A 115,343-nucleotide genomic window follows, 5' to 3' on the forward strand; every position below is an offset into this window, starting at 1 on the left:
ATTCCGGAGATGGATACGAAGTATTACTCTCCGCGTCTGCACAAAGCGGCATTTGTACTTCCAAAATTCGTGGAAGATTTAACGAAATAAAGGGGAAATGAAGATGAAACTGGATCAAGCTTATTCAGGAAACGTATTTATTTGCAGCTCTGAGGATTATGAAAATTCGAAAGCGGTCATCTACGGTATGCCGATGGACTACACCGTCAGCTTCCGTCCGGGTTCCCGTTTCGGCCCGGCTCATATCCGTCAGGCATCGGTTGGACTTGAAGAGTACAGCCCGTATCTGGATAAAAGTATCGTGGATATGACTTATTTTGATGCGGGAGACCTGCTTTTGCCGTTCGGCAACGCGGGACGCAGCCTTGAGGTTATCCATGAGTACATCGGCAACCTGCTGGCAGATGACAAGTTCCCGATTGGCCTGGGCGGCGAGCATCTGGTGACATGGCCCGTGATTCAACAGATGTACAAGAAATACCCGGATCTGATCCTGATCCACATTGATGCACACGCAGACCTTCGTGAACACTATGAAGGCGAGCCTCTGTCTCACTCCACACCTGTGCGTAAAGCTGCTGAACTGATGGGCGGTCAAAATATTTATCAATTCGGTATCCGTTCCGGCTCCCGCGAGGAATTCCAGTATGGTCGTGAGAACATTAACTTCTACCCGTTTGAAGTAGCGGCTCCAATGAAGGAAGCTCTTCCGAAAATGGGCAACCGTCCAGTTTATGTAACGATCGACATCGACGTGCTTGATCCGTCTGCTGCACCAGGAACTGGAACAGCAGAAGCTGGCGGAATCACATCCAAAGAACTGCTTGAAGCGGTTCATATGATTGCTGGATCGGATGTGAACGTTGTTGGCTGTGACTTGGTGGAAGTAGCACCAATCTATGATCCGACACAACAGACACAGATCGTAGCTGCCAAGTTGATTCGTGAAATGCTGCTTGGATTCGTGAAGTAAGTGAACTTAACTTCTGTTTCAAGCTATGTTATACTGGAAACAGAAGTGTTAGTAATATATTTAATTAATATATTGTGGTCGTGAAGTATAGGATCTGCGGGTTCAACCATATACTAAATAAAGAGCCATTACCGCGCCAACGGTAATGACTCTTAGGACCCGAAAGGCTGTGGATTGCCACGGCGTGCAAGAATTAAATAATGCTATTCAAGCAAAACCCACCGTCAGGCGATCAACCTTATGAGGTGGGTTTTTGCTTGTTACGAAACTTTTTACGCAACCAAAGGTAAAGCCTTCGTCCACTCAGCACAATGCTGAGGATCGCAGCAATCCACCGGATTACATCAAGCAACGCCACAAGTTTGACCATCGACGTCACCCCCTTTCGGACAGCAACGCCGTGATCATAAAACATCCACACTCAATCATAAGTCCATACCTCTAATTATAGCACATACGTTCCTATTACTCTATAGAAGTGAGGTGGAGATTATATGTATGCCATTCGAGCACATTTGAGTATGTTCCCCAAATGGTTTGTTACCATTACAACCATATTTATTATTCAACTGGTTGTAGCCATGACAGGTTATTCTAATTTCAGCTTTATGCTTGTAAATCTGGCAATGTTATTTGGTGCTTATTCCATCAGGGAATATAAATCCAGTAAAATCTCTTTCGCTTTATGTCTGATCCTAAGTATCAGTTTTGTTATGATGGCTATTCAGTCTTATTCATTGTCATAAGAATTAATGGAGACAGAGACACATAACGTATTGCAAACCACCTTTAACCAGATGAACTCCATCATGGGTAAAGGTGGTTTTTGTTTTTTATCTTGCAAAATTGTCATCTGCTTTCACCCGAATTGTTACGTTATGATGCGCGATTTGGGGTAAAACGATAGAAGGAGGTGTTACCAATGAGAATCAAGACAACCAAGAACACCAAGACATGGAAACGAGCAAGCGCGATAACTCTAGTGCTTACACTATTATGGGGAATGGGACAGGCTCATACATTACCTGATGCTAGCGCAGCACCTTCAACCGTAACATGCGGCACAGGAGATCATGGGCTATCGTCGGAACTAAAAAAAGGCAGTGGCGTGGAAGAACAGCAATTGCAATTCACGGATATCGACTTTTTGACTCCAAACACTGGACGAGCTGCAGGTCAAGGGTTTCTGATCGGTACCTCCAATGCAGGGTGTACCTGGCAATCCATATATACCGGGCAGTGGCAGTTCAAACAGTTGAACTTTCCGAACAATGTTAACGGCTATGCACTTGCAGGAACGAAAGATTCTTCTACAACATATCTCATACGTACGGACGATGGGGGTTCACACTGGAAAAGACTGAGTACACCAGGTGTTCCGCCGTTCAAGCGGATTGATTTCGGGGATAAAAATACGGGCTATGGATACACCTATAACGGAGCATATCGAACTGCGAATGGCGGTATGACATGGAGTAAAATAACTACACCAGCCAACACTAGAGCCGCTACATTTATTACAGATAAGCTGGGGTATGCTGTTGTAGTTGTACCCGGGACAGGCTATAAGATCGAGAAGACAAGTAATGGAGGCAAGAGCTGGAATACAGCTCTTCAGGTGAAATCCGGTACGTGGAACGGAGCAGACCTGTATGCAAATGGATCTCAGGTATGGGCTATCCTATATGGAGATGCAGGCATGTCCCAGCAATCCTACTCCCTGTATGCGAGTGGTGATCAAGGAGAGAGCTGGAGGCAGGTTTTCACTCAATCGACAGCAGGCGCAGGGCCGGCCCCCGGTGCCAATCAAGATGGCAAAGGAACCGGACCGGCTAATCCCGGTGGACATCCAGGCAACATGGCACTGATTGGTAAAAAGACCGCTTATCTCTCTGCTGGATCGCCAGCGGCAGACAAGGTTGGAATTGGGCGTTCCTTTGATGGAGGTTCCACGTGGAAAAACATTGATCTGAAAGCTCAAGGCTATAGCTCCCGTATCTCGTTCCCTACAACCAAGATCGGCTGGCTTGTTGTGACAAGTACGAACGCACCTGCCGTTTATGCAACAACAGATGGTGGAATAACCTGGTCAGCAAAAATTTTATTTCGCTCAGAACAGAATTAATAAATTATATAATGAATTAATATATTAGCTAATTCATAGTGAAAACGATCTATGTGTATTTTTAATTGAATTTAAATGATGTAACCTCATAATGAGCCCTTTTCCTGAGATTTGATATGGAAAAGGGCTTTTTTTTCAGGAAACAAAAGGGTTGAAACCTGTCTCGAAACAGGTTATTGTAAGCGTTGACAACATATTTCAAGGAGGTTGAAATAATGGTTAATGTTATTTTAAAGACTGATTCAGATAAAGGATTAATAAATCGCAATATATATGGTCACTTTTCCGAGCATTTGGGACGTTGTATTTATGAAGGCCTCTGGGTGGGTGAAGATTCACCTATTCCAAATACGGAAGGTATTCGGAACGATGTAGTTGCGGCACTTCAGAAGCTGAACATTCCTGTGCTTCGCTGGCCAGGTGGTTGTTTTGCTGATGAATATCACTGGAAGGATGGTGTAGGGCCAAAAAGTGAACGTGCACGCATGATTAATACCCACTGGGGTGGCGTGGAAGAGAATAACCATTTTGGTACACATGAATTCATGAGGCTGTGTGAACTGCTGGGGGCAGAACCTTATATCAGCGGCAACCTAGGCAGTGGAACCGTGCAGGAAATGCAGGAGTGGGTAGAGTACATTACGTTTGATGGTGAGTCTCCTATGGCGAACTGGCGGAAGCAGAACGGCCGGGAAGAACCGTGGAAGCTGAAGTATTTTGGCGTCGGCAATGAGAACTGGGGCTGCGGTGGCAACATGCGTCCAGAGTATTATGCGGATGAATATCGTCGTTACGCTACATATGTACGTAATTATTCAGAAAATCAGATTTACAAGATTGCTTGTGGACCGAATGACAGCAACTATGAGTGGATGGAAGTGTTGATGAGAGAAGCAGCCCGTTTCATGGATGGCATTAGCCTTCATTATTACACGATTCCGACAGGTGTATGGGAAGATAAAGGGAATGCTACCGGTTTTGGAGAGGCTGAATGGTTCACTACATTGAAAAAAACGCTGTTTATGGATGAATTACTTGTAAAGCACTCCGAGATCATGGACAAATATGATCCGGAAGGCCGAGTAGGCATTATCGTAGATGAGTGGGGGACATGGTACAACGTTGAACCAGGAACCAATCCGGGTTTTCTATACCAGCAGAATACCATGCGGGATGCAGTACTTGCGGCGGTGAACCTGAACATCTTCAATCAGCATAACAAACGGGTGCATATGGCGAATCTGGCTCAGATCGTTAATGTACTTCAATCGCTTGTGTTTACTGAAGGGGATAAAATGATCCTGACGCCGACGTACCATGTGTTCGATATGTATCAGGTCCATATGGATGCACAGCGTCTAGATCTCAGTTATGAGAGCCCGGGGTATACATTTGGTGAGGAGACGATTCCGCAACTTAGTCTGTCTGCATCACGGAACAAAGATGGCGTTATTCATGTGACAGGATGTAATCTCAGTCATACGGATGAGCTTGAAGTAGTCGTGCAACTGGAGGCAGGTCAAGCGGCAAGCGTATCGGGACAGTTGCTCCATAACACTGACTTTGGGGCATTTAATACGTTTGAACAGCCAGATCAGGTGAAACTTGTAGCTTGGGAAGGGCTTGTTTTGGAGAATAATACATTGCGTTTTGTGTTACCTCCGGCTTCCGTTGGTGTGGTCGCTGTTCAGGGTTAAGGTATGAAGCCTAGCAATCACCAATACCAACAGCAGCCCCGTGAGGGAAGAAACGAACCCTGTAAGGGTTGTGACAGCCAGTATGATATTCATATCAGTGATGCCAAAATGGCCCGTCTGGTGGAGATCGCTTCACGCTCACGCACTACGGTAGAGGATGAGGAGTATGAGCGTCGCCTTGCGATCTGCTCAGGCTGCCCTGATCTGCAATATGGAACAACATGCCGGCACTGCGGCTGCCTTGTACAAGTGCGCGCGAAACTGGCCGATTCCACCTGTCCCTATCCGTATGCATCGCAGTGGGCATGAACAGAGTTCATCATTTTATGTTCGGAACTGGGTAAACAAGTATGTTGTTATATTGCCTAGATACGTTTCATTATAATGTAGTAAGAGAGCAAGCCCAATGAAGCAAAGTGGCAAAGTGAATGAAGTCAGACAGCCAGATGATGAAGCAAGATAACGAGATAGATGTGAATTAAGGGAGGGCTGCACGATACGGGTGCAGCTCTCCTTTTTGATGTCATAACAAAAAAACTCTGAATTTGGATTTGAATTGAGCGGGTGAACTGGATATAGTTATACAGTAGAGTGTAGGAGAGCAAGTTTATTCGGAATATGAGCGTGTATAGCGACACAACCATTCAGGAAGGGCTGTTCTCACCAGCTGTCCTGATTTTGCGTCGCCTCGAATATAATGGAGGTTAACATTCATGTCGAAGATGCGACCGGTTCAGATCCGGCTGCACAGCCGTTATGAAGGGGAAGATGTACTTCAGGAAATGCAAGGAGAAGCTGTGGTCAAGGGAGCATACTTGTATGTTCGTTACGAAGAGCCACAGGCTGGACCCGAGGGAGGCATCACTCGTACAACATTGAAGCTGGGCGGACAATCCATCAAGATTATACGTCATGGTGAGGTGGAGTCGGAGCAGACGTTTGAATTAAACCGAAAGCTTCCAGGTTTCTACCGTTCACCATATATGTCGTTTACCCTGTCCACGCATACACAGAAGCTGGAACTTTCCATTCAGGGATTGAGCGCACGCGCAGCGTGGAGCTACGACTTTTACCGCTTTGATGAAGAAGCCGGACATTTTGCGATTAGTTTGCATATACAGGAGGAACCAAATTCATGACACGTAATCCACTAGATACGATTAACGAACGGGTAAGTACAGCCATTGGCAATGCGATTGTTGCTGCTGGCATCGTAACACAGGAAGAGCTTCCAGCTATTACGCTTGAAGTGCCGCGCGAGAAGTCCCATGGTGATCTGGCTACCAATGCAGCGATGCAGTTGACCAAGATTGCCAAACGGAACCCTCGTCAGATTGCCGAGGAAATCATCGCTAACCTGAATCTTGCAGAAGCCGGAATTGAAAAGGCGGAGATTGCGGGACCAGGATTCATTAACTTCAAATTGAACAAGAGTTATCTCTATCCCGTGCTTAACTTGGTGCATGAGCAAGGAGAGAACTACGGAAGAATTGATGTTGGAGCGGGGAAAAAGGTGGAGATGGAATTTGTCAGCGCCAACCCGACAGGCAGTCTGCATCTGGGCCATGCCCGTGGAGCAGCTGTAGGGGATGCCCTGTGCAACATCCTCGATTACGCAGGTTACGATGTAACTCGTGAATATTACATTAATGATGCGGGTAACCAGGTATTTAATCTGGCCCGTTCTATTGAAGCGCGTTATCTGCAAGAGCTTGGTCAAGAAGCTGAAATGCCGGAAGATGGATACCATGGTGAAGACATTAAAGGTTTCGCGAAGGAACTGGTTGCTGAAAAAGGAGACAGCTTGCTGTCTATGCACCCGGGAGATCGCGCAGCATACTTCCGTGATTATGGTCTGGAGAAAGAACTGGACAAGATCAAACGCGACCTGAACCGCTTCCGTGTGAACTTCGATATCTGGTTCAGCGAAACATCGCTGTATGATAACGGTGAAGTGCTTCGCGTGCTGGACGAGTTACGTGACCGCAACGAGATTTATGAAAAAGACGGCGCAACTTGGTTGAAAACGATGCAATATGGTGATGACAAGGAGCGCGTTCTGATCAAAAACGACGGTACGTATACCTATCTGACACCGGATATTGCATATCACCGCGATAAATACTCCCGTGGTTATGACACGATGATCAACATTTGGGGAGCGGATCACCATGGCTATATTCCGCGTATGAAAGCAGCAATGCAAGCGCTGGGCAACGATCCGGACAAGCTGGTAGTTTTGATTGCACAGATGGTTAGCTTGTTCCAAAATGGCGAGAAAGTAAAAATGTCCAAACGTACAGGTAAAGCTGTAACGATGGAAGACCTGATGGACGAAGTTGGCATTGATGCCATTCGTTATTTCTTCACGATGCGTAGCATGGATTCCCATCTGGACTTTGACATGGATTTGGCGATTTCGACATCCAATGAAAATCCGGTATTCTACGTACAATATGCACATGCGCGTGTGTGCAGTGTGTATCGTCAAGCCGAAGAGCAAGGTATCGAGTTGTTGCCACTGGCACAGATCGATCTGTCCAAGCTGACTACCGAGCACGAGTATGACCTTCTTCGTAAAATGGGAGAATTACCTGAAGAGATCGCTGCGGCGGCTACAGGTTATGCGCCGCATCGCATTATTCGTTATGTCTACGAACTGGCATCCCTGTTCCATAGTTACTACCGGGCTGATCGCGTCATTACCGAAGACGCGCAGCAGACCCAGGCGCGCCTGGCGCTGATCGGTGCCGTTCGCACCGTCATCGCAACAGCGCTCCGTCTGGTGGGCGTATCCGCACCAGACAAAATGTAATCCCTTCGGCCAAGTGGCGGGCAGCTTCCTGCCGCTCGGCCGAAGGCAAAGTCTCCATGCCCCGCGCGAGCAGTTGCTAACGCGCGCGGGCATGGAGACTTTTTTGTGCCCGTGGCTGGCGGTGGCCAGCACCTGGCCTTTACGGGTACTGGCGATGCTCGCCAAGTACCCGTAAAGGGCTCAGGCTTGCCGCCTGCCGCGGCACCCAGCAGTGCCCTGCCATCGGCACAGCCGCAGGGCACTGCTTCAAGAGCAGGCTCGGTTGTGCCTGCTCTCGCTCTTGCCTGCTGCGCAAGGCGTGCCCGGCAGTGGCCGGCACCCGTTGCTGCGCAGCACAGGTGCTGGCGGCGTGTAGCATGCGCCGCCAAGTCACCCCCCGCCCTCTTGCATCAGCTTGAGGGCGTCTAGCTCGCCACCGCGGACTTTACTCTTCGCGGTGGTGCTTTTACGGGCGCGCAGCGGAACCGTCGCGCGCTTCACAAGCGTCTTGATCTCGGCTGGAGACAAGCCGGGATGTTTGGCGAGCAGCAATGCGATTGCGCCGCTCACATGGGAGGTGGCCATGGATGTTCCACTCATCTCATGGTGCTTGCCTTGCACCCAGGAGGACACAATTTTGTCCCCGGGTGCATAGACGTCCACATAAGCACCGCGATTGCTGAATGAAGCAATACGTCTGTTTTTGTCGGTAGCCCCAACCGAGATGGTCTGCGGATATCGAGCAGGATAATCGATGCTGCGGCGCTTGCCGTCATTTCCTGACGAAGCCACAATGACGATTCCTGCATGATATGCACGGTTGACCACATCAAGCAAAGATTTACTTCGTGTTTTCATACCGAAACTCATATTGATAATATCCACCTTGTTGCGTACACACCAGTCGATGCCGAGTACGATGTCCGAGACATAAGCAGAGCCGTTGTGATCAAAGGCTTTGACGGGGTAGATTAATGAACGCGGGGCAACGCCGATCATGCCTTCGGTACTGTTGGCTGCGGCAATGGTTCCTGCAATATGGGTACCGTGACCGTTGTCATCATGGGGAAGCAAGCTTCGGTTCAACAGATTAATGCCACGGGCAAGGGAGTATCGTAGATCAGGGTGATGGTAATCTGCTCCTGTATCAATAACACCAATTTTGATCCGGTGTCCTGTCGAAACAGACCATACTTTAGGGGCTCGGATCTGTTTCACACCCCAGGGTATGCCTTGAGGGGTGCTGGGTTTGTTGTGGAGTGCAGTAGAATGCAGCGAGACAGGAGTGTCTTCCTCTAACGTAATGTCGTCCCCGTATCGATATAACACGTCCGGGCTCTGGACAGGAGCGATGAGAGTTCTGGCAAGCCTTGAGGTTCGAACGCCTCCCAGATCGGTGAATTCATTGCGCATTCGGGATAATTCAACGAGACAGGCCTCGTACTGCTGCGGTTTGGCGAATCGAATCAGATAACGTCCCCCGTGTTCAGGTTCGGGGCATCTCATTCCGTCAATCAACTGATGCAATAAACCGGTATAGTCCATTATGGGCTGCCCCCTTCGGGATGAACATGCTGAGGTATTCTATGAATGCGCTCATCCCGGCGCATGGGGAACTTGCCCTTTTTTTATAAAAACACATTCTCTCCGTGTCAAAACGGGCGCAGGTACATATGATGGATGGAGGGCTAGAGGGCTCTTGCGGGGAACCTGGTGAGGAGCAATCCTACGAGGGTATACAGTCAGAAGGCGGAGGGGACTCCGTCTTTTACATATGGTTTGGGCTTTTGTTCATAGAGATAGCGTACATATTATTCATTGCTTCCTTATCATTCTGTCTCTCGAAGTGAGGAGATCGGGATATGGATCAAAGGACGGATGTGTAAATATGGGACATGCTTACATAAAAACTTGCTTTTTAACGCTAAATAGGTTTTACTTAGGTTTGTTAATGGATATGTTATACGTAACGATCCAGTTTGCAGGGGATATAAAGCGAATTATGTGTGAGAGGAAGTGTCTTCAGTGAGTACCTCGCTCAATTTGAAAATTGATAAAGAAAAGGTAAGAGAGATCCCTTTGGTGGATCTGGCCTTTATGGTGCTGAAAGCGGCAAACACGCCGTATTACTACCGGGATTTGATGAATGAGGTAGCGAAACAGCGCGGAATGACAGATGAAGAGATCAACGAGTATATCGCCCAGCTGTATACCGAAATTAATATCGATGGCCGTTTTGCTTGCGTCGGTACGAGTCTTTGGGGATTGAAACGCTGGTATCCGGTTGCTGGAACAGAAGATTCCATGACGGGTGCGAAGCGTCCGCGTATCATCAACGATGAAGATGATGATCTGGAAGACGAAGACTTCGGTGAAGAGGACGACAGCTACAACAGTGACGAAGACTTCGACAGCACAGATGATGATCAAGACGAAGATGATGACGATGATGACGATGATGACGACATCTTCGATGAAGAAGACAGTGAAGAAGAAGTGCTGGTTGAAGATGACGATTTGGAAGACGAAGACCTCGAAGAAGACGAAGAAGAGTCCGAAGACGAGGATGAATTTGACGACGATTCCGATAATCGGTAATCCTTTTTGCTGACGAAAAATTGCCCGTTTTTTCCCCGATAGTCAGCCTTGACAGCAGGCGGGGTAACGGGTAAACTATTGCATGGGCTTATGAATGAGCGACAATATATTTATGTTTTTTTAGAGAAAGTGCCCCGTCCTGCGGGAGTACTTTCTTTTTGTATTTTTAGAGGCAGAATGATGCCAAACGATTACTTTTCCGACTGCTTCCGGCCAAACCTTTTCGGCCTGTTTTTTTGTATGTTCAAACAAAGAAAATGGAACTACCGACGAGGTTTGTAGTGGGACAAGCGTGGATGAAGGCTCCCGGAAAGTTTGCATTATTTTTTGCCAGGAATGATGTGTTAGTTAAAGCCGTCTTCGCTGGAAAGGGCAGTTCGCAGATGCAGTTAATTTCTGCCATTGCTCTTTTTAACGATGATTACCTGGGAAACGGGTTACGATAACACCATATATCGCCTGAATTTCTGTACTTATATTAGGAGGGTAATAACAGTGACAAAGTATATTTTCGTGACGGGCGGAGTTGTGTCCTCCCTGGGCAAAGGGATTACAGCAGCCTCGCTGGGCAGATTGCTGAAGAACAGAGGACTCAAAGTAACAATCCAAAAATTTGATCCATACATCAACATTGACCCGGGAACCATGAGTCCTTATCAACATGGTGAGGTATTCGTAACGGATGATGGCGCAGAGACGGACCTGGACCTTGGCCACTACGAACGTTTTATCGACATCAACCTTTCCAAAAACAGCAATGTCACGACAGGTAAAGTGTACTCTTCTGTAATCAGCAAAGAGCGTCGCGGAGAGTATCTGGGCGGTACAGTTCAAGTCATTCCACATATCACAAACGAGATCAAAGAGCGTGTATTCCGCGCTGGACGTGAAGCGGGTTCGGATGTTGTTATTACCGAGATTGGCGGAACGGTGGGTGACATCGAGAGTTTGCCATTCCTGGAAGCGATTCGTCAGATCAAGAGTGATGTAGGTCGTGACAACGTGATGTACATTCACGTTACACTGATTCCATATATCAAAGCAGCGGGTGAAGTCAAAACAAAACCGACACAACACAGTGTGAAGGAATTGCGTAGCATTGGTATCCAACCAAACGTTATCGTTTGTCGTACGGAATATGAGCTGTCCAAGGACATGAAGGCCAAAATCGCACTTTTCTGTGATATTGACGAGAATGCAGTCGTTGAATGCCGTGATGCAAGCACGTTGTATGAAGTACCACTTAACCTTCGTGAAGAGGGTCTGGATGAAATCGTGGTTAACCATCTGAAACTGACTACTCCTGCACCGGATATGAGCGAGTGGGAAGGTCTGGTGAACCGGATCAGCAAGCTGGAGCGTACGGTCGAGATTGCAATCGTTGGTAAATATGTGGCATTGCATGATGCGTACCTGAGTGTTGTAGAGTCCCTGTCACATGCAGGGTTTGCATCCAATGCGGACGTGAAGATCCGCTGGGTTCCTTCTGAAGATATCACCGATGAGAATGTAGGCGACATGTTGCATGGTATTGGTGGTATTCTTGTTCCTGGTGGCTTCGGTGATCGCGGTATTGAAGGCAAAGTATCGGCAATTCGTTATGCCCGTGAAAAAAATATTCCGTTCTTCGGAATTTGCCTGGGTATGCAGGTTTCTGTCATTGAATATGCACGCTCCATCGTTGGGTTGAACGGAGCAAACAGTTCGGAGATTAACCCGGCTACCGAGTTCCCGGTAATCGACCTGCTGCCTGAGCAAAAAGATATTGAAAATCTGGGCGGTACGATGCGTCTTGGTCTGTACCCTTGTAAGCTGCAGGAAGGTTCTTTGGCGATGTCATGTTACGACGATGAGTTGGTATACGAAAGACACCGTCACCGGTACGAGTTTAACAACGAATACCGTGAAGCGATTGAAAAAGCAGGTCTTGTTATTTCCGGTACATCACCGGATGGACGCCTGGTTGAGATTGTGGAACTTCCTGGACACCCTTGGTTCTTGGCAGTGCAGTTCCATCCGGAATTCACTTCCCGTCCGAACCGTCCGCAACCATTGTTCCGTGAGTTCGTGAAAGCTTCTCTGGAGAACGCGGAGAAATAATAAATTGAATCATTGAAAACCCTAGTATTATGAGGATGTTTCTGGCTGCTATTATAGCGCGGAAACGTCCTTTTCTTTTTAATAAAGATGTAGATTGATTTACCCTTTGTCAATTTGAGATAATAGAAGGATTTTACTGGAAGAGGTAGAATACTTATCATGACGACTATGGGATAGTTATCCAGATGTAATGTGTATATGCTTTCCTAATTCTAGGAGGTTACAGCGTGGAAGAGAAAAAAGTTCTGATTGTCGATGACCAAAACGGTATTCGTATTCTACTGATGGAAGTGTTCAGCAGCGAAGGGTATAACACATTTCAGGCAGCAAACGGCAAGATTGCGCTCGAAATCGTCAATAAGGACAAGCCGGACCTCGTTTTGCTGGATATGAAAATTCCGGGGATGGATGGGCTTGAAATACTGAAGCATATCAAGGAGATTGACCCTGATATCAAAGTTATTATGATGACGGCGTATGGGGAACTTGACATGATTAAGGAAGCTACCGATCTCGGTGCACTCATGCATTTTACGAAACCGTTTGATATCGATGAGATGCGTGTGGCCGTTAATATGCAACTTCGCAATGGCGCTGCGAACAAATGCAGCTAAATCCTGTCGATACAGGATTTTTTTGCGTCAACCACCAGCTGCATGTAATCATGAGAAAATGGGGTATTTCGTCTGTTAGTGTAGGGAATATTGGAAATGGTAACGCCATCATGCCGTGTCTGTGAAAACTGTGCTGCAAAGCACAGCATTTTTGCAAAAGCTTGTTTAGTATTTGACATGGGATGTGGTATAATAAGCCCGTATGTGATTTCGGCTAAAAACCATAGACACAACCCAAACCCCTAGGAGGATTGAAACCATGCCATTAGTATCTATGACAGACATGTTGAACAAAGCACTTGAAGGAAAATATGCAGTTGGTCAATACAACATCAACAACCTTGAGTGGACTCAAGCGATTCTTACTGCTGCTGAAGAAGAGAAATCCCCAGTAATTCTGGGCGTATCCGAAGGTGCAGCACGTCACATGGGCGGCTTTACTACTGTAGTTAAAATGGTAGAAGGACTCTTGATTGACATGAAAATTTCCGTACCAGTTGCAATCCATCTGGATCACGGTTCAAGCTTCGACAAATGTAAAGAAGCAATCGATGCTGGCTTTACATCCGTTATGATCGACGGTTCCCATCACTCCATCGATGAGAACATCGAAATGACTAAGAAAGTCGTTGAATATGCACACGCTAAAGGCGTTTCTGTAGAAGCTGAAGTTGGTACTGTAGGCGGACAAGAAGACGACGTTATCGGTGGTATTCAATACGCTGACCTGAACGAATGTATCCGCATCGTTAAAGAAACAGGTATCGATACTTTGGCACCAGCTCTGGGTTCCGTTCACGGTCCTTACCAAGGCGAGCCAAACCTCGGCTTCAAAGAAATGGAAGAAGTTCGTGACGCGGTACAAGTTCCACTCGTATTGCACGGTGGTACAGGTATTCCTAAGCACGATATCGATAAAGCAATCTCTTTGGGTACTTCCAAAATCAACGTGAACACAGAGAACCAAATCTCGTTCACAAAAGCAGTTCGTGAAGTGCTTGCAGCAAAACCAAACGCTTACGATCCACGTACGTTCATCGTACCAGGCCGTGATGCAATCAAAGAAACTGTTAAAGGTAAAATCCGTGAGTTTGGTTCCAACAACAAAGCGTAATTTATCTTTAAAAGTTCCATACTGTGAAATGGAAGAACACCGCCTAGCCGGTGTCTTTCCATTTTCACACCTTATTTCTACATCGTTAGCCATCAGCACGTATTGCCGTTCATCGGCTGCAAAACACGTAGGGGGACATTAAGCTTTATGGAAAAATTAATGATTAGTGGCGGACGTCCGTTACAGGGAACTGTAACTATAAGCGGTGCCAAAAACAGCGCCATTGCGCTTATTCCTGCAGCATTGCTTGCCGAGTCAGAGGTCGTGTTGGATAACTTGCCATTACTCAGTGACGTGGCCGTATATGCAGAAATTTTGGAGGAACTTGGGGCGCGTGTGACTTGGGAAGGTAGTCAGATGAAAATTGATCCTTCTGATATTAAATCCATTCCGATGCCAAACGGTCCTGTGAAGAAACTTCGTGCTTCTTATTATATGATGGGAGCACTGCTTGGACGTTTTAAAGAAGCAACAATAGGTTTGCCCGGAGGTTGTAATTTTGAACCTCGTCCAATTGATCAACACATCAAAGGGTTTGAAGCGCTTGGCGCAACCGTGACGAATGAACATGGCTCTATCCATTTGTATGCCAAAGAGCTACGCGGAGCTAAAATATATCTTGATGTAAGCAGTGTTGGTGCAACCATCAACATTATGCTGGCGGCCACTCGTGCCAAAGGCTCTACAATTATTGAAAATGCGGCTAAAGAGCCTGAGATTATAGATGTAGCAACACTTTTGAATTCTATGGGTGCCAGCATCAAAGGTGCAGGTACAGAAACGATTCGAATCGAAGGGGTCTCGGAGCTTAAGGGTTGCCGTCACTCCATTATTCCGGATCGGATTCAAGCGGGCACGTATATGATCGCTGCGGCGGCCACGCGCGGAGATGTACTCATTGATAATGTCATCCCCAAACATCTGGAGGCTTTAACGGCCAAGTTGCTGGAGATGGGAGTGGGTATCGAGGAGCTGGACGAAAGCATTCGGGTTATTGGACAGCCGCAGTACAGTCATGTTGATGTAAAGGCACTGGTATATCCAGGATTTCCTACCGACCTGCAGTCCCCGATGACCAGTGTATTAACACAAGCGAACGGTGTAAGTGTACTGAGTGACTTTGTATACAGCAATCGGTTCAAACATGTGCCTGAACTGGTTCGTATGGGCGCCAAAATCCGTGTGGAAGGCCGATCAGCCATTATTGAAGGCAGTGCACTGAATGCGGCTAAAGTAAAAGCGTCCGATCTTCGTGCTGGTGCAGCGCTAGTCATAGCGGGACTTACCGTCAGTGAAGGAGTTACTGAGGTGACGGGAGTTGAGTTTATTGATCGTGGTTACGATCATTTGGTGACCAACCTACGTTTGCTTGGTGCAGACGTGTGGCGGGAAACCGAGTAGGTAATGAATAAGGCGCAGCATCGCAAATATTTCCGCTTAAAGCGTGTTTTGTAGCGGTGCTGCATAACCTATAGTAGAATAGGGTATACTATTCTAATAGATTTTGTATTCTCTTCCGGATATGACGAACTGTAACAGGTTCTTGTTTCGGAGGGTCTTTTTTTGAAATAAACATCATAAGGCTTTATGAACACATCATTTCTTATATTGTTTTTGAAAATCATTCCCTTTCTCCAATCCCCGGATTTGTTTGAACCTGCGCTTCATAGCCGGTCTTCCCGGATCGATCGCCCCATGTTTGGAGTTCACTCATTAAGGATTATGCCATGTAATGGCCATTCCACCCGGAAACTTACACACCAAGACATGTATTTGCATTATAACGGTTACATTCCGTACAATGGATAGAAGAGATTGTGGTAGAACTGCTTTCTATGGCTTGAACTAGCTAACGAAACTATCCATTTCACGGACTCATTAATTGAATAGGTGGTTATTATATGGATCTGCAAATTTCCGATTTGGAAGAAATGAAATTAACGGACCTCTATAAGCTGGCGAAAAAATACCAGATTCCTTATTACGGGACCCTTAAAAAGAAAGAATTAATCTTTGCAATACTCCGTGCGCAAGCGGAACAAAGTGGTTTGATGTTTATGCAGGGCGTGCTCGAGATTTTACCTGAAGGTTACGGCTTCTTGAGGCCAATCAACTATTTGCCAAGTACAGAAGATATTTATATCTCGGCCTCACAGATTCGCAAGTTTGATTTACGAACGGGTGACCTTGTATCAGGTAAGTGTCGAACGCCAAAAGAAAATGAGAGATATTTCGGTTTATTGCAAGTTAACGCTGTGAATGGTGAGAATCCATCGGCGGCTGCGGAGAGACTTCACTTCCCGGCATTAACCCCATTGTATCCGCAGAAGAAACTGGTTCTTGAAACATCCCCGAGCCATTTATCCACACGTATTATGGATGTGCTTGCCCCTGTAGGGTTGGGACAACGTGGATTGATCGTAGCACCTCCCAAAGCCGGTAAAACGCTTCTCCTCAAAGAAATTGCCAACAGCATCTCAACTAACAATCCAGAAATTGAACTTTTTGTCCTGTTGATTGATGAACGTCCAGAAGAAGTAACGGATATGTCTCGTTCGGTAAAAGGTGAAGTTGTCGCTTCCACGTTTGATGAGTTGCCCGAGAATCATATCAAAGTAGCGGAACTGGTGCTGGAGCGCGCTCTGCGTTTGGTTGAAGCCAAAAAGGATGTCGTTATTTTGCTCGATAGTATCACGCGTCTGGCTCGTGCATATAACCTGGTGATTCCACCATCTGGACGTACACTAAGTGGTGGTATTGATCCAGCAGCATTCCATCGTCCAAAACGTTTCTTTGGTTCTGCTCGTAACGTGGAGGAAGGCGGTAGCTTGACTATTTTGGCAACAGCGTTGATTGATACGGGGTCGCGTATGGATGACATCATTTATGAAGAATTTAAAGGTACGGGTAATATGGAGCTTCATCTGGATCGCAAATTGGCTGAACGCCGTATTTTCCCTGCCATCGATATTCGCCGTTCCGGTACACGCCGTGAAGAGGTATTGCTTAGCAAGGAAGAGCTGGATACGATCTGGGCTATTCGTAAAAATATGAATGATTCCCATGACTTCGTTGAAGGTTTCCTGAAAAAACTACGCAACAGTAAAACGAATGCCGAGTTCCTGGCTGCGTTTGACGCGGCTGGCAATGCGCCCTCCAGCAATGCTGGAACGACGACAACTCGCCGTTCCCCAAGACAAACGGCTACATCAGGAACATCGAATTAACATTTGAACTGCAGTTTGAATTCGTATAACGTAGCCATGATCGTTGTAAGATAAAGATGTGGCTTACTGTACAATCAACTGACTGCAATATAATATACTCGTCGTCAGGTTTAACCCAATAGATGTGAGGAGAACATCATGTATTTAGTATACGCAGATGAAAAAGGTAATGTTTTTGATCATCCCTCCCTGTACGGACTCGCCCGTAGTGGAGATATGATTGTCGAGATAATGGAGGATGAGTTGATTCCTCTGCCGGACGGTGCAACATTGGTTGGTCTTCCAAGCACCCGTCCTATCGGTATGGACCCGGATACAGGCGAGATGTTGCCGTTGCCGAGTGATACACAAGCTGTAGGGGCTCTGTTGCCGCAAGGTTTTACGCGTCTGTGCTTGCCCGGTTACGTGAAAACGGATAAGGATTACAAGCTGCCGTTGTTTGGATACTCGGCTGTCGTTTGGAAAGATGGCGGTTTCTACGTTACGGCTTCCCAGTCCGATATTCCTGAGAAGTGGAATCCGATGAACTGTGATCGGGACGATGTGCGCTCTGGGGTTAAACGATTTACGGAGAAGTATCCAGAGAACCGTTTATACACCCACCTGTCCAATTGTGCACTGGGTTATGAGTGTCTCACGTCTTCCAACACATTCTTGAATCGTTGGGAAGGCGGCGTTCCTGTATCGTACTCATGTAATGCTGGTTGTTTCGGTTGTATCTCTGAACAGCCGGATGACAGTGGATTTGTATCACCTCAGACACGGATGAATTTCCGTCCTCGTGTGGATGAGATCGTTGAAGTGATGCTGGAACATCTGAAAACACCCGAATCTATTATTAGCTTCGGACAGGGGTGTGAAGGTGAACCTTCCACACAGGCCAAGTTGATCATCGAAGCTATTCGCGAAGTGCGCTCCATTACGGATATGGGGTACATCAACATTAATACCAATGCTGGCTTGAATGATCATATTCGCGGCATTGTGGATGCAGGTCTGGATCTGATGCGTGTGAGTACGATCAGTGCATTGGATGATCATTACAACGCGTATTACAAACCTCGTGGATATACATTGGCTAATGTAGAGAAATCAATGAAGTACGCTGCGGAGCAAGGGGTATATACCTCCATTAACTATCTGATCTTCCCGGGTGTAACCGATCGTGAGGAAGAGATCGAGGCAATGATTGAATTTGCACGCCGCACCAACCTGCGATTGATTCAGATGCGTAACCTGAATATTGACCCGGAGAGCTATCTGGAGTTAATTCCGCCAGCACAGGGAGATATATTGGGAATGAAGCAGATGCTGGAGATATTTGCGGAAGAGTTGCCGGATGTTGTCATCGGGTCGTATACGCATGTTCCACCGGCTGGGATGGCTCGTCCCAAAAAGCTAATTACCTCTTGAATGAATTAGATTGCAACCGGGTTTAGGCCGTGTTATAATCTGCTGTGTTGTGCCATTTACTCTGGGTCCGCTTGAGGCTCAGGGCGGAAAGAGGTGAAAGGTAATGAAAGAAGCAATTCATCCTAAATACACGATTGGTCAAGTATCCTGCGCATGCGGGAATACGTTTGAGACTGGTTCGGTTAAAGAAGGACTTCGTGTAGAGATTTGCTCCGCGTGCCACCCGTTCTTCACAGGTAAACAGAAGTTTATCGATGCTGGCGGCCGTGTGGACCGTTTCAAAAAGAAATACGGTATCTAATCGTACAATTCCTTGTGGATTGTCTAATTATTGTATCCCAATCACCCCTGCTATTTTAGCAGGGGTTTTTAGTTACTTATACAGAGAAGTGTGTGGTTTCCATTTTCCAGCCGGTTGCATTTTGGACTACCTTGCGTTATACTATTTCTTACCGTGCTAGATGGGGAGGTAGCGGTGCCCTGTAACTCGCAATCCGCTATAGCGAGGTTGAATTCCTGTTAGAGGTTTTGTCGATGTGAGGTTTGGTCCCTGAACGTGGTGTTGACGGTTGGGTCCTCCGCAATGAGCACTCATGAACCTGGTCAGGTCCGGAAGGAAGCAGCCATAAGTGAGATCACTCTTGTGCCGGAGGGTTGCCTAGCCTGAGCTATTGTTCAGGGGTGCCGCTTGGATCGCAAATATCGATAGCAGGTGCACGGCTTAACCTTTTAAATTGTAGAGACCTTTGCAGCAGTATAAATGCAGGGGTCTTTTTTGATATGTTAAAAAAACGCGTATGAAATGAGTCAGATAAAGTTTGGATTCACTCTGGAATATAGTATAATGGGGTGACGACAACGGACTCGAATGCGAAGTGGAAGGAAGGTAACGCATCATGGAGCATATCGCGTTATACCGGGCGTGGCGTCCTCAGTCGTTCCAGGATATGGTGGGACAACAACACATTATTCAGACCTTGCAGAACGCGATTCGTGAACAGCGGACTTCCCATGCTTATTTGTTTAGCGGTCCCCGAGGGACGGGGAAGACAAGTGCGGCCAAAATATTGGCCAAGGCTGTAAACTGTGAACGCGGACCTGCAACTGAGCCTTGTAACGAGTGTGAGGCTTGCCGCCGAATTACGAACGGCGCTGTTATGGATGTGCAGGAGATTGATGCTGCCTCCAATCGGGGCGTCGAGGAAATCCGTGATCTTCGAGAAAAGGTGAAGTATGCCCCTACCGAAGTCCGGCAGAAAGTTTATATTATTGATGAAGTGCACATGTTGACGACAGAGGCGTTCAATGCTTTGCTCAAAACATTGGAGGAGCCGCCGCCACATGTAATGTTTATTTTAGCAACGACAGAACCGCATCGTCTGCCTGCTACCATTATATCGCGTTGTCAGCGATTTGATTTTCGCCGCGTATCTCTGGAAGAACAGACAGCCAGATTGACTTTGATCTGTGAACAGGAAGGGATGGAAGCGGATCAAGATGCGTTGCAGTACATTGCCCGTCTATCTGATGGTGGGATGAGGGATGCGCTCAGCGTGCTGGATCAAATCTCTTCATTTACCGATGGGAAAGTAACGTATCAGCAGGTTATGGACATGACAGGCGGTATTCCTTCAGAACAATTTGCCAAGCTCGCATCCTCCTTGCTCAAAGGGGATGTCGGTCATATTTTGCAGATGATCGAGGGCTTTATGCATGAAGGCAAGAGTGCGGACAAATGTATGGAGAATCTGCTCTACTACTTCCGGGATTTACTGATGATCAAGATGGTGCCAGATGCGGACAAACTGACGGATCGGGTGTTGAACCCGGAATCGTTTCGAGATATGGCGGGATCGTTTACGAAGGAACAGTTGTTTCAGATGATCGATACGCTGAATCGGTACCAGAGTGAGATGAAATATGCAGTTCAGCCGCAGACATTGTTTGAGGTGGCTCTGCTTAAACTGTGTAGTATCCCGGCTATGGGCGGAGCTGCTTCATCGGTTGGAGTGACTTCTCCTTCTGCACCTGCTGATACTGGAGAGATCAATCGATTGAAACAGCAGCTTGCTGAGCTGGAGAAAAAGCTAGATCGGGCGCTCAAGAGTGGTCTGTCAGGTGGGGATGCGGCTTCAAATGCTCCTGCACGACCGGCAACACGTGCGCCAATGTCCAGAGCGAACGCTCCGGTGAAGCTTCCGGCGAATTTGGATCAATATATTGCGCGCAAAGGATCTCCAGAATTCACGGAGATTAGCAAAAAATGGAGCCAGATTTTGCAACGTGTCAAAGAAGAGAAAGTTACGGTTCATGCCTGGTTTATGGATGGAGAGCCGGTTTCACTGCTCGAAGACAATGTGCTGGTTGCTTTTAAGAACAACATCCACCGTGAAACAACCGAAAAACAGGCGAATCGTGATGTCATTGAGCGGGTCCTTTCGGAACAGCTTGGGCGTCCGGCTCGACTTGTGACGATGATGCTTAGGGACTGGACTGGTGCGATGGAAGGAGCTTCTGAAACGCCAAAGGAGGATTTTAAGCTTGAACCAGAGCATGAAGACGGTGGTTCAGGCGATAAACAGCCTTGGATTGATGAAGCTATTCAGTTATTTGGCGAAGATCTCGTAGTGATTAAAGAGTAGTACATTACGATGTAATGTGTATAATTTGAGATAACTATATTAAAGGAGATGACGGATATGAATAACATGAACCAAATGATGAAACAAGTGAAGAAAATGCAGGAGCAAATGCTGAAGGCGCAGGAAGAACTCGCGGACAAAACGGTTCAAGGTACTTCTGGCGGCGGAGTGGTAACTGCTGAAGTTAATGGACATAAAAAACTGCTTGCCATCACGATCAAGCCTGAAGCCGTAGATCCGGATGATGTTGAAATGCTTCAAGACCTTGTCATGACTGCTGTGAATGATGCTTTGACAAAAGCGGATGAAATTGCGAATCAGGATATGGGTAAATTCACGGGTGGCATGAAAATTCCGGGGTTATTTTAGTATAAACTGATCCTGTCAAAAGGAGACACAACCGATTGTATTATCCTGAACCGATAGCCAAGCTGATTGATGCCTTCACCCGTCTTCCTGGGGTGGGTCCGAAGACAGCGGCTCGTTTAGCTTTTCATGTGCTTAACATGAAGGAAGATGACGTTATTGATTTTGCCAAAGCGCTCGTGAGTGTGAAGCGTAATCTCCATTACTGTTCTGTGTGCTGTAATATTACAGATACGGACCCTTGCCGGATATGTCAGGATAAGTCGAGAGATGTGTCCGTCATCTGTGTAGTCCAAGATTCGAAAGATCTGGTAGCTATGGAGCGGACTAAGGAATTCGATGGGTACTACCATGTGTTGCAGGGGGCAATTTCTCCAATGGAGGGAATTGGTCCGGATGATATACGCTTGAAAGAGCTGTTAACTCGTTTGAGTGATGAGCGGGTAAAAGAATTGATTTTGGCGACTAATCCCAATATTGAGGGAGAAGCTACGGCGATGTACATTTCCCGCCTAGTGCGTCCGTTTGAAATTAGTGTGACCCGTATTGCTCACGGATTGCCCGTGGGCGGCGATCTGGAGTATGCAGATGAAGTTACACTTTCGAAGGCGCTGGAAGGACGCAGAGAGATGCGCTAATGTATCTAGTTGCGTGTGAGTTTGATAAGGGTGTCGTTCGTATAGAAGACAATCCAATAAATTGATTTATATTGCAAGAGAGAGCCGTGAGCTCTCTCTTTTTTTTATTATAAAAGTAGATGTCCGAGTTCTAAGTTTGTCCCTTCCTTGATATGTATGAGAGTGTGTTATACGGATGGATAAGGGAGGGTGTTTATGTTGATATGGCGAAAATTAAGGGACGGGAAGAAGAGAGAGCTTGCGAAACTGGAGGCGGAGTTGGTTTATGTGGATGTGCAGAAGGCCAAACAAGAGTGGGAACGTGCGATGCGACAGTTTGAGGATGCTCTGGGAGAGGATGAGATCGATTATGCCATCTATGTGCTTGAAGCGGCCGAGAGGAAATACCAAATTCATTTGAAACGGGCCAAACGGTTGAATGGGATGGATGTGGCTACTACCGATCGAGAACTCAGTGTGTAATTAGAGTCAGCTGGCTGAGTATACAGATGATTTTATATATAGCTGGAGGTGGAATGTATGAAGAGTGTTATTCTGGGAAGCATATTGGTTGCCTCTCTGTTGGCACTGGTTGCTGTTTTGTTTAGAAAACGCTTAGGCTTATCAATCTTTACATCAATCGGAATTCATGTGGTGCTTGCGGCCGCTGGGATATATGTCGTAAATTACTCGGGTTGGATAACAGGAATTTATATCCCTTTAAATCCTGCAACAATAGGTACAGTTACTGTTCTGGGACTCCCGGGGGTTGGTCTGTTATTGGGGTTGAAAATTTCTTTATTCGGGTAGTTGACTACCGAGCAATGTATATGGTACATTATATCTCGTTGCTTTGCTTGCTTGGTTACACGCTTTGCTTGAAACAAATGAAGTTCATTACGAACTTCAAAAATAATTTCAAAAAAAGGCTTGACCAAAACAAACGAAGTATGATATATTATAAAAGTCGCCGCTGAGACAAAATGGTGATGAAAAAAGAAGTTTGATCTTTGAAAACTGAACAACGAGTGAGTATCGATCTTGCTTGCAAGATCAAAAATGAGATTTTTAATCTCGTCAGATTCAAAATGAGCTTATCGCTCTTTTCAATAACTTTATTGGAGAGTTTGATCCTGGCTCAGGACGAACGCTGGCGGCATGCCTAATACATGCAAGTCGAGCGGACTTGAAGAGAAGCTTGCTTCTCTGATGGTTAGCGGCGGACGGGTGAGTAACACGTAGGCAACCTGCCCTCAAGCTTGGGACAACTACCGGAAACGGTAGCTAATACCGAATACTTGTTTTCTTCGCCTGAAGAGAACTGGAAAGACGGAGCAATCTGTCACTTGGGGATGGGCCTGCGGCGCATTAGCTAGTTGGTGAGGTAACGGCTCACCAAGGCGACGATGCGTAGCCGACCTGAGAGGGTGATCGGCCACACTGGGACTGAGACACGGCCCAGACTCCTACGGGAGGCAGCAGTAGGGAATCTTCCGCAATGGGCGAAAGCCTGACGGAGCAATGCCGCGTGAGTGATGAAGGTTTTCGGATCGTAAAGCTCTGTTGCCAGGGAAGAACGCTTGGGAGAGTAACTGCTCTCAAGGTGACGGTACCTGAGAAGAAAGCCCCGGCTAACTACGTGCCAGCAGCCGCGGTAATACGTAGGGGGCAAGCGTTGTCCGGAATTATTGGGCGTAAAGCGCGCGCAGGCGGTCATGTAAGTCTGGTGTTTAATCCCGGGGCTCAACCCCGGATCGCACTGGAAACTGTGTGACTTGAGTGCAGAAGAGGAGAGTGGAATTCCACGTGTAGCGGTGAAATGCGTAGAGATGTGGAGGAACACCAGTGGCGAAGGCGACTCTCTGGGCTGTAACTGACGCTGAGGCGCGAAAGCGTGGGGAGCAAACAGGATTAGATACCCTGGTAGTCCACGCCGTAAACGATGAGTGCTAGGTGTTAGGGGTTTCGATACCCTTGGTGCCGAAGTTAACACATTAAGCACTCCGCCTGGGGAGTACGGTCGCAAGACTGAAACTCAAAGGAATTGACGGGGACCCGCACAAGCAGTGGAGTATGTGGTTTAATTCGAAGCAACGCGAAGAACCTTACCAGGTCTTGACATCCAACTAACGAGGCAGAGATGCGTTAGGTGCCCTTCGGGGAAAGTTGAGACAGGTGGTGCATGGTTGTCGTCAGCTCGTGTCGTGAGATGTTGGGTTAAGTCCCGCAACGAGCGCAACCCTTATATTTAGTTGCCAGCACTTCGGGTGGGCACTCTAGATAGACTGCCGGTGACAAACCGGAGGAAGGTGGGGATGACGTCAAATCATCATGCCCCTTATGACCTGGGCTACACACGTACTACAATGGCCGGTACAACGGGCTGCGAAATCGCGAGATGGAGCCAATCCCAACAAAGCCGGTCTCAGTTCGGATTGCAGGCTGCAACTCGCCTGCATGAAGTCGGAATTGCTAGTAATCGCGGATCAGCATGCCGCGGTGAATACGTTCCCGGGTCTTGTACACACCGCCCGTCACACCACGAGAGTTTATAACACCCGAAGTCGGTGGGGTAACCGCAAGGAGCCAGCCGCCGAAGGTGGGATAGATGATTGGGGTGAAGTCGTAACAAGGTAGCCGTATCGGAAGGTGCGGCTGGATCACCTCCTTTCTATGGAGAATCGTCTTCTGCAACGAAGACATTCAAATCTAATCTAGCCAGGTCGGCTAGTTACTCACTCGTTGCTCAGTTTTGAGAGCTCAAACTCTCAAACGTTTGGTGGCGATAGCGAAGGGGTTCCACACGTTCCCATCCCGAACACGACCGTTAAGCCCTTCAGCGTCGATGGTACTTGGACCGCAGGGTCCTGGGAGAGTAGAACGCCGCCAAGCGTAACCCATTATGGGTTCAATACTTATATAAATGTGGGCCCTTAGCTCAGTTGGTTAGAGCGCACCTCTGATAAGGGTGAGGCCGGTGGTTCGAGTCCACCAGGGCCCACCATTTTAACATCTAAATAATGTATGGGGCCATAGCTCAGCTGGGAGAGCGCCTGCCTTGCAAGCAGGAGGTCAGCGGTTCGATCCCGCTTGGCTCCACCAACAAGATTTACAAGCTTGTTCTTTGAAAACTAGATATCGAAACGAAACAAACGCGAATTAGAACATTCCTTTTTAGCTGAACTTGTGTATAACAAGTTTCAATAAAAACGGTAGATTGCTGGAGCGAGTGATCGAAATGGAACGACTTTTGGCTTTGCGCAAGCAAAACAAGGGAAGTGACAGCTCGAACACGAGCGCAATGGTTAAGCTACTAAGAGCACACGGAGGATGCCTAGGCGCTAGGAGCCGATGAAGGACGTGGCGAACAACGAAACTGCCTCGGGGAGCTGTAAGCAAGCTTTGATCCGGGGATGTCCGAATGGGGAAACCCAGCTGGGGTAATATCCAGTTACTCATAACTGAATACATAGGTTATGTAGAGGCATACCAGGGGAACTGAAACATCTAAGTACCCTGAGGAAGAGAAAACAATAGTGATTCCGTCAGTAGCGGCGAGCGAACGCGGAGAAGCCCAAACCAAGGAGCTTGCTCTTTGGGGTTGTGGGACGTCTCACATGGAGTTACAAAGGAACCGGTTAAGCGAAGAGGTCTGGAAAGGCCCGCCAAAGAAGGTAAAAGCCCTGTAATTGAAAGTCTGTTCCCTCCGAGACGGATCCCGAGTAGTGCGGGGCACGTGAAACCCCGTATGAATCCGGCAGGACCATCTGCCAAGGCTAAATACTTCCTAGCGACCGATAGTGAAGCAGTACCGTGAGGGAAAGGTGAAAAGCACCCCGGAAGGGGAGTGAAATAGAACCTGAAACCGTGTGCTTACAAAAAGTCAGAGCCCGTTTTAGGGGTGATGGCGTGCCTTTTGTAGAATGAACCGGCGAGTTACGTTCCCGTGCAAGGTTAAGGTGAAGAGCCGGAGCCGCAGCGAAAGCGAGTCTGAATAGGGCGAATGAGTACGTGGACGTAGACCCGAAACCGGGTGATCTACCCCTGTCCAGGGTGAAGGTGCGGTAACACGCACTGGAGGCCCGAACCCACGCATGTTGAAAAATGCGGGGATGAGGTGGGGGTAGCGGAGAAATTCCAATCGAACTCGGAGATAGCTGGTTCTCCCCGAAATAGCTTTAGGGCTAGCCTCGGAAAACAGAGTCGTGGAGGTAGAGCACTGATTGGGTGCGGGGCCCGCAAGGGTTACCAAGCTCAGTCAAACTCCGAATGCCATAGACTTACTTCCGGGAGTCAGACAGTGAGTGCTAAGATCCATTGTCAAAAGGGAAACAGCCCAGACCATCAGCTAAGGTCCCCAAGTGTGTGTTAAGTGGGAAAGGATGTGGAGTTGCACAGACAACCAGGATGTTGGCTTAGAAGCAGCCACCATTGAAAGAGTGCGTAATAGCTCACTGGTCGAGTGACTCTGCGCCGAAAATGTAACGGGGCTAAACACACCACCGAAGCTATGGCTTGATGCTTTGCATCAGGGGTAGGGGAGCGTTGTATAAGGGTTGAAGGTGTACCGTAAGGAGCGCTGGACATTATACAAGTGAGAATGCCGGTATGAGTAACGAAAAGATCAGTGAGAATCTGATCCGCCGAAAGCCTAAGGGTTCCTGAGGAAGGCTCGTCCGCTCAGGGTAAGTCGGGACCTAAGGCGAGGCCGAAAGGCGTAGTCGAAGGACAACAGGTCGAAATTCCTGTACCACCGTAAATCGTTACGAGCGATGGGGGGACGCAGTAGGGTAGTGACGCAGGCTGATGGATGCCTGTCCAAGCAGTAAGGCTGGTTAGTAGGCAAATCCGCTAACCGTAAGGCTGAGCTGTGATGGGGAGTGAAAATTACAGTAGCGAAGGTCATGATCTCACACTGCCAAGAAAAGCCTCTAGCCAGATGAAGGTGCCCGTACCGCAAACCGACACAGGTAGGCGAGAAGAGAATTCTAAGGCGCGCGGAAGAACTCTCGTTAAGGAACTCGGCAAAATGACCCCGTAACTTCGGGAGAAGGGGTGCCCCGGTAGTGTGAATAGCACGAGGGGGCCGCAGTGAAAAGGCCCAAGCGACTGTTTAGCAAAAACACAGGTCTGTGCGAAGCCGTAAGGCGAAGTATACGGGCTGACGCCTGCCCGGTGCTGGAAGGTTAAGGGGAGTGGTTAGGGAGTAATCCCGAAGCTGTGAACCGAAGCCCCAGTAAACGGCGGCCGTAACTATAACGGTCCTAAGGTAGCGAAATTCCTTGTCAGGTAAATTCTGACCCGCACGAATGGCGTAACGACTTGGGCGCTGTCTCAACGAGAGATCCGGTGAAATTTTAATACCTGTGAAGATGCAGGTTACCCGCGACAAGACGGAAAGACCCCATGGAGCTTTACTGCAGCTTGATATTGAATTTGGGTACGATCTGTACAGGATAGGTGGGAGCCTTTGAAGCGTGAGCGCCAGCTTGCGTGGAGGCACCGTTGGGATACCACCCTGATCGTATCTAGGTTCTAACCTGGTACCGTAAACCGGTGCGGGGACAGTGTCAGGTGGGCAGTTTGACTGGGGCGGTCGCCTCCTAAAGAGTAACGGAGGCGCCCAAAGGTTCCCTCAGAATGGTTGGAAATCATTCGAAGAGTGCAAAGGCATAAGGGAGCTTGACTGCGAGACCTACAAGTCGAGCAGGGACGAAAGTCGGGCTTAGTGATCCGGTGGTACCGCATGGAAGGGCCATCGCTCAACGGATAAAAGCTACCCTGGGGATAACAGGCTTATCTCCCCCAAGAGTCCACATCGACGGGGAGGTTTGGCACCTCGATGTCGGCTCATCGCATCCTGGGGCTGAAGTAGGTCCCAAGGGTTGGGCTGTTCGCCCATTAAAGCGGTACGCGAGCTGGGTTCAGAACGTCGTGAGACAGTTCGGTCCCTATCTGTCGTGGGCGTAGGAAATTTGAGAGGAGCTGTCCTTAGTACGAGAGGACCGGGATGGACGTACCGCTGGTGTACCAGTTGTTCCGCCAGGAGCACCGCTGGGTAGCTATGTACGGACGGGATAAGCGCTGAAAGCATCTAAGCGTGAAGCCCCCCTCAAGATGAGATTTCCCAGTATGTAAGACCCCTTGAAGACGACGAGGTAGATAGGCTGGGGGTGGAAGTGCAGTAATGCATGGAGCTGACCAGTACTAATCGGTCGAGGGCTTATCCAATAGCAAGTTGTAAATCGCGTGCGTTTCGTTTCGAATCTAGTTTTCAAGGAGCAATCCTTGTACAACGTTGAGATTGTCTTTGGAGAGATACCCAAGTGGCTATAAGGGGACCCTCTGCTAAGGGGTTAGGCTGAGTAATCGGTGCGAGGGTTCGAATCCCTCTCTCTCCGCCATCTTTACCTAAGGATGGACAAGCAATCGAAACATTTATAATATGGCGGTGTAGCTCAGCTGGCTAGAGCGTACGGTTCATACCCGTAAGGTCGGGGGTTCGATCCCCTCCGCCGCTACCATATTACCCAGGAGGCTTAGCTCAGCTGGGAGAGCATCTGCCTTACAAGCAGAGGGTCGGGGGTTCGATCCCCTCAGCCTCCACCATATACGCCGGTGTAGCTCAACTGGTAGAGCAACTGACTTGTAATCAGTAGGTTGGGGGTTCAAGTCCTCTCGCCGGCACCATTAATGCCTGGAACCGTGGTGTAGTTGGCCTAACATGCCTGCCTGTCACGCAGGAGATCGCGGGTTCGAATCCCGTCGGTTCCGCCATTAATCTAAAATTAAATACGGCTCGGTAGCTCAGTCGGTAGAGCAGAGGACTGAAAATCCTCGTGTCGGCGGTTCGATTCCGTCCCGAGCCACCTTTTATCCTTGGAGGATTAGCGAAGTGGCCAAACGCATCAGACTGTAAATCTGCTCCCGTACGGGTTCGGTGGTTCGAATCCATCATCCTCCACCAGTTTTATGAGTCATTAGCTCAGTTGGTAGAGCACCTGACTTTTAATCAGGGTGTCGAAGGTTCGAATCCTTCATGACTCATCTTTAAATAAAGAGTGATCGATCATAATAATGATCGATCACTCTTTTTGTTTACACTGATATATTCAAGAATTGTGGATACAGAGCAGTAAACATCAAGATATGATAAAATGATGATAAAAATAAAGCAGAGTGGTGAAGTTCATTAGATGAAGCTCATACCTGATTTAAAACAGCAAATTGAAGTTATTATAGGCACCACATTGGATGAATATGAAATTACGATGCATGAGTGGATACAATCCATTGATCATTTAATTGGCTTGGATGAAAATAAACCGCAGCATATTCTAAATAGAGCGAGTAAAGGTGAGCGTGGTTCATTAGAAAGTTCTTCAATATCTTCTGATGTTCTGAGTTTACACCATGGTGAGCGCGTCTTTTTCAAAGTTGGCATAAATGAGCAGGTAAAAACCGTTCTGTGCTGGGGATGTGATGCGGCATCTATTACAATGGAGACTCGCCGTCTAATTGAATTACTGATTCTTAATAAGTTTATTACGAGTCAAGGCGATAATTCATCGCTATTCAAGAATGATACCGATAAACAATTATTTTCGCTGGGAATATGGCTTAAGGATCAGATTAAAGAGTACGATGCGGGCAGTTTCGATCCACTGCCTGATTCGTTTGCTTCTATTGCAGGATTTCAGGAGGAGAAAGTTCTTTTTCTGTTGCAGGGTGAGACTCCGGATTCTCAGCGTGTTGACTCTATAGTTTTGAATAAGTTGCTCGAAAGTTATTTTGGTGAAGACATCACACTAATCCCGTTGGGTGAGCAAGAATGGCTCTTCATGGGAGACGAAGAGATTGTTACCGGTGAGGCCGATGAAGATACAGCAGAGGCGAGAAAAGAGTCACTCAACGCTTTTTGTATGGGACTGTATGAGCTTGTGGCCAGTGAGTTCGCCGGCGTTTTCCACTTGTCAGCTTCGCTACCGTGTATTCCCAAAGAGGCGTTGCTTCAGGTGACATTCCTTCTTCAGGAAAGCATGGAGCTTGGTCGCTCTTTCCACGTTACACAGCATATCCACCTTCCTTGGAATCTGCAACTAGAGCAATTGGTGGCTAGTATTTCTGAGCAACAGCGAATGCGTTTTATCCGGGAAACGGGAAAGGATACGACGCTCTTTAACGACAGCGAGACGTTGGCTACATTGGAGACCTTCTTCAGTTTAGACTGTAACGTGAGCGAGACAGCAAAGCGTTTGTTTATCCATCGTAATACGCTGGTGTACCGTCTGGATAAGATTAAACAAGAGATTGGTTATGATGTAAGACACTTTAAAAGTGCGATCGTTGTGCAACTTTTACTTCTAATGTACAAAGTGACGAAAAAGGCTTAATATTTTTGTGCAGTTTGCGAATAGTCAGATAACCAACCGATAGGGTATTATAAAACTACAAATTGTATTCGATTACAAAATGATCTCTGAGGAGGCAACAATCATGGCAGGAGTACGTTTAGAGCATATTTTCAAAAAATACCCGGGTTCTGATAAAGCAACTGTAGTTGACATTAACCTGGACATTAAAGATAAAGAGTTTCTGGTACTGGTAGGTCCGTCCGGTTGTGGTAAATCAACAACACTGCGTATGATCGCAGGCCTTGAGGAAATTTCTGAAGGTAAACTCTATATCGGTGACCGTGTCGTTAATGATGTTGCACCTAAAGACCGCGATATCGCGATGGTATTCCAATCTTACGCCTTGTATCCGCATATGAGCGTATATCAAAACATGGCATTTGGTTTGAAATTGCGTAAGGTTAAAAAAGATGAGATCGACAAACGTGTACGTGAAGCAGCTAAAATCCTCGACATCGAGCACTTGCTTGAGCGTAAGCCTAAAGCATTGTCCGGTGGTCAACGTCAACGTGTCGCTTTGGGACGTGCGATTGTCCGTGATCCACAAGTCTTCTTGATGGATGAGCCTCTCTCCAACTTGGATGCGAAACTTCGTGGACAAATGCGTGCGGAAATCACTAAGCTTGCTAAACGTTTGGAAACAACCGTTATCTACGTAACGCATGACCAGATCGAAGCAATGACGATGGGTGACCGGATCGTAGTTATGAAGGATGGTATCATCCAACAAGCAGCTTCTCCTGAAGAGCTGTACAACCACCCGGCGAACCTGTTCGTAGCTGGTTTCATCGGTTCCCCGACAATGAACTTCATCTCGGGTAAACTGGCTGAGCAAGGTGCGAGTCTTCACTTCGTAGCTCCTGGTGTGGATGTTGAAATCCCGCAAGGTAAAGCACAAGTGCTGAAATCCAGAGGATATGTTGGTAAAGAAGTTATTCTGGGTGTTCGTCCAGAAGACATTCACGAAGAGCCAGTATTCCTGGAAGCTTCCCCGAACTCTGTATTCTCTACTCACGTAGATGTAACAGAGAACCTGGGTCACGAAATGCTCCTTTACTTGAGCGGTGTAGGTAACGACACTACAATTGCACGTGTAGACGGACGTTCTAACACTCGTGATGGTTCCACAGTTAAAATGGCCATTGACATGAACAAAGTTCATATCTTTGACAAGGAATCCGAAGTTAACGTACTTCTTCAAGACTAATTCTACTGAAGGTTCCTCGGTAACGATGGAATCTGGATGTAACGTAATTATATAATGTAAATCGAGCCCCTTCCGTTTTCGCTGGAAGGGGCTTTTTTCAAAAATGCAAGAGATGATGAATACGTTCGGGTGGAAATATAGTGCAGATAGAGCAAGGAGTCTGCGATTGCAATCGATCCCAAATTCATTTAAGATTATTTGAAGGTCTGTCTTCAAAATGTTGCATGTTGGAGTATTATTAGAGCGATATTTTACAGGCGAAGTGACCTGGTTATGAATGTTGTTGTGAATACGCTAATAATGGAAAGAAACGATACACGAATGGGTACATAGAGGCACAGCGAATGCTGAAAGGAAGAGACAAATGGCGAAAAAAGTGAAAGTATCCGAATTGGTACAGCAGTTTCAGATGGAAGTGGTGTCGGGGTCACAGGGTTTGAAAAGGTTTATCACGGTAGATGATCTTAACCGTCCTGGCCTGGAGATGGCCGGTTACTTTGAATATCATCCAAAAGAGCGGGTGCAACTCCTGGGAAGAACAGAGCTGGCCTTTTTTGCAATGTTGCCTGAACATGAGCGCCGTGAACGTATGCAGCGTCTATGCACAGAGGAAACACCTTGTATTGTGGTTACACGTGGACTCGAAGTTCCTCAGGAACTGATCGATATCAGTGAAGAACAGAATCTGGCTGTGCTTCGTAGCAATATGGCGACAACGATTCTATCCAGCCGCATTACTGGTTTTCTGGAAGGTAAGTTGGCGCCGACAGCCACCATTCACGGTGTATTGTGTGATGTGTATGGTGTAGGTATGTTGATCACAGGCAGTAGCGGTATTGGTAAAAGTGAAACTGCGCTTGAACTTGTTAAACGCGGTCACCGTCTAATTGCCGATGATGCCGTTGAAATTCGCCAAACCTCCGACTTTCAACTTCACGGTACCGCACCGGAGCTGATCCGTCACCTGCTTGAAATCCGGGGTGTCGGTATTATCAACGTCATGACTTTGTTTGGCGCCGGGGCTGTACGTAATAATAAACGGATTACATTGGTTGTACGTCTTGAAGCATGGCAGCAGGATAAACAGTATGACCGTCTGGGATTAGATGAAGAAACAACGCGTATTATTGATACCGATGTACCCTTGGTTACTATTCCGGTTCGTCCTGGACGAAACTTGGCTGTAATTATTGAGGTGGCGGGCATGAACTATCGCTTAAAACAGATGGGGCTTAATGCTGCACTCCAGTTCACGAACAAGCTGACTGCAACGATTTCAGAAGATATGGAAGATATGGACTAAGGTGGGCTAAGGAAAGTTACCCCGATCAACTGAATAGCAGGGTAGGGGCAATATTAAGCATCAAGCTATAAAATAAAGATTAAAGTTTTCATGAGGCATGACAACTGGGGTCTGCACACCTTCAAACCGGAAGGTGGATAGCAGGCTCCAGACAGTCATGCTTACCGATGTGAATTGATTGATAGGAGTGTGAATGAATGGATACATTATTACTGTTGAACCCGATTGCGTTCTCTATTGGCGCTTTAAAGGTTCACTGGTATGGGCTTATCTTGGGTACTGCGGCGCTGTTAGGGTTGCTGCTTGTTATTCGGGAGGGCAAACGATTTAATATTCCGCAAGAAGTGTTCATGGATATGGTTTTGCTAGGTGTGCCTTCTGCAATTATTGGAGCCCGAATCTACTATGTGGCTTTTAAGTGGGAAGATTATAAGGACAACCTATGGGACGTTTTTAAAATCTGGAATGGCGGTATTGCGATCTATGGCGCACTGATTGGTGCCATTATATGTGCAGTCATTTTCTTCCGTCGTAAAGGATATAACTTCTGGCGTATGGCCGACATCTGTGCACCTGGACTGATCGTTGGACAGATGATTGGACGCTGGGGTAACTTTGTAAATCAGGAGGCGTATGGCGGTCCTGTAGAAGAATCATTTTTAAGAGACAAGCTGCACTTGCCAGACTTTATTGTGAATCAAATGAACGTGGAAGGTGTATTTCATCATCCGGCCTTTTTGTATGAATCCGTATGGAGTTTTGCAGGGCTGATCCTGTTGCTGGTGCTTCGTCGTCAGAAGTTCATGCGTGCAGGCGAGATGTTTATGTCCTATTTCATCTGGTATTCCATCGGACGATTCTTTATTGAAGCTGTGCGTACGGACAGTCTGGGTTTTCAGGCTCCAGAGTGGATCGCTTCTTTGGTGAACGGATTATGGTCTCCAATGACTGCACTCGGCTTCGAACAAGGTTATTTAGATCCAGCGTACGGTAATGTACGAATTTCACAACTGCTTGCGATTGGCATTATTGTTGCCGCTGTTGTGTTTATTGTCGTGAGAAGAGTGACAGGTAAAGCAAGTGCACATTATAGTGATCCGATTGTCTCGTCGAAAGTGGCTGCAGATGATATTGGACATTCAGAAACAGTAGCTGTTGAAGAGGGCAAGGTAACAACAGCACCAAATCAGGCTCAAGATGATCCGAAGCAAGTTGAAGATAAAAAGGAGTAATGCAACGTGATTAATACGGTACTGTTCGATCTGGATGGAACGATTATTGATACCAATGAGCTGATTATCAACTCATTCCTGCATGTTATGGGAGGTTGGGATCATGCTGCCCCGTGGACAAGAGAGCAGATTATTCCGCATATGGGAGGCACATTGGAGCAACAAATGCGAACCTTTTCAGGTCAGGAAGAGGTATCGGAGTACGTCAAAGGTTATCGTGCTTATAATGATATTCACCATGAGGCGATGGTCAGACCCTTCCCCCATGTGATCGAGGTTGTTGAGGCTTTGAATCAGGCAGGGATTACGATGGGTGTGGTGACGACTAAAATTCGTCCTTCTACATTAAAGGTGCTGGAGCGCTTTGATTTGCTTAAATATATGAAGTCCATTGTGACTGTGCAGGATGTAACTCATCCCAAACCTCATGCAGAACCGGTGCAAAAAGCGATGGAGGAACTGGGATCGAACCCAGCTCACACACTGATGATCGGGGACAGTCCTGTCGATATTCAATCGGCGCAAAATGCAGGTGCTCTCTCCGCTGGTGTGGCCTGGTCGCTTAAAGGGGAGCAGGTGCTGAGCGGGTATAAGCCAGATTACATTTTGCATGATATGAGGGATCTACTGGATATGGTTCTTACGGGAACGGGTCGTTCATGAGAAAAGTAACCCGCTATCCGGTAGAAAGTCAAAATGCACTTTGGCATATCTACAAGACAGTGAGCCCGTGGAAGGGCGTTCGTAATTTTATCTGGATTCAGTTGTCACGGTACTGTCCTGTTTTGCCTCTCAAGAACTGGATTTATCGACGCATGCTTGGTATGAAGGTGGGGGAGCATACAGCTTTTGGCCTGATGGTAATGGTGGATGTATTTTTTCCGGAAAAAATAACGATTGGTGAAAATTCAGTGATTGGTTACAATACCACGATTCTGGCTCACGAGTATCTCATTAAAGAGTACAGACTTGGCGATGTCATTATCGGAGACAATGTGCTGATCGGGGCGAATACAACCATTTTGCCAGGGGTAACGATTGGAGACGGAGCGGTAGTTGCTGCCGGAGCGGTAGTTCATAAGGATGTTGCTCCAGGAGCTTTTGTTGGAGGCAATCCCTTGCGTGATTTGTCACGTCCGTCAGGATCGGCGGAAGAAATGGTGTTCAAGACGGAGGAACCTTCTCAGCGAAAGCTACATTAAGCGCGAGGATCATTGTTTGCAAGTGAACGAATGCATGGAGGGAAGAGCTGCTGAGGGCAGCTTTTTTCGTATACAAAACTTGAATTGAAGCAAATGGTTAGGGGCCGTAAGACACGGACAACAGGACAAGTGGGTTTAGATCGGATAGTCACCAAGAGCAGTCATAGCTTAAGATTGTTGACGATTCCGCAGCTTCCATGTTATCATATCCCATATCCTTTAGTTTGTTAGCACTTTACCATGTGAAAGCGAACCGGGTGAAGGTGACAATTAATCTATAGAGTAAACGGGTTATTCTTGTAAAGGTGAAGCGTTCGTTAAGCCAAAGAACATGCGGCTTTACTCAAAATTAGGGTAACTAACATAGAACGGGGATTTGTCATACATAAATCCTTTTGAGATAGAGCGTTAGAGACGATAGAGATGAAAATCTAAATTTAGTTATCGTATTTTAGCAGATGTGAAGATATTATAGTGCAACCTTATATAACAATCCAAATTCATGACTCGGGGTGAATCATTTCCATGTCCAAACCAAAAGGCTTTGAAAAACCAACTGGCTTCCGTGACTATACACCACATGTGGTGTCCAAGCTGCGTAAAATTGAACGAAATGTACTGGATTGCATGGAGCGTTGGGGTTATCGTCAGATCATAACACCAACGATTGAATATTACGACACAGTAGGGGTGGCTAGCTCTACTTCGGATCGCAAATTGTTTAAATTGCTGAACAGCCGGGGAACGACACTGGTTCTACGTTCTGATCTGACAGCTCCGATTGCGCGTGTAGTATCATCGATGCTCAAAGATGAGGCTTTGCCGCTACGTCTGTCCTATCATGCGAATGTATTTCGTTCTATTGAAGAGGAAGCTGGACGGGAGGCTGAATTTTTCCAAACAGGTGTTGAACTTGTAGGAGACGATTCTCCTGAGGCGGATGCTGAAGTAGTTGCATTAGCGATTGCCTCATTGCAGGCAGCGGGTGTATCTTCTTTTAAAATAGCAATGGGTCATATGGGTTTTCTGAATGGACTGCTGGAAGAAGTGATTCCGGGTCAGACGGCTGAGCAGGAACAGTTGAAGGAAGGGCTATTAGGTCGTGATTATGTGGGCTACCGTCAGTCCATTGAAGCTTTGCAACTGGAACCCAAACAAAAACAGCAACTTGAAGCGATTTTACGTCTGCGTGGCGGGAAAGAAATATGCACACATGCGAGCGAACTTAGCTCAAGTGCTGAAGCGGCACAATCTATTGCACATCTGTGTGCAGTGTTTGAAGTATTGGAGGCCTATGGTGTCTCTGAGCATGTGCTGATTGATCTGACGATGATCGGGGATTTCTCCTATTACACAGGCATGACATTTGAAGGTTATGCGGCAGAGCTGGGATCACCTGTGTGTAGCGGCGGACGATATGACAATCTGTTGCAGCAGTTTGGGCGCGCTCTTCCGGCTACAGGATTTGCGTTGAAAACAAACCGGATTATCGATGGTGTTCATGGCATTACGATTGAAGAGACGAAAACGGTACGTATTGAATATAGCCCAGATCGGCGTGCTGAGGCATTGACCGAAGCAGCGAGATTACGAAGTCTAGGTCACAATGTAGTTACATCTCTTCTTGCTAATGAAAAGGCAGAGACGACATCTGTAACAAGCGAAACGACTGCGGATCAGGTGGAGCAGGTCATCATCTATGGATCGAAAAAGGGAGGGAACTAAGATGTCGGATATTCTGAAGGTGGCCATGCCTAAAGGCCGCATCTATAAAAAGGCCTCCAAATTGTTCCGTGAGGCAGGGCTAGACATTCCAGAGGACGTGGACGATACGCGCAAACTGGTGATCGAGGTACCAGAAGCGGGTATGGAATTCATTATGGCTAAACCTGTGGATGTGCCAACGTACGTGGAGTACGGTGTTGCCGATATTGGCATTGTCGGGAAAGACGTGTTGCTTGAAGAGGACCGTGATGTGTATGAACTGCTGAATCTAGGCATTGCCCAGTGCCGTATGTCGGTTATCGGGCTACCGGACTGGAAGGCAGGTATCCAGCAGCGAGTTGCAACCAAATATCCACGAATCGCTTCCCAGTACTTCCGTGAGCAAGGACAACAGGTTGAGGTTATTAAGCTGAACGGATCAATTGAGCTTGCGCCTCTAATCGGACTGGCTGATCGGATTGTCGATCTAGTGGAGACCGGGCAGACGTTACGTGAGAACGGACTTGTGGAAATGACGGAAATTCTGAATATTACTAGCCGTTTGATCGCGAATCGGGTGAGCTACCGGATGAAAAACGCACGTATTCAGGCGCTGTGTGATGCACTTCAATCGGTCATCCCAAGTGGGAATGAGGTTACTGCGGGAAGTGCGAGAAGATAGCGAACAGATCAGTAAAGAACGATAGCGAATAGATTAGTGAGCAGGGATAATGGATAGATAAGTGAGTCAATTGATATGTAAGGAGGTTGTACGCATGAAAATTGTACCGGCACGGGAATTTGATCTGAAGCGGGAAGTGGAGTATGGTACACCGGAGCAAAATGAATCGGTACGGCGAATTGTCGCAGATATTCGCCGGGAAGGTGATGCGGCCCTGCTGCGTTACACGGAGCAGTTGGACCGCACGACGCTGACGGCTGCGCAGTTGCGCGTGCCGCAGGAGGAGCTCCAGGCAGCGTATGCAGCCGTTGAGCCATCTTTTGTAACGGCGATTCGCCAAGCCGCCGTTAACATTCGTGCGTTTCATGAGAAGCAGAAACGCAATTCGTGGATGGACTGGCAGCCGGATGGCAGTCTGCTCGGCCAGGTTATTCGGCCGCTGAAGCGAGTCGGCGTGTATGTCCCTGGAGGGAAAGCAGCGTATCCATCGTCGGTGCTGATGAATGTCATTCCGGCACAGGTCGCAGGCGTGCCGGAGATTGTGCTTGTCACACCGCCGGCGACGAACGGCGGTGAAGGCATTAACCCGTACATTCTCGTGGCTGCCGCGGAAGCGGGCGTGAACGAGATGTACCGGGTTGGCGGCGCGCAAGCGATCGCCGCCCTCGCTTACGGCACGGAGAGCATTGCCCCGGTCGACAAGATCTGTGGACCGGGTAATATCTACGTGGCGCTCGCGAAGCGCGAGGTGTACGGGGCAGTCGATATCGACAGTATCGCCGGGCCAAGCGAGATTGTGGTGCTCGCCGATGATACGGCGAACCCGGTGTATGTCGCCGCGGACTTGTTGTCGCAGGCGGAGCACGACGAGATGGCATCGGCCATTCTCGTCACGAATTCGGCCTCGCTGGCGGATGCGGTGCAGGCCGAGGTGCAGCGGCAGCTGGATGTGCTGCCGCGGCGCGATATCGCTTCTGCTTCCGTGGAGCAGCATGGCGCGATTATTGTGGTCGATTCCATCGATGAGGGAATCGATGTCGTGAACCGGCTTGCACCGGAGCATCTGGAGATCATGGTGCAAGAGCCGATGGCTTACGCTGGCCGGATCGAGAATGCCGGTGCGATCTTCCTCGGGCCGTATAGCTCCGAACCGGTTGGCGATTATTTTGCCGGACCGAATCATATTATTCCGACCAATGGAACTGCCCGGTTTAGCTCACCGGTAGATGTGGATGATTTCATCAAAAAATCGAGTCTGATTTATTATAGTAAAGAGGCATTGCTACAGAACGGAGCGGCTATTATCGAATTAGCCCGTCATGAGGGGCTTGAAGGACACGCTCGTGCAATCGCTGTACGTTTAGAACAGGAAGGAAAGGCGGAATCGGACAATGGATAATCAGAATAAGAGTACAGAACAGGGTGTCGAGCTTCAAAATAATGGTGCAGTTCGCCAAGCAGAGGTTGACCGCAAAACGAACGAAACCAATATCCAGCTGTCATTCAACGTAGATGGCACAGGGCAATCAAATATTGAAACGGATGTACCGTTTCTGAACCATATGCTCGATCTGTTCACAAAGCATGGACAATTTGATCTTAACGTACAGGCTCGTGGAGATATTGATATTGATGATCACCACACGGTTGAAGACATCGGCATTTGTCTGGGACAGACGCTGTACCAGGCGCTCGGCGACAAACGTGGTATTAAGCGTTATGCGAGCGTGTTTGTACCGATGGATGAAGCACTCGCGCAAGTTATCATTGATGTGAGTAACCGTCCGCACTTTGAATACCGGGCCGAGTACCCGTCACAACAAGTAGGAAGCTTTTCTACAGAGCTTGTGCATGAATTTCTGTGGAAACTGGCGCTCGAAGCGCGGATTACGCTACATGTCATTGTGCACTACGGTCAGAACACACACCACATGATCGAAGCAGTCTTCAAAGCTCTCGGACGTGCGCTGGATGAAGCAACGATGATCGATCCACGAGTAACCGGCGTGCCCTCCACGAAGGGAGTGCTGTAGACGATGGCGATTGCAATTGTCGATTACGGTATGGGGAACCTGCACAGCGTCGGCAAAGCGGTCGAACGTCTTGGCTATGAAGCGCTGGTCACGGGTGAGCGGGAAGCTATTCTTGCCGCAGATGGCGTTATTCTGCCGGGGGTAGGTGCTTTTGGCGACGCAATGGTGCATTTGCGGGAGACGGGCCTGGATGTGGTCGTTAAAGAAGCGGCGGCTGGAACGAAACCGCTCCTTGGCATTTGTCTAGGCATGCAACTATTATTCAGCTCCAGTGAGGAGCATGGCGAGCATGAGGGGTTGGACATTTTACCGGGCAAAGTAGTGCGCTTCGCACCAAGTGAGCTGAAGGTTCCCCATATGGGATGGAACCGTTTGGAATTTCTACATCCGGAAAATCCGCTCTTCGCAGGTCTGGCTGCAGGCCATGTCTATTTCGTTCACTCTTATCATGCACTTACGGAGAACAAGGGTGATCTGCTCGCCGTTACGGATTACGGACATCCCGTTACAGCGATTGTAGGTAGAGGCTCGAACTTCGGCATGCAGTTCCATCCCGAGAAGAGTGGTGAGCTTGGCATGAAATTGCTGGGCAACTTCCTGTCTTTGACGAGCTCAGTAGTTTAACAGCAATATAAGCCTAACCTTTATCGCGTATAGCGGTTATTCCAGTAAGCTGTATGTACTGTTATACTCATCTAAAACAAAATCAGTTTTAAATATATTCAGCTTGAAGTTACATGAACGTTTAATCAATTTCAATCGAATCTACACTCAGGAGGACTTGTATGTCATCTTTTATCTTATATCCGGCAATCGATATCCGGGACGGCAAATGTGTAAGACTGGTGCAGGGAGATTATAATCAAGAAACGGTGTACAACGATGACCCGGTTCAGGTTGCGCTTAACTGGGAGAAGCAAGGCGGTACATACGTTCATCTGGTGGACCTGGATGGCGCTAAAGCAGGACACCCGGTTAACGATGAATTGATTGGACGTATTGCATCCGCAGTGAATGTACCTGTGCAGGTTGGGGGCGGGCTTCGTACAGTCACTGACGTTGAGCGTTTATTGGGACTGGGTGTTAGCCGATTGATTATCGGGACAGCGGCGATTGAGGATCGTGCGTTTACGGAAGAAGTACTGGGACGTTACGGGGATAAAGTAGCGATCGGTATCGATGCGCGGGGCGGATATGTTGCCACTCGTGGCTGGCTAGAAACCTCCGAAGTACAGGCTGAAGTACTGGCGAAGGAGCTCGCTGCTTATGGAGCGGAAACGTTTATCTTTACGGACATCTCCCGTGACGGTATGATGCAGGGGCCTAATGTTGAGGCAATTGTGTCTCTTGCCAAAGCAAGCGGACGTACAGTTATTGCTTCTGGCGGTGTCAGTGTGATGGATGATTTGCTTCGTTTGAGTCGTCATGCAGATGACGGTGTTGGCGGAGCCATTGTAGGTAAAGCCTTGTATACGGGAAGTATTGATCTGGCTGAAGCGGTGCGTTTGGTTAACAAGTAACGGATAACCGGGTAGAGAGGAAGAAACAGTATGCTGGCAAAAAGAATCATTCCCTGTCTGGACGTGAAGGACGGCCGGGTCGTTAAAGGCGTGAACTTCGTCAATCTCCGCGATGCGGGTGATCCGGTAGAGCTGGCGGCACTGTACGACCGCGAAGGCGCGGACGAGCTCGTATTTCTCGATATCTCCGCATCGGTGGAGGGCCGTGAAACGATGGAGGAAGTCGTAAGACAGACAGCAGGCGAAATTGCCATTCCATTTACGGTAGGCGGCGGGATCTCCAAAGTGGAGGACATGAAGCGTATTTTGCGTGCAGGTGCGGACAAAATTGCGGTAAATACAGCGGCAGTACTTAATCCACAGATTATTGCGGATGGCGCACGCCGCTTTGGCTCGCAATGTATCGTGGTTGCAATTGATGCCAAGTATAACGAGGCGTGGGGCGAGTGGGAAGTGTACACCCACGGCGGCCGGAAAGCATCTGGCATCAAAGCATTGGAGTGGGTGAAACAAGCCGAGGAACTGGGTGCAGGAGAAATCCTGTTAACCAGTATGGATGCAGATGGCACAAAGGACGGTTTTGATCTGAAGCTGACCGCTGCCGTTTCGGAATCGGTGAGCATTCCTGTTATTGCATCAGGCGGTGCAGGCAAGGAATCGCACTTCTATGATGTATTCACAACAGGCAAAGCGGACGCAGGTCTGGCTGCAACCATTTTTCACTATAAAGAAATTGCCGTACCGGCATTAAAACAACAATTACGAGAGCAAGGGGTGGAAATCCGTGACTAAAGTGAGCGATGAAATCAAGGAGCAACTCTCCTTGGAGCAGGTTGTGGAGCATATCCGCTGGGATGAAGGATTGGTCCCTGCCATTGTGCAGGATGTGGATACCCGTGAAGTGTTAATGATGGCTTATATGAACCGTGAATCCCTCAAATTATCACTTGAATCAGGGGAAACTTGGTTCTGGTCACGTTCACGTCAGGAGTTGTGGAATAAAGGAGCAACTTCAGGTAATGTACAGAAGATCGTTTCTTTAAAATATGACTGTGACGGCGACACGCTGTTAGTTGAGGTGAAGCCGAAGGGGCCGGCTTGTCATACAGGTGCAGTGACCTGTTTCCATAATGAAATTATCGGGTTGTCCGCAAGTGAAACGGAACAAGACAACAAAGAAGAAGCGGGAAGCACTACAAACTCCAGCACAACCTCTTCATCTAATGCGGAAAGCCGCTTTGATGTTCTTGCTGAACTGGAATCCGTCATTGCTGAACGTGAGCGCGAACGCCCAGAAGGTGCGTATACCACGTATCTCTTCGATAAAGGTGTCGATAAAATCTTGAAAAAAATCGGTGAGGAAGCCTCCGAGACGATTATTGCCGCGAAAAATAAAGACAATGACGAACTTCGTCTTGAAGTCAGTGACCTGATGTATCACTTGCTCGTATTGCTCCAAGAGCGCAAGCTACCGCTGGATGACATCATGTCCGAATTGAGTCGCCGTCACGAACGGCCGCGCCGCGATTAGGAGGCGAACGCTGAATGCGTATAGACTATCACACCCACCATGAACGCTGCGGACATGCTGTTGGCAAGTTGGAAGAATACGTGCAACGCGGGATCGCCATCGGTCTGTCCCAGATTGGGTTGTCTGATCATATGCCGCTCCTGCACGTAGATCCGGCTGAATACTATCCAGAGATGGCCATGCCTATGGATGAATTGCCACGATATGTAGAGGAATGTTTCATCTTGAAGGAACGTTACCGCGGGCAGATTGATGTCCGTGTTGGTCTTGAAGGGGATTATATCGAAGGCTTTGAATCGGAGATTCGTTCAATCATTGAACGTTATCCATGGGATTATGTAATTGGCTCTGTGCATTTCCTTGGTGAGTGGGATATTACAGATTTTCGGCAGACCCACCACTGGGAAGGCAAGGATGTCCTTGAAGTATATCGCCAGTATTATGATGCTGTAAGCAAAGCAGCCGCTACAGGGTTGTATGATATCATTGGACATTCGGATGTGATCAAACGTTTTGGTTATGTACCATCTCCTGAGCAAAATGAGGAACGCATTGCACTGGAGAATGCGGCCTTGCAAGCTATTGCGAAGAGCGGCTGCGCTATGGAGCTGAATGCTTCAGGTCTGTCCAAACCTTGTGCAGAGATGTTCCCAAGCCGAAGAATGCTAACCGAAGCGATTCGATTGGGTATTCCTCTGACGATGGGATCGGATGCACATGATCCGATGAAGCTAGGCGATTATTTGCCAGAAGCGGAGGCGCTTTTGCATGAACTTGGCTGTAAGGAAGTTGCTGTTTTCGAAAGCCGCCAGCGCTCGTCCATTCCTTTAAATGTAGACAGCAGTGGAGTATAATAAGGGTAAAACCACCTTTTATACAAGTTGGATTCTCCAATTTAACTATACAAGGAATTATGATCGGGGATAAACCCGCGGGAGGGCATTATGCAGCATTCGTTACGTATTTTTTCCGGTTCATCTAACCCTAAGCTTGCAGAGCAGGTATGCGACAAGCTGGGAGTACAACTGGGTAAGATTAAACTGTCCCGGTTCAAGAGCGGAGAAATATACGTTCATTACGAAGAAACGATCCGCAATTGTGATGTGTTTTTGATACAGTCTTTGTCTCATCCGATTAATGAACTGTTTGTCGAATTGCTTGTTATGATTGATGCGGCAAAACGAGCTTCGGCACGCACGGTAAATATTATCGTTCCGTATTACGGCTATGCTCGGCAAGAGCGGAAGTCTGCTCCACGTGAGCCTATCTCGGCCAAGATGGTTGCAGATGTATTAACGACAGCAGGAGCAAGCCGGGTGGTTACGATTGATCTGCATGCGGCTGCAATTCAGGGCTTCTTCAACATTCCGGTGGATCACATGACATCACTCGACTTAATCAGCGAATACCTGCTCAGTAAAGAGATCAAAAATCCGGTTGTGGTTTCTCCTGATGCCGGACGGGCATCCATGGCGGAGAAGCTGGCGAATCGTTTGGATTCACCTTTTGCCATCATGATCAAGAAACGTCCAAGTCATAATGAATCGATTATCACGCATGTTATCGGTGATGTTGAGGGAAGAACACCGATTATTATCGAGGATCTGATCGATACAGGTACAACGATTGTAAATGTTGTTGAAGGGTTGAAAGAACGGGGTGCAGAGAATGCTTATGTTTGCGCAACTCATGGTTTGTTCTCGGATGGAGCAGTAAGCAAATTAAATCATCCATCGATTACGGAAGTTGTGGTAACAGACTCCATTGCACTGCCGGAGGATCACCCAGATTGTTTTAAAGTATTACCCGTCGCGCCAATGCTTTCACGAGCTATTCGCATCATTGTTGATGGCGGATCTATGGCCACACTGTTTAAGGATTCTGGTATTTAATTTTAAAATGAGATAAATGTGTACATCACAGCCCAATCTCGTTTCATGTTCCGTGTCTGAGTGCATTTGCTCAGCACGGTATTTTTGTGTTAACCCCACGAATTGAATTCTGTGCTTTGCTGTTTGGTCGCTTGTGATATAATAACTATAAATATTAAGAAATGATAGCGTTTTATTATAGATGAATCTGGAACGGTTTTGTTACGGATACTAAACAGTAGAACCACGGCTGAGGACATTGGCATCGTGGAGTGAGGAGTGGGGTCTATTGTCGCGCACGTGGTATTATCGATTACTCTTTTCGTATTTCCCTATATTTTTCTTTACGATGACCATACTCATTTTTAGTGCGTTTGTCTTCATTAATGACATTTCCAAAGAAGAAACTAAGAAGGCTGACCAGATATCTTCCAGTTATCTTGCGACTACGCTGGATCATACAATTCGGGACATTGAACTGGCTGTGACAGAGAAAGTGCAATACGAACCGGCGTACAGGCTTTATTTTAACGAAAATAATCCAAACAATTCAGATACAGTATATACCATTGCACAAAACTTACGTGAGATGATGAACTCATCTTCTTGGATTCAATCCATATACCTATATGACAAGCAACACCAACGTGTGATAACGGTGAGTGGTTCTAGAGAAGTGGACAGCTTCGGAGACAAAGAATGGATAAGTCAAATTCTAAAAGGTACTATGGGACAAGGGTGGCAGCCTGTTCGGGAGATTGAATGGGACGATGTGCAGAAGACACCAGTGCAAGTATTGACCGTCAATAAAGAAATGCCATTGCCTTTTGGCACAGAAGGTGTATTGGTCATCAATATCAAGATGAGTAGCATCAAGCAGAGTGTGGACGGGATGGTTAACGGAAAGCTCTCTTTCCTGACGATAACCGACCAAGAGGGCAGAATTATCTATAATGCACATTCCGATAAGGAGAGTGCACTCGAAGGTACCAAGTTAAATGAACTACCTTTGCAACGATTGGGGTGGACGCTTACTAGCGGCATCAAAGCGGGTAATTTGTTTGGCTGGGTTTCTGTTGTATCGTATGTTTGGGTTTTCATTGCCATACTGACGGTAATTTGTGCAATTATCTATATCGTGTATGTGACCCGGCGGAACTACAAGCCAATTCAAATCATCATGAATCGGATTGAGTCTCAACAGATCAAGGCATTTGAACAATCCGGAGCTCGTATGGACGAGATGAAGATGATTGACGGTGTACTTGAAAATCTGATCAATCATATGATGGATTATGATAAAAAGAGCCGTGAAAATGTGCTTATGCAGCGGAGCAAACTGTTCAGCGCTTTGCTTCAAGGTGAGCACGTGGATAATGCTGCTGGGCAACTGTACGAGGTATCTCCATTTGATGGAGCACATGAGGCTTCCCGTTTTATAGTGGTCGTTGGGGATATTAACCGCTATGAGAAGGGATTTCAGGAGAAGTTCACCAGAGGTGAACAGAACACACTTAAGTTTGCCCTGATGAATGTACTACAGGAGCTGTCTCGGGATACGAAAGTCCAATGCTGGACTGAATGGATCAGTGCAGATCGGATTGCTATTCTTTTCTTTTCGAAGGAAGAAACGCAGCAAGGACAGGATTTAGCCAAACAGATCCGATTGGTTGCTGAGGAATGTAAATCCTGGGTAGAGCAGAACCTCCGAATCTCCCTCAGCTTTGGCATTGGACCTGTTGCTGAAGGAATTGGGGCGATCCATCAATCGTTTACAGCCGCTGAAGCGGTGATGCAGCGTAAGCTACTGATGAATGGCGATGTGGGTGAGGCGGAAGCAAGCGAGATGCAGCATCCATTGCTGGAGACCTACACATATCTACAGATGATTGCAGACTTTGTCAAACGGTTCAGGATGTCGAGCGGACAGTGGAGAGAGCAATTGGAGGATATCTTTAAGGAATTTGAGCGAAATAAACTGCCAGATGATGAGATCCGTTCCCTAATTCAGGCGATGCTCCAAATGCTCAGCCGTGAAGTCTCTATGATGTCGGAAGGGCTACAGAAAGAACTGTCTGAAGAAAACATCAACAATTGGCTGAAAGCGATGGAAGAAGCAGAGTCGCTGGATGATGTTAAGGTGCTGTTATTCGATAGTCTTACCGATTTGTTCCGGACATACGTTGCTGTTACGGAAACGAAGAGCTACAAAGCGATGGTTAATGAAATGAAAAAGTATATCGAGGAGCAGTTCACCAATCCCGATCTGTCGCTTAAACATCTGAGTGACCGTTTTCAGATTTCCGGAAAGCATGCCAGCTATCTGTTTAAGACCGAATTCAACATGAAGTTTGTTGACTTCGTGACCGACCTTAGGATGAAAGAAACAGAGAAGTTGTTGCTTGATACCGATTATTCCTTGCAGGATATCGCTTTGAAGGTCGGTTATGCGAACGGGATCACACTTGGACGTGTGTTCAAGCGGGTTACTGGGATTACTCCCGGAGATTATCGGCGGATGAAGAAAGATCCGAAGGTAGCGGATGAGTGAGCTGGGTCAGAATAGGCAAAATTTTATGAATGAATCAAATGATTGTGTCAGTTTTTCGTACATGATGAGAGTGTTGATTTCTTAAATTAGGGTGAATCATTGCAATGAGTCTCCAGAATGTATGGAGATATCACATGTAATGGTTCACCTTATTTTGTGTATTTAACAATCTAAAAATGAAAGCGCTTGAAAGTTTTAGAAATATACATGATGCTTTCATCACTATGTAAGAAGATGTTCCACCATTACATTGGTATGTTATTTACGAATTTAGTCAGTGTGGGAAAATGGTTTATCTGTACCTTACACACAAAGAGGGTAGAAGCACTGTTGAAGCCTGATACCATAGGGTTTTCGGGCATTTTGGCGGTCTGCGAAAATAAGCATATGATGCAAACCGAAACTCCTTTATTGATGTACCCGAATTTAGTCAGTTGTCTGGGATCACAATAGTATGGAATACTCAGGGCAAGCTTTAAAACATTCACGTAAAGCCAAAGGGGATGAACAGAATGACAAGAAAAGGGAGTCTAAAGAAGTTGATGGGTTTGGCACTTACAGCAGTAATGGGTGTCTCACTACTTGCGGGGTGCGGATCTTCAGACAACAAATCAGCAGAAGGCGGAGCAGCTGGTGATGGAAAACGCGTCACATTAAAGGTGGAGCTTTTCGACCGTGGTAAAACACCTTCTCAGTACACGATCTCAAACAACTTTATCTCTCAAATGATTCAAAAGAATTTTGGTGATCCGAACAACATTGACGTACAATTCGTACCTGTTCAACGTTCTGAGGAAGTAACCAAGCTGAATGTCCTGATGGCTAGTGCTTCGGACGTTCCGGATATTGTCTTCGTTTATGACTCCAGCGTGTTTTACCGCTATGCACAACAAGGTGGTTTGACAGATGTAGGTGATCTGATTAATCAGTATGGACCGAATCTGAAAAAGTTTTTGGGCGACGATACATTAAAGTTTGGTCAAGTGGAAGGACAGCAGTTCGCGATTCCGGGTAAACGTGCAATTACCGCTCGGTACAGCTCCTTTGTTCGTCAAGACTGGTTAGATACGCTGGGAATGCCAGCACCTAAAACAACAGATGAATTGTATAACACCTTGAAAGCATTCAAGGAAAAAGATCCTGGCAAGGTGGGAAGTCAAAACATCCCTATGGGTTTTGCACTTGCACCAGCTTCCTATGAGCCACTGATCTACTCTTTCATCAAGCCAATTGCTGGGGATAAAACATATTCTCAACGTTATGAATTACCTCTGCATGAAGGATTTAAAGAATCTATGCAGTTCCTGAACAAGTTGTACAACGAAGGCCTGATCAGTAAAGATTTCAGTTTGGATAAGGATAAAACTCAGTTAAATAAAGACGTTGCCAATGGAAACACTGGTTTCTTCTCTGAAGACGTGGACTCCATTTTCTGGCCAGATGGATCTTATGATCTGTTGAAAACAAACAAACCGGACAGCAAATTAGCTCCGCTGGATGCATACACCAATGCAAATGCTGATGGAAAACATATCAAGTCCCGTTATGGATCCAATGGTATGTACATCATGATTCCAAAGAGCAGTGAACGTGCAGCAGAAGCGATTAAATATCTGGATTGGATGGCTTCCGATAAAAACCTTACTGCCATTTATGATGGTGTGGAAGGCGAGAACTATGATCTGGTAGACGGTGTTCCAGTTGCTAAAGCAGACGCTACTCAAGAAGCAAAAGACCGTTTGTTCAACGCAGGTGATACAGCTATCATCTCGAACGGTAAAAACCTGGGTGATCAAGCCATGAATGAAAAAGCATGGATTATGGGATTCCCTCCAGCCAATCAGGAAATCTTGAAAAAAGCACTTGAAGTTGCAAACACAGATACTGTTGGACCAATTGTCTTCAGTAAGCCAATTCAGGCTGAGATGAAGTACAGTACAGCACTGTCAGACAAATTGGACGTTATTATCGTAAAAACAGCTATGGCAAAACCAGCTGATTTCGACTCAGTCTATGAAAAAGAAATGGCTGACTACATGTCCCTGGGTGGAGCAGATCTTAAAAAAGAGTTGGAAGCTGCTGAACAATAAGATTGACATGAATTTCATGTAAATTGAAGGGTTTCGATGAAGCCTGTGCCGTCGCTTTAGGCGGCGGCATAGCGTTTCTTCGTTTGTGAGGAGGAGAGAGAGACATGACCACATACTTGAAGAGATACTGGCAGCTGTATGCGTTAATTTCATTGCCCCTGATTTACTTTATCATTTTCCGTTATGGACCGATGTATGGTGTGCAGATCGCGTTTAAAGACTTTAACTTGTTCCAAGGGATTAACGGTAGTGAGTGGATCGGCTTCGATGCTTTTCGTGAGGTATTCGCAATGCCGGATTTCTACACTACATTACGCAACACATTTATGCTGAATTTTCTTGATCTGATCGTTTCATTCCCTGCTCCAATTATTCTGGCGATTATGCTCTATGAGGTGCGATTCAAATGGTTTAAAAAAGTTTCACAGACCATTCTGTACATTCCTCACTTTATCTCTTGGGTTATCATCGGGGGGATTGTATACCAGTTGTTTGGTAATCAATCCGGTATGGTAAACGGAATACTAGAGAGTCTAGGCCTGAATTCCATCCCATTTTTGACAGAAAAAAATCCATGGCTTGTTACCTACTTGTTTACAGGTGTGTGGCAAAGCGCTGGGTGGGGAACCATTCTATATCTGGCTGCATTAACCGGTGTGAACAAGGAATTGTTCGAAGCAGCTGAGATCGATGGCGCAACGCGGCTGAAGAGAATTTGGCATATTACACTGCCAAGCATTAAACCAACGATTGTAACCCTGCTTATCCTTAATCTTGGAAATATGGTCAGCATCGGTTTTGACCGGCCTTTCGTTATTGGTAATACGGCTGTTCGTGAATATTCCGATGTACTTAGTACCTTCGTATATAGAATGGGTATACAATCCGGGCAGTATACACTTGCAACGGTTGTAGGCTTATTCCAGGCGGTTGTTGGACTGATCTTTGTCCTCGGTTCCAACTATATCTCGAAGAAAACGACGGGAGAAGGTATTCTTTAAACTCACAAAAGCAATAAGATGTATGCCCTTCGGCTTGTTGTATATATAGACCATTAGTAAAGGAGTTGTGCACAGATGAGTGACCGCACCTCGAATCGTATTTTCGATATTGTTAATGTCACCTTTATTAGTTTGTTTGTCATATTCTGTCTTGCTCCGTTTTTGCATACCATTGCCATATCCATGAGTTCGAACCGGGCCATTACATCAGGTGAAGTAACGATCTTCCCGAAAGAGTTCACCTGGGATGCATATGGTCAAGTATTTTCAGATAGTTCCATGATCTATTCCCTAGGATTTACTACGCTCCTAACGGTTGCAACGACGTTACTCTGTATGTTGTTCACCATTGCTGCAGCATATCCATTGACAAAGAAAAAGTTGAAAGGCCGCAAGCTGTTTATGTACATCATTATCATTACGATGTTCTTCAGCGGCGGGATTATTCCTGAGTATTTGTTGATTCGTGATCTTCATTTGCTGAACTCGGTATGGGCATTGATTTTACCTGGATTGGTGAGTCCATTTAACCTGATTATCCTGATTTCTTTCTTCCGCGGAATACCGGACAGCCTAGAAGAGTCTGCCGAGATCGATGGAAGCTCTCATGTGCACACACTCTTTAAAATTATTTTGCCACTGTCTCTGCCTGTGCTTGCTACACTGTCTCTGTTTTATGCAGTTGGACGCTGGAATGGATTCCAGGATTCCCTGATGTACATTAACGATCCGAAACTATATCCATTGCAACTGAAGCTTTATCAGATGGTACAAAACAACATGGTAAGTGAGCTTACATTGCTGGAGGGTGCAAACCGTACAAGATTAACACCAGAAAGTCTCAAAGCTGCTACGGTTGTTTTTGCAACAGTACCGATCCTGCTCGTATATCCTTGGTTGCAAAAGTATTTTGTTAGTGGCGCAATGCAAGGAGCGGTTAAAGGTTAATTGGTAGTCCCCATTCACGCAAACATCACAACCGGGGAAGGAGAAGGAATGTATTATGCAGGGAATTGACAAGGGAGAATACTCATTCTCGACATGCTGGAATATCAGGAGACATCCTGTAGGAGAAGACATGATCCGGGAAATTGCAGGACTTGGCTTTCGGCGGGTGGAGCTTAACTATAACGTAACGAAGGAAATGCTGACTACAATCGAGCCGATGATTGAGCGCGGAGAGATTGGGGTGTCTAGTGTACACAACACATTCCCCCATGATCCCGATCCTGATTACGGAACCGATTCTGTGCTGCTCGGCTTTGAAGATGAAGTCAAGCGTAAGCGGGCCATTGATCTAATGGTTGGATCGGCTGAATATGCGCATCGTTACGGAGGGGAAGCGGTCGTTGTACACCCAGGCGAGGTACCTTTCCCACATGATGTCAGCAAGGATCTGGAAAAGCTGTATCGCGAAGAAGGAACGGACTCTCCACATTATCAGAATAAATGGGCAGAGTTCATGGAGCGGCGCGATGCCCTGAGCGCAGGGTATATTGAAAAAATCATCGTCAGTCTGGATGAAGTTTGCAACCGTGCGGTATCCAAGGGGCTAAACGTCCGTTTTGGGATCGAGACCCGCTCAAGACCGCAACAAATCCCTACACTTGCCGAAGCGAAAACGATCATTCAGGCTCTGAAGGGCGCTCCGGTCGGAATTTGGTACGATACGGGTCATGCCATTATGATGGATCGACTGGGACTGTACGATAGTGTAGGTGAGATGCAGGGGCTCATGGATGATATCGTTGGTGTTCATATCCATGAAACGCTGGGATTATCGGATCACTGGTGTCCATACGTGCACAGTAAGGATATGTACTTCTATGATGCATATCTGCCTATGATCCGTAAAGCACAGGTGAAGGTATATGAACTGAAGTCAGCCTGTGAACCGGAAGCGATTCACGAAAGTCATGATCTGCTAATGCAGAAACTTGCGAGTTTAGAAGTATAGTTAGACAAAGCGATAAGATCGGTTGGCTTGGGCTGTTAGAGCGCACAGCCTGCTGATCTTATCTTTTGATAGGGCTTTATTATTTGTATGAGTTGATGTTATTGAATGGATGGGATGGAGGGGTAATGTAGATGTATAGACAAATGGTAGAAAGCAATGACAGAGCTACTGAGCGAGGCATAGAGCGGCAGGTGCTTGATTCGGAAAGCCGTTACTATGGTGGAACAATTGATCCCTTTTCGGGTGTGGCTTGGGTTAACCATACGACGGGAACGCCTACAGATATGTGTTTCTGGGGGGCAGCCCTTTCTAATCCAGACTCAACGTATTATCGTGACGAGAATCTGTTAGAGAGACTTCGGCTAGCGAGTGAGTTTGTGTTGCGTCATCAGCACAGTGATGGATCGATATCACCTGGCTGGACAAACTATCACTCCCCGCCAGACACTGCTTTTGTTGTCGTAGGATATTCGCAGTTATATCAACTTTTGAACCAACAGGATTGGGCGCCACTGAAGCCTGTATTGGATAATATGCGATTGTTTCTGGAACGGACGATTCCAGTCATGTTAACGGGAGGCTGTCATACACCAAATCATCGCTGGGTGTTGTGTGCCGCACTTGGTTTTCTGCATGAGATCTTTGGTATAGAGGAAGCGGTGCAACGTGCGGAGCAATGGCTAGCGGAAGGGATTGATATTACTCCTGACGGGGAGTGGACGGAGCGCAGCAACGGAATTTACAATGCGGTGAGTGATATTATGCTGATTCATGCTGCACGTTTGTTGAATCGCCCTGAACTGCTGGAGCCGGTACGTTTGAACCTCCGGATGATGGTATATCTAGTGCACCCTACCGGTGAAATTGTGACTGATTATTCAGGTCGACAGGATCTGGGCAGTAAACATGGCTTGTCCTCATATTATTTGCCCTATGCGATTATGGCCAAACTGGATCAAGATCCGATCTTTGCAGGTATGGCTGCTTGGGCAGACAGCGATTTGAGAGATCCAGGCGTGTGTTCGGTGAATGCACTCGTGCGATTGTTGCTGGAGCCTGAGCTTCAACAAACTATCGGAACAACGGATGCGCTCCCGAGCCAATATGAAGTTATGCTCAATGAGCATTTTGGACGGGAACGTTATGTGAGCCAAATGGAGAACGTAGGCCATTATGGACGAATCTCGCACAGTCGCATGCATACGGATTTTGGTGCTCCTGTTGCCCGAATCCGTGATGGAGAGACCAGTGTAACTGTCATGACAGAGGTAGCTCCGTTTTTTGCGCTTCGCCACGGTGAGGTACGTCTGCTCGCGGTTCAGTTAGCATCTTACTTCAACCCCGGATATGTACCGATGCAAAATATGACGCGTCTGCCTCAGGGATATCGATTGACCGGGGAACAGAAGAAAGGCTATTACGGGCCTGTTCCTTCGGCTGATCTACCAGCCACAGCTTCTTCATCCATCAGTCCGTGGTATTTGCTTCCTCATCAGACTCGTACACTTACACATGAGCAGACATTCCGTGTTGGTGCAGAGGTACTGCAGACAGATCGTGGCTGGACGCTGCATCTGACTGGTGAGAAACCACAGGACATCATGATGCAATTATCCTTTGTATTTGGAAGTGAAGGAGAACTTAGCTGTGAGGATGGCATAGAAACCAGTGATGGTAGTATTCTGTGGAAAGGCGGCAAGCTTCGTTATAGTTGCGGTGAAGATTGGCTTGAGATTGATGGAGGCGAGATGGGACATCTGGCGGCAACGGTGCGTGAAGCCAAAATGCCTGAGAATTGCAAAATTGTACTGGTTAATTTCATGACTCCCTTCGATAAAACGCTGAATATAACCCTTTCTCCGTCAATAGTATGATGAGAAATCTCAGTAAACTTCTTAGCTAAGTATTTATAGAATTAAGTAAACAGCGTGTACCGATATTCATCCGGTGCACGCTGTTTATGCTTTCTTGAATCTTTTTGTGGTAATAAATGGAATTATATGTTATGAATTTAGTTGTTCTAACGCAGTTTCAATTGCTTCCTTCATTAATGGATGGTCTTTGCTGTTACTCCAGTAAATAAGGAGAATATTTTCTTTTTCGTATAGGAAAGGAAACGTTGTTGGATTGGTATTTTCTGTGAATTCGTTAAATTCTTTAGCTCCTTTTAAACGATCCTTTTCTGAATTGAAGATATAGAAATGGATAAATTCTTCGGTATTATTGCTTTCTTCTGAGCCTGGCAACTTAACGGAGTACACTTCCGGTATAACATCATTTAATTTCATGGGATATCCGGTAATGCCATAAGGCTCTAATTCTAAATTTTGCGATTTAAGTACATCGAGCACATCATCCAAATTTAACTTGTTTTCATTATCTCTGGAACATCCGACTAAGGCAACGAAGCACATAATAATCATGATTAAGAGCAACTTTGTCTTTGTAATATTCATATAAATTTCCTCTCCTTGGATAATATCTGCTTATTTTCGTATAGACACAATTTATGTTAATTTTTAATGTGTAAAACTGAGTTAAAGTGATGTATTGGGTGATTTATATGGGAAATTATATAAAATTAGCATTACAGTAAAAAGATAAACTTATTTCACCACAAACAATTCATACCATTAAATTCTCTTAAATGGAGAGTGTTATAGAGGGTGTGGAATTTATCTATCTATGAAGCTCCTTACCGATGGTATTTCACTCATAATCGAGATGAAATGCCATCTGAATTATTTGTATTTTTTTCATAAACGACATGAAACTACATATAGCGAAGAGCGCCTAAAGATGTGGTATACTGAAGAGTATGAATGAAAACAAAGAGGAGGTGCCTTGCGAGATGAAGGGCAAGCTAGTGCGGACCGAGGGTCACCTTGCCAATATTATACCGATTCACTTGGATGCTTCTTTCTTTTTTGAAAGAGCTGTCCGCTCGCTGGACCGTAATCATGTCGACAAGGCATTGAAATATTTTCGCAAAGCTGTTGAGTACGAGCCGGAAAATCCGGTGAATCATTGTAATATGGCGGGTATTTTATCAGAAAAGGGAGACTATAAAGCTTCCAATGCCATTCTGGCTCATGTGCTGGATGTGGTTGACCCGTCGATGACGGAATGTTATTTCTATATGGCAAACAATTATGCCAACATGGATCAATTTGAGGAAGCCGAACGTGCGCTGGTCACCTATTTAGAGGAAGACACGCAGGGGCAGTTCATGACGGAAGCAGAAGAGATGATGGAGCTTTTGTATTATGAGCTGGATCGGCCAGCCAAATTAAATCGAATCAAGTCACGCCAGGGGGTTGTGGAGCACGATCAGGCACGTGAGTTGCTGGAAGAAGGGAAGTTTGCCCAAGCGGCAGAACTGCTTGAAGGCATGTCGCCCGATTATCCGGATTATCTTGCTGCCCGTAACAATCTTGCTCTCGCCTATTATTATATGGGGCTGTTCTCCAAAGCGAAAGAGACTATTGCTGAAGTGCTGGAACAAGAACCGGGCAATCTGCATGCGCTATGCAATCTGGCGATCTTTTATCAAAATGAGAATCGGACAGACCAAGTGTTGTTGTTGATCAAAAAACTGCGCGCGATCGTGCCATTCCAGCACGAACAGGTATACAAGCTCGCTACAACAATGGGGATTCTGGGCCAGCATGACGCGGCCTATATTCATTTTCGCCGTTTGCTCAAGGGTGAAGAGACCGCTAATGATCCGGCACTGGCGCATTACGCAGCAGTAGCAGCTTTCAACACAGAACGGTATGACATCGCAAAGCGGCTGTGGCATCACGTGAACAAGCTTGACCCAGGTTCTGAGGTGGCTCGTTATTATTTGGACGGCCTTGAAGCGGTAATTCAAGGTGTGCAGGAGCCGATTAAGTTAAGTTATCACTACCATCTTCCCTTTGACGAGCAGTTCAAGCAATGGGAGGATTACGGTAATGGCATTCCGGAAGAGATGAAAAATGATCCACTGATTCGCTCATCGTTCTTCTGGGCTTTACGTCATGGAGATCAGGCAACCAAGCTGCAGGTTATTCATGCGCTTGGCATGATTGGGGATTACGAGGTGCAACAGGCCTTGCAATTGTTCATTGATGAACCTGGTGAAGAGCCTACCCTGGTCAAGGCGGCGCAAGCTGTTTTACATGACTTGCAAAGGGTTGAACATCCTGAATTGAACGCTGAAGTTTCTCAACCACTTACCCCGGAGGCGGAGGCGTTAAAGACCGTACCTAAGGTGAGTAAGAAGGAAATTACAGGGATTCGACTCGGAAAAGAGACATCCCCCCATTGGCAGGCTGTTGTTGATCGTGCGCTTCAGATGTCAGAGGCGAGAGCCGAATTACAGCAAGAGATGGAGCGGATCTGGACAGATTATGTTTCCAGGGTTCGACCGGATCTATCTGGTTCCAAACAGATCGAAGGATGGGCTGCAGGACTGGAGTATCTGGCTTCCAAAAACCGTAGCCGGCCCGTTACGTATCAGAGTATCGCTGAACGTTACGGTATATCCGCATCTACTGTCAGCAAATATGCGAGGCAGCTCAATCAGATCTGTAGTGTAACTCCGCCTAACGGGTAGAATTCAGAGATATAGGCTCTGTAGAACGTGGCAATTCAAGCTTGAAGCATGGTTGTCCTTGAGAGAAGGATACATTAACCGGGAAAACGGGTAAACTTAACGAATAGGTCTAAAAATGCCTGTAGATATCATCTTGGCAAGTTATTCGCGACCATTACACATCTTAACCTGATGAAGGAGGCTGTATCTATATGTCTAAATACAGAACGATTGTGATCGGAACCGGACCTGCGGGTCTGACAGCAGCGATATATCTGGCTCGTGCAAATCTGAATCCGCTGGTGATTGAAGGTCTTCAGCCAGGTGGGCAATTGACAACGACTACAGACGTCGAGAACTTCCCGGGTTTCCCGCAAGGGATTATGGGGCCTGAGTTGATGGACAACATGCGTAAGCAAGCAGAACGTTTTGGGGCTGAATTCAAGAATGGCTGGGTGGAAGAGGTTGACTTCAGCAAGCAACCTTTTAAAGTAAGTGTGGGGGGCATTGGTGAATTGGAGGCAGACTCCATCATTATCTCCACAGGTGCTTCGGCTCGTTATCTCGGTATTCCGGGTGAGCAGGAAAACGTAGGGCGGGGAGTAAGTACTTGTGCGACATGTGACGGATTTTTCTTCCGTGGCAAAAAGATCGTTGTGGTGGGCGGTGGCGACTCCGCTATGGAAGAAGCGAGCTTTTTGACTCGTTTTGCCACGGACGTTACACTGGTTCACCGCCGGGATGAGTTACGTGCATCCAAGATTATGCAGGATCGGGCCCGCAGCAACGAGAAGGTGAAATGGGCTTTGAACCGTACACCTCTTGAGGTTGTACCTGAAGCAATGGGTGTCAAAGGGTTGAAGGTGCGCAACAATGAAACTGGTCAGGAAGAGTTGCTCGAAGCAGATGGTGTATTCGTTGCCATCGGGCATACGCCGAATACTGGATTTCTTGGCAACGCCATTGCGCTGGATGAGCATGGGTATGTTGTGGTGAAGCCAGGAACAACAGAAACCAACATTCCAGGTGTATTTGCATGTGGTGACGTTCAGGATACGAAATATCGTCAAGCCATTACAGCTGCAGGATCAGGTTGTATGGCGGCGATGGATTGTGAAAAGTTCCTGGAGGGAAGTATCGTGCACGATTGGAGCGAAACGCTGGATAAGTAATACGCATGACAGCCCTATGGTTTGGAATAAACTAGCATAAGAGACAACGGGAAGTCTCATGAACTGAGAGAAGCCGGAGGGCTTCTCTTTTTTTGAAACGATGATGGGCATGATTTCGTATACATAAGGGGTATATTAGCTGTGAGGTGAAGAAGTTGGGGGAAATGATAAAAGATTGGCTTCAGAATGCAACGGTTAGACGTTTTTTGATCCTGCTGTTGTTCTGTTTAATTTTGTTCAGTATGGGGAGTATGCTTCATATGATTCTGCTGTTGTTCCTGGTGACTTATGTCATGAACAGGCTACAGCATCTCATTACAAAAGGTTTGAATCGCTTTTTTCCAATCGACTATAAAGTCGTGGTCATTCTGCTGTATATGATTGTAATAGCCGGAATTGTACTTGGTATATCCAGATATTCACCACGGATTGTGGATCAGGTTGTGCAGTTAACCAACGAGATTATGAAATTTCTCGACACGGCTGATGGTGATAATTTTGCCTCCAAGATCGCTGGTTATCTGCAGTCCTTCGACATTAAAAATTATACCAACGAAGCACTGAAATACATTTTTGCCTTTAGTAAATGGCTGGAATTCATCCTGCTGGTTATTATTTTGAGTTTGTTCTTCCTGTTGCAGAAAAAAGAAATCTATAAATTCACGTCCAAGTTCAAAACAAGTAAAATCGGTTGGTTCTATAATGAAGTGGCATACCTGGGAGACAAATTTGTATCTTCTTTTGGTAAAGTCATTGAAGCGCAGCTGCTAATTGCCGTATTTAATACGGTGCTGACGATGCTCGGATTGTGGATCTTAGGTTATCCTTACCTATTCGCGTTAACAATTATGGTCTTCCTGCTCAGTCTGGTGCCTGTTGCAGGGGTTATGATCTCCCTTGTGCCGCTCTGTCTGATCGGGTATCAAATGGGCGGATTGCAGATGGCCATCATCGTGATCGTTATGATCATCATTATTCATGCGCTGGAAACATACTTCCTCAATCCGAAGCTCATGGCGCACAAGACCAAGTTACCGATGTTTTACACCTTTATCGTGCTGATTCTGTCGCAGCATTTCCTCGGCATCTGGGGCTTGATTATTGGTATTCCGATCTTTGTCTTCATGCTGGACATTCTGGATGTAAACAAGATGGAGAAGACCGAAGAGCCTGTGCGAGTAGAGACGAAGTTGTAATTTGATTCTCGAGAGTTCGCCGAATGGTTGGTAAAAAAGAATAAACGCCTCCAGTGCTTCGCTGGATGGCGTTTTTTGTTATTTCTGCTCCTGAGAGAGGGAGGTATTATAATGAAGCAAAATTCGAAACATTATCGATTTATAGACGTATCGCGATGATGTAACGAGGTATACCATTCTATACCGAACGAAGAGAAACTCTTCTTCCTTGGAGCAAAGAACATGTGCTTACAGCCAGCCCTTTTCCTCAGCTATAGCAACGGCCTCCATCCGGTTCTTGGCATCCAGTTTGGCAAAGGCCTCTGACAAATAATTACGTACCGTTCCATAAGACAGGTGCAGTGAAGCGGCTATATGATTGGCATTCATACCGGTTGCGGCTAATTTCAATACTTCCTTTTCTCGTTCTGTGAGCGGATTGAACGATTTAGCTGCACCAAACACAAGCTCTGGCGATACTTCACGGCCTCCATTCATGACACGGCGGATAGCTTCAGCTAGGCGGTCACTGGGTTCGTCTTTGAGTAAGTAGCCCTGCACGCCTGCCTGTACAGCCCGCTCCAGAAATCCGGGGCGTGCAAAAGTTGTGAGAATGATGATGCGGCAGTTCAATCCAAGCTGCTGCATCCGTTCAGCAACATCTAATCCGCTCATGACAGGCATCTCAATGTCCATCAGACACAGGTCGGGCTGCAGTGAAATGATCCGCTGCAGGGCTTCCTCCCCGTTTCCAGCCTCACCGATGACCTCAAAATCATCCTCAAGATCAAGCAGGGAGGCTAAAGCCCCTCGAAGCATACGCTGATCCTCCACGATCAAAATACGAATCATATGGACGTACCTCCTTGCGGTTTGTTTGCAACGATGGGAAAGAAAAGTGCCAGCCGGGTGCCTTTAGTATCGGAGTCGATCTGGAGAGATCCATCGATCAGATGAAGCCGTTCCGACATACCTTTTAGACCATTACCGGGATGCTGATCACTTGATATGCCTGTTCCGTTATCTTGAATTGTAATATAAATCCCATCCGTTTCTCGCTTCAGTAAAATCAGGCTCCAGGTTGCCTTGCTGTGCTTCACAATATTAGTCACAGCCTCAAGCAGACATAGGCTGACCATATTCTGCGTCAAATCAGGTACATCACTGCAAGTCTCTTGCTGGGCAGACAGTTGTAACTCGATATCTGCGCTCCGCAGCATCTCTCTGGCATCGGCTATTGCTTCTGCGATACTAATAGCTCGCATATCGGAGACAAGCTGGCGCACTTCACGAAGTGCTGCCCTGGAGGTGCGTTCAATTTCGCGTGCTTCCTGGATTGCTCGTTCCGGATTTTTGGCAATCAGTTTGGTCACCAACTCACTCTTTAATGTGATCAATGATAGGGTATGCCCCATCGTATCGTGAAGATCTCTGGCAATTCGCATGCGTTCCTCCCGTTTGATTAACTCCCTGATATGTTGCTGAGCTTCATCAAGTTTAGCTTCGAGCTGCTGACGATCCAGCATGGTTCGAATGCCGTAGGGTGAAATCAGCATGATGATATAAAATGGAGTAAAGAATAAGAGCTGCTCAGCGCTGAGTTGGTTAAAAGCGATAGCCATAGCGATCGGGATCGTCTGAATAATGGCAAATACCAATAAAAACATTCTAAAGAGTCGCTTTTCGGTGTACCATCCGATGAAGTTAGCTGTGAAAAATCCAAGAAAAAACATGTTTGGGTCAATGACCAACGTCAGAATCAGAACACATAACATTTGCAGAATGAGCCAATAGGAAAAAATAAATTCTCCTGCTGTCATATACAGCTGTCGATAGGTCAGGACAAAAACGATAAAAGCGGTGATTCCGATGTATTGTTCATGTCCATGGGCGTTCGCCAGGTAATATAGGGGCATGGCTAAATAGATCATCCATATGTACGGATAGATTCCAAATCGTTTAGGGAAAAGCTCAAGTTCTTGGAACATGTGCCGGAGTTACGCCTCCTTCTGTCTACTGCGGATATATGTGGATAGTAACATAAATACCGCCAGATAACCTCCTAAAAGAAGGATGTCCCGCAATTGCGGTATCCCACCGCCGGTGATGACCCATGCACCATTGCCAAAACTGTAGGACGGAAGCCAGCGACCGATCTGTGCGAGCCAGTCTGGCATCACATTCAGCGGCATCCACATGCCTCCGAGCAGGGCAAGAGAAAGGTATAAGGCATTGCTTAATCCACTTGCTGTATCTACCCTCCGTAACGTGCCTATACAGGTGCCTATAGCGAGAAAAGGAAGGGAACCGGCAAGAATCCAGAGCGCAGAGCTGACCCACTGTGAGAAGGTGAGAGAGACGCCGTTAATCAAGTAACCAGATGTGAAAATGACGATAATCGAGCATAAGTGGATGAAGGTCTGGCCGATCATCTTGCCCCCGAAATAAATAGAGTTCGGTAGCGGTGTGACTCGCAGGTAAGTAACCCAGCCGTGGGCTCTTTCCTGCACAAGGCGAATGCCGAGTGTCATAATGGAAGATCCCATTACACTAAAGCAGGTCATCGACATGAGATAGTGTGCATTCCATTCCTTGGCATCCACCGCACCGGTTGTAAATATACGTGTATATAGAATGTAAAACAGAACGGGCATCAGCAAAGACCAGAACACAAAATATACGTTACGGGTCATACGAATCATCTCTGCACGGGATTGAGCGATTAACATCGACATATTATTGTTCCTCCTTCACGTTATTCAACATAGATGCATAGGCATCGTCCAGTTGTCCGGTTTCAATGCGGATGTCCCGAACCGGAAGCTGCATCGTTATAATTTGACGAATCAGTGCATCTGTATCTTGGCTTTGGAGAATGCAGCGGTTTTGTTGATATAACACATGGTCCACGCCAGACAGTTTTTCAATCAAGGCCTGATTGGCGGCCGCAGTGGTTTCATCGTTTTCTGTATGAGCCGATTCGCCGCTGTCCTCAAGGGAAGGGATATAGGTGAAGGATAGGGTCCGCTTAGTCATCCCGTTTTTGATTTGCTCGGGTGTTCCGTCGGCGGCAATAGCCCCTTCATTAAACAGAATAATCCGATCAGCCACTTCATCGGCTTCATGGAGGTAATGCGTAGTGAAGACCACCGTTTTACCCTGTTGTGCGAGTGTGCGGATCTGTGACCAGAATTGCCGGCGGGTCTCAGAATCCAGGCCAACTGTGGGTTCATCGAAAAAAAGAATATCGGGGTTCCCCGTCATAGCCAGGGCAAAATTTAAACTACGCTTCTGTCCCCCTGATAGCTTTTCTGCTCTCCGATTCAAATCGGCCGGGGAGAGCCCTGTTAATTTCTCAAGAGCTACTCTATCTAGTGGTGCCGGATAATAGCTATGTACCATACGAATGATCTCACGTACGGTGAGGAAATCCATGACACTGACATCTTGCATCATGACACCGATTCGTTGTTGCACCTGCTTGTGACCTGGGGGCAATCCAAGTATCTGAATCTCGCCTGAAGTAGGGCTGGTTAGACCGAGCATCATTTTGATTGTGGTTGTTTTGCCTGCACCGTTAGGTCCAAGAATAGCTGTAATCGAACCTTGTGCGATCTGGAGTGAAACCTGGCGGACAGCTTGTTTCTTTCCGAACTGTTTACTGACGTTATCCAGTTGTATCACGTTATTGTGGGAGTTCATGAATGGTCACGTCCTTCTTCTGATCGAATGTTATACTTTCATCTTAACTGTGGGGACGTGAAGGGTTTAGTAATCATTGTCATGATTATCAGATGACAATTGTCATCTTTTATGAATGGAACGAGAGATAATGAAATATCATGAGTTGAGGCTACCCTTTCTATCAGGGGAGGAGGGAGCATGGCGTTTTAATAGATTAAAATGAGGTTGTATACGCATTCAAAAATGGTGTGTGATGTCGTTCACAACCCTGCCAAAGCATGTTGCGCGTGAGGTCTTCTCGTCTTGACCCCGGCGTATCCTTCAATTATAGTTGGTACGTAGGACTTAAACTATTTTAGATAGATAAAGGTGGCTTGCAGCATGTCTGAGAAAATCTACGTTGGGGTCGATCTCGGCGGAACAGCAATCAAGGTCGGTATATGTGATGATCAAGGTCAGCTTATGCATACGTATGAAGGACCGACTGAAGTGGACCAGGGCGTTGACACGGTTATCGCCAACATCGAGAAGTATGTCCGTCATATCGTAGCCGAATCGCCATACAGCTGGGAACAGCTTGAGGGTGTCGGAGCAGGAGTTGCCGGTTTCACGAATGTACGCGAGGGGATTATTGTTCATGCTCCTAACATCGGATTTCGGAATGTAGCCATTCGTTCGGTTCTGGAAGAGCGTCTGGGCAAGCCTGTCAAAATAGATAATGATGCGAACGTTGCTGCTCTGGGTGAAGCTTGGGCTGGGGCCGGCAAGGGTGTAGACAATTGTGTATGCTTCACACTCGGTACAGGCGTTGGCGGCGGTCTCATCCTGAACGGTAAAATCTATCAGGGGTTTTCCGGCATGGCAGGGGAACTGGGCCACATCAGTGTTGTGCCTGATCTGGAAGCAATCAAGTGTGGCTGTGGTAAAATGGGATGTGTAGAGACGGTATCATCCGCAACAGGTATCATTCGCATGGCGAAGGATGCTGTAGAGCGTGGTGATCATACGTCCCTTGCTTTGGTAGACAAAATCGCTGCCAAGGAAGTATTTGATGCGGCCAAAGCAGGCGATGAAGTGGCTCTGCGGATTGTAAACCGTGCGGCTTATTATTTGGGCAAATCCATGGCAACCGTAGCCGCTGTACTGAACCCGGAATTATTCATTGTTGGCGGTGGAGTATCCAAGGCAGGCGACTTCTTGTTTGATGAGATTCGAACTGTGTTTGCTCAATTGACTCCAGAGCCGTTGCAACAAGGTGTTCAGATTTTGGAAGCTACACTGGGTAATGATGCAGGAATCGTAGGCGCGGCAGGTCTCCTCTTACGTTCGTAGTACCTTTGTAACACGATATATCCGACAGCAATATGATAAGGAGGGGACATTTATGCTTGACGGTGAAGGCTCACCAGGCACAGGCGCCACGCTCATTATCATTACGGGCATGTCCGGAGCGGGTAAAACGATAGCTGTGCAGAGCCTGGAAGATCTAGGGTTTTTCTGCGTAGATAATTTACCGCCTGTTCTAATTCCTAAATTCGCGGAATTGATCGAACAGTCGAATGGCAAGATTGGCAAGGTAGCGCTGGTCATCGATCTTCGGGGACGTGAATTTTTTACAGCATTGTCCGAGTCTTTAAACTATATCAAGGATCATTTTACGATTCACTGCGAAATTCTATTTTTGGATGCAACCGATTCGGTTCTGGTTCAACGTTACAAAGAGAGCAGACGTAGACATCCGTTAGCGCCAGAAGGTATGCCGCTGGATGGCATTAAGCTGGAGCGCAAGATGCTGGAGGAACTTAAAAATTCAGCAACTCAGGTGCTGAATACCAGCACCATGAAGCCTGCTCAATTGAAGGAGCGCATCATCTCACGTTTCTCTCACTTGGAGAGCCAGATGTTGTCCGTGAATATAACGTCCTTCGGATTTAAATACGGTATTCCGATTGATGCGGATCTCGTATTTGATGTTCGTTTTTTACCGAATCCGCATTATATTGATCATTTGCGGCCGAATACAGGACAAAATAGTGAAGTGTACGAATATGTTATGAAATGGCCGGAAACGCAAGCGTTTCTGACCAAGCTGCTGGATATGCTGCATTTTCTGATTCCGCAATACCGGAAGGAAGGCAAAAGCCAGGTTATTATTGGAATCGGCTGTACCGGAGGCAAGCATCGTTCGGTAGCAATATCGGAATATTTGGGCAAAATGCTCGGAAGCAGTGAGACTGAAGCTGTTACCGTAAGCCACCGCGACGCTGACCGGGACCGTCATTGAAGAGGGTGAAGGGATGAAAGAGGCCGGACCACGGAGAGAACGTCCGAGAATCGTTGTTATGGGCGGCGGAACCGGATTATCTGTGATGTTACGCGGTTTAAAAGAGAAGCCGATGGATATCACGGCCATCGTTACGGTTGCCGATGACGGTGGGAGTTCAGGGATCTTGCGCAGTGAGTTGCAAATGCCGCCACCAGGCGACATTCGTAACGTTCTCACCGCGCTGGCAGATGTTGAGCCACTGCTTTCGGACATGTTAAAGTATCGTTTCAATACAGGCGCGGGGCTTGCAGGCCACAGCCTGGGGAATTTGATATTGGCTGCAATGACGGATATATCAGGCGACTTTGTGACCGCTGTGCGGGAGCTTAGCCGCGTGTTTGCCGTTAGGGGTCAGGTGCTTCCGGCAGCAGGTCAAGCTGTGGTGTTACACGCTGAGATGGAGGATGGATCAATTATTACTGGTGAGTCCAAAATCCCTGAGGCAGGCGGGCGTATTAAACGTGTCTTTCTTGAACCGGATCACGTGGAGCCGTTGCCAGAAGCCGTGGAGGCTATACGCCAAGCAGATGCGATTCTTATTGGCCCAGGTAGTCTATATACGAGCATCCTTCCTAATCTGCTTGTGCCCAAACTGGCAGAAGCTGTCGTTGAAACGGATGCGGTGAAGATGTTTATTTGTAACGTAATGACACAGCCGGGAGAGACCGATAATTATACAGTGAGTGATCATCTTAAGGCAGTGCATGATCATATTGGTCACCAGCTCTTTGACTACGTGATCGTGAACAATGGTGACATTCCGCTACAAGTGCAGAATAAGTATGCGGAAAAAGGAGCAAAACCGGTTGTTCTTGATATGAATGTGCTGAAAAGTTCAGGTTATCAGGTTGTCGCAGATACGCTGGTTTTGTTCAAAACCTATCTGCGCCATGATGCTGATAAGCTCAGCCATCATATTTACCAACTGGTTCAAAATTGGATGTTACGGAAGAGGTGAAGTCCCATGTCATTTGCAGCACAGACCAAAAAAGAATTAACGATGATTGAAAGTGAAGCGTGCTGCGAACAGGCGGAACTTTCAGCCCTCATCCGTATGCTTGGTGCAGTGCAGTTATCGAATAAAAAAGTCATCTTGGATATTTCGACAGAGAATGCTGCGATCGCAAGAAGGGCATACTCTCTGCTTAAAAAGCATTTTCAAGTGCATACGGAATTGTTGGTTCGCAAAAAAATGCGGCTGAAGAAGAACAATGTGTATATTGTTCGTGTTCCGTCTATGGTTCAGGAGATTCTAAAGGAGCTGCACATCGTCTCTGAAGGATTCCTGTTTACTCCTGGCATTAATGAAGAGTTACTGGAGAAGAATTGTTGTAAGCGAGCCTATCTTCGTGGTGCGTTTCTGGCAGGTGGTTCCGTAAATAACCCGGAGGGCTCCTCATATCATCTGGAGATTGCGTCCATGTATGAAGAGCATTGTCAGGCACTGGTGGATTTGGCTAATGAATTTCATCTTAATGCCCGGTGTATAGAAAGGAAAAAAGGATTCATCCTATACATTAAGGAAGGCGAGAAAATCATTGAGTTGCTTAGCATCATTGGTGCTCACCAGGCCTTGTTCAAGTTTGAAGATGTTCGAATTATGCGGGACATGCGTAACTCGGTGAATCGAATTGTCAATTGTGAGACAGCTAATCTGAACAAAACGATTGGCGCGGCGGTTAGACAAATCGACAATATCCGTTTACTGCAAAAGGAAGTAGGTCTGGAATCTCTTCCGGATAAGCTACGTGAGGTAGCTGAGGTAAGGCTTGCTCATCCCGATATCAATCTGAAGGAAGTAGGCGAATTGCTAAAAGGTACGGTGAGCAAATCGGGCGTGAACCATCGCCTTCGGAAGATTGATGAGCTTGCTGAGAAAGTGCGTGCGGAACGTTAAAGTTGAAGGTTGAAACGAATCATTTAGGTTTAAGGTTTGTTATGACCTTACCAGGTCGTGTTGGGTTACTCGTGGGGGGAAGGAGAGGCTTCGGCTCTGGATTTTTTGCCTAAGCCCGAGGCTATGTTTTTTCTTCTAGTGTCCTGCACGGGTTAATGGTATAATGTTGTATAAATATAATTGTGTATTTAATGTCCAGATTTCATAATAGGGGGTAAGTTTCTATGACAAAGCACCCGGTAGTTGTCCGTTTGAAAACGGGTCTCCATGCCAGACCTGCGGCACTGTTCGTTCAGGAAGCGAATAAGTACTCATCTGAAGTGTTCGTCGAGAAGGACGATAAAAAAGTAAATGCTAAAAGTATCATGGGAATCATGAGCCTTGCGATCAGTACAGGTACAGAAATCCATATTAGTGCTGAAGGCGCGGATGCGGATCAGGCTGTAAACGCTTTAGTTAGCCTGGTGAGCAAGGAAGAGCTTGAGAACCAATAAGCCTCATGAACTCAATTCAATCCATGAAGAAGTCCCGCAAGGGGCTTTTTTGCGTTTTATATAAAATTTATTAAACCGGCCTGTCAAGTGCAACATTATGGAATTTGTCCCGTCTGTTAAGGTATCAAATCGCTTCAAGTTTGAGAAGTTAACATATGAGGAGGTTATTCGTAATGGGTAAACAATGGATGAAACCGTTTGGTGCAGTGCTGGTGGCAAGTTCGTTGCTGGTCGGAGGAACGGCTTATGTAGCTCCAGGAAACTACGCTTATGCTGCCGAAGTTCAGGGCGTACAGCAAAATGTAATCAATGTCGTAGGTAAAGGTGAGATTCAAGTGAAGCCGGATATTGCCTATCTGTCCATCGGTGTGAACAGTACTGCCGATACTGCGGCGTCAGCACAGAAGGCAAATGCTGCTAAGATCCAAAAGGTTACTAATTTGCTGAAAAACACATGGAAGATCAGTGCAGATGATATTCAAACCAGTCAATTCTATGTGCAACCAAACTACACGTATAGCGAAAAAGATGGACAGAAAATTAAAGGTTACACAGCACATCACACGTTGACAGTGACATATCGTGATATGGACAAGATTGGTGAATTGCTGGATGCCGCATCCCAGGCGGGTGCCAACAACATCGAAAATGTACGCTTTACAGTAGAGAATCCGGAGAAATACGAATCCGAAGTGATTGCTAAGGCGGTAGCTAATGCAGATGTGAAAGCAGGAGCGATCGCTAAAGCGGTTAAACGTCAGCTGGGTACTGTTCTTTCGGTAAGTCAGCCGGATGCTAATGTTCCTGTGTTCTATGCATCAGAGCTCATGTCGCAAGCGAAGAGTGAATCAGATGCAGGTACACAGATTGAGGCTGGTCAGGTCAAAGTAAGCACCGTTCTGAATATCACGTATGAGATGAAGTAAGGAATTTTGCACATCACGGGATAAAATATTAAATATTAAGAATTTATAAAAATGACAAAAGCACTGTCCTTCGGGGCCGTGTTTTTTTGTTGCACATGCTGGCTTTGAGGAAGCGAGGGTCAGAAAGTACTTGTGTTACCTGTCTAAGAGATGGTCGAATCATGTCGTTTTTGTAGCATTGTTCGTGACAAAACGTTCATTTTCTGCGATTAATATCGTACGATTTTCATCAACATTGTAACTGGAGCTGTAAACCTTTCCGAAAAAGGGTTAATTATAATAAAGAGGCAAGCGTATGGCCTATGAAATCTAATTAAATTTACATACGCATTAAACCTAAATGAAATATTAGAGAGGAGTTTTACAGATGAAAACATGGAAAAAGTGGACGAGTGCATTATTGGCAGCAGGTGTAATTATGGGAGGAAGTACAGCGTGGATGGATCAATCGGTTCAAGCAGCATCCGTATCTTCCAAAGTAACTGCACCGGCTGAAGTAACGTTGAAATCAGGCGGTAAAACCCTCACGCAAAAAGGGTTGCTCCAAGGTGGATCTACATGGGTGTCGCTGACAGCAGTTAAGGATGTAGCAGGCGGGACATTGAAATATGATGCAAAAACAAAGTCATATACCGTAACTGCAGCGAACAATGCAATGACTGTTAGTTTGATGGATGGACAGCCGAACGTGTATATTAATGGTTTTTATCCTCAAGTGGAAGCAAAGTTGATCCAGGGTCGTTTGTACATCCCGTTCTCTGCAATGAGAGATTATTTGGGTGTACAAGGTAGCTGGGATGCCAAAACCAAAACACTGACCCTGAGCAAGGTGAAACAAAATAACGTACAGGTGAAATCGACCAAAGCGAATGTAACCGTTAAAAATGCTGAGGTGGATGTGCAGTACCCGCAAGTGAGCGGACTGGCGAGCAAAGAGGCAGAAGCTGCGATTAACAAGGTGCTCAAAGATGAAGTAGACACCGCTGTTGCGGCGTTCAAAAAACAAACGTCTGAATTTGGTGGAGCAACTGCAAATCGTCCATATGCATTCGAAGCTTCGTATGTGGTGAGTTACAATGAGAACGGCGTACTGGGTCTGATCACTCAACGTTATGAGGACTATGCAGGCGCACACGGTATGACTTACCGTACAGGTCACACGTTTGCACTCGACACTGGCAAAGAGCTGACACTGGATGATGTAATTGCTAATAGCAAGTCGATGCGTGAAACGATCAGCAAAAAGGTTGGCGAGCAACTGAAAGCGAACACGGGATACTTGAGTGGCTACAAAGGCCTTAACAAAGATCAGGATTTCTACGTGACGCCAACAGGTGCAGTGGTATTCTTCCAGTTGTATGAGTACACAGCATATGCGGAGGGCTTCCCTGAATTCAAGTTCACTTACAAGGATATTCTGCCTAAAGGAACCGCACCATTCAGCAACGTAGCTTCGGAGAAGTAAGTTCGTATTAGGTTAGATGAAATCATAAAATAAATTAAATTCAAGTCAAGAGCACTTATACCGTTTCTTCGTGAAAAATAATAAACCGGAAGCCTCCGTCGAAGCAAGAATGACGGGGGCTTCTGGTTTATGCAGGCAATATACCCCACGACCGGGTGGTGATATTGCCTGTTATAATTAAAAAGCGCAGAGCGTGCTCACCTAAATTCAGGTGATGCCCGCCCTGCGCTTATTCTCGTTGTCTCCAGGCAGCTAAAGCTTAGATGCCTTGGGAGCCTACGTTTTGGATTACTTTATCGATGATACCGTAATCGGCTGCTTCAGCAGCACTCATGAAGTAGTCACGATCTGTATCTTTTTCGATACGCTCCAGGGGTTGACCAGTGCGCTCGGAGATGATGCGGTTCAAGGTATCACGCATTTTCAGAATGCGGCGTGCACGGATTTCGATGTCCGACGCTTGACCTTGTGCACCACCAAGAGGTTGGTGAATCATAATTTCACTGTTTGGCAACGCAAAACGTTTGCCTTTTGCACCGGCATTCAACAAGAATGCACCCATGGAAGCCGCCATACCTACGCAGATCGTAGATACATCCGGTTTAATGAACTGCATTGTATCGTAAATTGCCATCCCCGCTGTGATGGATCCGCCTGGGCTGTTGATGTATAAGTGAATGTCTTTCTCCGGATCTTCCGCTGCCAGGAACAACATCTGTGCCATGATGGCATTCGCAACAACGTCATTCACGTCGCTGCCAAGGAAAATGATACGATCCTTCAGCAATCTGGAATAAATATCATAGGCGCGCTCACCCCGGTTGCTCTGTTCAACGACCATTGGAATATAACTCACGTGAAAAACCTCCTCGGAAATGTAAATGTTAAATGGGTGTTTATATTTAAACTGTTACCGTATTAACCACATCATAAACAATCTCAAACAAAAAGTCAAAGAAAGTCAAACTAAGTTTGAAAAAAAAGAAACCTTTCCGGTTTCGTTGGTTAAATGCATTATGAGCTGTTAAAAATGTAGTGGCGCGCCCGCCAAGAATCGAACTTGGATCTCAGGCTTCGGAGGCCTACGTCATATCCATTGGACCACGGGCGCAAATTATGTGACAGCAATAATGATTATAGCTTATGCACTGGTGAATTGCAAGCAGTTGCTTTGCATGAACATGGTGTGGTTTTCCTTAGCGCGATAGGGCTCACGTTCCTCCATGAAAGGTTCGAGCTATTCTGCAGGTGGTTTGAATTGATTCGGAAATGATCATGATGAAGAAGAATGGATAAAGCTTGTATTTCGGTACATGCTATTAGAGGTTTTGGACATGCCCTATGAAAATGAAACACAGCAAGATATAGATGTTATGTGAGCACTTCTTCTATATATGGTGTGAGATCCTCATTTCCTTATCTCGATGTGTAAAGGTTGTGAAAATAGGCGCGTACAAACGCCTGCTAACCTGTCGAAATAAGCAATCGAAACACTTGCATCTCGCGTCAGTTTTAGGTAGAATGAACGTGGGACCTAAAAAGTTAACCCGGGACATTTTAAGGCCATGCAGAAAGCTTGGAACATGAAGCTTGCGGGAGTGGAAAGCATGCGAACGATCTTGGAAGTGCAAAAGCAGCTTCTGCCCGATCTCATGGATGTCTTGAAGAAACGCTATACGATTTTGCACCAGATCATGTTATCGGATGTGATTGGGCGGAGGACGTTAGCAAATTCCATGCAGATGACCGAGCGGGTTCTGAGAGCTGAGACCGATCTGTTAAAGGCTCAGGGACTTATCGAAATTGACAGTGCAGGGATGAAGATCAGCGAGGCGGGTTATAATCTGCTGCAGCAGTTAGAACCTGTCGCGAAAGAGCTGTTCGGATTATCCGAGCTGGAAGAACGAATCAAGCAAGCCTACGGTCTGCAAAAGGTAGTTGTAGTTCCTGGCGATTCGGACGTATCTCCTTTTGCCAAGAGGGAACTTGGAAGAGCCGGAGCGAAGGCTCTCGGCAGTATCATGAATGACAACGACGTTGTCGCCGTTACAGGCGGATCAACAACGGCAGGTGTTGCAGAACAACTCACACCGCCTACTTCGCTGAAGGGTGTCTGGTTTGTGCCAGCACGAGGCGGATTGGGAGAAAGCCTGGAAATACAGGCGAATACGATTGCATCGACAATGGCAAAGCGGGCAGGGGCTCAATACAAACTCCTGCATGTACCGGATTTGCTTAGTGACCATGCCTATGAATCGCTGATCCAGGACCCGGGTGTTCAGGAGATTTTACAGCTAATCAGGCAATCGCGCATCGTAATTCATGGCATTGGTGATGCTGTGGAGATGGCGAAGAGACGCAAGCTTGCACCTGAGATCATCGACGAACTTCAGGAGCAGGGGGCCGTATCGGAGTCCTTCGGGTATTACTTTAATGATCAGGGTGAGGTGGTACATACCATGCTTACACTGGGTATGCGGCTTCAGGATATCGAACGCACAGATGTGGTCATCGGTATTGCGGGCGGCAAAAGCAAGGCAGCTGCTATCCATTCCGTACTGCGGTTCGGACAGGAAGATATTCTGATTATTGATGAGGCTGCGGCCGAAGTCATCGTTGCAGAAATGGAATAACATCGTTACCAGAGATGAAATGGTTTTATTTTGAACATAACTCTTGTTGTCTTGACGGACTTCACCGTCTGTCTTGAATATATAGTTTCATAAAAAACTAATCAAAACTTGGGAGGAACTTACTCATGATTAAAGTAGGTATTAACGGTTTTGGACGTATTGGTCGTTTGGCATTCCGCCGTATTCAAAATGTAGAGGGCATTGAAGTTGTAGCAATCAACGACTTGACTGACGCTAAAATGCTGGCTCATTTGCTCAAATATGATACAACTCAAGGTCGCTTCGATGGCGATGTTGAAGTACATGATGGTTTCTTCAAAGTAAACGGCAAAGAAGTTAAAGTACTTGCTAACCGTAACCCTGAAGAACTGCCTTGGGGAGACCTGGGTGTAGACATCGTTCTGGAATGTACTGGTTTCTTCACAACGAAAGAAGCAGCTGAGAAACACTTGAAAGGTGGAGCTAAGAAAGTTGTTATCTCCGCACCAGCTACTGGCGACATGAAAACCATCGTTTACAACGTAAACCATGAGATTCTTGACGGTACTGAAACTGTAATCTCCGGCGCATCTTGCACAACAAACTGCCTGGCACCTATGGCAAAAACACTGCAAGACAAATTCGGAATCGTTCAAGGTTTGATGACTACAATTCACGCTTACACTGGCGACCAAAACACATTGGATGCTCCACACCCTAAAGGTGATTTCCGTCGTGCTCGCGCAGCAGCTGAAAACATCATTCCTAACACAACTGGTGCTGCTAAAGCAATCGGTCTGGTTATCCCTGAACTGCAAGGTAAATTGGATGGTGCAGCTCAACGTGTACCAGTAGCTACTGGTTCCCTGACTGAGCTTGTAACTGTTCTGGGCAAAAAAGTTACTGCTGAAGAAGTTAACGCAGTAATGAAAGAAGCTTCCGATCCACAAACTTTCGGATACACTGAAGACGAAATCGTATCTTCCGATATTCAAGGAATCACTTTCGGTTCCCTGTTTGATGCAACTCAAACTAAAGTTCTGACTGTTGGCGACCAACAACTGGTTAAAACTGTAGCTTGGTATGACAACGAAATGTCCTACACAGCTCAATTGGTTCGCACATTGGAGCACTTTGCAAAAATGATCAAGTAATATCTGTAATAACATAGAGCGGAAACAGATTGTTATTGTTTCCGCTCTTTATATATGGATATTTAGTTAATTTCTCATGAACACCAGGACTGACAAGGGATTCAGCTCTTGAAAGGTTCACCAAATACATGGGTGCGGAGGAAATAGAGATGAACAAAAAAAGTGTACGCGATATCGAATTGAATGGAAAACGGGTATTTGTCCGTGTAGATTTCAATGTGCCGCTCGAAGATGGTAAAATTACAGATGACAAACGTATTCGTGCAACACTGCCTACGATCAACTTCCTGATCGAAAAAGGTGCAAAAGTGATCTTGGCGAGCCACATGGGACGTCCAAAAGGTGAAGTTGTAGAATCCATGCGTTTGACACCAGCAGCTGAGCGTTTGTCTGAATTGCTCGGTAAACCGGTTACTAAAGCGGATGATTCCGTAGGTGAAGCGGTTAAAGCTCAAGTCGCGGCATTGAACGATGGCGACGTATTGTTGCTTGAAAACGTTCGTTTCCACGCAGGCGAAGAGAAAAACGATCCGGAACTGGCAAAACAATTTGCTGAACTCGCTGATGTATTCGTTAATGATGCATTTGGCGCAGCTCACAGAGCACATGCTTCGACCGAAGGAATCGCTCACTTGCTTCCAGCAGTGTCCGGTTTGTTGATGGAAAAAGAGCTTGATGTGTTGGGTAAAGCAATCTCCAACCCTGAGCGTCCTTTCACAGCAATCATCGGTGGTTCCAAAGTAAAAGACAAAATCGATGTGATCGACAACCTGCTCAACATTGCAGACAACGTAATCATCGGTGGTGGTCTGTCTTACACATTCATGAAAGCTCAAGGCCACGAAGTAGGTCAATCCTTGCTGGATGAGTCCAAACTGGATGTAGCACTGGGCTTTATCGAAAAAGCAAAAAAACTGGGCAAAAACTTCTACCTGCCAGTGGATATCGTAATCTCTGACGACTTTAGTGCAGACGCAAACACAAAAATCGTTGAAGTTGGCGACATTCCTGCAGATTGGGAAGGTATCGACATCGGTCCTAAAACACGTGAGATCTACGCTGACGTTGTTAAAAACTCCAAACTGGTTGTATGGAACGGACCTATGGGCGTATTCGAAATCGAGCCATTCTCCCACGGTACTCGTGCAGTAGCAGAAGCTTGTGCTACAACATCTGCTTACACAGTAATCGGCGGCGGCGATTCTGCAGCGGCAGCTGAGAAGTTCAAATTGGCTGACAAAATGGACCACATCTCCACAGGTGGCGGTGCATCGCTCGAGTTCATGGAAGGCAAAGTGCTTCCAGGCGTAGTTGCATTGAACGACAAGTAAGCTTTAAGCTATAGCATGAAGGAGTTGAAACCAATGAGAACACCAATTATCGCGGGTAACTGGAAAATGTTCAAAACGGTTTCCGAATCCAATGACTTTATTCAGGAAGTTAAAGGAAAAGCGGAAGTCGCAGGCGTAGAAACAGTAATCTGCGCACCTTTTACAAACCTGCCATCCCTGGTAGAAGCTGTGAAAGGCACTAACATCAAAATCGGTGCACAAAATCTTCACTTCGAAGACAACGGTGCATTCACTGGTGAAATCAGCGGTATCATGCTGAAAGAACTGGGTGTTGATTACGTGATTATCGGTCACTCGGAGCGCCGTCAGTACTTTGCGGAAACCGATGAGACTGTCAATAAAAAGTTGCATGCAGCATTCCGTCATGGATTGACTCCAATCTTCTGCCTTGGTGAAACGCTTGAAGAGCGCGAAGCCAACCAAACAAAAGACGTATGTAAAGTGCAAACCGAAGCAGCTTTCACTGGTCTGACTGCTGAGCAAGCAGCACAAGTGGTTATCGCTTATGAGCCAATCTGGGCGATTGGTACAGGTAAATCCTCTACATCCCAAGATGCGAATGAAGTTATTGCTTACATCCGTACATTGGTGAAGGATCTGTACAACGAGCAGGTTGCAGATGCGGTTCGTATCCAATACGGCGGCAGCGTGAAACCGGAAAACGTAACAGAATACCTCGGACAAAGCGACATCGACGGCGCACTTGTTGGCGGTGCCAGCTTGCAGCCGGCTTCGTTCATCGCGCTTGTTGAGGGGGCGAAGTAAGATGACAGCTCCAAAACCTGTAGCACTGATCATCATGGATGGCTTCGGTCTGCGTAACACGGTGGAAGGCAATGCGGTAGCGCAAGCCAAAAAACCGAACTATGACCGTTACATGAGCCAGTTCCCACACACAACTTTGACTGCATGCGGTGAGGCTGTAGGTTTGCCGGAAGGACAAATGGGGAACTCCGAGGTAGGTCACTTGAACATTGGTGCCGGCCGGATCGTATATCAGGATTTGACCCGTATCTCCAAATCGATTCGTGACGGCGAGTTCTATGACAATGAAACACTTGTCAAAGCGGTGCGCGAAGCGAAACAGAACGGTAAAAAGCTTCATCTCTACGGCTTGTTGTCCGATGGTGGCGTACATAGTCACATCGACCACTTGTTCGCGATGCTGGATCTGGCTAAAAAAGAAGAAATGAATGAAGTATACATTCATGCCTTCCTGGATGGCCGTGATGTTATGCCGGATAGTGGTAAAGACTTCATGCAGAAGCTGATCGCTAAGATTGATGAAGTGGGTGTAGGTAAAATCGCAACGGTTCAAGGCCGCTACTATGCTATGGACCGTGACAAACGCTGGGAGCGTGTGGAGAAATCTTACCGCGCCATCGTTTACGGTGATGGACCGAAATACACTGATCCACTCAAAGCGGTTGAAGAATCGTATGAGAAATCCGTATTTGACGAGTTCGTTGAACCAACGATTATCGTTCAAGCGGATGGTGAGCCGGTAGGTCTGGTAGAGAGTGGCGATTCCGTCATCTTCCTGAACTTCCGTCCCGACCGTGCAATCCAGTTGTCGCAAGTATTCACGAACTCCGATTTCCGCGGTTTCGATCGTGGGCCGAAGTTCCCTGTAGGCTTGCACTTTGTGTGCCTGACGTTGTTCAGCGAAACAGTTGAAGGTTATGTGGCTTACTCGCCTAAAAACCTCGACAATACGCTGGGTGAAGTGCTGGTACAGAATAACAAAAAACAACTGCGTATTGCAGAAACGGAGAAGTACCCGCACGTAACCTTCTTCTTCAGCGGCGGCCGTGATGTAGAGCTTCCAGGCGAAACTCGCGTGCTGATTAACTCACCTAAGGTGGCGACGTATGACCTGCAACCGGAGATGAGCGCTTATGAAGTAGCCGATGCAGCAGTCCGTGAGATTGAAGCGGATAAACACGATGCGATTATCCTGAACTTTGCTAACCCTGACATGGTTGGACACTCCGGTATGCTGGAGCCTACCATTAAAGCGGTTGAAGTGACGGATGAGTGCATGGGTCGCGTTGTAGACGCGGTACTTGCCAAAGGCGGCGTAGTGCTGATCACTGCGGATCATGGTAACGCGGATATGGTGTTTGATGAGCAAGGACGTCCGTTCACAGCTCACACAACGAACCCGGTTCCATTTATCGTAACTGATCCAAATGTAACTTTGCGTGAAGGTGGAATTTTGGCCGATATCGCGCCAACCATTCTTGACCTGATGCAATTGCCACAACCGGAAGAGATGACGGGAACATCCGTTATTGCTACCCGTAAGTAAGTTGCACAGCCAACATATATGAAATTGGGAAGTTTGGCGTTTGCCCCTGAACGGAGGCAGCAGAAATGGTCTGAAGAAGCGTGAGCGTTCGCCTTTATCACTAGGATTCCAACTTATGAGAATAAGTTCAAAGGAATCCGGGGATAACAGCGATCGGAAGACGATTCTGCTGATGTAGTGGATAAGGGGAAACACAAGTGGTCCTAATTTTTAATAAATTCAAAATTAAAGGAGATTATCACTCATGACTATTATTTCTGACGTGTACGCTCGCGAAGTCCTCGACTCCCGCGGTAACCCTACAGTTGAAGTTGAAGTATACCTGGAGTCCGGCGCAATCGGACGCGCAATCGTTCCATCTGGTGCATCCACTGGTGCCCACGAAGCAGTTGAGCTTCGCGATGGTGACAAATCCCGTTACCTCGGTAAAGGCGTTCTGCAAGCTGTTAAAAACGTAAATGAAATCATCGCTCCAGAAGTAATCGGTATGGATGCTTTGGATCAACTGGGTATCGACAGATTGATGATCGCTTTGGATGGTACACCAAACAAAGGTAAATTGGGCGCAAACGCAATCCTGGCTGTATCCATGGCTGTAGCTCGCGCTGCTGCTGATGCTCTGGAATTGCCACTGTATGTTTACCTGGGTGGATTCAACGCGAAAGCATTGCCAGTACCAATGATGAACATCATCAACGGTGGTGAGCACGCGGACAACAACATCGACGTACAAGAGTTCATGGTATTGCCAGTTGGCGCACCAAGCTTCAAAGAAGCTCTTCGCGTAGGCGCAGAAATCTTCCACAACCTGAAATCCGTACTGAGCTCCAAAGGCTTGAACACAGCTGTAGGTGACGAAGGTGGTTTCGCACCAAACCTGGGTTCTAACGAAGAAGCAATCACTACAATTATCGAAGCAATCGAAAAAGCTGGTTACAAACCAGGTGTTGACGTATTCTTGGGTATGGACGTTGCTTCCACTGAGTTCTACAAAGATGGTAAATACACTTTGGCTGGTGAAGGTAAATCTTACACTTCCGCTGAGTATGTTGACCTTCTGGCTTCTTGGGTTGAGAAGTACCCAATCATCACGATTGAAGACGGTATGTCCGAAGATGACTGGGATGGTTGGAAATTGCTCACTGAAAAATTGGGTGACAAAGTACAACTCGTTGGTGACGACTTGTTCGTAACGAACACTGAGCGTCTTGCTAGAGGTATTGAGCAAGGTATCGGTAACTCCATCCTGATCAAAGTAAACCAAATCGGTACCCTGACTGAAACATTCGATGCAATCGAAATGGCTAAACGTGCAGGATACACAGCTGTAATCTCCCACCGTTCCGGTGAGTCTGAAGACAGCACAATCGCTGACATCGCTGTTGCAACAAACGCGGGTCAAATCAAAACGGGTGCTCCTTCCCGTACAGACCGTATCGCAAAATACAACCAATTGCTTCGCATCGAAGATCAATTGGATGAGCTTGCTCAATACAATGGTCTTAAAGGTTTCTACAACCTCAAAAAATAAGCTGTGTACACAGCTTTTCGGGCAAGCCGGGTAACCGGCTTGTCTTTTTTATGATTATATATGGTGCTGTAGAGTGTGGATGTAGTAGTTATATGAATACTTGGTGTCCAATTTTGAAATTTAAGGGAAATAGGGTGTGGTGTACTACTTGTATCACACCTATAGCTATGCTACAATTAAAGTAACTGTTTTTATGGTCAGATGTTATGCCCACATGGGTAGGAGGTGGAAAGAATGGATATTGCTTTGAAATTGCTGCTCGTTGTTTTCTCGATCGGTCTAATCACTGTAGTATTGCTGCAGCACGGGAAAAGCGCTGGTTTGGCGGGTGCCATCTCCGGTGGTGCGGAACATCTTTTCGGTAAAACGAAAGCGCGCGGATTGGATCTTTTCTTGCAACGTGCAACGGTGGTACTGGGTGCAGGATTTATGATTTTGGCTGTTATTGTTACGATCGTTTCGAAGTAACTAGCAGTCAGCAAGAAACCGAATAGCTGAAGCCAATGGCTTAACGGATAAACCTTCGTTTCGTGCAGAAACGGAGGTTTTTTAGTAGAAATTTATTGCTCCAAAGTTTTCCATTTATATTGCTATATAGGCCATCTAGTCCTTCATGAAATTGAGGGATACTGCATTTTGCTTGTAACTTCTGTTCGATTCCCCCTTACTGTTTTAGAGACCCATTTCAGGCAGGTATGCCCCGGCGAGATGTAAAAATCCTGTGATTAATACTTCAAACGTATAGATAAGATTTGTGGTGAAACTAATTTTCTAAATGCTAATTTAAATCAGATCGGGCATATCACATACTGCATAAACTGTTTGAAGGAGCAGACTCAAACGGCTAGCTTGGAACGTTAAGAGACCAAGGGTCTTTTTTGGGTAGCTACGGATGGGCTGGATTGAATTCGTGTATACTAGGGTATGAGATAGTAAGGGCGCGGTAATCATACGCATTTTACTATGTGGTATCTGTACGAACACGGCAAGAATTCCGATACATAAAGAGAAGAGATCAGACTATACTCTTACGTTTCCCGAGGTGAAAACTAATGATAACCGAACAACAATTGCTTGACTTCATGCGGGAGACCGCTTATAAACCGATGACTTATCAGGAGCTGGAACAGCACTTTCAGATTGAAGATGCTGCTGATTTCCGAGCCTTTTTGATTATGCTGAATACGCTGGAGGAATCCGGCCAAATTTTGCTGACCAGTAACAACCGCTATGGTATGCCAGAACGTATGAATCTGGTGCGTGGGCGCTTGCAGGCGCATGCGAAGGGGTTTGCTTTTCTGATTCCAGAAGACCGCGAACACCCGGACGTATATATCCATGCCAATGATATGAAAAGTGCAATGAATGGTGATATTGTGCTTGTGAAAGTAACGTCCCAAGGGCCGTCCGGTGGACGTCTGGAGGGTGAAATTGTACGGATTGTGACGCGTGCAATTACACAAGTTGTAGGAGTTTTTCAGAGCCACGAAGTGTACGGATTTGTCATTCCGGACGATAAACGGATTAATCGTGATATTTTTATCCCGCGTACGAATTTTGCCGGTGCTGTAGATGGACAGAAGGTTGTTGCCAAGATTGTCAGTTACCCGGAAGGCCGTGCAGCCGCTGAGGGTGAAATTATAGAGATTTTGGGTCACAAGGATGAGCCAGGCATTGATATTTTATCGGTCATTCGCAAGCATCAGTTACCTGAAGCTTTCCCGGATGAGGTGATGCAAGAAGCGGAGAAGGCGCCTGATTCCATTACAGATGAAGAGATTATTCAGCAGGGACGCCGCGACTTGCGTGGTCTGAACATCGTTACGATTGATGGCGAGGATGCGAAAGACCTGGATGATGCGGTTAACGTGGAAAAACTGCCGAACGGCAACTACCGTCTGGGCGTGCATATTGCCGATGTAGGTTACTACGTGCGTGAGAACTCCAAACTGGATCAGGAAGCATATAACCGCGGATGCAGTGTGTATCTCGTTGACCGGGTTATCCCGATGCTGCCACAACGTCTGTCGAACGGAATTTGTAGTTTGCACCCACAGGTGGATCGTCTGACGTTGTCCTGTGAGATGGAGTTTAACGACCAGATGAAGGTTGTGAAGCACGACATTTTCACGAGTGTTATCAAAACGAAGGAACGTATGACCTATACTAACGTACGCAAAATCCTGGAAGGCGAAGAGCCGGAGTTGCTTGAACGTTATAAAGACTTGGTGGAAGATTTCCACCTGATGAAAGAGATTGCATTGAAGCTACGTGCGATGCGTATGCGCCGCGGGGCGGTGGATTTTGATTTTGAAGAGTCCAAAATCATCGTCGATGAGAACTGCAAACCGGTGGATATTGTGAAACGGGAGCGTTCCATTGCAGAACAAATCATTGAGGAGTTCATGCTTGCAGCCAATGAGACAGTAGCGGAGCATTTCCACTGGCTTAAAGTGCCGTTCATCTATCGTGTGCATGAAGACCCGGATCAGGAAAAACTGCAAAACTTCCTCGCTTTTGCGGCGAATTTTGGACACCAGGTCAAAGGGCGTGGTAATTCCATTCATCCAAGGGCGCTTCAATCACTACTGGAGGATATTAACGGTACGAAAGAGCAGACGGTCATCAGCACGATGATGCTGCGTTCCATGAAACAGGCGAAATATGATTCGGAAATGTCCGGTCACTTTGGTTTGGCGGCAGAGTTCTATAGTCACTTTACATCCCCGATCCGCCGTTATCCCGATCTGGTCATTCACCGGGTCATTCGTGAAGTGATCGAGAACAACGGGGCATTACCGGAGAATCGCCAAGAGTATCTGGCAAGCCGGATGTCGGATATCGCCCAGCAGTCCTCGGAACGCGAGCGTGTGGCGGTGGAAGCGGAGCGCGATACGGAGAAAATGAAAAAGGCCGAGTACATGCTCGACAAGGTCGGCGAAGAGTTCGAAGGCATCATCAGCAGCGTAACCAGCTTCGGTATGTTTATTGAGCTGGAGAACACGGTAGAAGGTCTGATTCGACTTAGCGCGCTGACAGATGACTATTACCATTTTGATGATCAGCATATGGCTTTGATTGGTGAGCGTACATCCAAAGTATTCCGTATCGGTGACGAAGTGAAAATTCGCGTAGCACGTGTGAGTATGGAAGAGTACACGATTGATTTTGAAATGGTCGATATGAAACCTCGCCGAGAACGGGATGGTGGTTTCGATCGTGGTGCTCGCGGTGGTAAAGGTGGTCGTCCTGGTAGCGGCGGCGGCCGAGGCGGAGCCAAAGGTGGCTTCGGTGGAAACCGTGGCGGAAAAGGCGGTGCTGCAGCTGCTGGTTCAGGCGGTAAACGTGACCGAGGCGGCAGATCTGCAGAAGAGAGTGGTAAAGGTGCCCGCGGTGGCCGTGGTGGAGCGGCAAATGCCGGAGCAAGCGCAGGCTCATCAGCAGGTGGGTTTGCTGGTAAAGGCAGCGGCAGACCGAAAGGTGAACGTCGTGCGAGTGATGCAAGTGCAGGCACAGGCGCTTCAGGTAGTCGTGGTAAAGGTGCGGTAAGCTTTGGTTTTGGTTCGGGTAAAGGCGGATATAGCTCTGCCCCGGCTGGTCAGGATAGTGGATCAGGTGAACGTAACCAAGGAAATAGCCTAAATGGTAGCGGCCGTGGAGAAGGAAGCTTCAAATCCGGTAAGGGCGGTAGCGGTAAAGGTGGCAAAGGCGGAGGTAAACGTAAGAACACCTCACCTAGCGGTATCTTTATCGGGGAAAATGCTACACCGGGCGGCGCGCAAGAAGGCGGAGCACCACGCCGTAAACGTAAGAAAAACAAAGGCGGGGCCGGGAATGGGACAGCCGCTTTTGTTCGGAAGAAAAAGAAGTAAGTGAGAAGCCAGAAAGGGGCGGCGCAGGCCGCCTCTTTCTTGATTTTAACAGCCGTCCTTGCTACAATTAGGGTCTGGCACAGGTTTTTTGGTGCAACATGGATGCTATGCTGGTACAGCATGGTACGGGTTTATTTTACGAAGAAGGAGTGAGGACATGGGCAAGAATGATGGGCAGAACAAAGTGCTTGCACAGAACAAAAAGGCTTCCCATGATTACTTCATTGAAGATACGTATGAAGCGGGCATGGTGCTGACCGGCACAGAAATCAAGTCGATTCGTAACGGTCGTGCGAACATTGGAGACTCATTTGCAACGATTCGTAACGGTGAGATTCATATTCACAATATGCATATCAGTCCTTTTGAACAAGGCAATCGGCATAATCCGCTTGATCCAACACGCACACGTAAATTGTTAATGCATAAGGTGCAAATTCATAAATTGCTTGGATTATCCAAGCAGGATGGATACAGCATTGTGCCATTGAAAATTTACATTCGTAATGGCTACGCGAAGCTGCTACTTGGCTTGGGTAAAGGTAAGAAGCAGTATGATAAACGTGACACTGCCGCGAAACGGGATGCTCAACGTGATATCCAACGTGCACTGCGCGAGAAGCAGAAGGTTGCGCGTTAAAAGAGAACGACGTTTCGCAAACTCGGAATCGATGGAGCCTCGCATTTTGCCTATGTATGGGTGAGTGTGAGGCTTTTTTTATTTTGTAGATTGCGTAAATTTGTGCACCGGTGGGTAAATTAATTAAACCAACGGTTGTAGCTGGGTAAACTTTACTTCCGATGAGTCACGCGGTATAATATGTAGACGATTGAGCCTGATGGCGTGGTTAGTTGGCTAGTTTGGATAACCTTTCATCTGCGCTCAGTAGACTGGATTGCTTTCCAGCAATCTGCACTATATCGGTGATTCGGGCTGTGATATGATTATTCATGTAGCAGACAGGAATGCCGAGTATGTAAGAAACATCTTTTCACCTTGGAGGGATTAGATGTGCAGCACCTTTGCTCCGTATTCACGGATTAATCCTGGAGCCCTTCTTCATTGAGGGGGCGTTTATGGATTCGACGGGGATAGTTCGAGCATGGGTAGCGGGTAGTGGGGACGCGTCCGCTTTATCAACGCTAAAGCCTATTAAACGGCAAACAACAAACAAACTACGCTTTCGCAGCCTAAGAAACTGTGTGCGTGCTTCTACCCTGCATCGCCCATGTGACAGGACTAGGGGCTAACAAGTAGTGGGATACGCTGTCACATCTCCGCCTGGGGTGTGCTGAAGAAGACAATCAGGCTGACCCAACGTATAGCCGGTTACAGGGCGATACTCGGGTGACATCAAAACTGTGACTACACCCGTAGAAGCTTATGTGTCGTTATCTTCGGACAGGGGTTCGACTCCCCTCGCCTCCAAGATGGTACTTAATGAGTAAGTACTATGTTGAAGGCGTTTAGGTAACTCCAAGTGAAAAAGAATCAGGTAGCTGGAACATCAGCAATCTGATTCTTTTTTTATAACTTACATATAAATTGTTTTTCAAGAATGAGAAAGAGTATGTGATCGTGTGAGGTCGCTTCACCGATATCACTCATACTTCTGAAATACAAGTTGGCTTCCTTATAAACATTTAATTCTTGCAGATTATATAAAGCTTTTAAACTTCTCATTTTTTTCTTTTTTGTCTGGTAGTTGATCAAGCAGGATATACAGTGAGGTAGGATACCTTTCTGGATTTGAATAGTTAAAACCAAATATATGTTTAAAGAATTGATAATATAGTAAGAAATATTCTTGTTCCCTCTGTTCTTTTGTTAGTCCAACTGCTTGTTTAATATTATGTGTAAACATGATTCTAACTTTGATCTTGTCTTCAGCAACATAATAATGCAAATGGTCTCGTATCTAATACGCAAATTAATCCTAATAATACTTACTCCCATACATTCACTGGCCTGAACAAAAGTACTAAATATTACGTTAAATTCTCTGTAACTACTGGGAATGAAAATACCTACTCTTTTAACGGTGCTATATCCTCAGTAAAATAACATTCTATATTAATGTAAAAAGGCTATGGACTATGTCCGTAACCCTACTAATTTTTGAAAGGAGTATTATGAGACGTTTGCTTAACTAGAAAAATGTAAACTATATATTTTACATCTATATATTTTGCTTAATTAATTTTGTAGTTGTTAAATTTTTTGGAGACTTCGACTCAGTAATTGGAAGAATTAATGTTGTTCTAGGACAAAGAAGATATTTTGGATCTTGGAATTATTCATTTAAATTTTTTGGCACAATTTCTACTGCGATAAACTCATATAAACAAGATCCAAGTTTGGGACTTGCGATAAAACTATTTATCGTAAATATTCTATGTTTTGTACCTCTGGGGTATTTATTAGCTTTAAAATTAGAAAAGAATTCAATGATTAGAGTGGCATTATTTTCTTTGTCTATAATCTTATGTATTGAGATTACTCAATTTATAACATGTCTCGGTATTGCAGATGTAGACGATGTAATTCTTAATATGCTAGGTAGTGGATTAGGGTATGTCCTTTTCCTTGTGATTGAGAAAATCTATCCTATGAAGTCAAAAATAAATAGAGATAACTCAAAAAGTAACCCCAACAGCTAAAGATATTGAGGGTGCTTTTTGTTTACATATAAATTTTGATCACACAACGTGTGCGGCTCTTGTTTTGTGAGCAGATCAGCGGGACCTTGCGGCCCAGTAGCTACTCTGACTCATCCTCTGGACGCAAGAAAACCGGTATGTATGATGAACTTGATTAATATGAATATGCAGATGTATGTATGCAGTTTGGGTGAAGTAAAATTTTTATATATAATGTAAAAATATGTCTTCTTGCTCTTTCGAAAATAGTGTATCATAAATATTGTTAAAAAAGTATGTTGATAACTTAACATACTAAATATATATATTTTGGAGGTATTTAGATGAGAAAAGTAATCAAACGTATTTTGGCTACTACAATTTCTGCTGCAAGTATCTTTGGGGTAGCATCTTCCGCATTTGCTGAAGAAGTATCTCTACCAACAACACCACCAGTGTTGATAGAGCGACCAGGAAATGATACAGACGTTATTGTTCCTTTCGCTTCTGATAAGCCATGGTCCATAAATTTTGATGGGAGCAGAACAAGTGATTCCAAAACGCTTGTAATGTCAGATGATTTACCTTGGCTTAAAATTCAAGTGAAAAATTCAGGAACAACAGACATGATAGTTACTCTCACACAACACTCTCCTACGGGAAAAGTATGGGGTATGCTTACTATTCAGCCTGGAAAAACAGAGAACTTATGGGGTGAGATGCCTTATGGAGGAACGTATTATGTTAACTTTACATCGACGGGCACTTTAAAAGGTGCAGCTTCTACCCGAATCGCTTCAACCTGGCAGGAATTAGGTATTTAATACAATATTCCCAAAAACACCCTGGCTGGGCAATGTCATTAAGTTTAGTCCAAAGACAAGATCAGGAACAAAAAATGGAAGCCGAAACGGTATGGGGGTGAGTCCCATGCCGTTTGTTTTTCCAGTGTATTTTAAAAAAATTCAACAGCATATAAAGCTGAAGGAACCTTCCAAGATTCAAATACATACGAGCCAATTTGTATAGTTAAAAAAATAACGTTGTGAGTTTAAAAAAGTTGGTAGATTTCTTGTTTTTTTTTAATTTCTATAAAGGAAAAATTGGGGTCATTAGAGTGTGAGAAATTCCATCCTCCATAACTCAACTGACAAGGTTTGAAACCAAGTTTTCTTTAATAGATCTTGCGTTTGCCCTTTTTCCATCGTATTCCTTAGATTAAAATCTCCTTCTAACTGTAAATATAGCAGCTATCAAACAGCAAAATGCTCAATATAATTTTTAATCTAACCTAACTTTAGCTTAAGGACTAATTTTGAATTAATGTAGAAAATGCCTAGTCGTTTGACTGGGTATTTTTTGTTATTGAGTAACGAACGTATATTCGCATACAATAACGAAAAGCGAACGAATGTTCTTTTGGTGGAGGGATGAACATGCCAGTGAAATACTTGGGGTGTTTAGTGGAAATCATTTATCAGGATCAGTCGGGAAAGATCACGAAGCGCCGCATTCAGATCAAGAGCATCCGATCTGGAAGAATCAAAGCAGATGATTTGTTGTCTGGCCAGCCACGTACGTTCCGTGAATCAGGACTGCTGGCATGGCATCCAATCAAGACAGTAGAGAAAGGGGCATAAAGATATTGACTGATTATCAGCGCAAGGTGTTGAGAATCTTATACAACTATAAAAACGGCCGCAGACGCTTCCCTACGATTCATGAACTGACCGTCAAGACAGGCAAATATAAACCTGATGTCATGGCTGCGTTGGACGCCCTTGTGTCTGCGAAGTACATTAAAATACAAAGAAAGGAGCCCTAATTGATGTATATACAATATTTTAAAGGTGCAGGCGGTTCATTATTCATAAGTATTCTAATTTATCTATTAACGGTCCCAATCTACAAAGAGTATCTCACACTTCAACTTAAAATGGTCGCTTTATACGTTTATGTTAGTTGTATATTGGGGATCATCTTATACTCAATCCTTGTTAAGTATAAAAAAGAGGCAAATTATATATTTTGTTTCTTGTTATATATCCTATTAGGAGGTTTGGCATCTATAGCCTACTGGCCGCTATTTTTCATTTTTATAGCAGGTTCCGTGGTGTTTTATTTAGTTCAAGTAGTACAAAAAAATAAGTTCCCTATAGTGTTGTCCATATCGGGGCCCATATTCTTAATTATAATCCTTATCCTGAACTAATGAAAAAGGTGTGAGCTAGCCTTTTACAGTCCAAGAGGCCAATCCATTCTGTCTCGAATTCAATAAAACTGGTGAGCAAGAAATACTACATAAAGGAGTTAACCCCAGATGAGTGAAAAACACTGGCTTGTCGTGCAATATCCGCTAAAGAGTGCCAACGGTACCAAACGTGATCAGTGGTTGAAGGAGAAGGTTATGGAGTATCTTGAAACTGCTCTAACCCAGCATGAACTGGGGGAAGTGGATGGATGCGAGATAGGAAGCAGCATGGCTGATCCGAAGAAGTATGTGATGAACATCTTCTGTGTGGTGACGGATGAAGAGCGGGGCATAGCATTGGTCAAAAAAGTACTTCGAGAGAGCCGGCTAGATTACACCCGCATCCTCATTGCAACTATGCCTTACGGCACAGAAGGCAGCTACACGTTGAAGTTTGCTTCCAAAAAGGGTGTTACTGATTTTTCGCTATAATCTTCAACTACGTATTCAATATGAGGCGATCTTCACATCTTACGGTGGAGGTCTTTTTTTTATGCCGAATAAGGCACATCCATATCGAGTTTAGCTTTTTTCCACCTAACGCCCAACCTCTCTACCAATACAAACCGGCACAAAGCGATAAAAGGTGTTGAGGCTCTTCCAGATCCAGGCATATAATATACAATTGTATGCAGTCCGAGGTAGCGTGGATCTCTCGGAAATCTGAGAAGAATGGAGGGTACTGTATTGAGCAGGAAGTTAAACCTGATATTACGTCTAAGAGAGTTTTTGCAACAAAAGCCCAAAACACTTGCCTTTAAAATTCCCTTTGCGTACTTTGTTATTATTCTGCTAACGGTGGCGTTTAGTGCGCTGGTGCTCAACCGTATTTCGGAAAATGACGCGCAGCAGAAGATCAACGAAGCGTCACTGCAGACGATTACGTCGATCCAGACGAATGTCAATCTGATGATCGAGAATGTGAACAATTATTCGAAAATGATTTTCTCCGATCCGAACCTGCAGAACCTGCTAAGGCAAGGCAATGTATATTCTAATTTGCAGATGCAATCCAAGGTTAGTTCGTATTTGACTAATCTTATGCAAGCGGTTCCAATTATTGATTCAGTCTACATTTATGACAACTCGGGACACCGTTTTTCGGTGGGCACACAGCAGTGGCCAGCTTTTCTCGAAGCGAATGTGAAGGATGCACCGTGGTATGAGCAAGCTCTGAATTACAAAGGGCGATACCTGCTCAGGCTGAATGGCGGTGACAGCAACGAAAAGGAAGCGGGAGTCGGAGCGGTAGCAGAGAACATGAACAACACTGTATACACACGGGCAGATGTAAAAGAAAATAAACGTCAGAACTCTCCTAATCATGAATTTGCTAACAAAGTGACGAGCAAGAACTCGAACAATAATGATCGAGGTACTGAGCAACTTAATAGAGAAATTCATGAAAACGAAAACACTAACAACATGGATAGCAAAAATACCAACAGTATAACCCATAGTCAAAATGTCGGCATGCCCCCGGCCAACGGTAGAAGTTTAGAAATGGAGACGGAGAAGGAAACAGAACAGGGGAAAGAAAAAGAGAAAAAAAATGAAAATGAGAAACAAAAAGAGAAAGTGGTCTCTTTTATTCGTTTAATGCGCGACCTGGACGATACCTCTCCACTCGGCTTTCTGGTCATGAACATCAAAGAGAAATCCATTGCCCAAGCTTACGCTAATCTGCCGGCATCCGATTCATTTCAGGTAGCCATTCTGGACGAGCATCAGCAGATTATCGCATCGAATGCCACTACAAATACGGCAACAAACACCATGACAAATGCTGTAAAGAATGCAGATTCTACTACTTCTTCAACATCTCTGGCATACACAGCCTCATCAAAATCTACCGCACATACAGCAACTCCAACAGCTACAGAATCAGAAGAGGCAATTCCATCTGATGCTTCCTCGTCCACAGCTCAGAAACAAGCAAGTATGCAAGAGATTTTAGAGGCCAATCAAGCAAAGTTAAAACAGGCATTTCAGGAACAGCCTTCAGGCGTTCTGACTCTACATTCCGGAGGACAAGATTACGCGGTGACCTACCGCTCAACAGGTGAAGATCAGTGGAAGTACATCAGCATGAGTCCATATCGTGCAACGGACACCCGCAACACATCTCTAGTTCTGCTTGCTTTTATGCTGCTGGCGGTGAATGGGTCTGTCTTTTTTGTCAGTTCTTTTATTATCTCTCGTAGCGTCATCAAGCCGATTCATAAGTTACTCCGATCCATGCAAAAAGCACCCAGTGGCAACTTCCGCAAAGTTAAAGTGGAGCTGAACAGTTACGAATTCCAACAGCTTTACAGTGGCTATAATCAAATGATTGAGCAGATCGAGCAGATGCTGAGTCGAATCATTCAGGAGCAACAGACGATCCGCCGAGTTGAGCTAAACACGCTCCAAGCACAGATCAAACCGCATTTTCTGTACAACACACTCGACTCGATTACTTCTCTGGCGATGTCGGGTATGAACGATAAAGTGTGCGAGATGCTGGAGGCACTCGGAAGTTATTATCGGCTGAGTGTGAGCAAAGGCAATGAGGTCATCACACTACGCGAAGAGGTTGAGATTGTACGTCATTATTTGATCATCCAGCAGGTGCGTTATCCTGGTGTTTTTGAGGTGCAGTACGATATCGATCCGGACTGTGAGCAGGTGCTGATTCCCAAACTCGTACTCCAACCCCTGGTGGAAAATTCACTCTATCATGGCATTCGTGCCAAAGGCAGCTCGGGCATTATACGTATTCAGGCGCAGCAATCGGGAGATAGCGTTACACTATTACTTACGGATGACGGTGCGGGTATGTCCGAGGAACAAGTGCAACAGATTCAGCGCACAGAAAAGCACAACTTCATCCGACTCGTGCATGATCAGTCAGAGCCTAGCTCCTTCAGCACCCGCGATCTAACTCTCTCGAATGCCTTTAAATCCTCTTCCAACCCTACTCCCGCCTCTAACTCCAATGTAAATGCAAGCTTTGGTCTGTGGGGAACGATGGAGCGGCTGCGTATATTTTATGATCGTGAAGATGTGTTGAATCTTAAGAGTGTGCCTGGAAAAGGAACCACCATAACCATTACGATCCCGAAGGGAGACGTTGGATCATGGAACCATTAAAAGTATTGCTTGTGGATGACGAATATCTCATCCGAAATCTACTACGTATGCGCATCGATTGGCAGGAACAAGGCATGCAGATCGTTGGCGAAGCCTGTGATGCGGCAGAAGCCTTAGAGCAGATAGAGTTATTACATCCGGACATTGTATTTACGGATATTTATATGCCCAAGATGGACGGCATTGAGCTGAGTGGTCTCATTTTGGAGCGTTATCCGAACATCAAAATTGTAGTGGTGACAGGACACGATGAATTTGAATATGCACGTCAGAGTGTGAAGCTGGGTATATCCGATTTTATTTTGAAACCGATTCGAGCTACTGAATTATTACAGGTTACCACCAAGTTGCGAGCGGCTATCGAGCAGGAGAGGGGAAGGGAATATGAGCTGTCTAAGCTGCGAGAGGAGATGAAGCGCAGTCTGCCGTATCTCAAGGAACGTTTTGTGAATCAGTGGCTACAAGGGGTGTTGCATGAGGAAGAGGTGCGGGAACAGGTGCGTTTCTTCGACATTCCAATCGCTGCTGATAACCTGCAATCTCGAGTAGCCATCATCGAGGTACAGGCCGCGATACCTTCACAAACGGAGACTTCTAACGAGGAAGTTCAGATCCTGATGCGTATGAATGGTTTGAAGCACGTACAGGCCTATTACCAGCAGGATATATACAAAATCATTGTCATGGACACACACAATCGTATTGTCATCTTTACGACCCACCCTGATGCCAAGCTAACCGAGCAGGCCGAGCAATTAATGGGAGAACTTCGATATCTGCTGAAAGTTGACGGTTCCGAGGCAGACGTAACAATAGGGATTGGACAGCTGTACTCCGGGTGGGAGAGAGTCTGTATCGCTTACCGTGAAGCATGTCGTGCTCTGGATTACCAGACGTTTGTGGGGAAAAATCAGGTCATCTGCTTCGAGGATCTCGTGATCGAAAGCGATCAACAAAGCCAGCCGTATCGCTCGGATAAAGGGCTTCTAGAGCAACTGCAATTCTGCATTAGCGTTGGTGCGGGAGAGGAGGCTGTGTCTTTACTTAAACAGATCCTTGCTACCCCATTTTCCAATCCAGCACAGTTCCGCATGGCGGCTATGGATGTAATTACCGAATGCCAACGTGCAGCCATGGAGCAGCAACTTGAGGGTGAGCAGGTATTCAACCAGGAAGCTGTTTCCATGATGCTGATGTCAGAGCATTTACCAGACTTGAGGGCGATGCTGGAGCAACATGTCCGGGCCATATCGGGTGTGATTAAAGCCAAACGACAAGCGAAGGAAGTCAATTTAATCGATCAGGTCAAGGCGTATTTGGAAGAGCAGATGAGCAATGCAGAGGTGGGGTTGTCTAGTACAGCCGCGACTTTTTACGTGAGTCCGGGTCACTTGGGGCGTTTGATGAAAAAAGAAACCGGGCAGACGTTTGTCGAGTATTTAACGCAGCTTCGTATGAAAAAGGCCGAATCCTTGCTGAAGCAGACGGATTTGAAAGGGTATGAGATTGGGGAGCAGGTAGGTATCCCGGACCCGCACTATTTCAGCGTATTATTCAAAAAACAGTTCGGTCGTTCCATGAACGAGTACCGGAACGTCCGAAATTAAGCCTTTTACACTTCAAAATGGTCGCGCTTTCAATTGTGTTCGAATATTACAAGTCGATGCCTGTTTTCTAAATGGAGCACAGTGCGAACCACTACTAAAATATGGATACATAGTTGAATTACTTTTTACACTAAAACGGAGAAGACAGAAAAAACCTGAAGAAAAGAAGAGTTCGCCTTTATCACGGGTTTTACCCCTTCAAAAGGGAATCAAAAAAATCTGGGGATAACAGCGATCGTAAGGTTATTCTGTCATCGGAGTGTACGTGTAAATATCTGAGTTCAACGATGTACAGAACCAATAAAAAGATCAGGGAGGTCATATGATGAAAGCGCTATTAAAGAAATCTTTAAGTCTGTTTCTGGCTCTGGGACTTGCGGGAAGTCTGGCTGCATGTTCGTCCGATTCGTCTGGCGGAGCACAGGGGGGAAGCAATGGTAAGATCAAGCTGACGCTGTGGGATCAATCGGTTGGTACAACAGACCCGTCAGCCAAACTGCTACCTGAGATTGTGGAGAAATGGAACAGCGAGCATCCCGATATCCAGGTTGAACGTACAGGCACAACAGGTGAACAATACAAAACGAAAGTGAAAACATCCATCGCAGCTGGTGAGTCACCAGACCTGTTCTACGGAATGGGCGGGGGCAGCTTCATGCAGCCCTATATTAAATCCGGTAACGTACTGGAGATTACAAGTTATCTGACTGACGATATCAAGGAACGTATGGGTCCCGGGATGGCAGAAGCGATTAATATGGATGGCAAAATCTATACGCTACCTGTGTACACACACATCGCCAATCTTTACGTGAATACCGAATTGTTTGAGCAGGCGGGTGCCAAAATCCCGACTACATATAACGAGCTGCTGGATGCTGTCACCAAACTGAAAGCAGCAGGAATTACCCCGGCTGTGATTGGTGAGAAAGACCGCTGGCCGGGCATGTACTGGTATGACATGATTGCGATGCGCCAAGCGGGCAATGCGGCGGTGATCGAAGCGTTCAAAGATCCGTCCAAGTGGGATTCACCGGACTTTGTCGCGGCCGCTACCAAGATGCAGCAACTGGCTCAGGCCGGAGCATTCAACAGCAGTATGTTCAGTATGAGTTATGACGAGATGCTTGGGGCGTTTAATGCGGGCAAAGGTGCGATGATGTTCCAAGCGAACTGGGTCAATGCAGGTATTGAAGACCCGTCTGCCTCGGCAGTTAAAGGCAAAGTAAAGGTAATTCCATTCCCGGTATTTGAGGATGGCAAAGGCACCAGCACTGAAATCTTCGGCGGAGCCGTGGACGGTTTCTACATCAGCCAAACGACCAAGCATCCGAAGGAAGCTACGGAATTCCTCATGTATCTGAGCGAGCAACTCGGCACACAAGGTTTCCTGGCGGGAGCAGGACTGCCAAGCTGGAAAACCGATTCACTCGACACCTCCAGCTTGTCTTCTCTCGATCTGTCTGCGGCGGACATTATGAAAACGGCCACCTCCTTCATCGCTTGGTGGGATAACATCCTGCCTGCCGAGTCTGCGGAAGCACATAAAAATCTGATCGCACAGCTACTGGCTGGTGATGTCACGCCAGAGGAGTTTTGCAAACAGATGGCGCAGCTGAAACCAACGGAGCTAAGTCTGTAGGCTAAACAGGCAAGCAAGTATAGTGAAATGCTGCATGCGCACCCTTTCGAAGTTTGCACGCATATACACTTGTAAACCATCAAAATAATGCCCAAACGAGGCGTGATCCGGGATTTCCGGTCACGCCTTTGAGAGGAGAAGAGTCATGAACTCTGTATTTTCCAATAAAGGTACGATTGCCGTTTTTGTATTACCTACACTGATTCTGTTCTGCGGCATTGTGCTGATTCCGATCTTTGTCTCCAGTTATTACAGTATGCTTGATTGGAATGGCGTGGGGAAAGGCGCGTTTATCGGCCTGGACAACTATGTGGAGATGTTCAAGGATACCCGAGTGATTAACTCGATCAAAAATTCCCTGCTATTTGCAGGTGCCTCTGTATTCATTCAGTTGCCAATCTCACTGGTGCTGGCGCTGATTCTGGCCTCTAACATCAAAGGGGAAGGCTTTTACCGAACCGTATATTTTATTCCTGTACTGATCTCCACGGTCGTTATTGCCCAGTTATGGTCGAAAATTTATAATGCCGATTACGGTCTGCTCAACGTGATGCTACAGAATATCGGTCTATCCAGCTGGGCGCAGGATTGGCTGGGTCAGAAGGAGACGGCTCTGACGGCCTCCTTCATTCCAACGCTCTGGCAGTACATGGGATATCATATGTTGCTGATGTACGCTGGGGCAAAATCCGTTTCCCAGGATGTCTTAGAGGCGGCACGAATCGATGGTGCTTCCCGGATGCGTGTGGCGTGGTCCATTATGATCCCGTTGATGAAGCCGATTCTGAAGGTATGTCTTGTATTTTCGGTAATTGGGGCGTTTAAGGTGTTTGACCTGATCTATGTGCTGACAGGCGGCGGGCCATTTTACAGTACAGAGGTGCCGAGCACGCTGATGTACGCTACCATTTTTGACACGTTCCGGTACGGATACGGCAGTGCTATTTCTGTTTTTATTATCGTGGAATGTCTGGTGTGTACCATCCTTATTAATTCGTTGTTCAAGACAGAGTAGAGGGAGGGAAGACGTATGAGTACGGTTAACAATATCATGTTGCAAAAAAAGCCCCAGCCTCGGCGCTCCCTCACCGGAGCTATCGGCAAAGTGTTATTGCAGGCGTTTCTGATCCTGATCGCCGTCATTCAGATCTATCCGCTGATTTGGCTGGCACTGTTTTCCCTGAAGGATAACAGTGAAATTTTCAGCGGCGACGTGGCAGGGCTACCCAAAGCCTTTCTGTGGAGCAACTATACCAAGGCACTGTCTGATGGGCATGTCCTGAACTATTTTATGAATAGCGTGCTGGTCACGGCGGTCTCCATTATTCTGGTGCTGATCCTGTCCTCGATGACGGGATACGCGATTACAAGAATGAACTGGAAGCTCAGTGGGCTGACGATGACGTTGATTCTGCTCGGAATGATGGTGCCGATTCATGCGGCGCTCCTGCCGTTATTTATTATTTTGAAAAACCTGAGTCTGCTCAACAGCTACTGGGCTTTGATCATTCCTTATGTAGCCTTCGGCATTCCGATGGCGGTCTTCATCCTGGGTAGCTTTTTCAAAGGTATCCCCAGAGAGATGGAGGAGTCTGCCGTTATCGACGGATGCGGGATTTACCGCACGTTTTTCTCCATTATCCTGCCTCTCGTAACTCCTGCGATCTCCACGGTAGCGATATTTACATTTTTGTCGTGCTGGAATGAGCTGATGTTTGCAGTCACGTTTATTAACAATACAGCGTATCAAACGCTGACGGTGGGCATGATGTCCATGGTTGGAACGTACATTACGCAGTGGGGCATCATTGGCGCGGGTCTAATGATTACGACCGTACCGACGGTTGTGATCTATCTGCTCCTGAACAAACAGGTGCAGAAGAGTATGATTGCTGGTGCGATTAAAGGTTAGCTTTTTGCTAGTGTGATTACTATATAAGTTCAACTATTTTTTACATAAAAACGGAAAGGACAGAAAAAACCTGGAAAAGCGAAGCTAAAAGCTTTCTGAAAGAAAGCTACATCGGAAGCATACGCCTCGCCTTTATCACCGGATTTTTCCTTTTAAAAAAGGGAATCAAAAAATCTGGGGATAACAGCGATTGGAGGGTTGTTCTGTCATTGGAGTGCTTGTGTGAACATATCAAGTTCAACTTATATGGACTAGACCCCAGCTTTCAGCCGTGGAATAATAAGGGAGAGTTGATCTGAGCAGTCAGAGAGGGGAATGTGGTTACATGATGGCGCAGTTAGTTGAGCAGGTATCTGTACAGGAAAAGGTTGTAGCTTTTACGTTTGATGATGGCCCTCATCCGGTGTATACCCATCAAGTGCTGGACATTTTCCGCCGTGCAGGCGGGCATGCAACGTTTTTCATGATCGGCAAGGAGATGGAAGCATACCCGGACATTGCGGCACAGGTGCATCGTGAAGGCCATGAGATTGCCAATCATACATACACTCATCCGAACCTGACCGAGCTTACGCTGGATGAGGCCGGGGAAGAATTGCGGCAAGCAGAACGCCTTGTTCAAGAAGTCACGGGCAATGCTGCCCGCAGCTTCCGTCCGCCTTATTTTGGCGTGAACGAGGACATTCTAGCTCTGGCTGCGGAGCGGGGTTACCGGACGATCGGTGCGGTGAACGGCGGTGCGCAGGATTGGGATAATCCCGGGGTTGAACACATTTTGGAACATACCCGTTCCGTGGTAAAACCCGGCAGTGTTTTGATCTTCCATGATGGATACGGGGAACGTTCCCAGACTGTTGAGGCCGTACGTGTGCTGGTGGAAGAACTGACGGCAGAGGGATATCGCATGGTCACGGTGAGTGAATTGTTAAGAATGGCTGAGTGACATGCTGCTGTAAGCTGTAAAACAAATTGTCATAAAATAGAGCAGACCCATCATTTTATAGATTGATGGGTCTTTTTGTTGTGTAAATGGAGGTAGAACATCTCCCATGTGTTTTACTTTACTATAGAATCTACTCTATAATAGTAGGCTAAACTAGACTGCGTCAGGAGGAAGTTATGGATTTTATCAAAAAACAGTTAACGGAACTCGGCATGACTGAGCCTTCCCTTGGATACTTTTCCAGTGTAATTATGATTATTTTTATTGCACTGATCTCGATGATTGCCAATTATATTGCCAAACGACTTGTACTTAAGGCCGTGCATCGGATTGTGAGTCATAACCGGTTCAAATGGGGGCATATCGTTGTTCAGAAAAAGCTGTTCCAGCGACTATCACACCTTGTACCGGCTATTATCATCTATTATACGGCTTACATTTTCCCGGGTTATCAGGCTTTGATTGAAAAAGCGGCCATGACCTACATGATTGTTATCATGATTACGGTGCTGAATGCATTGCTGAACGTGTTCGATGATATCTATCGTACCTATGAAGTGTCTAAAATCCGCCCGATCAAGAGTTATATTCAGGTGGCTAAAATAGTACTGTTTATCATTGGCGGTATCATTGTGATCTCCAGTCTGGTCGGACAGAATCCGTTGATCATCCTCAGTGGACTGGGGGCTTTATCAGCAGTATTGATGCTCATCTTCAAAGATTCCATTCTGGGTCTGGTCGCGGGTGTGCAACTGTCATCCAATGATATGGTGCGAGTAGGCGACTGGATTGAGATGCCGAAATACAATGCGGATGGCGACGTGATCGACATTACATTGAATACGGTGAAAGTCATGAATTTTGATAAGACGATTACCATGATTCCGAGTTATGCGCTGATCTCTGACTCATTCCGAAACTGGAGAGGCATGCAGGTTTCCGGCGGCAGACGAATTAAGCGGAGTATTTTTATCGATATTAGCAGTATCCGTTTTTGTGACGAAGAGATGGTGGCTGAATTCGAAAAAATCCACTATTTAACCGATTATGTCACGTCGAAATTAAAAGAAATCGAAGCGTACAACGTAGAGCATCAGGTAAATCGGGAAAGCAACGTAAATGGCAGACAACTCACTAACATCGGTGTATTCCGTGAATACATTCATCAATATTTGCGACATCATCCGAAGATCAATAAGGATATGACGATGATTGTGAGACAGCTTGCTCCGGAGGATCGCGGATTACCTCTCGAAATTTATGCGTTCAGCAATGACACCAACTGGGCTGTGTATGAGAATGTGCAGGCAGATATCTTTGACCATATCTTTGCAGTTGCATCAACGTTTGGGCTGCGTGCCTTCCAGAATCCAACAGGGCATGACATTGTACAGCTCAAGGAAAATAAAGAATACGTGCGAGAATATTAATGGGGTATCCTATCCATCAAGCACTTTTTGGGAGTGACTCTCCAATTCTTGCATAGTTTCATGATGTAGCTATACAAATAGCTCCAGTAAGTAGCGCTAATATAGTTACACTACGTAGTTCAGAAGATATTTAGAAAAGCCATGAACCTCTCCGGTTGATGGCTTTTTGTCTGTGATATAATAGGGCATATTTTAAGGACATAGAATGAGGCGAGCATGGGAAGATGATGAGGAATGGTAACGTTTCCCCTGAAAATCGCTATTGCTTCAATATACAGGTAAAGAATAACTCACTTCATAGAATTCGAGATACAGTACACGTACAGACAGGGGGGATGTTGATGGAGAGGATAATAGATTGGAATGCTTATATCGAGCAGTGGAGTCGAGCGACTGCACATTTACAGTCTATTCAGTCATATCATGTGAAGGGTAATCCAGCCCCTAATTTGTCCGAGCTCAAGCTTGAGGCAAGCACAGGTTTTTTCTTTATTCTTACGCGTGGAGAGATCGAGATCAGGATGTCCGATAAAATATATCGATGTCGCGCACCTTACATTTTCCACGGAGGAGCCGATAACAACATGAGTTTTGTAGTACCCAATGACAATCAGGAATGGGATGGTTATTTGGTTTTATATACAGCAGCATCTGCATCGTCGGAGGATCAGGGGAACCTAGCTCTGTCTTACGGGTTTACACCCAATGCTATGCTGCCGATTCAGGAAAAATGTGAAGCGGTGGGAGCTCTGTTGAAAAGCAGTGAGTCGTTAGAACGGCTGCAAGCCCAATCCATCTTTTTATCGATGGTGTACGGGGTTTTGAGCCAAAAACTGCAGACATTGGCGCAACCAGAGCATACTAAAATCAACATCGTGACCGACGCTATCAAATATATTAAAGCGAACTATAGGGAGTCCGTTACAGCGGAGAAACTGGCGGGCAGATATGATTGCAGCACGAGTTATTTATCGCGTTTATTCCGCAATCAGATCGGACTAGGGCCAATCGAGTATCTGATTCATGAGCGTGTCCACCGGGCCAAGCAGCTACTGTTGAAGTCGGATGCACGGATTCAGGATATTGCAACCAAGGTAGGCTATGCAGATGTATATTATTTCAGTCGATTATTCAAAAAACACACTGGTCGTTCCCCACTTCAGTTCCGCGCGGAATATCAACAAGCAGCTCAGGTTCAGAATAATCCATTACATGGGTTGGAATCGTCCATTGTCTCCCCTCCTTTTGATTCCCATAATGAGAATGAGTCTTATTATCAATTGAGTGAGGAAGGGGATACATCCATGTTTCGATTTTCAAGGCCTGCTTTTGGAGCCATGATGGTATTATGTACATCGTTGATTCTTAGTGCATGTCAGGCAAGCAATCCTACAGGAGGGGCTGCGGTAGCTCAAGAGCCTGCAAGCCAAACAGCGACCGCGACCGCGACCGCATCAGACAGTACTGCTGCGGAAACGAGAGTTTATAAACACTTAAAAGGCGAAACAGCCATCCCTGTGCACCCACAGCGTGTTGTTAGTTTCTTTCATCTTGGCGAGCTGATCGCACTTGGCGTGAAACCGGTGGGCACAACGACATATGTTCTGGACAACCCGCATATTAGCGACAAAACAGGCATTACCGATATCGGCATACCGCCAGATGCGGAGAAGATTCTGTCCCTGCAACCAGACTTGATTGTAACAACACCTGCATTAGCCGAGATTGTGGAGGGTGGGTATGATGCACTGAGCAAGATTGCCCCAACCATTGTGATCGAGCAGAATAATGAACCCATCAAAGATATAGAGATGTTTGGGGATATTTTCGGTAAACAGGAAGAAGCGAAGCAGTGGAATGAGAAGTTTACAGCCAAAATCGCAGAATACAAAGCAAAAATCAGCCCTAATGTTCGTGCGGATGAAACGTTCTCCATATTAAACGTACGTCCAGATGCTCTTTTTGTATACGGAGATACCAATATGGGTGGCAATATTATTTATAAGTATCTTGGATTGAAGCCGGCAGCCAAGGTAGAGTCCGATGTCATTCATGGCGAAACGTGGGAGGTATCTAGCGAGGTGATTCCCGAGTTTATCGGTGACCGTCTGTTCCTGGCTGTGAATAAGGGGGCGGAGGACAAGCTCAAGGATGTACAGAAACTGGTCGATGCCTCACCAGCGGGGAAATCAGGCCATGTGTACTCTATTGATTTTGACCAGTTCCTTCCGAGTGACCCTATTGCGGTAGAGAAACAACTGGACATCATTACAGATCTAATTATAGGAGATGGCAAATAGAACGGAAGTTGCCTGAATTGATTCAAGCCGGCGTGAAGGGGTAGAATAACGAGAGAATGCTTTATATTTCCAGTGCTGTTCAGGAAAGATCATACCACCTTTTACAAAGGAGAGTTCTCGAATGAATCATATCCCGGAATACACGTTGAATGATGGCTTGAAAGTGCCTGCGATTGGATTTGGTACGTACAGTTTGAAAGGGGAAGCAGGGGTTCGATCCGTTGCGTCTGCGTTTGATGCAGGGTATCGCTTGATTGATACGGCGTATAACTATGAAAATGAAGCTACCGTGGGTAGAGCAATCAAACAAAGCTCCATTGCGAGAGAGGAACTGCTCATTACCTCCAAACTGCCGGGCAGATATCATGCCTATGACAAAGCGTTGGTCGCGATTCAGGAATCGCTGTATAGAGCCGATCTGGATTATTATGACCTATACTTGATCCACTGGCCTAATCCGAAGAAAGACATGTATGTAGAGGCATGGCAAGCTTTAATCGAAGCGAGAAAACGCGGATATATCCGCTCCATCGGTGTCAGCAACTTCCTGCCTGAACACAATGAACGGCTGATTCAGGAGACGGGCGTCGCACCAAGTCTGAATCAGATCGAGCTACATCCGTTCTTCGATCAAGCGAAGCAACGGGAGCAGGATGCGAAGCATGGCATTGTGAACGAATCCTGGAGTCCCATCGGACGTGGGAACGATGCCTTGCAGGATATTTTGAAGGACGAGAATATTGTCCGCATTGCAGAAACGCATGGCAAAACGCCTACACAGATTATATTGCGCTGGCATATTCAGCTTGGCTCTATTCCGATTCCTAAGGCAGGCTCCTTGCAGCATCAGCAGGAGAACATTAATATTTTTGATTTTGAGTTGAACAAAGAGGAGATGCAGGTCATCGCTTCGTTTAATCGTCCGGATGGAAGGTTATGGAATCAAGACCCGAGTGAGTATGAGGAATTTTGATATAGGGAAGCTGAAAGATATAAGAAAGCTATAAATGAGCAAATTTACTTTCAGTAATCTGTAAAATCAAAAAGAATACAGACAAAGTGGTGGATATGACGAAATACAGTGATTTCCACCGGGCGACCTTCAGCTATTTTTTGGCTAAACCAATTATGGATGAAAAAATATATTCCGAATGAAATATGAGAAAAAAGCTATCCCGTTGCTCCTCCCGACTGAAGGAGCAACGGGATTTTCAATTACATATCCAATTCAAGCTGTGACAGATCACCGTCTCAGCTCGGCATTTGGTGGATGACAGCGACACGCCGCATCTCCTTCCAACAGGGCGCTTGGCAGGACAAAAGCGTGTCCAATGCGCACAGGCTGCACTTGCTTCTGAAGACGACTTGCACATAAAGTTATGCCCTATAATACTTCGGGAAATATGCGTCTCCATAATTAAGAAATTTAGCGAGTCAAACCGATAAAGAAGTTAGATTAATCCTATTTTAAGGAATATAAAATCAAAAGGGTGAAAGGATGATTGTGTGAATCGGTATCACGCAGTTCCTCAGAAGCAAATGTTCAAAATCGTAATGTGTATGATGCTGCTACTGACTTCTTTTTCAGGCTCGGGAGGCCCTGTTTTCGCAGACAGCATGAGTGTTTTTACAGTTACGAATACAAATGGTGACGACAGCACAGGCTCCCTCCGCTGGGCGATTGCTCAAGCGGGACAGGAAACCGATAGCAAAATTGTGTTCTCTCCTTCTCTCGCAGGTTCCACGATTACGCTTGATGGTAACCTGACTACCTGGAGCATGGGTGATAATGCCTCCGTCGAAATCGGTTCACTGTCCAGCAGTAGTTTTATGATCGAAGGTCTAACTACCGCTGATGGCAAGCCTGCAATTACCGTCGATGGCAATGGCTCACAAGGCATCTATGCCAGTGGCGGTGGTACATTTAGCATGTCTAATCTCATCATGAGAAACTTTAACGTTGTAGATACACATGGTGGACTCGATTATATGGGTGGCGTCGTATCTGTAAATGGCGAAAACTACTCCAATATCAATCTGAACAATGTATATTTTATCGGCAACAACAAAGCATTCAAAGGTGGCGGCGGGATCGTCTCACTGAGTGCTGTGAAATCTCCCTATAAGGTCAATATTAATCGCGTTAAATTTCTAGCGAACTCCCTGGCAGCTAATGACAATTCAAACAACACATATCAGGGAATGCTATTTTTCCGAAGTTTTGTGGAAGCTAGCATTACGAACTCCCTGTTCGCAGACAATTTGGTCAGTGCCCATACAGCAGCGAAAGCCGTTGGCTTGATCAGTAGCGGCGGCGGTGCATATGATGCCATCTGGTACAACAATACATTTGCCAATAATGTACTGAATAACGATCAAGGCGAGGCGATCGCTGGCATCGCGTATCTTACCGATGCAGGTCGACCGTCCAACACATCAACAGACAATGAATTCCGAAATAATATCGTTGCTAACGTTACCTTAAATGGTGCCCCGGCAACCACGCTAAACACATTGCTGTTCAAAGAACCTGATGTTCCAACCGTTCCGGCTGACTCCAATCTGTATAGCGTTAACGCGGATCAAACTATATTTCGAAATGTAGCTTCTGATCCTAATCTGAACCCCGTTCAAGACGCAGAGCAAAAGGATTACAGATTAAACAGTCTAGCGACTTCTGCCATAGATAGTGGCGATAACACGTATGCCACAGGTGACTATGATCTAGATGGTAATGAACGAATTGATGGCGGTATTGTTGATCTCGGCGCACTTGAATATACTCCGAGTTCCAATGCCGCACTTGCTACTGTCGCTAATCTAACACCTATACCTGCCAATGTTTCAGGCGGAGACGGATCTTCTGCCATTCAGCGCATCATCTGGAAAATCGCTACACCGGATGGCGTGGATGATCTGGATCTGAGCAGCTTCAAAGCTAAAGATTCTGCATCTACCTTTAATGTGTACACAACTTCAGGCTACACGAATGATACGGAAGTTACAGGTGCAACGAAGATTAGTCTGAGACAGAACCAGCCACCGACTACGGTATTTGTAAAAGTTACCGCTGAGAGTGGCAAGGTACAATATTATGGTATTGATATCACTCCGCATCTCACAGATGTGAACGTAGTATCTATTGTCGCAGATGGATCAGCGACTAGCACCTCAACTAAGATCAATCTTACGTTTGATACGGATATTAATGGCTTGACTGCTGATGGTATTTTCATTGCTGATAGTACAGCTTCGGTAGTCCCAGGTACAATTACAGGTTCCGGGAAAAACTGGTCCATCGCCTTGAGCTCTATTACGCTTCACCCTGATCCTCCACCTGCCGACCAAAATCCAACGTCAGGTGAAGTCTATTTGGCGGTGAGTTCCAATGGATATTACAATTTCAACTCGAATTCATCTATGGTCACGATTTACAAAGCAGCATCAGCTCACCCAATACCACAGGCGAGCATTGATTATGTCAATGAACGATTGATTGGACTTGAGCCGAGCGCTACGTATTCCATTGATGGTTCAACATTTATCGCCGATAGTCAGGGACGTATCGACATCCCTTCGTACTTGATGAATCATACCGTTAGTGTCATTCACATCGGAAGCGGAAGTTCTGTAGATAGTCAGCCCCAATCACTCGTTATACCAGGTCGCCCATTGCCACCAAACCAGGTTAGTGCCACGGATGCGACATATGCAGATGCACATGATGGAAAAATCACGGGTGTCAGCAGTGATATGGAATACACGATTAGTGATGTCATCCAGTGGAATCCTATTCAAGGCAGCGAGATTAATAATCTGGCAGTCAATACGTATTTCATTCGATACAAAGCGACCTCATCCAGCTTTGCCTCCAAAGCGGTTGGCAAAGTCGTTGGCGTCACTGACCCGAATGCAGAGATTGTACCTGCACCCGTTGTAACAGCAGATGATCTGCTCAATACGATCATAGGTCTGGATACAACGATGGAAATTTCGGTTGATGGGCATGGTTATATCGCGTACGATGGCTCGAACTTACCAGATCTGTCTGGTGAGCATGTAGTCAAAGTACGCTATGCAGCTACATCGTCCAAACCAGCCGGTCTGGTTACATTGCTCGTGTTCAGTGCTAATCCGGTAACTCCACTGACCGTTACGGCTAGCGATCCATTGGGTTTTAGCAATAACGGTAAAACATTGATTAATATCTCATCGTCCGCCCTTCCGGGCTCAGGTCACACTTGGGTATTCAAAAACTTTGGTACGACCAATGTGATCCAGCCGGAAATCGGAACTAAAGCGAGTGGTTATAGCGAGCTACCTACTAGCCGATTAATCGACGCTACGAATGGCGATTCCATCATCGTAGCTGAAGTCGATATGAACGGTAATGTTCTTCGCTTTGCTACACTCAAGGCAATCGTTGTATCGGAGAACTCGAACAGTGGTGGTTCTAGCGGCGGAGGCAGTTCTTCCGGTGGTGGTACAACACCTACTGTAACGACACCAGGCACAACAACGCCTACTTCCCCTACCAGACAAGAAGTTATTGTCCTTGTGAATGGCAAGCAGGAGAATGCTGGTGAATCCGCTACCGTTACCGAAAATAATATTAAACGAACAACCGTTTATGTCGATGCTAACAAAATTAAAGCAAAGCTGGATGCAGAAGGTCCAAATGCGGTAGTAACGATTCCGATCTCGTCTGATTCTGCCGTGAATGAAGCACAAATGGATGCTCAAACCGTACAAAATCTACAGGACAAATCAGCGACGATCGTTCTGCAAACGGATAATGCATCGTACACTTTACCATCCAAAGAAATCGGCTTGAGCGCAATCTTGCCAGCTAATCAGGCAAACAATGCGTCCACTACACCGACAAATGATGTAAAAGTTACTTTGCAAATTAGTAAGGCTAACGCAGAAGTTGTCAATACAATTACGCAAGCCGCGCAAGCGAAAAACGCAAATCTACTGCTGACGCCATATGACTTCAAAGTTACACTATCCTCTGCAACTCAGAAAATAGATGTTACTTCATTTAGTCAGTATGTACAGCGCAGCATGTTGTTGCCAGATAGTGTAGACCCGAACCAAATTACGACAGGTATCGTCCTGCGTGCAGATGGTTCCATCTATCATATTCCAACGAAGGTTGTTCAGCAGAACGGCAAATATTATGCCATCATGAACAGCTTAACGAACAGCTTCTATTCTGTAGTCTGGCATCCAATGACCTTTACTGATGTGAGCAATCATTGGGCGAAAGATGCAGTAAACAATATGGGCTCACGTATGGTCGTGAACGGAATCAATGACACTACCTTTGACCCGAACACAAGCATTACACGTGCTGAGTTCGCCGCGATTATCGTTCGTGGTCTGGGACTCCCGATGGGTACAGGTACAGCTTCGTTTAGCGATGTGCCATCCAGGGCTTGGTATGAAGGCGCCGTACAGACGGCTGTATCTTATAAGTTGATTACCGGATTTGAAGATGGTACATTCCGTCCGCAGGACATGATTACTCGCGAGCAAGCCATGACAATCGTTGCCAAAGCGATGAGTCTGACTGGACTTGCACAGCGTACGGACACGGCGGATACAACGTCGACTTTTACTAGCTTTGCCGATCAGAGCCGCATTGCTAACTGGGCAAAAGACAATCTGGCACTGACTGTACGTGCCAACCTGATTAACGGACGCAACGGTAAAATGGAGCCTCAAGCGAATATGACGCGTGCCGAAGTAGCCGCACTCGTCGAGCGCTTGCTCAAACAGTCTGGTCTGATTTAATCTAGTAGCGAGGGTGCTTGGGCGTTAGTTGATACTCGTTGTCCGTTCAAGCCTTCGGGATCAGCTCACTAGCGTTACAGTGTGCTTTGTCTCTATTCTTTTAGAATTTACAGATTACTGGAAGTAAATTTGCTCATATATATAAGAAAGGTTGCTTCTCTGTCTACTGACGGGAAGCAACCTTCTTTTATTACTATTCATGTTACGAGCCATGTTGCTGTAATTGTTGCTTTAACTGTTGTTTACATTGGAGATGGATCAGTTAGCTGCATTCGGGATACGGAACGTCAGAATCTCGTAAGGCTTGATATCAAAAGCAATACGCGCGTTTTCCACACGGCACTCCGCTTCAATGTTCTCCAGCAAATCACATGCGTACGCTGTGACGCCTGTTCCCTCGGGCAATTGCAGGGAGGCACGGCTGCGGCGGCCATGGGCTTCATAGACACGGATGATCATGTCATCATTGTCCTCGGCCTTTTTAATAACCTCTAGCACAACATTCTCCTGATCCACAGAAGCGAGCGACCATGTACCCGGCAATGTTCCAGTTTGTGAACCTACTTCCAGACCAACCAGTGGACGGTTGAGATCATAAGCTGCCTGGATAACTCGTCCCTCACGGAAATCACCCTGATGCGGATAGAGGGAGTAAGTGAACACATGCTGCTCTTTGTCGGCATTTTCGTTCGGATAGGTTGCGCTCTTGATCAGGGATAGACGCATCACCGAATTGTGAATATCATATCCGTACTTGCAGTCATTCAGCAGGGCAACGCCGTAGCCGCTCTCCGCCAGATCAGCCCACTTCTGACCACATACCTCAAAACGAGCCTGATCCCAGCTTGTATTGCGGTGTGTTGCGCGTTCTACGTTACCGTACTGGATCTCATAGACGGCTTTTTCACTCCAGATATCAAGTGGGAAAGCAGCTTTCAGCAACAAATGTTCTTGTTTCCAGTCTACGAAGGTACGGAAGTCGATCCGCCGTGTATGTGCGTAGAAAATGATAGTTTGCTCAACGACAGAGTCCAGGAATTGTCTTTTCACTTGAAGCACGGAACGTACCGGGCCGCTTTCTACCCATTCCATCGACTGCAGGTCATTGATCTCCCACATATGCTGCTCATAATAATCGTCAATGTTCCATGCCTCGTACTCCGCAGGACGATCCTCGAATACTTGCAGTACATTGCCACGCTCGCCGGATTGAAGCAGTTCACGCCCCTCCAGCTTGTCCCACACGGATACAAATTCAGCACTTTCATTCAGGCGAATATCATACCAAGGGGTCTCGATGGATTGCTGTTCGGATTGCCACTGGGCAACCGATACACCTGCACTGCCAAGATCAGCGGCGGCATCCGGCGTGATGCGGAACGTTTTGTATCCTGATGCAGGCACATTCTCGGCAAGGAACACCAATCCGCCTTCTGGTGTGTACTGACTTGGTACAGGATGATCTCCATCGTGTACGGTTACTTTTTTCGCAAAAGCGGGCAGTTCCACCACATCTGTCCTTGCAAAGCCGGTACTGTTAAAGACAACAATGGCTTCGCCGTCTGACGTAATCTGGCTTACAATGCCGTTCAAGGCGCTGCTCTTCAGTTCGTCCGTGACACGCAACACCTCTTCATATTGCTCCTGCGAATCGATGTATACCTGCTCAATGGAGCTGCCTGGCAAAATATCATGGAACTGGTTCAGCATCGTCAGCTTCCAAGCGTGTTCCAATGTGTCGGTTGGATAGACGGCTTGGGCATCCGCCTGACGTTGAATCATAGAGAATAGCTCGGCATCGGACAGTGCAAATTCGCTGTGACGGTTATACTTTTTATTACGTGCCATAGACGTGTACGTACCGCGATGATATTCCAGATACAGCTCGCCTGACCAGCGCGGAACCGAACGTACGCCGTCTAAATTCTGCTCTAACTTTTCAAAAAATTCACGCACGAATGTACGCTTTACCGTAGGTACGCCGGGGAGTCCTTTTTCAAGCCGTCTGCCGTGCTCTAGCATTTCCTCGGTTGGTCCACCGCCGCCGTCTCCGAAGCCGAAGCATTGCAAAACATCGGTGTTGAGGGTTTTGTTCTGATATCGCTGCCATGTGCCTTTCACTTGTGAAGCGTTAAAACGTCCGTTGTATGTGGTCTCGAAACGGTGCTTTCCGAATTCCGGGTGGGGAATATAGTCTTTGGCCGTAATGAAATGTGTCAGAACCTCCGAACCGTCAATGCCTCTCCAGTACATCGTATCGTTTGGAATCTGGTTAGTGTCATTCCAGGCAATCTTGGTCGTCATAAAATAATCGATCCCGCTCTTGCGCATAATCTGCGGCATCGCTGCGCTATAACCGAATACATCGGGCAGCCAGAGCACACGGTTCTCTACGCCGAATTCTTCCTTGAAGAAACGTTTGCCATAGATAATCTGACGGATCATCGATTCACCCGAGATCAGGTTACAATCTGCTTCCAGCCACATCGAACCTTCTGCTTCCCAGCGGCCTTCGGCCACTTTTTCTTTGATTTTCTCATATAAAGACGGGAAGTCGGCTTTCAAATATGCATAGAGCTGAGGCTGGGAGGACATGAAGGTGTACTCCGGAAATTTATCCATCAGATAAAGCACACTCGCGAAGCTACGGATAACCTTCTCACGTGTCTGATCCAGCGTCCACAGCCATGCTACGTCAATATGAGTGTGACCAATGCAGTGAACGGTCGGGATATGATCACTGTCGGGGCGAGTTTCTCCATAGATATGGTTTTGCAGATACTCACGTGCTTTCAGTACGGATGCGTGAAAAGCTGTGCTGTTCTCTTGGCGTAAATCAAGCAGATTTACAGCTTCGTTCAGCTGTTCGATCAACTTCAGACGCTCCAGATCATCCTCGCGTAGCAGGTCTGCCGCATCCAGTGCAGCCTTCAGGTCATAATACAAATTCGAGACAGGCTCATGATGCTCGGCAATATATACGTTCAGGAAAACATCGGCTGCGGACGTGCTACAGTAGGCATACAGCGCCAGCTCAAACTCTTCCCCTTTGACAGCAGCAGGCGTCAGGTCAATCTCAGTATGATTCACATCCAGACCGCAGATGAGCTCTCCGTTCAGGAACGCCAGAAATTGTGGATTATCATAGTTCCAAATATCTGTAGCACCGGTAACGATGGCGCAGACGACCCTTTTTCCCTCCAGGTGGTCGGGAATGCGAATGCGGGTTTTGAAGCAGCTGTGTACATCTTTGCCGCCCCAGCCATCACCTTTGCGGAACACGTTCCATGAAGAAGGGTCTTCATGCACGAGATTCCATGTATGGTATCCGCTCTCTTTATGATAAAGCTCAGGTATATACGTTTTTGAAGTTAATCGCGCACTTTCCAAGTGTTTCACAATCGTATGGATTCGAGTAGACAAGGAATTCAATTTCATATGTGTTTCCCACCTTGGTATTTAGTAAGTACAGGCTGTAAGGGTTACTTCAACAACAATAGAAGCTTACTCGTTGAAAACGCTGACATTTTAACTTTATCATATCAAACGAAAAATGCTAGAAACTACGTAATGTATGCTGGAAATGCCGTTTTTTTATTGCATTTCATGCTAAAATAGACGTATGAATGATTAGGGCGTGTCTTGAAATCTACTGAAGTGCATCTTTTACCCCCTTTTCGCCCCCTGCTACGTCACTTCCCCTTGACGTGCCCCGGCACGCCTGCGGGAAACTTCCTTGCTTGGAACGAAAATTCGGCAAAATCTGCTTTCTTCAGCGTTTTCAGACACGCCCTAGGGAAGGAGCATGTCCATGACATCATCGGTTTTGACATATGAGAAGGGATATGCGATCCATGTGAACCAGCCAGGGGATTCGCTTTATTATTACCTGGATTACGACGAGCGTTCGCATGACCTCAATATGGAATTTCAGCATTTTCATGATTTTTATGAAATTTGCATTCTGCTGGATCGGACCGCTGCACATATTATTGAAGGCAGTTTATACGAGATGCAGCCCTATGATATTGTGTTGCTTCGGCCTGCTTTGCTTCATAAAACCCAATATCCGAAGGGTGTGCCACCCAAAAGGTTAATGATTAATTTTGCTATGCCTCGCAGTTTACCTGGACTTGAGAACGGTTACAGCGAGCTGTTTACGATATTTAATGCGCAGGTTCCCATTTTCCGCTTCTCGGAAGAACGGCGTAAGGAGGTTCTTGCGCCCCTTAACGAGATTTTTGCGATATCACAGCAGTTATCTCCTATTCAATCGGTAGCTATTCATCATAAGTTTATCGAGTTTCTATGTGGTCTTCATCGCTATGCGGCGGAGAATAGTTATGTTCGCGAGGAAAAAGGATCATCCATGACTCAGCGGATGTATGCCATTGCTTCCTATATTCACAGTCACTATCAGCAGGAGATGTCGCTGGATGAGGTGTCCAGACGCTTTTATGTCAGTGCGCATCATTTATCGCGCCAGTTCAACAAAGTCACAGGCTTCACGTTTACGGAATATGTGCAGATGACCCGAATTCGAAATGCCCAACAAATGTTACTACATTCGAGTGAGAAAATTACGGATATTGCCGCCCAATGTGGCTTCACCAGCTTTTCGCAGTTCAATCGCATTTTTAATAAGCAGAATGGAATGTCGCCAAGTGCGTATCGGCGTAGCAGACCAGCACAGGATGAACGTCAGATGGTACTTGTAGGAGGAGGGAAAAACGTAATAACCTAAGCGAGATGAAGAGAGGAATTGAATACAGAGTATCGTCTGAATTATGTGGGAGATTCGAATGAGGGGAAATTGATTAGCGTAAAAAAGGAAGAGTCAGCAAAGAGGTTATGATGCTGGCTCTTTGTTATGGAATGAAAAAGTTATACATAATCTTAATTTTATTTCACACATCAAAATTTACAATATATTCCATCTTATGTTTGGACAAAGGAGGACATGAAGGATAGTATGATGTTTATAAAAAAAATGGAGGTTTCGTAATGTTAAAGAAATTAAAAGGTTTCATTGGTCTAACTGCGTTCATCCTGTTAGTCTCATCTTTTTTTGGATCGAGTGCAATGGCTGCAACAGTGGGTGAACCGTTATTAGCTGCTGAGCAAGGGTGGCACAGAATAGATGATAAGGATAGTAGAATTGTCTATAGTGGTAACCAGTGGACGACAACGACAGGACCTCAATTCTATGGGAATTCGTTGCATTATCTGCCGAATAATCCAACGAACTCTTCTCAAACTGTAAAATTCTCATTTTATGGTACACAGTTAAGAATCATTAGTACCCTTTATCAAGACTACACATCAAATCTAGTAATCACCATCGACGGTGTTGATTATGCTCCCGTTTCTGTAACTGGACCATCAGTTCAAATCAATCAAGCTCTTGTGTTTGAAGTAGCTGACCTCGTTTCAAAAGAACATACTGTACAAATAAAATCTACGGATACTAAAAGATGGGTTCTAGACGCCATTGATATTGATGATACCGGTTATTTAATCAATCCTAATCTTGCTTCTCCGATCTTAAAAGCAGAACCGGTTGTTTCTAAGATTGATCTCAGCTGGAATACCGTTAATGGGGCAACTTCATATAATGTTAAAAGATCCCTTTCGGCTGATGGGCCCTACGAAACAATTGCTACAGTAAATTCAACTAACTATTCAGATTCTAACGTTACAGAGGGAACTACATATTATTATAAAATAACGGCCGTAAATAGTGTTGGAGAAGGGGCATCTTCCAATGAGGTTTCTGCCTCCCTTTTAATCATTCGAGAAAGAGCACTATTAACAATCACGTTGAACACGGGATTAGAGAAGGAATTTGATCTATCTATGCCCCAAGTAAATGCTTTTATTAATTGGTATGAAACAAAAGCTTCGGGTAATGGCCCCGTAATGTTTGCAGTCGATAAAGGCAAAAATAATATCGGGCCGTTTAAGAGTAGAAAAGACTATATCATTTTCGATAGAATCCTTACGTTTGAGGTTAATGAATATGTACCGACTACCACAGAATAAATAACAATAATAAAGAGCAGCAGAACTGAAAATAGTTTCTGCTGCTTTTTATCTTGAAAATGCTAGATAGCTAAATGAGGCAGTTATCCTACTAAAATAGTAGTCATCGGTTAAAGTTCATTCTAAGACGTTGCAGCGAGCGTTAAAATTCCGTCATTCATTCGGTATACCTTATCGCAGTAGGCAAGCATACGCTCATCATGCGTGACCATAATGGCCGCTTTTTGGCGTGATTTCACCTCTTGTGCCATGAGACTGACCACTTCATGGGCTCGCTTGGTATCCAGACTTGCGGTGGGTTCGTCTGCCAGAATCAGGTTAGGATCATTCATTAAAGCACGAGCAATGGCTGTCCGCTGTTTTTCGCCGCCTGACAATTCCTCTGGGAATTTCCGCAACTTCTGTCCGAGTCCTAGCTCTTCCAATAGCTTCATGGCAAATTGTTGATCCTCCTTACTGACGGTTCCGGACATTCGTTTTACGACAAGGAGCTGATCAAGAACATGCAGATAAGGAACTAGATTAGATGATTGCATGATAAAACCGATTTCTTTGAGCCGTATCGTGGACAACTGTTTCTCCGTAAGCGTCGAGATCAGATTTCCATTTAGTCTGACTTCTCCCTCAGATGCTTTAAGCATCGCCCCAGCGATCGACAAAAATGTACTTTTACCAGAACCGGATGGTCCAACGACAGCAGCAAATTCTCCTGGCTCTACGGATAAGGACACATGGTCAAGAGCCTTCATCTGATTACTTCCTTCACCGTAAACCATAGTGACTTCATTCATCTGCAGACCTGTAGTCATTATTCAACCCTCCCGAGCGCTTTAAGCGGATCAATCTTGGTAATTTTGCGAACAGACACCAACGAGCTTAACATTGCAATCACGAGCAGAATGATGGAATAGGTCACAACAAGACTAGTCTCCAGCTTGAATGGCATACCTTTAGGCATAATCGCAGCAGTTCCATAAGTCAGCAAAATACCGACCAGAATACTTGTTACCGACAGCACAAATACTTGCGATACGATCGTTTTACTCAGAAATTTATTGCTGGCACCTATGGCTTTCATAATGCCGAATTGATTCGTCTTTTGCATCGTGATGACATAAAAGAATACACCCAGTACAAAGGCAGATATAGCGAGCAAAAAGGCCAGCATCATCAGAATCGTACCGTTCTCTTCTTTGTATCCGGGCATGCCTTGTACTGCTTCGCCCCGAGTAACGGTATCCGTACCAGACAACTTGTTATTGATTTCAGCTGCATCTATATTCTCGCCTTGCAGCATGATGGCATTCACAGGTTCAGCCAAGCCTTTATCGGAACCTGGAGCAGCAAAGGCAATCTTCCGCCATTGATCGATCGGTGTAAATACGGATGCAACGTGGTTATACGTCTCATTCTCCACAAAACCGATAATGGTTAGGGATTCGGTCGTACCATCTAATTGAAATGTATCTCCGAGTTTGAAGCCCTCATCTTTAAGGGAAGTATTCACCACTACACTAGTAGGGTTATCCGAAGATAGAGGTTTACCCTCGACTACCTTCGGTTCTAGAAAACTTCCTGGAAGAATGCCTATAATCGCAATATCGACCTTATCTTCGTTCTTTGAATTTTCACCCTTCATTGCTGTCGCCATCGTGCTACCCATGGGTGCGGCAGCTTCAACATTAGGCAGCTTTTCAGCCTCCGGCACCCGTTGACCAGACAATAAAGACTTGCTCATGGAAGACTGGGATCCTTCTTCAAAAATGACATAGTCCGCTTTCATATTCTTAAAGGTAGATGCAGCTAGCGTGGATAACCCATTGCCTAGACCAGATAAAATAAATACCAGCCAAGCGATCAATACAAAAATGATGATAATCATTAGAAATTTCAATTTACTGTGCATTAATTCTTTTACAGCTAAAAACACTCTCTCAACCCCTTTTATGACACTTGTGTCAGATTTGAAGTGTCGCGACACACGTTCTCATTTATTAAACAATATAATTGACACTTGTGTCAAATTAGTCCCAAGAAGAAAACTCATCTCTTGGCTCCTCCAATCCACGTTTGAAAAAGCAGTTTACCCCAATCAGCTGTAGGCAAATTCATCATGTTAGGTGTATTAAACAAGTTAAAAAAGACACCAATAAGTACAGGTAGAGGGATATCTTGGCGGAGAGATTTATCCTGTTGAGCGCGTTCAAACAAACGTGATAATTGAAGTTTGAGTGTCTGATGCGCTTCTTCAATAAATTCAAGATCTCTTGCTGCTGCAGGAGAGTTGGAGGTATTAATTTTATTCGCATCCCCTAGAAGCTGATGGAGCGCGGCTTCTTCAACGTAAATAAGTAGCAGTTCTTCAAGCGCTTCTAATGGGTCGGACTCATCAACGGCTGATGCATGTTCCAATACATTAGCGATGACTCTTTTCATGCAAGCAGCCACAATCTCCTCTTTATTGGCGTAATACTGATAGATGGTACTCCGAGCTCCGGAGAGATGCTGCGAAAGCAG

The 115,343-nt window shown here is 46.2% G+C and carries 90 protein-coding genes, 11 tRNA genes, 3 rRNA genes and 2 other RNA genes (2 of these 106 running past the window's edge); 93 read left to right on the forward strand and 13 right to left on the reverse strand.

Annotated features, from left to right (window positions below):
• Positions 1 to 90, forward strand: partial view of a polyamine aminopropyltransferase gene (gene speE, locus ACT89M_RS00535; RefSeq protein ID WP_154892133.1) — the 3' portion only. The gene continues 738 nt to the left of window position 1, outside the view; the window shows 90 of its 828 coding nt (coding positions 739–828); the start codon falls outside the window, past its left edge; its stop codon occupies positions 88 to 90.
• Positions 91 to 103: 13 nt separating this feature from the next.
• Complete coding sequence (gene speB, locus ACT89M_RS00540; RefSeq protein ID WP_090924873.1) at positions 104 to 973, forward strand: agmatinase; 870 nt, start codon at positions 104 to 106, stop codon at positions 971 to 973.
• Positions 974 to 1,211: 238 nt separating this feature from the next.
• Here speB and ACT89M_RS00545 read toward each other — a convergent pair whose 3' ends face one another.
• Entirely contained in the window at positions 1,212 to 1,343 is a 132-nt protein-coding gene (locus ACT89M_RS00545; RefSeq protein ID WP_261769680.1) for a hypothetical protein, read from the reverse strand.
• A 124-nt stretch (positions 1,344 to 1,467) separates the two neighbouring features.
• Here ACT89M_RS00545 and ACT89M_RS00550 point away from each other — a divergent pair, with 124 nt between their 5' ends.
• The 6 genes from ACT89M_RS00550 (at position 1,468) to argS (ending at position 7,610) form a co-directional block, all read left to right on the forward strand.
• Complete coding sequence (locus ACT89M_RS00550) at positions 1,468 to 1,719, forward strand: hypothetical protein (RefSeq protein ID WP_154892132.1); 252 nt, start codon at positions 1,468 to 1,470, stop codon at positions 1,717 to 1,719.
• 176 nt (positions 1,720 to 1,895) lie between these two features.
• The gene (locus ACT89M_RS00555; protein ID WP_154892131.1) at positions 1,896 to 3,098 is read left to right on the forward strand and encodes a WD40/YVTN/BNR-like repeat-containing protein; all 1,203 of its coding nucleotides are present in this window, start codon (positions 1,896 to 1,898) and stop codon (positions 3,096 to 3,098) included.
• Between the two features lie 215 nt (positions 3,099 to 3,313).
• Entirely contained in the window at positions 3,314 to 4,795 is a 1,482-nt protein-coding gene (locus ACT89M_RS00560) for an alpha-N-arabinofuranosidase (RefSeq protein ID WP_308723545.1), read from the forward strand.
• A gap of 3 nt (positions 4,796 to 4,798) precedes the next feature.
• Positions 4,799 to 5,104, forward strand: coding sequence for a DUF6171 family protein (locus tag ACT89M_RS00565; protein WP_221790080.1), 306 nt, complete (start codon positions 4,799 to 4,801; stop codon positions 5,102 to 5,104).
• Positions 5,105 to 5,508: 404 nt separating this feature from the next.
• Entirely contained in the window at positions 5,509 to 5,934 is a 426-nt protein-coding gene (locus ACT89M_RS00570) for a YwiB family protein (RefSeq protein ID WP_154892129.1), read from the forward strand.
• Complete coding sequence (gene argS / locus ACT89M_RS00575; protein WP_090924868.1) at positions 5,931 to 7,610, forward strand: arginine--tRNA ligase; 1,680 nt, start codon at positions 5,931 to 5,933, stop codon at positions 7,608 to 7,610. Before ACT89M_RS00570 ends, argS begins: the two co-directional genes overlap by 4 nt.
• Positions 7,611 to 7,979: 369 nt before the next feature.
• On the opposite strand, the gene ACT89M_RS00580 is transcribed toward argS, so the two are convergent.
• Positions 7,980 to 9,134 (reverse strand): S8 family peptidase, encoded by a 1,155-nt coding sequence (locus ACT89M_RS00580; RefSeq protein ID WP_154960674.1) that lies wholly within the window; start codon positions 9,132 to 9,134, stop codon positions 7,980 to 7,982.
• A gap of 480 nt (positions 9,135 to 9,614) precedes the next feature.
• Between ACT89M_RS00580 and rpoE the strand changes: the two genes are divergently transcribed.
• From rpoE to ACT89M_RS00825, 49 genes are all read left to right on the forward strand, one after another.
• Positions 9,615 to 10,187 carry a DNA-directed RNA polymerase subunit delta gene (gene rpoE / locus ACT89M_RS00585; RefSeq protein ID WP_090924865.1) on the forward strand — a complete coding sequence of 191 codons (573 nt, stop codon included), beginning with the start codon at positions 9,615 to 9,617 and terminating at the stop codon, positions 10,185 to 10,187.
• A 495-nt stretch (positions 10,188 to 10,682) separates the two neighbouring features.
• Complete coding sequence (gene pyrG, locus ACT89M_RS00590; RefSeq protein WP_090924864.1) at positions 10,683 to 12,287, forward strand: CTP synthase; 1,605 nt, start codon at positions 10,683 to 10,685, stop codon at positions 12,285 to 12,287.
• Positions 12,288 to 12,514: 227 nt separating this feature from the next.
• Positions 12,515 to 12,901: a response regulator gene (locus ACT89M_RS00595; protein WP_090924863.1), complete on the forward strand. Its 387-nt coding sequence runs from the start codon at positions 12,515 to 12,517 to the stop codon at positions 12,899 to 12,901.
• Positions 12,902 to 13,160: 259 nt separating this feature from the next.
• Entirely contained in the window at positions 13,161 to 14,015 is an 855-nt protein-coding gene (gene fba, locus ACT89M_RS00600; protein WP_056698160.1) for a class II fructose-1,6-bisphosphate aldolase, read from the forward strand.
• A 147-nt stretch (positions 14,016 to 14,162) separates the two neighbouring features.
• The gene (gene murA / locus ACT89M_RS00605; RefSeq protein ID WP_090924862.1) at positions 14,163 to 15,416 is read left to right on the forward strand and encodes a UDP-N-acetylglucosamine 1-carboxyvinyltransferase; all 1,254 of its coding nucleotides are present in this window, start codon (positions 14,163 to 14,165) and stop codon (positions 15,414 to 15,416) included.
• A 500-nt stretch (positions 15,417 to 15,916) separates the two neighbouring features.
• Positions 15,917 to 17,242, forward strand: a complete 1,326-nt coding sequence (gene rho, locus ACT89M_RS00610; protein WP_090924861.1) for a transcription termination factor Rho — start codon at positions 15,917 to 15,919, stop codon at positions 17,240 to 17,242.
• A 138-nt stretch (positions 17,243 to 17,380) separates the two neighbouring features.
• Positions 17,381 to 18,655, forward strand: coding sequence for a radical SAM family protein (locus tag ACT89M_RS00615; RefSeq protein ID WP_090924860.1), 1,275 nt, complete (start codon positions 17,381 to 17,383; stop codon positions 18,653 to 18,655).
• 103 nt (positions 18,656 to 18,758) lie between these two features.
• Entirely contained in the window at positions 18,759 to 18,956 is a 198-nt protein-coding gene (gene rpmE / locus ACT89M_RS00620; protein ID WP_090924859.1) for a 50S ribosomal protein L31, read from the forward strand.
• Positions 18,957 to 19,107: 151 nt separating this feature from the next.
• An RNA gene (ffs, locus tag ACT89M_RS00625) (signal recognition particle sRNA large type) lies at positions 19,108 to 19,375 on the forward strand.
• A gap of 176 nt (positions 19,376 to 19,551) precedes the next feature.
• Positions 19,552 to 21,297, forward strand: a complete 1,746-nt coding sequence (dnaX, locus tag ACT89M_RS00630) for a DNA polymerase III subunit gamma/tau (RefSeq protein WP_308723546.1) — start codon at positions 19,552 to 19,554, stop codon at positions 21,295 to 21,297.
• A gap of 57 nt (positions 21,298 to 21,354) precedes the next feature.
• Complete coding sequence (locus ACT89M_RS00635; protein ID WP_090924857.1) at positions 21,355 to 21,666, forward strand: YbaB/EbfC family nucleoid-associated protein; 312 nt, start codon at positions 21,355 to 21,357, stop codon at positions 21,664 to 21,666.
• A 35-nt stretch (positions 21,667 to 21,701) separates the two neighbouring features.
• A complete protein-coding gene (recR, locus tag ACT89M_RS00640; RefSeq protein ID WP_062329683.1) occupies positions 21,702 to 22,301 on the forward strand; it encodes a recombination mediator RecR in 600 nt (199 codons plus the stop codon).
• Between the two features lie 195 nt (positions 22,302 to 22,496).
• Complete coding sequence (locus ACT89M_RS00645; RefSeq protein ID WP_154892126.1) at positions 22,497 to 22,763, forward strand: DUF2508 family protein; 267 nt, start codon at positions 22,497 to 22,499, stop codon at positions 22,761 to 22,763.
• A 57-nt stretch (positions 22,764 to 22,820) separates the two neighbouring features.
• Positions 22,821 to 23,090 carry a pro-sigmaK processing inhibitor BofA family protein gene (locus ACT89M_RS00650; protein ID WP_154892125.1) on the forward strand — a complete coding sequence of 90 codons (270 nt, stop codon included), beginning with the start codon at positions 22,821 to 22,823 and terminating at the stop codon, positions 23,088 to 23,090.
• 305 nt (positions 23,091 to 23,395) lie between these two features.
• A 16S ribosomal RNA gene (locus tag ACT89M_RS00655) occupies positions 23,396 to 24,951 on the forward strand.
• Positions 24,952 to 25,055: 104 nt separating this feature from the next.
• Positions 25,056 to 25,172: ribosomal RNA gene (rrf, locus tag ACT89M_RS00660) — 5S ribosomal RNA — on the forward strand.
• 35 nt (positions 25,173 to 25,207) lie between these two features.
• A tRNA-Ile gene (locus ACT89M_RS00665) sits at positions 25,208 to 25,284 on the forward strand.
• A gap of 22 nt (positions 25,285 to 25,306) precedes the next feature.
• Positions 25,307 to 25,382: transfer RNA gene (locus tag ACT89M_RS00670), tRNA-Ala, on the forward strand.
• A gap of 201 nt (positions 25,383 to 25,583) precedes the next feature.
• Positions 25,584 to 28,511 (forward strand): 23S ribosomal RNA (locus ACT89M_RS00675).
• Together the 16S, 23S and 5S rRNA genes with 10 tRNA genes alongside form the textbook arrangement of a ribosomal RNA operon.
• 81 nt (positions 28,512 to 28,592) lie before the next feature.
• Positions 28,593 to 28,684, forward strand: a tRNA-Ser gene (locus tag ACT89M_RS00680).
• 43 nt (positions 28,685 to 28,727) lie between these two features.
• Positions 28,728 to 28,804, forward strand: a tRNA-Met gene (locus ACT89M_RS00685).
• A gap of 9 nt (positions 28,805 to 28,813) precedes the next feature.
• Positions 28,814 to 28,889, forward strand: a tRNA-Val gene (locus ACT89M_RS00690).
• 5 nt (positions 28,890 to 28,894) lie between these two features.
• Positions 28,895 to 28,970 (forward strand) — tRNA-Thr (locus ACT89M_RS00695).
• Positions 28,971 to 28,979: 9 nt separating this feature from the next.
• Positions 28,980 to 29,057 (forward strand) — tRNA-Asp (locus ACT89M_RS00700).
• A 19-nt stretch (positions 29,058 to 29,076) separates the two neighbouring features.
• Positions 29,077 to 29,149: transfer RNA gene (locus ACT89M_RS00705), tRNA-Phe, on the forward strand.
• Positions 29,150 to 29,161: 12 nt separating this feature from the next.
• A tRNA-Tyr gene (locus ACT89M_RS00710) sits at positions 29,162 to 29,247 on the forward strand.
• A gap of 7 nt (positions 29,248 to 29,254) precedes the next feature.
• Positions 29,255 to 29,327: transfer RNA gene (locus ACT89M_RS00715), tRNA-Lys, on the forward strand.
• Positions 29,328 to 29,476: 149 nt separating this feature from the next.
• Positions 29,477 to 30,673, forward strand: coding sequence for a PucR family transcriptional regulator (locus tag ACT89M_RS00720; RefSeq protein ID WP_154891581.1), 1,197 nt, complete (start codon positions 29,477 to 29,479; stop codon positions 30,671 to 30,673).
• Between the two features lie 103 nt (positions 30,674 to 30,776).
• Entirely contained in the window at positions 30,777 to 31,901 is a 1,125-nt protein-coding gene (locus ACT89M_RS00725; protein WP_090924764.1) for an ABC transporter ATP-binding protein, read from the forward strand.
• A 364-nt stretch (positions 31,902 to 32,265) separates the two neighbouring features.
• Positions 32,266 to 33,204, forward strand: a complete 939-nt coding sequence (gene hprK / locus ACT89M_RS00730) for an HPr(Ser) kinase/phosphatase (protein ID WP_090924765.1) — start codon at positions 32,266 to 32,268, stop codon at positions 33,202 to 33,204.
• 197 nt (positions 33,205 to 33,401) lie between these two features.
• Positions 33,402 to 34,436, forward strand: a complete 1,035-nt coding sequence (lgt, locus tag ACT89M_RS00735; protein ID WP_154891580.1) for a prolipoprotein diacylglyceryl transferase — start codon at positions 33,402 to 33,404, stop codon at positions 34,434 to 34,436.
• A 6-nt stretch (positions 34,437 to 34,442) separates the two neighbouring features.
• Positions 34,443 to 35,099: a pyrophosphatase PpaX gene (gene ppaX / locus ACT89M_RS00740; protein WP_154891579.1), complete on the forward strand. Its 657-nt coding sequence runs from the start codon at positions 34,443 to 34,445 to the stop codon at positions 35,097 to 35,099.
• On the forward strand, positions 35,096 to 35,638 hold the full coding sequence (locus ACT89M_RS00745; RefSeq protein WP_154891578.1) for an acyltransferase: 543 nt from the start codon (positions 35,096 to 35,098) through the stop codon (positions 35,636 to 35,638). Before ppaX ends, ACT89M_RS00745 begins: the two co-directional genes overlap by 4 nt.
• Before the next feature lie 525 nt (positions 35,639 to 36,163).
• The gene (locus tag ACT89M_RS00750; protein ID WP_154891577.1) at positions 36,164 to 37,363 is read left to right on the forward strand and encodes an ATP phosphoribosyltransferase regulatory subunit; all 1,200 of its coding nucleotides are present in this window, start codon (positions 36,164 to 36,166) and stop codon (positions 37,361 to 37,363) included.
• Between the two features lies 1 nt (position 37,364).
• Positions 37,365 to 38,024 carry an ATP phosphoribosyltransferase gene (gene hisG / locus ACT89M_RS00755; protein ID WP_090924770.1) on the forward strand — a complete coding sequence of 220 codons (660 nt, stop codon included), beginning with the start codon at positions 37,365 to 37,367 and terminating at the stop codon, positions 38,022 to 38,024.
• A gap of 94 nt (positions 38,025 to 38,118) precedes the next feature.
• Complete coding sequence (gene hisD, locus ACT89M_RS00760) at positions 38,119 to 39,423, forward strand: histidinol dehydrogenase (protein WP_308723450.1); 1,305 nt, start codon at positions 38,119 to 38,121, stop codon at positions 39,421 to 39,423.
• Positions 39,416 to 40,057: an imidazoleglycerol-phosphate dehydratase HisB gene (gene hisB / locus ACT89M_RS00765; protein ID WP_154891575.1), complete on the forward strand. Its 642-nt coding sequence runs from the start codon at positions 39,416 to 39,418 to the stop codon at positions 40,055 to 40,057. Before hisD ends, hisB begins: the two co-directional genes overlap by 8 nt.
• Before the next feature lie 3 nt (positions 40,058 to 40,060).
• On the forward strand, positions 40,061 to 40,681 hold the full coding sequence (hisH, locus tag ACT89M_RS00770; protein ID WP_154891574.1) for an imidazole glycerol phosphate synthase subunit HisH: 621 nt from the start codon (positions 40,061 to 40,063) through the stop codon (positions 40,679 to 40,681).
• A gap of 161 nt (positions 40,682 to 40,842) precedes the next feature.
• Positions 40,843 to 41,577 carry a 1-(5-phosphoribosyl)-5-[(5-phosphoribosylamino)methylideneamino]imidazole-4-carboxamide isomerase gene (gene hisA / locus ACT89M_RS00775; protein ID WP_154891573.1) on the forward strand — a complete coding sequence of 245 codons (735 nt, stop codon included), beginning with the start codon at positions 40,843 to 40,845 and terminating at the stop codon, positions 41,575 to 41,577.
• Between the two features lie 30 nt (positions 41,578 to 41,607).
• Positions 41,608 to 42,369 carry an imidazole glycerol phosphate synthase subunit HisF gene (gene hisF / locus ACT89M_RS00780; RefSeq protein WP_090924775.1) on the forward strand — a complete coding sequence of 254 codons (762 nt, stop codon included), beginning with the start codon at positions 41,608 to 41,610 and terminating at the stop codon, positions 42,367 to 42,369.
• A gap of 1 nt (position 42,370) precedes the next feature.
• Positions 42,371 to 43,108, forward strand: a complete 738-nt coding sequence (gene hisIE, locus ACT89M_RS00785; protein WP_154891593.1) for a bifunctional phosphoribosyl-AMP cyclohydrolase/phosphoribosyl-ATP diphosphatase HisIE — start codon at positions 42,371 to 42,373, stop codon at positions 43,106 to 43,108.
• Between the two features lie 14 nt (positions 43,109 to 43,122).
• Positions 43,123 to 43,962: a histidinol-phosphatase HisJ gene (gene hisJ, locus ACT89M_RS00790; protein ID WP_308723445.1), complete on the forward strand. Its 840-nt coding sequence runs from the start codon at positions 43,123 to 43,125 to the stop codon at positions 43,960 to 43,962.
• Positions 43,963 to 44,052: 90 nt separating this feature from the next.
• Positions 44,053 to 45,000, forward strand: a complete 948-nt coding sequence (locus ACT89M_RS00795) for a ribose-phosphate diphosphokinase (protein WP_090924777.1) — start codon at positions 44,053 to 44,055, stop codon at positions 44,998 to 45,000.
• A gap of 268 nt (positions 45,001 to 45,268) precedes the next feature.
• The gene (locus tag ACT89M_RS00800) at positions 45,269 to 47,530 is read left to right on the forward strand and encodes a helix-turn-helix domain-containing protein (RefSeq protein WP_487344965.1); all 2,262 of its coding nucleotides are present in this window, start codon (positions 45,269 to 45,271) and stop codon (positions 47,528 to 47,530) included.
• Between the two features lie 503 nt (positions 47,531 to 48,033).
• Positions 48,034 to 49,620 carry an extracellular solute-binding protein gene (locus tag ACT89M_RS00805; RefSeq protein ID WP_154891570.1) on the forward strand — a complete coding sequence of 529 codons (1,587 nt, stop codon included), beginning with the start codon at positions 48,034 to 48,036 and terminating at the stop codon, positions 49,618 to 49,620.
• Positions 49,621 to 49,724: 104 nt separating this feature from the next.
• Positions 49,725 to 50,621: an ABC transporter permease gene (locus ACT89M_RS00810; protein ID WP_251510938.1), complete on the forward strand. Its 897-nt coding sequence runs from the start codon at positions 49,725 to 49,727 to the stop codon at positions 50,619 to 50,621.
• A gap of 75 nt (positions 50,622 to 50,696) precedes the next feature.
• Complete coding sequence (locus ACT89M_RS00815; RefSeq protein ID WP_154891568.1) at positions 50,697 to 51,569, forward strand: carbohydrate ABC transporter permease; 873 nt, start codon at positions 50,697 to 50,699, stop codon at positions 51,567 to 51,569.
• Positions 51,570 to 51,624: 55 nt separating this feature from the next.
• Complete coding sequence (locus ACT89M_RS00820; protein WP_308723443.1) at positions 51,625 to 52,578, forward strand: sugar phosphate isomerase/epimerase family protein; 954 nt, start codon at positions 51,625 to 51,627, stop codon at positions 52,576 to 52,578.
• 131 nt (positions 52,579 to 52,709) lie between these two features.
• A complete protein-coding gene (locus ACT89M_RS00825; RefSeq protein WP_308723442.1) occupies positions 52,710 to 54,452 on the forward strand; it encodes a prenyltransferase/squalene oxidase repeat-containing protein in 1,743 nt (580 codons plus the stop codon).
• A gap of 129 nt (positions 54,453 to 54,581) precedes the next feature.
• Here the strand turns inward: ACT89M_RS00825 and ACT89M_RS00830 are convergent, their stop codons facing one another.
• On the reverse strand, positions 54,582 to 55,034 hold the full coding sequence (locus ACT89M_RS00830; protein WP_154891565.1) for a hypothetical protein: 453 nt from the start codon (positions 55,032 to 55,034) through the stop codon (positions 54,582 to 54,584).
• Positions 55,035 to 55,429: 395 nt separating this feature from the next.
• Here ACT89M_RS00830 and ACT89M_RS00835 point away from each other — a divergent pair, with 395 nt between their 5' ends.
• The 3 genes from ACT89M_RS00835 to ACT89M_RS00845 all read left to right on the forward strand — a co-directional run bounded on the left by ACT89M_RS00835 (position 55,430) and on the right by ACT89M_RS00845 (position 59,525).
• Positions 55,430 to 57,178 (forward strand): tetratricopeptide repeat protein, encoded by a 1,749-nt coding sequence (locus ACT89M_RS00835; RefSeq protein ID WP_308723441.1) that lies wholly within the window; start codon positions 55,430 to 55,432, stop codon positions 57,176 to 57,178.
• A gap of 191 nt (positions 57,179 to 57,369) precedes the next feature.
• Entirely contained in the window at positions 57,370 to 58,329 is a 960-nt protein-coding gene (gene trxB / locus ACT89M_RS00840; protein ID WP_154959910.1) for a thioredoxin-disulfide reductase, read from the forward strand.
• Between the two features lie 164 nt (positions 58,330 to 58,493).
• A complete protein-coding gene (locus tag ACT89M_RS00845) occupies positions 58,494 to 59,525 on the forward strand; it encodes an AI-2E family transporter (protein WP_090924787.1) in 1,032 nt (343 codons plus the stop codon).
• A 228-nt stretch (positions 59,526 to 59,753) separates the two neighbouring features.
• Here ACT89M_RS00845 and ACT89M_RS00850 read toward each other — a convergent pair whose 3' ends face one another.
• The 4 genes from ACT89M_RS00850 to ACT89M_RS00865 are packed head-to-tail and all read right to left on the reverse strand — an operon-like array spanning position 59,754 to position 63,206.
• Positions 59,754 to 60,356, reverse strand: a complete 603-nt coding sequence (locus ACT89M_RS00850) for a response regulator transcription factor (protein WP_154891562.1) — start codon at positions 60,354 to 60,356, stop codon at positions 59,754 to 59,756.
• Positions 60,353 to 61,492: a sensor histidine kinase gene (locus ACT89M_RS00855; protein ID WP_154891561.1), complete on the reverse strand. Its 1,140-nt coding sequence runs from the start codon at positions 61,490 to 61,492 to the stop codon at positions 60,353 to 60,355. Before ACT89M_RS00855 ends, ACT89M_RS00850 begins: the two co-directional genes overlap by 4 nt.
• A 9-nt stretch (positions 61,493 to 61,501) precedes the next feature.
• Positions 61,502 to 62,239, reverse strand: coding sequence for an ABC transporter permease (locus ACT89M_RS00860; RefSeq protein WP_154891560.1), 738 nt, complete (start codon positions 62,237 to 62,239; stop codon positions 61,502 to 61,504).
• Between the two features lies 1 nt (position 62,240).
• Positions 62,241 to 63,206: an ABC transporter ATP-binding protein gene (locus ACT89M_RS00865; RefSeq protein WP_154891559.1), complete on the reverse strand. Its 966-nt coding sequence runs from the start codon at positions 63,204 to 63,206 to the stop codon at positions 62,241 to 62,243.
• A gap of 363 nt (positions 63,207 to 63,569) precedes the next feature.
• On the opposite strand from ACT89M_RS00865, the gene ACT89M_RS00870 reads away from it, so the two are divergent.
• From ACT89M_RS00870 to ACT89M_RS00900, 7 genes are all read left to right on the forward strand, one after another.
• Positions 63,570 to 64,520, forward strand: a complete 951-nt coding sequence (locus ACT89M_RS00870; RefSeq protein WP_123066169.1) for an ROK family glucokinase — start codon at positions 63,570 to 63,572, stop codon at positions 64,518 to 64,520.
• Between the two features lie 52 nt (positions 64,521 to 64,572).
• A complete protein-coding gene (rapZ, locus tag ACT89M_RS00875; protein WP_090924789.1) occupies positions 64,573 to 65,472 on the forward strand; it encodes an RNase adapter RapZ in 900 nt (299 codons plus the stop codon).
• A 13-nt stretch (positions 65,473 to 65,485) separates the two neighbouring features.
• Complete coding sequence (locus ACT89M_RS00880) at positions 65,486 to 66,472, forward strand: gluconeogenesis factor YvcK family protein (RefSeq protein ID WP_090924790.1); 987 nt, start codon at positions 65,486 to 65,488, stop codon at positions 66,470 to 66,472.
• A gap of 6 nt (positions 66,473 to 66,478) precedes the next feature.
• Complete coding sequence (gene whiA / locus ACT89M_RS00885; RefSeq protein WP_090924791.1) at positions 66,479 to 67,411, forward strand: DNA-binding protein WhiA; 933 nt, start codon at positions 66,479 to 66,481, stop codon at positions 67,409 to 67,411.
• 224 nt (positions 67,412 to 67,635) lie between these two features.
• Positions 67,636 to 67,905: an HPr family phosphocarrier protein gene (locus tag ACT89M_RS00890; RefSeq protein WP_090924792.1), complete on the forward strand. Its 270-nt coding sequence runs from the start codon at positions 67,636 to 67,638 to the stop codon at positions 67,903 to 67,905.
• Positions 67,906 to 68,078: 173 nt separating this feature from the next.
• Complete coding sequence (locus ACT89M_RS00895; protein WP_154891557.1) at positions 68,079 to 68,831, forward strand: SIMPL domain-containing protein; 753 nt, start codon at positions 68,079 to 68,081, stop codon at positions 68,829 to 68,831.
• Between the two features lie 367 nt (positions 68,832 to 69,198).
• Positions 69,199 to 70,296, forward strand: a complete 1,098-nt coding sequence (locus ACT89M_RS00900) for a stalk domain-containing protein (protein WP_308723440.1) — start codon at positions 69,199 to 69,201, stop codon at positions 70,294 to 70,296.
• Positions 70,297 to 70,555: 259 nt separating this feature from the next.
• Here the strand turns inward: ACT89M_RS00900 and clpP are convergent, their stop codons facing one another.
• On the reverse strand, positions 70,556 to 71,152 hold the full coding sequence (gene clpP, locus ACT89M_RS00905) for an ATP-dependent Clp endopeptidase proteolytic subunit ClpP (RefSeq protein WP_090924795.1): 597 nt from the start codon (positions 71,150 to 71,152) through the stop codon (positions 70,556 to 70,558).
• Between the two features lie 180 nt (positions 71,153 to 71,332).
• Positions 71,333 to 71,407, reverse strand: a tRNA-Arg gene (locus ACT89M_RS00910).
• A gap of 496 nt (positions 71,408 to 71,903) precedes the next feature.
• Between ACT89M_RS00910 and ACT89M_RS00915 the strand changes: the two genes are divergently transcribed.
• From ACT89M_RS00915 to ACT89M_RS01030, 24 genes are all read left to right on the forward strand, one after another.
• Positions 71,904 to 72,929, forward strand: a complete 1,026-nt coding sequence (locus ACT89M_RS00915; RefSeq protein WP_308723439.1) for a sugar-binding transcriptional regulator — start codon at positions 71,904 to 71,906, stop codon at positions 72,927 to 72,929.
• 125 nt (positions 72,930 to 73,054) lie between these two features.
• The gene (gene gap, locus ACT89M_RS00920) at positions 73,055 to 74,062 is read left to right on the forward strand and encodes a type I glyceraldehyde-3-phosphate dehydrogenase (RefSeq protein WP_056695277.1); all 1,008 of its coding nucleotides are present in this window, start codon (positions 73,055 to 73,057) and stop codon (positions 74,060 to 74,062) included.
• Positions 74,063 to 74,211: 149 nt separating this feature from the next.
• Complete coding sequence (locus tag ACT89M_RS00925) at positions 74,212 to 75,393, forward strand: phosphoglycerate kinase (protein WP_090924797.1); 1,182 nt, start codon at positions 74,212 to 74,214, stop codon at positions 75,391 to 75,393.
• A 33-nt stretch (positions 75,394 to 75,426) separates the two neighbouring features.
• Complete coding sequence (gene tpiA / locus ACT89M_RS00930; protein WP_308723438.1) at positions 75,427 to 76,179, forward strand: triose-phosphate isomerase; 753 nt, start codon at positions 75,427 to 75,429, stop codon at positions 76,177 to 76,179.
• A 1-nt stretch (position 76,180) separates the two neighbouring features.
• Complete coding sequence (gpmI, locus tag ACT89M_RS00935) at positions 76,181 to 77,725, forward strand: 2,3-bisphosphoglycerate-independent phosphoglycerate mutase (protein WP_308723437.1); 1,545 nt, start codon at positions 76,181 to 76,183, stop codon at positions 77,723 to 77,725.
• 244 nt (positions 77,726 to 77,969) lie between these two features.
• Positions 77,970 to 79,256 (forward strand): phosphopyruvate hydratase, encoded by a 1,287-nt coding sequence (gene eno, locus ACT89M_RS00940; RefSeq protein WP_090924800.1) that lies wholly within the window; start codon positions 77,970 to 77,972, stop codon positions 79,254 to 79,256.
• 234 nt (positions 79,257 to 79,490) lie between these two features.
• The gene (secG, locus tag ACT89M_RS00945; protein ID WP_090924801.1) at positions 79,491 to 79,724 is read left to right on the forward strand and encodes a preprotein translocase subunit SecG; all 234 of its coding nucleotides are present in this window, start codon (positions 79,491 to 79,493) and stop codon (positions 79,722 to 79,724) included.
• A 584-nt stretch (positions 79,725 to 80,308) separates the two neighbouring features.
• Positions 80,309 to 83,128: a ribonuclease R gene (gene rnr, locus ACT89M_RS00950; protein ID WP_308723436.1), complete on the forward strand. Its 2,820-nt coding sequence runs from the start codon at positions 80,309 to 80,311 to the stop codon at positions 83,126 to 83,128.
• A gap of 157 nt (positions 83,129 to 83,285) precedes the next feature.
• Positions 83,286 to 83,768 (forward strand): SsrA-binding protein SmpB, encoded by a 483-nt coding sequence (gene smpB / locus ACT89M_RS00955; protein WP_090924803.1) that lies wholly within the window; start codon positions 83,286 to 83,288, stop codon positions 83,766 to 83,768.
• Between the two features lie 427 nt (positions 83,769 to 84,195).
• Positions 84,196 to 84,558: a transfer-messenger RNA gene (ssrA, locus tag ACT89M_RS00960) on the forward strand.
• Between the two features lie 754 nt (positions 84,559 to 85,312).
• Complete coding sequence (locus ACT89M_RS00965; RefSeq protein WP_487345297.1) at positions 85,313 to 85,789, forward strand: VanZ family protein; 477 nt, start codon at positions 85,313 to 85,315, stop codon at positions 85,787 to 85,789.
• 323 nt (positions 85,790 to 86,112) lie between these two features.
• Positions 86,113 to 86,592, forward strand: a complete 480-nt coding sequence (locus ACT89M_RS00970; RefSeq protein WP_308723435.1) for a hypothetical protein — start codon at positions 86,113 to 86,115, stop codon at positions 86,590 to 86,592.
• Positions 86,593 to 87,219: 627 nt separating this feature from the next.
• Positions 87,220 to 87,408 (forward strand): hypothetical protein, encoded by a 189-nt coding sequence (locus ACT89M_RS00975; RefSeq protein ID WP_487344966.1) that lies wholly within the window; start codon positions 87,220 to 87,222, stop codon positions 87,406 to 87,408.
• 680 nt (positions 87,409 to 88,088) lie between these two features.
• Positions 88,089 to 88,451 carry a hypothetical protein gene (locus tag ACT89M_RS00980; protein WP_308723433.1) on the forward strand — a complete coding sequence of 121 codons (363 nt, stop codon included), beginning with the start codon at positions 88,089 to 88,091 and terminating at the stop codon, positions 88,449 to 88,451.
• Between the two features lie 255 nt (positions 88,452 to 88,706).
• Entirely contained in the window at positions 88,707 to 91,151 is a 2,445-nt protein-coding gene (locus ACT89M_RS00985; RefSeq protein WP_308723432.1) for a histidine kinase, read from the forward strand.
• Positions 91,139 to 92,758 carry a response regulator gene (locus tag ACT89M_RS00990; RefSeq protein WP_308723431.1) on the forward strand — a complete coding sequence of 540 codons (1,620 nt, stop codon included), beginning with the start codon at positions 91,139 to 91,141 and terminating at the stop codon, positions 92,756 to 92,758. The genes ACT89M_RS00985 and ACT89M_RS00990 overlap by 13 nt, the downstream gene beginning before the upstream one ends.
• A 322-nt stretch (positions 92,759 to 93,080) precedes the next feature.
• Entirely contained in the window at positions 93,081 to 94,400 is a 1,320-nt protein-coding gene (locus tag ACT89M_RS00995; RefSeq protein ID WP_308723430.1) for an extracellular solute-binding protein, read from the forward strand.
• A gap of 145 nt (positions 94,401 to 94,545) precedes the next feature.
• Positions 94,546 to 95,415, forward strand: coding sequence for a carbohydrate ABC transporter permease (locus ACT89M_RS01000; protein WP_308723429.1), 870 nt, complete (start codon positions 94,546 to 94,548; stop codon positions 95,413 to 95,415).
• A 15-nt stretch (positions 95,416 to 95,430) separates the two neighbouring features.
• Positions 95,431 to 96,312: a carbohydrate ABC transporter permease gene (locus ACT89M_RS01005; protein ID WP_222592195.1), complete on the forward strand. Its 882-nt coding sequence runs from the start codon at positions 95,431 to 95,433 to the stop codon at positions 96,310 to 96,312.
• 325 nt (positions 96,313 to 96,637) lie between these two features.
• On the forward strand, positions 96,638 to 97,255 hold the full coding sequence (locus tag ACT89M_RS01010) for a polysaccharide deacetylase family protein (protein ID WP_308723428.1): 618 nt from the start codon (positions 96,638 to 96,640) through the stop codon (positions 97,253 to 97,255).
• 176 nt (positions 97,256 to 97,431) lie between these two features.
• Entirely contained in the window at positions 97,432 to 98,685 is a 1,254-nt protein-coding gene (locus ACT89M_RS01015) for a mechanosensitive ion channel family protein (protein ID WP_090924269.1), read from the forward strand.
• A 341-nt stretch (positions 98,686 to 99,026) separates the two neighbouring features.
• On the forward strand, positions 99,027 to 100,985 hold the full coding sequence (locus tag ACT89M_RS01020) for a helix-turn-helix domain-containing protein (RefSeq protein ID WP_308723427.1): 1,959 nt from the start codon (positions 99,027 to 99,029) through the stop codon (positions 100,983 to 100,985).
• Positions 100,986 to 101,106: 121 nt separating this feature from the next.
• Positions 101,107 to 101,958, forward strand: coding sequence for an aldo/keto reductase (locus ACT89M_RS01025; protein ID WP_308723426.1), 852 nt, complete (start codon positions 101,107 to 101,109; stop codon positions 101,956 to 101,958).
• Between the two features lie 566 nt (positions 101,959 to 102,524).
• Entirely contained in the window at positions 102,525 to 106,784 is a 4,260-nt protein-coding gene (locus ACT89M_RS01030) for an S-layer homology domain-containing protein (RefSeq protein ID WP_487344967.1), read from the forward strand.
• 258 nt (positions 106,785 to 107,042) lie between these two features.
• On the opposite strand, the gene ACT89M_RS01035 is transcribed toward ACT89M_RS01030, so the two are convergent.
• Complete coding sequence (locus ACT89M_RS01035) at positions 107,043 to 110,222, reverse strand: alpha-mannosidase (RefSeq protein ID WP_308723424.1); 3,180 nt, start codon at positions 110,220 to 110,222, stop codon at positions 107,043 to 107,045.
• Positions 110,223 to 110,595: 373 nt separating this feature from the next.
• On the opposite strand from ACT89M_RS01035, the gene ACT89M_RS01040 reads away from it, so the two are divergent.
• Positions 110,596 to 111,528 carry an AraC family transcriptional regulator gene (locus ACT89M_RS01040; RefSeq protein WP_154959889.1) on the forward strand — a complete coding sequence of 311 codons (933 nt, stop codon included), beginning with the start codon at positions 110,596 to 110,598 and terminating at the stop codon, positions 111,526 to 111,528.
• 260 nt (positions 111,529 to 111,788) lie between these two features.
• Complete coding sequence (locus ACT89M_RS01045) at positions 111,789 to 112,826, forward strand: fibronectin type III domain-containing protein (protein WP_154959888.1); 1,038 nt, start codon at positions 111,789 to 111,791, stop codon at positions 112,824 to 112,826.
• A 122-nt stretch (positions 112,827 to 112,948) separates the two neighbouring features.
• Here ACT89M_RS01045 and ACT89M_RS01050 read toward each other — a convergent pair whose 3' ends face one another.
• The 3 genes from ACT89M_RS01050 to ACT89M_RS01060 all read right to left on the reverse strand — a co-directional run.
• Positions 112,949 to 113,635: an ABC transporter ATP-binding protein gene (locus ACT89M_RS01050; RefSeq protein ID WP_154891540.1), complete on the reverse strand. Its 687-nt coding sequence runs from the start codon at positions 113,633 to 113,635 to the stop codon at positions 112,949 to 112,951.
• On the reverse strand, positions 113,635 to 114,756 hold the full coding sequence (locus ACT89M_RS01055) for an ABC transporter permease (RefSeq protein WP_308723423.1): 1,122 nt from the start codon (positions 114,754 to 114,756) through the stop codon (positions 113,635 to 113,637). Before ACT89M_RS01055 ends, ACT89M_RS01050 begins: the two co-directional genes overlap by 1 nt.
• A 113-nt stretch (positions 114,757 to 114,869) precedes the next feature.
• A protein-coding gene (locus ACT89M_RS01060) for a TetR/AcrR family transcriptional regulator (protein ID WP_154891538.1) crosses the window boundary here: on the reverse strand, positions 114,870 to 115,343 show its 3' portion. The gene runs 93 nt beyond the window's last position; the window shows 474 of its 567 coding nt (coding positions 94–567); the start codon falls outside the window, past its right edge — the gene reads right to left on this strand; its stop codon occupies positions 114,870 to 114,872.

The sequence above is a fragment of the Paenibacillus sp. NN59 genome, assembly GCF_057597225.1.

Excerpts from the sequence above, each read along its gene's own strand:
- ACT89M_RS00645 (WP_154892126.1), top strand. The coding sequence starts at position 22,497 with ATGTTGATATGGCGAAAATTAAGGGACGGGAAGAAGAGAGAGCTTGCG.
- ACT89M_RS00635 (WP_090924857.1), top strand. The coding sequence starts at position 21,355 with ATGAATAACATGAACCAAATGATGAAACAAGTGAAGAAAATGCAGGAG.
- gpmI (WP_308723437.1), top strand. The coding sequence starts at position 76,181 with ATGACAGCTCCAAAACCTGTAGCACTGATCATCATGGATGGCTTCGGT.
- ACT89M_RS00725 (WP_090924764.1), top strand. The coding sequence starts at position 30,777 with ATGGCAGGAGTACGTTTAGAGCATATTTTCAAAAAATACCCGGGTTCT.
- ACT89M_RS00980 (WP_308723433.1), top strand. The coding sequence starts at position 88,089 with ATGAGTGAAAAACACTGGCTTGTCGTGCAATATCCGCTAAAGAGTGCC.
- ACT89M_RS00890 (WP_090924792.1), top strand. The coding sequence starts at position 67,636 with ATGACAAAGCACCCGGTAGTTGTCCGTTTGAAAACGGGTCTCCATGCC.
- ACT89M_RS00870 (WP_123066169.1), top strand. The coding sequence starts at position 63,570 with ATGTCTGAGAAAATCTACGTTGGGGTCGATCTCGGCGGAACAGCAATC.
- ACT89M_RS01045 (WP_154959888.1), top strand. The coding sequence starts at position 111,789 with ATGTTAAAGAAATTAAAAGGTTTCATTGGTCTAACTGCGTTCATCCTG.
- ACT89M_RS00970 (WP_308723435.1), top strand. The coding sequence starts at position 86,113 with ATGAGAAAAGTAATCAAACGTATTTTGGCTACTACAATTTCTGCTGCA.
- ACT89M_RS00545 (WP_261769680.1), bottom strand. The coding sequence starts at position 1,343 with ATGGTCAAACTTGTGGCGTTGCTTGATGTAATCCGGTGGATTGCTGCG.
- ACT89M_RS00795 (WP_090924777.1), top strand. The coding sequence starts at position 44,053 with ATGCAGCATTCGTTACGTATTTTTTCCGGTTCATCTAACCCTAAGCTT.
- ACT89M_RS00845 (WP_090924787.1), top strand. The coding sequence starts at position 58,494 with ATGATAAAAGATTGGCTTCAGAATGCAACGGTTAGACGTTTTTTGATC.
- hisF (WP_090924775.1), top strand. The coding sequence starts at position 41,608 with ATGCTGGCAAAAAGAATCATTCCCTGTCTGGACGTGAAGGACGGCCGG.
- rpmE (WP_090924859.1), top strand. The coding sequence starts at position 18,759 with ATGAAAGAAGCAATTCATCCTAAATACACGATTGGTCAAGTATCCTGC.
- ACT89M_RS01000 (WP_308723429.1), top strand. The coding sequence starts at position 94,546 with ATGAACTCTGTATTTTCCAATAAAGGTACGATTGCCGTTTTTGTATTA.
- ACT89M_RS00565 (WP_221790080.1), top strand. The coding sequence starts at position 4,799 with ATGAAGCCTAGCAATCACCAATACCAACAGCAGCCCCGTGAGGGAAGA.
- ACT89M_RS00810 (WP_251510938.1), top strand. The coding sequence starts at position 49,725 with ATGACCACATACTTGAAGAGATACTGGCAGCTGTATGCGTTAATTTCA.
- ACT89M_RS00570 (WP_154892129.1), top strand. The coding sequence starts at position 5,509 with ATGTCGAAGATGCGACCGGTTCAGATCCGGCTGCACAGCCGTTATGAA.
- tpiA (WP_308723438.1), top strand. The coding sequence starts at position 75,427 with ATGAGAACACCAATTATCGCGGGTAACTGGAAAATGTTCAAAACGGTT.
- hisB (WP_154891575.1), top strand. The coding sequence starts at position 39,416 with ATGGATAATCAGAATAAGAGTACAGAACAGGGTGTCGAGCTTCAAAAT.
- ACT89M_RS00860 (WP_154891560.1), bottom strand. The coding sequence starts at position 62,239 with ATGTCGATGTTAATCGCTCAATCCCGTGCAGAGATGATTCGTATGACC.
- ACT89M_RS00555 (WP_154892131.1), top strand. The coding sequence starts at position 1,896 with ATGAGAATCAAGACAACCAAGAACACCAAGACATGGAAACGAGCAAGC.
- ACT89M_RS00880 (WP_090924790.1), top strand. The coding sequence starts at position 65,486 with ATGAAAGAGGCCGGACCACGGAGAGAACGTCCGAGAATCGTTGTTATG.
- ACT89M_RS00650 (WP_154892125.1), top strand. The coding sequence starts at position 22,821 with ATGAAGAGTGTTATTCTGGGAAGCATATTGGTTGCCTCTCTGTTGGCA.
- ACT89M_RS00835 (WP_308723441.1), top strand. The coding sequence starts at position 55,430 with ATGAAGGGCAAGCTAGTGCGGACCGAGGGTCACCTTGCCAATATTATA.
- secG (WP_090924801.1), top strand. The coding sequence starts at position 79,491 with ATGGATATTGCTTTGAAATTGCTGCTCGTTGTTTTCTCGATCGGTCTA.
- ACT89M_RS01040 (WP_154959889.1), top strand. The coding sequence starts at position 110,596 with ATGACATCATCGGTTTTGACATATGAGAAGGGATATGCGATCCATGTG.
- ACT89M_RS00805 (WP_154891570.1), top strand. The coding sequence starts at position 48,034 with ATGAACAGAATGACAAGAAAAGGGAGTCTAAAGAAGTTGATGGGTTTG.
- ACT89M_RS00750 (WP_154891577.1), top strand. The coding sequence starts at position 36,164 with ATGTCCAAACCAAAAGGCTTTGAAAAACCAACTGGCTTCCGTGACTAT.
- ACT89M_RS00615 (WP_090924860.1), top strand. The coding sequence starts at position 17,381 with ATGTATTTAGTATACGCAGATGAAAAAGGTAATGTTTTTGATCATCCC.
- speB (WP_090924873.1), top strand. The coding sequence starts at position 104 with ATGAAACTGGATCAAGCTTATTCAGGAAACGTATTTATTTGCAGCTCT.
- ACT89M_RS01035 (WP_308723424.1), bottom strand. The coding sequence starts at position 110,222 with ATGAAATTGAATTCCTTGTCTACTCGAATCCATACGATTGTGAAACAC.
- ACT89M_RS00990 (WP_308723431.1), top strand. The coding sequence starts at position 91,139 with ATGGAACCATTAAAAGTATTGCTTGTGGATGACGAATATCTCATCCGA.
- ACT89M_RS00580 (WP_154960674.1), bottom strand. The coding sequence starts at position 9,134 with ATGGACTATACCGGTTTATTGCATCAGTTGATTGACGGAATGAGATGC.
- fba (WP_056698160.1), top strand. The coding sequence starts at position 13,161 with ATGCCATTAGTATCTATGACAGACATGTTGAACAAAGCACTTGAAGGA.
- ACT89M_RS00825 (WP_308723442.1), top strand. The coding sequence starts at position 52,710 with ATGTATAGACAAATGGTAGAAAGCAATGACAGAGCTACTGAGCGAGGC.
- argS (WP_090924868.1), top strand. The coding sequence starts at position 5,931 with ATGACACGTAATCCACTAGATACGATTAACGAACGGGTAAGTACAGCC.
- ACT89M_RS01010 (WP_308723428.1), top strand. The coding sequence starts at position 96,638 with ATGATGGCGCAGTTAGTTGAGCAGGTATCTGTACAGGAAAAGGTTGTA.
- ACT89M_RS00900 (WP_308723440.1), top strand. The coding sequence starts at position 69,199 with ATGAAAACATGGAAAAAGTGGACGAGTGCATTATTGGCAGCAGGTGTA.
- smpB (WP_090924803.1), top strand. The coding sequence starts at position 83,286 with ATGGGCAAGAATGATGGGCAGAACAAAGTGCTTGCACAGAACAAAAAG.
- ACT89M_RS01015 (WP_090924269.1), top strand. The coding sequence starts at position 97,432 with ATGGATTTTATCAAAAAACAGTTAACGGAACTCGGCATGACTGAGCCT.
- hisA (WP_154891573.1), top strand. The coding sequence starts at position 40,843 with ATGTCATCTTTTATCTTATATCCGGCAATCGATATCCGGGACGGCAAA.
- ACT89M_RS00915 (WP_308723439.1), top strand. The coding sequence starts at position 71,904 with ATGCGAACGATCTTGGAAGTGCAAAAGCAGCTTCTGCCCGATCTCATG.
- ACT89M_RS00560 (WP_308723545.1), top strand. The coding sequence starts at position 3,314 with ATGGTTAATGTTATTTTAAAGACTGATTCAGATAAAGGATTAATAAAT.
- ACT89M_RS00745 (WP_154891578.1), top strand. The coding sequence starts at position 35,096 with ATGAGAAAAGTAACCCGCTATCCGGTAGAAAGTCAAAATGCACTTTGG.
- ACT89M_RS00925 (WP_090924797.1), top strand. The coding sequence starts at position 74,212 with ATGAACAAAAAAAGTGTACGCGATATCGAATTGAATGGAAAACGGGTA.
- ACT89M_RS00895 (WP_154891557.1), top strand. The coding sequence starts at position 68,079 with ATGGGTAAACAATGGATGAAACCGTTTGGTGCAGTGCTGGTGGCAAGT.
- ACT89M_RS00830 (WP_154891565.1), bottom strand. The coding sequence starts at position 55,034 with ATGAATATTACAAAGACAAAGTTGCTCTTAATCATGATTATTATGTGC.
- hisJ (WP_308723445.1), top strand. The coding sequence starts at position 43,123 with ATGCGTATAGACTATCACACCCACCATGAACGCTGCGGACATGCTGTT.
- hisD (WP_308723450.1), top strand. The coding sequence starts at position 38,119 with ATGAAAATTGTACCGGCACGGGAATTTGATCTGAAGCGGGAAGTGGAG.
- ACT89M_RS01005 (WP_222592195.1), top strand. The coding sequence starts at position 95,431 with ATGAGTACGGTTAACAATATCATGTTGCAAAAAAAGCCCCAGCCTCGG.
- hisH (WP_154891574.1), top strand. The coding sequence starts at position 40,061 with ATGGCGATTGCAATTGTCGATTACGGTATGGGGAACCTGCACAGCGTC.
- ACT89M_RS00720 (WP_154891581.1), top strand. The coding sequence starts at position 29,477 with ATGAAGCTCATACCTGATTTAAAACAGCAAATTGAAGTTATTATAGGC.
- hprK (WP_090924765.1), top strand. The coding sequence starts at position 32,266 with ATGGCGAAAAAAGTGAAAGTATCCGAATTGGTACAGCAGTTTCAGATG.
- ACT89M_RS01050 (WP_154891540.1), bottom strand. The coding sequence starts at position 113,635 with ATGACTACAGGTCTGCAGATGAATGAAGTCACTATGGTTTACGGTGAA.
- ACT89M_RS00550 (WP_154892132.1), top strand. The coding sequence starts at position 1,468 with ATGTATGCCATTCGAGCACATTTGAGTATGTTCCCCAAATGGTTTGTT.
- rho (WP_090924861.1), top strand. The coding sequence starts at position 15,917 with ATGGATCTGCAAATTTCCGATTTGGAAGAAATGAAATTAACGGACCTC.
- rnr (WP_308723436.1), top strand. The coding sequence starts at position 80,309 with ATGATAACCGAACAACAATTGCTTGACTTCATGCGGGAGACCGCTTAT.
- ACT89M_RS01030 (WP_487344967.1), top strand. The coding sequence starts at position 102,525 with ATGTTCAAAATCGTAATGTGTATGATGCTGCTACTGACTTCTTTTTCA.
- rapZ (WP_090924789.1), top strand. The coding sequence starts at position 64,573 with ATGCTTGACGGTGAAGGCTCACCAGGCACAGGCGCCACGCTCATTATC.
- ACT89M_RS00995 (WP_308723430.1), top strand. The coding sequence starts at position 93,081 with ATGATGAAAGCGCTATTAAAGAAATCTTTAAGTCTGTTTCTGGCTCTG.
- murA (WP_090924862.1), top strand. The coding sequence starts at position 14,163 with ATGGAAAAATTAATGATTAGTGGCGGACGTCCGTTACAGGGAACTGTA.
- ACT89M_RS01020 (WP_308723427.1), top strand. The coding sequence starts at position 99,027 with ATGGAGAGGATAATAGATTGGAATGCTTATATCGAGCAGTGGAGTCGA.
- ACT89M_RS00865 (WP_154891559.1), bottom strand. The coding sequence starts at position 63,206 with ATGAACTCCCACAATAACGTGATACAACTGGATAACGTCAGTAAACAG.
- gap (WP_056695277.1), top strand. The coding sequence starts at position 73,055 with ATGATTAAAGTAGGTATTAACGGTTTTGGACGTATTGGTCGTTTGGCA.
- hisG (WP_090924770.1), top strand. The coding sequence starts at position 37,365 with ATGTCGGATATTCTGAAGGTGGCCATGCCTAAAGGCCGCATCTATAAA.
- trxB (WP_154959910.1), top strand. The coding sequence starts at position 57,370 with ATGTCTAAATACAGAACGATTGTGATCGGAACCGGACCTGCGGGTCTG.
- lgt (WP_154891580.1), top strand. The coding sequence starts at position 33,402 with ATGGATACATTATTACTGTTGAACCCGATTGCGTTCTCTATTGGCGCT.
- dnaX (WP_308723546.1), top strand. The coding sequence starts at position 19,552 with ATGGAGCATATCGCGTTATACCGGGCGTGGCGTCCTCAGTCGTTCCAG.
- ACT89M_RS01025 (WP_308723426.1), top strand. The coding sequence starts at position 101,107 with ATGAATCATATCCCGGAATACACGTTGAATGATGGCTTGAAAGTGCCT.
- ACT89M_RS00850 (WP_154891562.1), bottom strand. The coding sequence starts at position 60,356 with ATGATTCGTATTTTGATCGTGGAGGATCAGCGTATGCTTCGAGGGGCT.
- ACT89M_RS00855 (WP_154891561.1), bottom strand. The coding sequence starts at position 61,492 with ATGTTCCAAGAACTTGAGCTTTTCCCTAAACGATTTGGAATCTATCCG.
- eno (WP_090924800.1), top strand. The coding sequence starts at position 77,970 with ATGACTATTATTTCTGACGTGTACGCTCGCGAAGTCCTCGACTCCCGC.
- whiA (WP_090924791.1), top strand. The coding sequence starts at position 66,479 with ATGTCATTTGCAGCACAGACCAAAAAAGAATTAACGATGATTGAAAGT.
- ACT89M_RS00815 (WP_154891568.1), top strand. The coding sequence starts at position 50,697 with ATGAGTGACCGCACCTCGAATCGTATTTTCGATATTGTTAATGTCACC.
- ACT89M_RS00820 (WP_308723443.1), top strand. The coding sequence starts at position 51,625 with ATGCAGGGAATTGACAAGGGAGAATACTCATTCTCGACATGCTGGAAT.